Below are 111196 nucleotides of genomic sequence, written 5' to 3' on the forward strand. Positions count from 1 at the left end.
TGGGTCACGCTTGAGGAAAACGTGCTGCGCGAGCGCGTCACCACGGATATCGCCACCAAGGGTGGCCAGTACGATATCCTGACCATCGGCACCTATGAGGTTCCGATCTGGGCGAAGCAGGGCTGGCTCCTGCCGCTCGACAATCTCGGCGCCGATTATGATGTCGACGATCTGCTCCCGGCCATCCGCTCGGGCCTCACCATGGACGACAAGCTTTATGCCGCACCGTTCTATGGCGAAAGCTCGATGGTCATGTACCGTAAGGACCTGATCGAAAAGGCCGGGCTGACCATGCCCGACGCTCCGACCTGGGAGTTCATCAACGAAGCAGCCCGCAAGATGACCGACCGTGAGGCCGGCATCAACGGCATCTGCCTTCGCGGCAAGGCCGGCTGGGGCGAGAACATGGCCTTCCTGACCGCCACCTCGAACGCTTTTGGCGCGCGCTGGTTCGACGAGAACTGGAAGCCCCAGTTCGACCAGCCGGAATGGAAGAACACGCTCGACATGTATGTCAAGCTGATGAACGACGCCGGCCCGCAGGGCGCTTCGTCCAACGGTTTCAACGAAAACCTGGCGCTCTTCCAACAGGGCAAGTGCGGCATGTGGATCGATGCAACGGTGGCTGCATCCTTCGTCACCAACCCGAAGGACTCGACGGTCGCCGACAAGGTCGGCTTCGCGCTCGCTCCCGATACCGGCCTCGGCAAGCGCGGCAACTGGCTCTGGGCTTGGAACCTCGCCATCCCGGCAGGCACCCAGAAGGCGGAAGCGGCCGAGAAGTTCGTGTCCTGGGCAACCAGCAAGCACTATCTCGACCTGGTCGCCGAAAAGGAAGGCTGGGCAAACGTTCCTCCGGGCACGCGCACCTCGCTCTACGAAAACCCCGAATATCAGAAGGCCGCACCTTTCGCCAAGATGACGCTCAACAGCATCAATGCCGCCGACCCGAAGAACCCGTCGGTCAAGCCGGTGCCCTATGTCGGCGTCCAGTTCGTCGCCATTCCTGAATTCCAGGGGCTGGGTACCACTGTCGGACAGCTCTTCTCGGCGGCTCTGGCCGGCCAGATGAGCGTGGACGATGCGCTGGCGCAGGCACAGGACGTGGCCACCCGCGAAATGACCCGCGGCGGCTATATCAAGTAAGCTCCTTCCCAAGGAAGGGCACCGCGGATCCTCGTCCGGGATGCCCAACTGAACCTGGCGTCGAACGCCACGGGGCTTACCCCGTGACGGTTGACGCCAGGCCTTCGAAACGATGTCGGCGGCATGCTCGCGATCGCGGGCGGCGCGCTACCAGAGGGAGGGGATTGTTATGGCGACACAGAATACCCGGGCGCTGGCGCGCCTGATGATGGCCCCGTCGGTCGGGCTGCTTCTGATCTGGATGATCGTTCCGCTGACCATGACGCTGTGGTTCTCGTTCCAGAACTACAATCTGCTCAATCCGGGCAATGTCAGCTTCGCCGGCCTTTTCAACTACCAGTATTTCTACACCGATCCCGCCTTCTTCCAGTCGATCTGGAACACGTTGCTCATCGTCGTCGGCGTGTTGATGATCACGGTGATCGGCGGCATCGCGATCGCCCTCCTGCTCGACCAGCCGATGTTCGGCCAAGGCATCGTGCGGATCATGATCATCTCGCCCTTCTTCGTCATGCCGCCGGTCGCGGCGCTGGTGTGGAAGAACATGATCATGCATCCCGGCTACGGCGTCTTTGCGGATTTCAGTCGTGCTCTCGGGCTGCAGCCGGTGGACTGGTTCGCGCAATATCCGTTGTTTTCGATCATCATCATCGTCGCCTGGCAGTGGCTGCCCTTCGCAACGCTCATCCTCTTGACCGCGCTGCAATCGCTCGACGGCGAGCAGAAGGAAGCGGCCGAAATGGACGGCGCCAATTTCGTCAATCGCTTCATCTACCTGACGCTGCCGCATCTGGCCCGCTCGGTTACCGTCGTCATTCTCATCCAGACGATCTTCCTGCTCGGCGTCTATGCGGAAATCCTCGTCACCACCAATGGCGGCCCGGGCTATGCATCGACGAATCTGCCGTTCCTGATCTACCGCACCGCGCTTCTCGGCTACGACGTCGGCGGCGCTTCGGCGGGCGGCATCATCGCAGTCATCCTCGCCAATATCGTCGCCATCTTCCTGATGCGTGCCGTTGGCAAGAACCTCGACAGATAGGGGAGAAGACCATGGCCCGCGCAGTTTCCAGGAGAAGAACCGCCATCGTCACGATCGCCGCGTGGATCGTCGCGCTGATCATCTTCTTTCCGATCCTTTATACGATCATCACCTCGTTCAAGTCCGAGACGGAGGCGATCCAGGGGTTCAGCCTGATCCCCTCGGGCACGATCGAAAGCTATGTCGCCGTTCAGTCGCAGAGCAATTATTTCAAGCCTTTCATGAACTCGGTCATCCTGTCGATCGGTTCCACCCTGCTTGCCCTGCTGGTCTCCGTGCCGGCCGCCTGGTCCATGGCGTTTTCGCCGACAAAACGAACCAAGGACATCCTGATGTGGATGCTGTCGACCAAGATGATGCCGGCCGTCGCCGTGCTGGTGCCGATCTACCTGATCTTTCGCGATACCGGCCTGCTCGATAGCCGGATCGGCCTCACCGTCATGCTGACATTGATCAACCTGCCGATCGTGGTGTGGATGCTCTATACCTATTTTCGCGAAATTCCCGGCGAGATCCTCGAGGCCGCGCGCATGGACGGTGCCTCGCTCTGGGGAGAAATCGTCTATGTGCTGACGCCGATGGCCGTTCCCGGCATTGCCTCGACCATGCTGCTGAACATCATCCTTGCCTGGAACGAAGCCTTCTGGACGATCCGCCTGACGACCACCAATGCGGCGCCGCTCACGGCCTTCATCGCCTCCTTCTCCAGTCCGCAGGGGCTGTTCTGGGCGAAGCTTTCGGCAGCCTCCACGCTGGCGATCGCACCGATCCTGATCATGGGCTGGTTCAGCCAGAAGCAACTCGTGCGCGGCCTGACCTTCGGCGCCGTCAAGTAAACAAACCGGAAGAACAAGCGGGAGGCGGGCATGGGCAATATCCAGTTGAAGAAAGTGAACAAGTCGTTCGGGGCGACGACGGTCATTCCGGGCATCGACCTGACGATCAACGAGGGCGAATTCGTCGTCTTCGTCGGCCCGTCTGGTTGCGGGAAATCGACGCTGCTGCGGCTGATTGCCGGCCTGGAAGACACCTCATCGGGCACGATCGAGATCGATGGCCGCGATGTTACCGGGGCGGCACCCGCCAAGCGCGGTCTTGCCATGGTGTTCCAGTCCTATGCGCTCTATCCGCATATGACGGTGCGCAATAATATTGCCTTTCCGCTGAAGATGGCGAAGCTCGACCAGGCCGCCATCGACAAGAAGGTCGCAGAGGCGGCGCGGGTTCTCAATCTGACCAACTATCTCGACCGCCGGCCCGGCCAGCTTTCCGGCGGCCAGCGCCAGCGCGTCGCCATCGGCCGTGCCATCGTGCGTGAGCCCTCGGCCTTCCTGTTCGACGAGCCGCTCTCGAATCTCGATGCGGCGCTGCGCGGCACGATGCGGCTGGAGATCAGCGAGCTTCATCATCAGTTGAAGACGACGATGATCTACGTCACCCATGACCAGGTCGAGGCCATGACCATGGCCGACAAGATCGTCGTGCTCAACGCCGGCAATATCGAGCAGGTCGGCTCGCCGCTCGATCTCTACCACCGCCCGGACAATCTTTTCGTTGCCGGTTTCATCGGGTCGCCCGGCATGAATTTCGCCAGCGGCGCATTCGCGGCTCCCCATAAGGCCCACACGATCGGCGTCCGTCCGGAGCACCTGCAATTGTCGACCCAATCGGGCACCTGGCGCGGCGTGGTCGGCGTCGCCGAGCATCTGGGGTCGGACACGTTCCTGCATATCGATGTCGATGGCATCGGCAAGGTCACAGCCCGCGTCGGCGGCGATTTCGCCGTCAAGCACGGCGACCAGGTGTTCCTGACGCCGGACGAGGGGCGGGTGCACAAATTCGACGATAAGGGCTTGGCAATTCGATGAACCGGCTCGAGGGAAAAAGCGCGCTGATCACCGGTTCGGCACGCGGCATCGGCCGCGCGTTCGCGCAGGCCTATATTGGCGAAGGCGCGACGGTCGCCATCGCCGATATCGATCTCGATCGGGCGGAAGCAACGGCAAGAGAGCTTGGTCCCGCCGCCTTTGCGGTCGAGATGGACGTGACGAGCCAGGCTTCGATCAATGCTGCGGTGGCCACGACGGTCGCGAGGGCAGGGGGGATCGATATCCTGGTCAACAATGCCGCCCTGTTCGATATGGCGCCGATCGTCGAGATCACCCGCGAAAGCTATGAGCGGCTGTTTTCGATCAATGTCTCCGGCACGCTCTTCACCCTGCAAGCCGTCGCCCGGCAGATGATCGCGCAGGGGCGCGGCGGCAAGATCATCAATATGGCAAGCCAGGCGGGCCGGCGCGGCGAGGCGCTGGTGGCGATCTATTGCGCGACCAAGGCGGCGGTGATCAGCCTCACTCAATCGGCCGGGCTCGACCTGATCAAGCACGGCATCAACGTCAACGCCATCGCGCCCGGCGTCGTCGATGGCGAGCACTGGGATGGCGTCGATGCGCTGTTCGCCAGATACGAGAACCGGCCGCTCGGCGACAAGAAGCGGCTGGTCGGCGCCGAAGTGCCGTTCGGCCGTATGGGGACCGCCGAAGACCTGACGGGTATGGCGATCTTCCTCGCATCCGCCGAGAGCAATTACGTCGTCTCGCAGACCTATAATGTCGACGGCGGCAACTGGATGAGCTGACGATCGGCCATCGAAAGGAATGACCAGATGACCACCAGACTGTCGCTCGCCAATCTCGATGCGATCGGGAAGACGGCCGCCGTTCCGGCCTATGACCGGTCGGAACTGAAAGCCGGCATTCTCCATTTCGGCGTCGGCAATTTCCATCGCGCCCATCAGGCGGTTTATCTCGACGATCTCTTCAATTCCGGCCGCGACCATGACTGGGCGATCATCGGGGCGGGCGTGTTGCCCTCCGACGAGGCCATGCGGGCGAAACTGGAGGCGCAGGATTTCCTGACGACGGTCGTCGAACAGGACAATCATCGCAGCGCGGCAAGGATTACCGGGCCGATGATCGGCTATCTGAAGCCCGGCGATACCGAGGCCATCGTCGCGCAGCTTGCAAGCCCGGCAATCCGCATCGTGTCGCTGACCATTACCGAAGGCGGCTATTTCATCGATCCGGCCTCCGGCGTCTTCAATCCGGCCCATCCGCAAATCGTCGCCGACAGCCGCAATCCCGACGCGCCGAAAACCGTGTTCGGCTTGATCGTCGCGGGCCTGAAAGCGCGCAGGGACCAAGGCATCGCGCCTTTCACCGTCATGTCCTGCGACAATATTCCCGGCAACGGCGAGGTCACGCATGCGGCGGTGCGCGGCCTGGCGCGGCTGGTCGATCCGGAGCTTGCCGACTGGATCGATGCGAATGTCGCCTTTCCGAACGCCATGGTCGATCGCATCACGCCCGCGACCGGGGAAAGGGAAATCGGCATCGTCGCCTCCGAATACGGCATCGAGGACAATTGGCCGGTCTTCTGCGAGGAGTTCAAGCAATGGGTTCTGGAAGACCGTTTCCCGGCCGGCCGGCCGGCGCTCGAGACGGTAGGCGTGCAGTTTGTCGCCGATGTGGCGCCGTACGAGCACATGAAGATCCGTATTCTGAACGGCGGTCATGCGGCGATCGCCTATCCGGCGGCGCTTCTCGATATCCATTTCGTCCATGAGGCGATGGAAGACGCAACGATCCGGGCGTTTCTCGCCAGGCTGGAACAGGAGGAGATCATCCCCGTCGTTCCGCCGGTTCCCGGTGTGGACATTAACGCCTATTTCGCGGAGATAGAGACGCGATTGCTCAATCCGAAGATCGCCGACACGATCCCGCGGTTGGCCCAGGACGGCTCCAACCGGCAGCCGAAATTCATCCTGCCGACGACGGCCGACCGCCTGCGGCGCGGCGAGGACGTGATCGGGCTGGCGCTGGTGTCGGCGCTCTGGTGCCGTTACTTCGCCGGCACCACCGACAGCGGCACGCGCATTGACTTCAACGACGCCAGCGCCGATCGGCTGCATGCGGCGGCGGTGAAGGCCAAGGACGATCCGAGCGCCTTTCTTGCGCTTTCGGATATATTCGGCGATGTTGCGCAATCGCAATTGTTCCGGAAGCGGTTCGCACAGGCGCTACACATGCTGTGGAGCAGGGGCACCCGGACGACACTTCAAGTCTATCTCGACGGAAAGCTTGGGGAATGACATGACGCTTGAGCCTCCGCGTAAGGTCACGGCCATGGCGTGCGGCCGTTCCGGCGCGCGTCAGGCGGCTTGAGTGCCATGGAAAAATACCCTGCCAAGCTGGTGATCTTCGATTGCGACGGTGTTCTGGTCGATAGCGAACCGCTGTCGATCGACGTGCTGGTGCGGGTGCTGCGCAATGCCGGCGTCGATATCGATGCCGACGAGGCGACGGAGCAATTTCTCGGCAAGAGCCTGAAGACCATGTCGGCCATCCTCCACGACGATTACGGTCTTGCGGTCGACGACCGGTTCCTGGAGGAGATGCGGCTTGATCTCTACCGGCGCTTCCGGCAGGAATTGCAGCCGGTGGCCGGTGTTTCGGCGGCGCTCGATCAGCTCGACATTGCACGCTGCGTCGCCTCGTCGAGCCAGATGGAGCGCATCCGGCTTTCCCTTACGCTCACGGGCCTGATCGACAAGCTCGAGCCGCATCTGTTCAGCGCGACCATGGTGAAGCGCGGCAAGCCGGCGCCCGATCTTTTCCTGCATGCGGCCGCCCATATGGACACGCCGCCGCAGCATTGCATCGTCATCGAGGACAGTCCTGCTGGCGTCGAGGCCGCCCAGTCGGCGGGCATGCGGGTCTTTGCCTTTGCCGGCGCCTCGCATGCGAGGACCGAGGGGCACCTCGCGAAACTCCGCCGGCTTTCCCCCGATGTGCTGTTTGACGACATGCGGGAATTGATCCATCTTGTCCGCCGGGAACAGGGGCACGGGAGCGCGGTTTAGAGCCAAAAGCATCCGGCGGAATGCGTATCATCGAATGGAAAAGGCTCTCATGCGCGATCTGATCGTGGCTGTCGATGTCGGAACCGGCAGCGCTCGCGCCGGTATTTTCGACAGGCACGGCAAGCTGCTCGGCCGGGCGGAGCATCCGATAGCGATGAACCGGCCGGAAGAAAACCATGCCGAGCATGATTCCGAAAATATCTGGGCCGCCACCTGCATCGCCGTGAAGGCGGCGCGCGCCAAGGCCGGCGTGCCTGCGGAAGCGATCGCCGTCCTCGGTTTCGACGCGACATGCTCGCTGGTGGTTCGGGACCGGACCGGCGCACCGCTATCCGTCAATCGCAAGGGCGATCCGCGTTGGGACACGATAGTCTGGCTGGACCATCGTGCTCTGGAACAGGCGGATGCCTGCACCGCGAGCGGGCACCCGGTGCTTGATCATTCCGGCCGAGTCATGTCGCCGGAAATGCAGATGCCGAAACTGATGTGGTTGAAAAAAAACCTGCCGGAGCAATGGCAAAGGTCCGGCTATTTCTTCGATCTCGCCGATTTCCTGTCCTGGCGTGCGACCGGCAGCACGGCACGCTCACGCTGCACGCTGGCGGCAAAGTGGAATTACCTTTCGCATGAAGAGGGGGGCTGGCAAGAGGGATTTCTGGCAGAAATCGGCCTCGAAGACCTTATTGGAAGGGGCGGTCTGCCGCGGGAAACCCTGGCGGTGGGAGAGGCTGTCGGTCATTTGAGTGCCGCTGCGGCGGCCGATCTTGGGCTCGACGGGCAGTGCCTCGTCGCCAGTGGGCTGATCGATGCATATGCCGGAGCGATTGGCGTGCTCGCCAGGTTTGCCGATGATTCCGGCAAGCTCGAAAGGCAGTTTGCGCTGATTGCCGGAACATCGAGCTGCATCGTCGCCTTCTCGCCGGACATGAAGCCCGGTTTCGGCATGTGGGGACCCTATTTCGAGGCGGCGCTGCCGGCAAGCTGGCTGGTCGAGGCAGGCCAATCGGCAACGGGAGCGCTGCTTGATCATGTGGTGCGCAGCCATGGCGCTGGTGGCGAGCCTGATGCGGAGATCCATAGGCGGATCATCCTGCGGATACAGGAACTGCGCGCCGCGGAGGGCGACGAATTTGCGGCACGGCTGCATGTGCTGCCGGATTTTCACGGCAACCGCTCGCCGCTTGCCGACCCGCATGCCGTGGGCGTCATCAGCGGCCTGACACTCGACAGTTCCTTCGATGCCCTCTGCCGCCTCTACTGGCGCAGCTGCGTCGCCATCGCACTCGGCATACGTCATGTTCTCGAAATGATGAAGGAGGTTGGCTACCACCTCGATACGCTGCATGTCGCGGGCGGCCATGTCCGCAATCCGCTGTTGATGGAGCTCTACTGCGACGTGACCGGCTGTACCGTTGTCGTTCCTGAGACCAGCGATGCGGTCCTGCTGGGCACGGCAATGGCTGCCGCCGTTGCGGGAAGCCTGCATCCGGATATGTGTGCCGCCGGTGCGGCCATGTCTCCTACCGGTCATCGGCGTTTTCCTGATCCGGCGAGAAAAGATAGCTATGACCGCGACTACCGGAAATTCCTCAGTCTCCACCGCCACAGGGCCGAGCTGGAAGCCATGTGAAACTGCCATTTCCGCGTCGGGAAAAAAATCTGAAAAAATAAAAGAACCGCCGGAACCTTTTTTCTCAATGCCCGTTTAGTGGAAGTCCGGATGCCGGTTTCTCATCGCCCCCAATGCGAAACCCACAATTGATCCGGCTTCCAACTCACATGCCCCCTCGGTGAGTTGTCGATATCAGCCAGTGCCTTCCCCGGGCGCTGGCTGTTTTTTTCGGATATCGAGATACACGGCCTATCCCGGCACTTCCTCAACGGGCGGTTCATTCTTCGGCGCGGGTGATGATTTCGTATTCGCGCGAGGGAATGGTCAGCCGGTATTCGATGCGGTCGGGGGCTGTAAGGTAGATGGCCTTGCCGCCGATCGCCACCGGCACGACGCGCTCAAGCACGGTTCTCGCGAAGGTGGGTTCGTCGGCTTCTCCCGCGCTGGATGCCGGCGGCAAGTGTTCGATCCATGCCAGTTCGATGGCGCTGCGACCGTCGAAGAACGTTTCGAAACAATCGATGGTCAGCGAGCTGATGCCGGCCGAGATGGCGCCATGGGATGCGGAATTCACGATGAGTTCGTGCAGTGCAAGGCCGATGTGCAGCGCCGCGTTCGGGGAGAGATGGGCATTGATGCCCGTGACCGAAATGGGCCTTTCCGAATCGGGCCAGTAGGCGCTCAACTGCCGTTCGGTTAGCGCGAAAAGATAGGCCCCCCGCCAGCTGGAATCGGTGACGAGGTCCTGCGAATAGGCGAGCGACTGGATGCGGCCGCGAAACTTTGAAAGAAAATAATCGAGAGACAGTGCCTGGCGGGCGGTTTGGGTGGCTATGCCTTGAATGATCGCGAGGAGATTCTTCGAGCGGTGGCTGAGTTCACGCAAAAGCGTCTTCAAGATGCGTTCGCGGTGACGGGTCTCGGAAACATCGGTGATGACCGAAAGAATGCCGGCCACTCCATTGAGATCGATGCGTTCCATGTCGATCCGATAGGTAAGCGTGCCCTTGACTGATGCGATATCGACCTCCGTGGAAACGGCGCGCCTGTTATGGGCGATATCGCGCTTCAAGGCGCCGATGCGCGCGCCTTCCTCGGCGCCGAATACGGCCTCGTCGGCCTGACCCGCCGCGGCCAGGCCTTGAAGACCCTCGGGCAGGTTTCCGGACAGGACGATATCGAAGTTCTCCGAGTGATAAAGATAGCCCGCCCCTGATTTTTTCAAAACCAGTTCCATCAAGTCGGTGTTTGTCGTCACACCTGCCTCGATGGGGGCTGAACTGTCTGCCTTTCCCACGCGATATGCCTTCCATTTTTCGTCGGTTGTCGTCCGGCTCCCGCGTCAACGAAAGACAGTCGGGCCTCATCATGGGAGATGCGAAAAACCCGCGTTTAATTCGAAACATTCTACCGGAAGGCGTCTGGCCGCCTTCCGGTCCATCTCAACAAGATCGTTGGCCAAAATGTTCCGCCGGGAACGACTTCAGGCCGCGGCTTTGGTGGATTCGTTGAAGAACAGCGCCTGGCTGATCAGTGCCTTGACCATGTCGGGGTTGAACGGCTTAGTGACAAGGAAGGTCGGTTCGGGACGCTCGCCGGTCAGCAGGCGCTCGGGAAACGCCGTGATGAAGATCACCGGAATGGCCGTGTTCTTCAGGATGTCGTTGACGGCATCGATGCCGGAGCTTCCATCGGCAAGCTGGATATCGGCCAGAACCATGCTCGGCTGGGACGACTTGAACAGCGCCACGGCTTCGTCGCGGGTCCGGGCGATGCCGGTGACGCGGTGGCCGAGGCTTTCGACCATCTGCTCGATATCGATCGCAATCAGCGGTTCGTCCTCGATGATCATGATATCGGTGGCGACCTGCCGCGAAATTTCTTCCGACGCACGCTCGAGCAACTGGTTCATGCCGCTTTCGTCGGTATCGAGCACTTCAGCCGCCTCGGTGGTGCGAAATCCCTCGACAGACACGAGCAGAAACGCCTGACGGGCGAGCGGCGATACCGAAGCAAGGTTGATCGAAGCTCTTTTTTCCCAGGCAAAGGGAGAAACGGGTTCGGGTATGAGGACGGAGGAGGAACCAAACAGCTTCGTATAGAGTTGGAACAGGGCAACCCTGTCATTGCTGGCTTCCGGAAAAATGGAGACATCTGCAATCAGTGCTTCCAGAACAGCCGCGACATACGCGTCGCCCGAAGTCTGCGAACCGGTCAATGCGCGCGAATACCGGCGCAGATAGGGCAGAAACGGAGCGATCCGGGTGGAAAGTGACATATATTAAACTCCCTCAATCTGGCCGGGGTGGTGGCCATGACAGTTTCAAAACGTAATATCAAAAAAAAGGTTCCGCGGCGTGGAACAAATTTTTTTCTGAGGCATTATCGTGCCAGATGAACATCTGAAGGTATTCTGTTTCTATGAGTTACAAAACTGGGGTAGGGCGCGACGTTGCACGGGCAGCGCGTGTCGAAAATTCGAACGCGCAGATAGCGACCAAGTTGCGTGCGCTTTATCTCTCCGTACAGGATGAGGCAATTCCCGACCGTTTTCTCGATCTGCTTGAAAAACTCGATGCGGTCGAGCGTCAATCTGTTTCGGGTGTGGCCGAATGAGTGGCGGCATGGCGTCTGAAGAACCAAGCTTCAAGCGTGAAATGCTCGCAGCTCTCCCGAGCCTGCGCGCCTTTGCCATGTCGTTGATCGGCCGGCACGACCGGGCGGATGATCTTGTCCAGGACACCATCATGAAAGCCTGGGCCAAGCAGGATCACTTCGAGATGGGCACCAATATGAAAGCCTGGCTGTTCACCATCCTGCGCAACGAGCTTTACAGCCAGATGCGCAAGCGCGGCCGCGAAGTGCAGGACAGCGACGGCTATTTCACCGAATCCCTGGCCCAGCATCCCGCTCAATACGGCTCGCTCGACCTGCAGGATTTCAAGCGGGCGCTCGAAACTTTGCCGCCGGACCAGCGCGAGGCGATCATTCTCGTCGGCGCATCGGGCTTTTCCTACGAGGAGGCGGCGGAGATCTGCGGCTGCGCACTCGGCACCATCAAGAGCCGCGTCAACCGGGCGCGCCAGCGGCTCCAGGATATCCTCCAGGTGACAGGTGAAAACGAATATGGTCCGGACGCGACTTCGGCTCCGATGACTTCGCGGGCTTTCGTCTCGTGACGGTCTCTGAGGCCGAGATTCGAACCTGCCGTTCCTGTTTTTATCGAATGGCGATCTAAGTGCCGCAGTTCGGTTGCACGGCTATCGACAATCGTGCAGAACGGAATATTGCCGGGTCGGCGCGGCAGGGAGATTTGGCGCGCCTAGAGAGGAATGGCACCCGGGGCTGGGTGTGAATTTGATGACTGAAACCTCCAACGATCTGCAGGCAGCGGCTGTGTTGACATCGGCGCAACGGCTCGACGTCCTGCGGGCGCTCGTTTCGGATATGGATGAACCCGATGGTGATTTTTCCGATATTGCCCATATAGCAGCCAGTCTCTTTGGCGCTCCCGTGGCGCTGGTGACGCTGATCGACGCGCAGGACCAGTGGTTCAAGGCGGCGGTGGGCACAGACGAGACACAGGCGCCTGCGGCGCAATCCTTCTGTATCCACACGATTGCCAGGCCCGAGGGCGAAGCGCTGGTCGTCGGCGATGCCACCGCCGATCCCCGCTTTTCAGATCAGGCGCGGGTGGTGGGAGCGCCTTTCCTGCGTTTCTACGCCGGCGTGCCGCTCGTCATCGACGAGCAGCCGGTGGGAACGATCTGTGTTTTCGACGTCAAGCCGCGCGCCGATGTTGCGCCCGAGCTTCTGGTGCAGTTGCAGCGCCTGTCGCGTATGGCCGCCACGCTTTTCAAGCTCAAGCATGATGCCCGCCAGCGCGCGCTCAAAGAGGCTGTCCTTTCCCGCGACGAGCGGCGCCATGCGATGGCGCTGGATGCAGCCAATGTCGGCAGCTGGCTGTGGGACATCCGCACCGGCATGGTTTCCTGCAACCAGGCGATGCTCAGCATGTTCGGCATGCCGCCCGCCAGGAGCGTCCAGGCAAAGGACGTGTTTGCCGCCATTCACCCCGAAGATCGCATATCCGCGCTGTCGAAGCTGCGGTCTGCCATGTCGCAAGGGGAGGAATATAACGGACACTTCCGCGTTGCCGCGACAGGGCGCTGGCTGCTCGGACGGGGCCGCGTGCACGAACGTGATGCGACCGGCAAGCCGGCCGTTTTTCTCGGCATCAATATCGACGTGACCGAGGAGCAGAAAACGACGCAGCGGACGCGATTGCTGCTGCGCGAGCTCAATCATCGGGTAAAGAACACGCTCGCCATGCTGCAATCACTCGCTCGCCAGACGTTGCGGCAGACCAGCGATCCGCAGGAATTCATGACCGCATTTGCGGGCCGACTGCAGGCGATTTCGGAGGCGCATGGGCTGCTTTCGGATCATGAATGGGGCGAGATCAGATTATCGACCCTGTTGGCCAAGCAGTTAGGCCCCCATGTCCGGGACTACCAAAAGCAGATCGAAATCCACAAGGACGAGATTTCGCTGGGCCCGGACCAGGCCGTGGGGCTTGGACTGGTTCTCCATGAACTGGCGACCAATGCGGCAAAATACGGCGCCCTGTCGGTGTCGGGGGGCAAGATCGTCCTCACTGCGCGTGGGGTCGAGGAAGAGGGGCGCCGAGTGTTGCATCTGACCTGGACCGAAGTGGGTGGTCCGCCGGTAGACGAGCCGGCGCGGCGCGGTTTCGGGTCCATCCTGATCGAGCGCAGCCTGGACAAGGTCATGGGCAGTTCGGTGAAGGTCGAATATCTGCCGGCCGGATTGACCGCGATCGTCCGTTTGCCGCTTTAGGCGCAGCGGGCCGCCTTGTTACGAATGATCCCGGTTTCCGGATTTTCCCAGAAGCCCGAGCGCCGTGCCGAGCCCGACCGCCATGCCGGCAGCAAGAAGGGGGCGCTTGCGGAAGACGGCAAGCGCGGTCGCGACCGCCAGTCCCGTTTGGGACTGGGATCGCCTGCGGCGCTCCGCGGCCACGCGCCGATCCCGCGCATTCAGCCAGTAGATGACGCCGACGATGACCAGACCGAGCACCAGCGAGGCGACGGCAAGGATGATCGTCGCTTCCAGCGGCGTATAGAGGGTGCTGAGATAGATGGCGCCGGCCACGAGCGCGAACAGGTAGGCCGTCATGAAGAGCAGGGAGGCCAGTAGCCACATGGCGCCATTGCGCTTGTAGCGCGAAATCGTGGTGCCGATATCTGTGACCACGAGAGCCGAAAGCATGGCGGCCAAAGGACCCATTTTATTCTCCAAGTGGAAGAGACCTGTATGGAAGGACCGATGCCATCAATGACGCTCGGTTTCCGATGCGAGAAATACCGCCCGACGAATCTCGGGCGGTTGCCAGGTTTTGAATTGCGTTAGCGGCGAACGAGGGCGGCGATCAGGAGGCCGACGGCGGCAGCGGCGCCAAGCGTGGCGAGCGGATGTTCACGAACTGTGTGGCGAACCTGTTTCTCGGTCGATGCGTAGCGATTGCGCAGTTCCGAAAGCAGTTGCTCACCTGATTCAAGGAGATCGTAGACGCCGCTTTCGACGTGGTCACGGGCGTCATGCGCCTTGGCGCGTACATCGCTGGAGGCATTGGAGCCGTGTTTCGAGAGCATCTTGGCAAGGGCAGCCATTTCGTCGCGAATATCGCTGATCTGGTCCTCGATCGGTGCGTCGAGGAAGCCGTTACGCTTCCGCGCGCCGGAAAAAAGGCCTGCTGCCATGGTGATGCTCCTTCATGCGGCGGGAAAGGATTGAAAACCGTCCCCGTTGCGGTCATGCCGACAGGCGAGGAAATCGCTCCATCGACGGTTCGTCACGACAACGCGCCATCGCCTGTTTGGTTCCATCAGAGCAGCCTGTGTCTCAACCCAAAGCCGTGTGGGGCAGCACGAAGGGAACGGGTTCGTGCGGCGTGGTGTTGACCCGCATCGCGCAGCCGAAGACCTTTTCCACCATGGCGTCGGTCATCACCTCGTTGGGCGCCCCGGCCGCCTGGACGCGGCCGGCCTTCATCATGATCATCCGGTCGGCAAACATCGCGGTCAGATTGAGATCATGCATGATCGCGACCACGCCGCCGCCGCGCCGGCAGAAATCGCGCGCGAGGCGCATGATCGTCAGCTGATGGCGGATGTCGAGGCTGGAGACCGGCTCGTCCAGCAAAAGGAAGGCCGGCTCGCCGTCGCGCAGCGGATCCCAGATCTGGCAGAGCGCGCGCGCAAGCTGGACACGCTGTTGCTCGCCACCCGAAAGCTCCTGGTAGAGCCGGCCGGCAAAGCCCGAGAGATCGACGGCCTCGAGCGCCGACTTGACGATCTCGTCATTCTTTCCGTCAGCGGTCCTTGTCCCCACGGAAAGCCCCATGCCGACGATCTCGCGGATCGTGAAGGGAAAGGAGATCACCGTGGATTGCGGCAGGACCGCGCGTTTCAGCGCAAGCTGCCATGGCTTCAGCCGGGAAATATCGTGACCATTGATGCTGACCGTGCCTTCATAGGGCAATTCGCCGGCAATCGCCTTGAGGCTGGTGGTCTTGCCCGAACCATTGGGGCCGACGATTGCGGTGAGTTGACCTGCTTTTGCCTCGATGCCGACGCCGTGCAGCACCGGCTTGCCGGAAAGCCGCACGGACAGATTGCTTGCCCTGATCATCGTCTCAGATACCCATATGCGTGCGCCCGCGCAGCAGCACCCAGAGGAAGAACGGCGCGCCGGCGAAGGCCGTGATGATGCCGATCGGCAGTTCCGCCGGCGAAACGAGGGTCCGCGCCACCATGTCGGCGAAGATCAGCAATGTACCGCCGAGAAGTGCTGAAGCGGGCAGGAGGTAGCGATGGTCCGGGCCGATGACGAGCCGCAGCACATGCGGCACGACGATGCCGACAAAGCCGATGCCGCCGCTGACGGCCACGGAAGCGCCGGTGGAGGCGGCGACGCTGACGATGGCGGTGTTCTTCAGACGCTGCACCGATATGCCCATGTGGAAGGCGGTTGCCTCGCCGAGCGTCAACGCATTGAGTCCGCGGGCCAGGAAGGGAACGACGGACAGCGACAGGAGGATGATCGGGCCGGCCGAAAGGATTTTCGTCCAGTTGGCGCCGGCCAGCGAGCCGAGGCCCCAGAACGTAAGGTCGCGCAACTGCTTGTCATCGGCCATGAAGACGAGGACGCCGGTGGCGGCACCCGCAAGGGCGCCGAGCGCGATGCCGGCAAGCAGCATGGTGGCGACCGAGGTCTGGCCGCCGCGGGTGGCGATCCGGTAGAGCAGCAGCGTCGTTGCGAGACCGCCGAGGAAGGCGGCGACCGGCAGTGCATAGAAGCCGAACAGGGCAAAGAGCGGGCCGAAAAACGAGCTGCCGAGCACGATCATCAGGACCGCGCCGAGCCCGGCGCCGGAGGAGACGCCGACCAGGCCGGGATCGGCCAGCGGATTGCGGAAAAGTCCCTGCATGACGGCCCCGGAGACGGCAAGGGACGCGCCCACGAGAAAACCCAATATCGCGCGCGGCAGGCGGATATCGAGAATGATGATGCGGTCGCGGACGCTCAACGCCTGGTCGGCGCCGGCCATGCCGAGGAGCCAGCGCACCACGTTTCCAAGTGATGCGTCTGCGGCTCCCGTCATGATCGAGCCTGAAAAGACCATGGCGGCCAAAAGCAGGAGCGCAAGCAGCAGCACCTGCGCCAGAAGCGACCGGTCACCGCCCCGCCAGCCCGCTTTCAAACGGGCGGCATGGGCGCGCAAGCGGCCTTGTTCGATGGCCATTTCACTGGGAGGCATTCGGGTTTTTCCCGTAGATCGCCGCATTGAGTTCGCGCACCGCGCCGGCAGTGCGCGGCCCGAAGCCGAGCAGGTGCAGCCCGTCCATGCGGATCGCCGCCTGTGTCTTGGCGGCAGGTGTCAGGCTCAACGCCGGATGGGCGAACAGTTCATCATCGGTGGCGGCATGGCCACCGCTGCGCGTCATCATCAGCACGACGTCCGGCTTGGCCTCGATGATTGCCTCGTCGGACAAGGCCTTGTAGCCGGGAAATGCCGATGTGGCGTTGATGGCGCCGGAGAGCGCGATGATGGCGTCGGCGGCCGTTCCCGAGCCGGATGCCAGGATTTTGCCGTCCTGCATGCTGAGAATGAAGAGAACGCGCTTGCGTTCGCTTTCCGGGCGGCCGGCGGCATCGGCGATCGCCGCATCGAGATCGGCTTCGACCTTGCCGGCAAGGTCGGCCGCCTTTTCCGGAACGCCGAGAAAATCACCGACAGTGCGGATTTTCGTCAGGATGCCGCTGCGATCATAGGTTTCCGGAACCATGCGGAAGGGGATGTCGGCATTTTCGAGCACCGTCAGTGTTTCCGGCGGGCCGCTGCCTTCCACGGCGATGATGGCGCTCGGATTGATGGCCATCACCCCCTCCGCCGACAATTGCCGCATATAGCCGACATCCGGCAGTTTCATCGCGGCCTCGGGATAGACGCTGGTGGAATCGCGGCCAACCAGCCTTTCCTCCTCGCCGAGCGCATAGACGATTTCGGTGACGGCGCCGCCGACCGAGACGAGGCGGCTGGTGTCGGCCTCCTGCATGTCCTGCGCGATGGCCGCGCCGACGAAGGCCGGGCTTGCCTGCCAGGCAAGGGGCAGGAGGAGAGGCGCACAAAGCGCAAGCCCCGTCAGGGCCAGTTCCCAGGGCCGCAGCCGGCGCAGGTCATAGGGCGGTTTCATGGTCTCTTCCTTTACGCCGCGACGGTGACATCGAGCGGGGTCACGCCTTCCATGATGGCACGCCATTCCTCCCGTTCGGCAACGCCTTCCTTGCGCTTTCCGAAGAACTGGATGACCATTTCGCCCTGGTCGTCGAGCGCCTCGAGCGAGGTGACATGGCCATCGGCGGTCGGCTTGCGCACGGCCCAGACTTCGGCGAGGCGATCGACGCGCAGGTGAAGATGGAAGGTCGGATCCATCACGTTCAGCCATGGGCCCATGGTCTTGATCTCCGTGACCGGGCCGGAATGGATCTGGATCACGCCGGGATTGCCGACGAAGCACATGATCGGCAGGCTGATCTCCGCGGCCGCGCGCATCATTTCCTCGACGGAGCTTGCCGGCAGTCGCCAGGCGAAATCCTTGCCGACCGAATGCAGCGCCTGTTGGCGACCGAGCTTCAGCTTGCGCAACAGGCCGTGGAACTGATGCGTATCGGTCATCTTGCTCCACGCGTCGCGCAGGGCCGCGATATCCACAGGCTGGCTGTCCTTCTCCGCCTCGCTTTCAAGGCTTGCCGGAACGAATTCCTGCGACTGGTCGTCAAGCTTCAGGGCTTCGACCAGCGCCTGGTAGGCATCAAGATTGGAGGCCGGGCGCATATGGATCTTGTGGACGGCCGTTCCCTGCTTGTCGAAGAACTGCAGGCTGCGGCGCAGGTCCTCGCCATCCGTCTTGGTGACGGCGAACCCATGCGCCCAGGCGCCAGGGAAGACACGCAGGTCGATATTTTCGCCGAGAACAATGGCCGCATGCTTGCCGGTCTTGATGTTTTCGAACACGCCGATCTTTTCATGAACGGCGCTTTCGTTGCGGGTCAGCGCCATGACCTCGCCGAGCGACGCCGCATGATCGAGGAAACGGTTGGCGTCGCCGTGGATGCGAATCGCCGTCAGGCCGCATTCGGCCGCGACCAGCGCCGCTTCGGATATGCCCAGCTGAGCGGCGATGTCGCGTTCGCGCATCTTGGGATTGGCAGCCCGGTAGGCACGGATTTCGGACGGGGTCGGACGGGTCGAAGCGCTCATATGTCTTGGCCTATTTGTTCAGGATCAGTTTGCCCTGGCGGGTGATTTTCATGCGGTAGATGGCACCGTCATGCGCAATCAGCACCTCCGTCCCTCCGCGAAAGAGATCGCGGCTTTCGATGATGTGCTGGCTCGGGAACGCCGGCGTGGCAACCGGCATGGTTTTCGTTTCACTCGGTATCACAGGCTTGCGGTCCTGTTCATGCAGCCCAGCGGAGTTTTTCCCCGTTTGGGCAATGTCTTCGGGTTTCTATCTTGACTTCATTACTCATCTTTTATTATGGACGCAATACAGGATTTTGATACTCAAGTTTAAACGTCCTGTCGGCGAGGCCCGAACCAGGCAGGCCGGATCGGCGGCATGAAAGGACGACAACCATGAAGAGATTTGCTCGACTGCCGGCCCTGTTGCTTGCCCTTCCTTTGTGTTCGGGCACGGCCGTACTGGCCCAGGACAATACGGCATCCGGACAATTGACGATCGAGATCAACGAGCTGGCGCCATCCGAAAAGGGCTGCAAGCTGACCTTCGTCGCGGATAACGGGCTGCCGCAGTCTCTGGCGAGGCTTTCCTTCGAATTTGTGCTTTTCGATGCCAAGGGCCTTGTCGAGCGCATGGCCGTTCTCGATTTCCGCGATGTGCCGGCCGGCAAGACGAAGGTTCGCCAGTTCGACCTGCCGGGAACGAAATGCGCGGATGTGAACAGCCTGCTGATCAACGATGCGCCGGTTTGCGAGGGCGAGGGTGTGTCGCCCGGCGCCTGCATGAAGGCATTGAAGACCGGTTCCAAATCCTCCGTCGTCCTCAAGGGCTGACAGGATATCGGCATAGGTGACGGTGATGAGCAACGGGTTGAAATGGACTGCGGCGATCGTGCTTTCCCTCCTGGCGCATGCGGGAGCGGCCAAGCTGTTGCAGCCGGAACCGGAGCCGGTCCTGGTCGCCGGCGGCGAGGCAATGGAGGTGGCGATCATCGGCAATGCCTTCGAAGACATGATCGAGGCCGGAAAGCCCGACGATCCTCTCGATGACCAGCCGGAAGAGATCGAGCCGATCGCCCCGGAGCCGATCGAGACGGCCGAAGCCGTGCCGGTGAGTTCGCAGCCGTTGGCACCCGTGCCGGAGGAGGTCATTCCGGCGGAAGCGGATGTGATTATCCCCCAGGAAGAGATCGCGCCGATCGCCGCCGAAGATCCGCAATTCACCGCGACCGTGGCCACGATGGCGGCGGCGACCGTCATCCCCCAGGAAAAGCCCGAGCAGCCTGTCGAGACGAAGGCGCTAGCGCCGGAGCCGGAAAGGAAGCCGGAGGTCAAGGCGAAGCCCGACAAGGAACAGCCGGAGAAGAAGACGGCCAAGCGAAAAGCGGGCGAGGAGGGCAAGGCTCAGGCGTCCCGGAAGAAGGGCAATGCCGATGGCATCGAGACCGCCACCGCCGCCGGCGCCGCCAAAGGCAAGAAAGGAACCGTGTCCCGACAGTCGGGCAATGCCGCCGTGTCCAATTACCCAGGCAAGGTCCGCTCCAAGCTGCAGCGTGCCTTCCGCTATCCTGCCAAGGCCAAGCGCGAGAAAATTCGAGGCGTCGTCCAGGTGAGTTTTGCCCTGTCTTCGAGCGGATCGGTCAGCAGCGTGAGCATCGCCAAAAGTTCCGGTTCGGCGATTCTCGACCAGGCGGCACTGGAAGCCGTCGAACGCGCAGCTCCGTTTCCAGCGATCCCGCAAGGCGCCGAACGCAAGCGCTGGCCTTTCACCATTCCCTTGGCTTTCGGGCGCTGACCAAGCCCGGATCGCAGCGTTTCAAGGGCCTTTTTCCGTCATTCGAGATTGCCTCAATAAAACATGATATTTACAGTCATGTTTATCTTTACACCGATCCGGATGTTTTCTAGGGTGCCTCCACGATCTGCCGAACGCGATCGTCAGAGCAAGCGGAGACGGACATGGTCGACAAACGGCAAAAGCTCAAGCCGAAGCGCAAGCAGGGCCGGGAGGAGCAAGCTCAGGCCGCGCCCGCCGCCGATGCAGCGGGAAAATCCCAGCTTGAAGGCCGCAGCTTCCTCTATGTCGGTGGCCGGGACTGCCAGGTGGCGCATCTGCGCCAGATCGCCACGTCCCACGGCGCCGAACTGATTCATCACGATGGCGGCCTGCGCGAGGCCGTTTCACGGATCGACCATATCCTTCCCTCGGTCGACTGCGTCTTCTGCCCGATCGACTGTATCAGCCATGATGCGTGTCTGCGGGTAAAGACCGGCTGCAAGAAGTGGGGCAAGGCTTTCGTGCCCCTGCGCAATGGCAGCAAGTCGAGCCTGGAGCGGGCTTTGCTGGATCTGAACGAGCGGCGCAGCAGCGGCAATTAATTTCCGCTTGTCCCGGCTTCGTCTTTCCTGACCTGCGAGATCAGTGATCGGCGCGCCTGAAAAACGCGCCGGCGGCCACCGCCAGCCATCCGGCGATCATCACCATGCCGCCCAACGGCGCCGACATCGGGAATAGTCCGTGACCGAGGAAATGCCGCATGAACAGATCGGCGGCAAACAGCGATGTACCGGCTGAAAGCAGCAGGATCGCCAGTCCGGCGGTCCGCAGGAACGGCCAGGCGGCATAAAGGGCGATGAGGGCAGGCGCATGGGCAAGGCACATTGCCGAGGCGTTGGCGAGCAGGCGCGGCTCGGCGCTGTGGGAAGCAGCCGCAGCGCTGGCGATGCCGACCGCTCCCATTATTCCTGCCATCAAAAGTGCTGCCGATCGCGTCAGGCTGTTGCGCATGCTCATTCGTCCCTGTTCTGCATATGATGGGCAAGTCGCGTGACCGGTTCCAGGATGATGGTCCGCAATTGCGGGTGGGAAACGGTTTCGTCCAGGGCTCTCGTAAAGCAGAGCAGCCATTCATCCCGTTCGCGCGGCCCGATCGCGGCTGCGAAATGCCGGCGGCGCAACATCGGATGGCCGCGCTTTTCCGTATAGAGGGGCGGACCGCCGAGCCAGCCCGTCAGATATTCGTAGAATTTCTCACGGCTACCGGAAAGATCAGCCGGGTGTAGCGCCCGGCAGGCGGCCACCTCCGGCAGCGTGTCCATCAATTCGTAAAACCGATCCGTCAGGGTGCGGACGCCAGCGTCGCCGCCGATCGCATCGTAAAGCGTTGCCGCGTTCATCGTCATCGAACATCACCTGCACATCGTCTTGACAAACCGTCCAGACGGTATTTTATGCGCAAATGTCTACGGCACATCAACGGAAAAAACAACCAGAACTCGTTCGCCGGCAATTGCTGGAAGTGGCCGCGCGCCTGTCGCGTCGGGAAGGAGCCGGCGGCGTCACGCTCGATGCGGTGTCACAGGCAGCGGGCGTCAGCAAGGGCGGGCTGCTGCACCATTTCCCCAATCGCATGGCCTTGCTCGATGGGCTTTTCGACCATCTCACGGCCAAGTTCGATGCGGCGATTGCCGTGGAAATGGAAAAGGACTCCGTCGTTCGCGGCCGTTTCACCCGTGCCTATGTCTCGCTTGTCTTTGCGCAGCAGGATGAGGACGATGCGGAGAGCTGGCAGGTTCTGACGATGGCGCTCCTGTCCGAGCCGCTTCTCAGGGCGCGCTGGCGGCAATGGGTGAGCGGCCAGGCCGCAGCCTTCGCCGAAACGGATTCGTCCACCGCCTGCCAGCTTGCACGGCTGACCGCCGACGGTCTCTGGCTGGCGGATCTGATCGAAAGCCATGACATCGCCCGGCAGGACCGCCAGGCGATGCAAGCCCATCTTCACACCCTTTCGCTGCAATGATCTTCCGGAGCCGCAGATGAGCCCCTCTTTGGTCTACGCCATGCTGATCGCCGCCATCGTCTTCGAGGTGCTGGGCACATCCGCCATGCAGGCCGCCCAGCATTTCACCAGGCTGGTGCCGACGCTGATCATGATCGCCTGCTATGCCATCGCCTTCTATTTCCTGTCCTCGACATTGCGGGTCATACCGGTGGGGATCGCCTATGCGATCTGGAGCGGGCTCGGCATCGTCCTCATCTCCCTCGTCGGATATTTTGTCTTCGGGCAGACGCTTGATTTCGCGGCCATTCTGGGACTGGGATTGATCATTGCCGGGGTTGTCATCCTCAATCTCTTTTCTAAATCCACCTTCCACTAAACAATTCGAAATGCCCGATTTCCACTTGCAAAAGCTGGCACCGGGTTTTATCGCTTCGAATTGAAAGCGGTTTCAAATCAGGCGGACGACAGGAGTTGACCATGACCATCAGGACGATTGTCTGGGGCGAGAATATCCACGAGCAGACCAATGCGGTCGTTCGCGAGATCTACCCGAATGGCATGCACAACACGATCGCCGCCGCGCTCAATACCGATCCGACCATCGAGGCGACGACGGCGACGCTGCAGGAGCCGGAGCACGGCCTGAGCGTGGAGCGTCTGGCACGGACCGATGTGCTCGTCTGGTGGGGCCACAAGGATCATGGCGCGGTGGACGACGAGATCGTCGAGCGCGTCGCCCGGCGCGTCTGGGAGGGCATGGGCTTGATCGTGCTGCATTCGGGCCATTTTTCAAAGCCCTTCAAGCGGCTGATGGGAACGCCTTGCGCCCTGAAATGGCGGGAAGCCGGCGAGCGCGAACGCGTCTGGGTGATCAATCCGCGCCACCCGATCGCCGAGGGGCTGGACAGCAATTTCGTGCTGGAAAACGAGGAAATGTATGGTGAGCAGTTCTCCGTGCCGGAGCCACTGGAGACCGTATTCATCTCCTGGTTTGCCGGCGGCGAGGTGTTTCGCTCAGGCCTGACCTGGCGGCGCGGCGCCGGCAATATCTTCTATTTCCGCCCCGGCCACGAAACCTATCCGACCTATCACGATGCCAATGTCCAGAAGGTGCTGCGCAATTCGGTGAAATGGGCGCACAATCGGCAGGGCACCTATAGCGCCATTCACGATGCACCCAATGTGCCGGTCGAAGAGGCACTGGAGCCGATCGTCGAGCGCGGCCCGAAGCTGCACCAGGCCGGCGAGGAAGGCTACAAGTGATGCAGCCCATTCGCCTTCTCATTCTCGGCACCGGCGGCATGGCTAACACCCATGCGATGAATTTCGCGACCATGGCGGATGTCCAGATCGTCGCCGCCGTCGATGTCGATCTTGCGCGGGTGCGCGCCTTTGCGCTGCGCCATGATATCGCCAACTGCTTTGCTTCTCTCGACGAGGCGCTGGCCTGGGGCGAATTCGACGCGGTGGCCAATGTGACGCCGGACAGGATCCATTACCCGACGACGATGAAACTCCTGGCTGCGGGCAAGCATGTGCTTTGCGAAAAGCCGCTGGCCGAGGATTATGCCAAGGCCGACGAGATGGCGACGGCGGCGGAAAAGTCGGGCCTGGTGACAATGGTCAATCTCACTTATCGCAATGTCGCCGAGGTCCAGAAGGCGCGCCAGATGGTGCTTGCCGGCGAGATCGGCAAGGTGCGCCATATCGAGGCATCCTATCTGCAGAGCTGGCTGGTCTCGAAGGCCTGGGGCGACTGGTCGACGGAATCGCAATGGCTCTGGCGGCTCTCGACCAAGCATGGCTCGAACGGCGTTCTGGGCGATGTCGGCATCCATATTCTCGATTTTGCCGGTTACGGCGCGGCAACCGATATCGACCATGTCTTTGCCCGGCTGAAGACCTTCGAGAAGGCACCCGGCAACCGCATCGGCGAATATGATCTCGATGCCAATGACAGCTTCACCATGACCGCCGAATTCGGCAACGGCGCCATGGGCGTCATTCACGCCAGCCGCTGGGCAGTCGGCCATCTCAACGAACTGCGCCTGCGCATGCATGGCGACAAGGGCGCGCTCGAAGTGATCCATACACCCGAAGGCTCGAGCCTGAAGGCCTGTGTCGGCGAAGGCATCGAAAAGGGCATCTGGAAGAGCGTCGATGCCGGTACCGTGTTCACCAACTACCAGCGGTTTATCGACGCCATCCGGGCGGGCAAGACGGCGGAACCCGGGTTCCGGCACGCCGCCGACCTCCAGAAGGTTCTCGATCTTGCCCTGGTGACGGAGAGGGAACGCCGCGAACTTTCTGTCTGATCAGGCTTTGCCCGCCGGTGCCGTCGAGTTGCGGATGACCAGTTCGACGGGCCAGACCTCGCGAAGGTTCTCGGCCGGCGTACCGCGCAGGAGTTCCAGCACCATTTCCCCGATCCGCGCGCCGGCGGCGCGGATCGACGAGCGCGTCGTCGAAAGTGTCGGCACGAGGTGATCGGGGCTGATATAGGGGAAGACGTCGTCATGGGCGATGAGCGAGATGTCGTCGCCCACCTTCAGGCCTGCGATCCGGATCGCCCGCATCGCGCCTAGCGCCGACATCATCGAGCCGGCGACGACGGCCGTGGGTCTCCGGTCCAGCTTCAGAAAACCCTGCATCAACCGGAAGCCCATCTCGTCGGTGAATTCGCCGTGCCCGGCAAGCGCCGGATCCATTGCCACGCCACGGTCTTCAAGGGCGGTCTGGTAGCCTTGCTGCCGATGCTCGGCGAAGATCCGGCCGCGATAGCCGTTGAGGAGCGCGATGCGGCGGTGGCCGAGATCGAGGAGATGGCTGGTCGCCTGGCGCACGGCGCTGAAATTGTCGATATCGAGCCAGCCGAAATCGCCCTCCGAATTGGTGCGTCCATGGACGAGGAAGGGCAGGCGCAGCGCATCGAGCAGCGCGATGCGGGGGTCGTCGACGAAGGGTGAATGCAGGATGACGGCATCGACGCGCTTGCTGGCCGCAAGACGCCGATAGGTGCTGAGCTCCGCCTCCTGTGAATCGACCGTCGATACCAGGATATCGATTTCCTCCTGCTGCAGCCGTCCGCCAAGCCCGCCCATGAATTCGCTGGTATGCGGGCCGAACTCGCCGCCGCCCTTGAGCACGATGCCGATCGCGCCGACACGGCCGGTGGCAAGGCCGAGTGCGCTGGTGTTCGGCCTGTAGCCGTGTTCCAGCGCTGCCTTCAAAATCCGTTCGCGCGTCGCCTGCTTGACCTCCGGATAGCCGCTTAGGGCGCGGCTGACCGTCGTCTGCGACAGTCCGAGCCGGTTTGCGAATTCCTTGAGGTTCATGCGGGCGTCCTGTTGTTTGCCGGCTTATCCTAAAGAGTTTTGAAGTTCGCTCCAAGGGCCGCGCGCCAGTCTGGCGATGGCGTTTGTTTCAAGGAAGAGGGACGCCTGCCTCTCCTGGAATTTTCGCGCATTAGCTGCGCCTTTTATCTGCCTGACGATCGACGGTAGCGCGCAAGCCGCTGTTTCTAAGTCGTTTTTACCGTGTGGAATATTGCGAGGAGCGCATTGTTATTCGCCCTGCAATTCAATAGCATCCGTTTTTGACCAATCGGACAAAAATGGGATTTCCCATTTCATAGATCAGATAAGCAGGAATTTTCCGGATGCAGGCGGTTTTCGACGGCCACAATGATGTGTTGCTGAGATTGTGGAGCAATGCCAGGAACGGCGCCGACCCCGTCCTGGAGTTCAAGGATGGAATCGCCGAGGGGCATATAGACGGACCGCGCGCCAGGCGAGGCGGCCTTGCCGGCGGATTGACGGCGATCTACATCCCGTCCGATCATCTGGTGCTGAAAACCCCCGACGAGAATGGTCATTACATCACGCCGCTGTCCGAACCGCTGGAGCGCCAGCCTTCCCTCGATATCGCCCTTGAATTCGCGGCCATCGCCCTGCGTCTCGACCGGGCGGGCGCCTGGAAGCTCTGCCGCTCCACTGCCGATATAAGAGCTGCCATGGCCAATGATATCTTTGCGGCCGTCCTGCATATGGAAGGCTGTGAGGCGATCGGCGCGGACCTTGCTGCCCTCGAGACATTCCATGCCGCCGGATTGCGGTCGCTCGGGCCGGTCTGGAGCCGCAACAATATTTTCGGCCATGGCGTTCCCTTTGCCTTTCCGATGGGCCCGGACACCGGCCCGGGCCTCACCGATGCGGGCTTTGCGCTCGTTCGGGAGTGCAACCGCCTCGGTATCCTGATCGACCTTGCGCATATCACCGAAAAGGGTTTCTGGGACGTGGCGAAGACCACCGACCAGCCGCTCATCGCCAGCCATTCCAACGCGCATGCCCTGACGCCGGTTGCCCGCAACCTGACGGACCGCCAACTGGATGCGATCCGCGACAGCAAGGGTCTGGCCGGGCTGAACTATGCCACCACGATGCTGCGGCCCGATGGCCAGGAAAATGCCGCGACGCCGCTGTCGGACATGGTGCGCCATGTCGATTACATGGTCGAGCGCATGGGGATCGACTGCGTGGCGCTCGGCTCGGATTTCGACGGCGCAACGATCCCGGAGGAAATCGCCGACGCGGGCGGCAACCAGAACCTGATTGCCGCCTTGCGGGCCGCCGGATATGGTGACGCCGAACTGACGAAGATCTGCCGGGAAAACTGGCTGCGGGTTTTGGCCCAGGCATGGCACGAAGCCGCCTGAGCCCGATGACTGACGTGGAAACCGAGACCCAGAATGGGCCTGAAAGAGGGAACAGAACGATGATGCACTCACTGAACAAGCATTTCCGCGTGCTCGCCACGAGCGCCGCCATGTCGCTGATCGTGATGGCAGGCGCGCCGGCCTTTGCCGAAACGCCGGCCGATACGCTGGTCGAGGGTTTTGCCTTCGACGACATTATCAGCATGGACCCGGGCGAGGCCTTCGAGCTTTCGACCGCCGAGATGACGAGCAATACCTATGACCTGCTCGTCCGCCTCGACCTCAACGATACCTCCAAGATCAAGGGCGACCTCGCCGAAAGCTGGACGGTTTCGGATGACGGCCTCACCTATACGTTCAAGCTGAAACCCGGCCTGAAATTCGCCTCCGGAAATCCGCTCACCGCCGAGGATGTCGCCTGGTCCTTCGAGCGTGCAGTCAAGATCGACAAGAGCCCTGCCTTCATCCTTACCCAGTTCGGCCTGACCGGTGATAACGTCACCGAAAAGGCGAAGGCCACGGATGAAACGACCTTCGTCTTCACCGTCGACAAGCCCTATGCGCCGAGCTTCGTGCTCAACTGCCTGACGGCGACCGTCGCCTCGGTGGTCGATAAGAAACTGGTGCTCGAACATGTCGAGCCGGTGACGCCATCGGACGAATACAAATACGACAATGATTTCGGCAATGCCTGGCTGAAGACCGGCTATGCCGGCTCGGGTGCCTTCAAGCTGCGCGAATGGCGCGCCAATGAAGTGGTCGTTCTTGAGCGCAACGACAATTATCATGGCGAAAAGGCAGGCCTTGCCCGCGTCATCTACCGTCACATGAAGGAAAGCTCCGGCCAGCGACTGGCGCTGGAGGCCGGCGATATCGATGTTGCCCGCAATCTCGAGCCGGGTGACATGGATGCGGTTTCCAAGAATGCCGATCTTGCCCTGGCAAGCGCGCCGAAGGGCACCGTCTATTACATCAGCCTCAACCAGAAGAATGCCGATCTGGCCAAGCCGGAAGTCATTGAAGCCTTCAAATACCTGGTCGATTACGACGCGATCGGCGCGACCCTGATCAAGGGCATCGGCGAGATCCATCAGACCTTCCTGCCGAAGGGCGTTCTCGGCGAACTCGATGAAAATCCCTACAAGCTCGACGTCGCCAAGGCCAAGGAACTGCTGGCCAAGGCCGGCCTCGCCGACGGTTTCTCCGTGACCATGGATGTGCGCAACACCCAACCGGTCACCGGCATTGCCGAATCCTTCCAGCAGACGCTGGGACAGGCCGGCGTAAAGCTGGAAATCCTGCCGGGCGACGGCAAGCAGACGCTGACCAAATATCGCGCCCGCACCCATGACATGTATATCGGCCAGTGGGGCCAGGATTATTTCGACCCGAACTCGAATGCCGAGACGTTTACGACCAACCCGGACAATTCGGACGAGGGCAAGAACAAGACGCTTGCCTGGCGCAATGCCTGGGACGTTCCAGAACTGACGGAAGAGACCAAGGCAGCGCTCCTGGAAAAGGACAATGCCAAGCGCGCCGAAATGTATCAGAGCCTGCAGAAGTCCGTGCTCGAAAAAGGTCCCTTCGTCATCATCTTCCAGCAGACGGAAGTGGCCGGCTATCGCGCCAACCTGAAGAACTACAAGCTCGGTCCGAGCTTCGACACCAATTACGTCGGACCGGTGACCAAGTAACGGACCACGAAGGATAGTCCGTTGACCATTACCGAAACCACGCAAACGGCCGGGCGCAAACGCGCCCGTGCCAATGGTGCGATCATGGGCGTCCTGCGCTTCCTGGTCGTCATCGTCACGACCTATTTCGGCTTGCTGGCCGTGACATTCTTCATCGGGCGGGTCATTCCCGTCGATCCGGTCCTGGCCATTCTCGGCGACCGCGCCCCGGCGCATGTGGTGGAGCGCACCCGCGAATTGCTGGGCTTCAACAAGCCGCTCTATGTGCAGTTCTTCATCTACGTCAAGGACGCGCTGTCGGGGAATTTCGGCACCTCCGTGCTGACGACCAATCCCGTCATGGTGGATATTCGCCGGGTCTTTCCGGCAACGCTGGAACTGGCCACCGTCGGAACGATCATCGGCAGCCTCGTCGGCGTGCCGCTCGGAGTGCTGGCCGCCGTCAAGCGCGGCAGCATCGCCGACCAGATCGTGCGGGTTGTCGGCCTGATCGGCTATTCCGTGCCGATCTTCTGGCTGGCGCTGCTATCGCTCCTGCTGTTCTATGCGAAGCTGCGCTGGGTTGCCTATCCCGGCCGCATCGATATCGTCAACGAGTACAGTTTCACGCCCACCACCGGCCTTTACCTGATCGATACGCTCTGGCAGCGACAATGGTCGGTGTTCTGGGATGTCTTCCAGCACATCATCCTGCCGGCCAGCCTGCTCGGCTATTTCTCGCTTGCCTATATCAGCCGCATGACCCGCAGCTTCATGCTGAACGAATTGGGGCAGGAATATATCGTCGCGGCGCGCGCCAAGGGCCTGTCGGAGACCCGCATCATCTGGGGGCACGCGCTGCGCAATGCCGCCGTGCCGCTGGTGACGGTGATCGCGCTTTCCTATGCCGGATTGCTCGAAGGCTCCGTGCTTACCGAAACAGTCTTTGCCTGGCCGGGGCTTGGACTCTACATCACCAATTCGCTTCAGAACGCCGATATGAATGCCGTGCTTGGCGGCACCATCGTCATCGGTTCGGTGTTCATCGCCATCAATATCCTGTCCGATCTTCTCTACCGGACCCTTGACCCGCGGACGCGCGCACGATGAGCCAGACACTCCAAGACCCGCCACGGGCGCTGAGCCGCCGCGAATGGCTGATGTCGGACCGGCCGCAATCGCGGCTGCAGGCACGGCTTGGCCGGGCCTACATGACCTGGCGGCGATTTTCGGCAAATCGGCTGGCGGTCGCCGGTCTCTGCATCATCGTGCTTCTGGTGCTGCTGGCGATCTTTGCCGATGTGCTGGCGCCGCATTCGCCTGTTATCGGCGATCTTGGCGGCGCGCGCCTCTTGCCGCCGGGAACCGAGGGCTATCTGCTCGGCACCGACGACCAGGGCCGGGATATTCTTTCCCGCCTGCTGCACGGATCGCGGCTGACGCTGCTGGTCATCATACTGGTTGCGATCATCGCAGCGCCCATCGGCCTTCTGGTCGGCGCCATCTCCGGCTATGCCGGCGGATGGGTGGATGCGGTGCTGATGCGGATCACCGATATCTTCCTTGCCTTTCCCAAGCTGGTGCTGGCGCTCGCCTTCGTCGCCGCCATGGGGCCTGGCATCGAGAATGCCATTCTCGCCATCGCCATCACCTCCTGGCCGCCCTATGCGCGCATCGCCCGGGCCGAAACGCTCAGCGTGCGCAATTCCGATTATATCGCCGCCGTCCGGCTGATGGGTGCCTCGCCGCTGCGCGTGGTGCTGCGCCATGTGATGCCGATGTGCGTCTCCTCGCTGATCGTGCGCGTCACGCTCGACATGGCCGGTATCATCCTGACCGCCGCCGGCCTGGGCTTCCTCGGCCTCGGCGCGCAGCCGCCGCTGCCGGAATGGGGCGCGATGATCGCGTCGGGTCGCCGCTTCATCCTCGATCAGTGGTGGGTGGCCACCATGCCCGGTGTCGCCATCCTGATCGTCAGCCTCGGCTTCAACCTGCTCGGCGACGGCCTGCGCGATGCGCTCGACCCGAGGGAGAGCGGCCAATGAGCACCATGCTGACTGTCGATAACCTGAAGGTTACATTCCCGACCCGCACCGGGGCGATCGAGGCGGTGCGCGGCGTCTCCTTCACGCTCGGCCGCGAACGGCTTGGCATTGTCGGCGAAAGTGGGTCCGGCAAATCGCAGACGGGCAGGGCGATCATGGGCCTGACGCCGGCGCATGCGAAAATAACCGCCAAGACGCTGAATTTCGACGGCATCGACCTCCTCAGCGCACCCGCCAAAGCCCGACGCGCGCTCCGCGGCAGCCGGATCGCCATGATCCTGCAGGATCCGAAATATTCGCTCAATCCGGTCATGAGCATCGGCCGCCAGATCGTCGAGACATTGCGCACCCATGAGAATGTCGGCAAGCGCGAAGCCCGTGACCGCGCCATCGCCATGCTGGAAGCGGTGCAGATCCGCGACGCGGCCCGCGTCTTCGACCTGCATCCGCACGAAGTGTCCGGCGGCATGGGCCAGCGCGCCATGATCGCCATGATGCTGATCGCCGGGCCGGAACTTCTGATCGCCGACGAACCGACATCGGCGCTCGACGTCACGGTGCAGCTCGATGTGCTGCGCATCCTCGACGAACTGGTGGCCGAACGCGGCATGGGGCTGATCTTCATTTCGCACGACCTGCGGCTGGTCTCCTCCTTCTGCGACCGCGTCATCGTCATGTATGCGGGCAAGATCGTCGAGGAACTGGCGGCCACCGATCTCGGCAATGCCAGGCATCCCTATACGCAGGGCCTGCTCAACTGCATGCCGACGCTCGGCACCAGCCGCCATCCACTGCCGGTGCTCGACCGTCAACCGGAGTGGGCCCTATGACGGCGATCCTGTCAGCCGAAAACCTCACCGTCGCCTATGACGATTTCCTGGCGCTGGACACTGTCAGCATCGAGATCGCGGCCGGCGAATCCTTCGGGCTCGTCGGCGAATCCGGCTCGGGAAAATCGACGCTGCTGCGCGCCGTCGCCGGCCTCGCGCCAATTGCCGGCGGCCGCATCATGCTGGATGGAAAGCCCCTGGACGCCAATCGCCGTGACCGGGATTTCTACCGCAAGGTCCAGATGGTGTTCCAGGACCCTTACGGTTCTCTGCATCCGCGCCAGACGGTTGACCGGCTTTTGCAGGAACCGCTCGCCATCCACGGCGTCAAGGACGCGGAACGGCGCATTCTTCGCGCGCTCGACGAAGTCGGACTCGGCTCGTCCTTCCGCTTCCGCTATTCCCACCAGCTCTCCGGCGGCCAGCGCCAGCGCATCGCCATCGCCCGCGCCCTGATCATCGAGCCGCAGATCATGCTGCTCGACGAACCGACCTCGGCGCTTGACGCCTCCGTGCAGGCGGAAGTTCTCAATCTGCTCGAACAGGTCCGCCGCGACCGCAAGCTCACCTATATCATGGTCAGCCACGATCTCGGCGTCGTCACCCATATGTGCGAACGGCTGGCGGTGATGAAAAACGGCAAGGTCGTCGAACGCCTGTCCTCCGCCGATCTGGTGGCGGGCCGGTTGAGCGAGGACTATACTAAGAATTTGATGGTGGCGAGCAAGGGGTTTGTGCGGGAGGGGGCGTAATGGAGCGTCGGCGGGGATTGCGGTTGGAAAAATTGGTGCGCCAGCCGGGATGAAAATGCGAACCTCTTTGTTATTGATATCAAAACCTAATTTCCGGATTCTATCGCGGCTTGCTAGACGCAGGCTTTGATGCGCCTCAGAAAGGCCTTCCAAAAGACCGGCGGTGACGATCTGACCGTCCGCTTTCTTGGCAGCAAGGATTTCCATGGTGTTTACCGATTTCTTCGATCTCGGGACCAAGGATTTTGAGAAAATCAAGACTGGCAGCCGCTACATCAATGACGAAAAGATCGCTGGTCTCGTCACGTCGATGACCGGCCTCAGACCCGTATTTAAGCAACCGCTTCCTCGGCCAGACATCACAGTTCATGGTCAAGGAAATACCATTGGCTGATGTGGCGTTTGACAACGGGCTCGATAACGCTGTTCAGCCGCTCGACATCCTCGGCCAGTTTGAGACCGGGGGTATCCGTCTTCGGCAGGTCAATCGGCTTCAACCAGCGACAGACGAACTGCGAGCCGCCCTTGCGCACCACATAAAACGGAACGATCCGTGCGCCGGCATGCCGGGCAAGCCGCACCGCGACCGCCAGATTTCCGGAAAGATGCGTCGTTCGTCCGAAAAACGGCGCCATGATGCGGCCATCGAAGCCTTCATCGCCGAAGATCGCGACAACGCCATCGCGTTGAGCGAGACGTTTCATCGCAGGGCGCACACCTTTTACGCCGGGGGGCAGCAACGCCAGGCCGAAGCTTTCCCGGACGCGGCAGGCGATGTGATGTTCGAGCCGGCTTTCCGGCGGCATATAGAAGCTGGCGGCAGCGATTTGCAGACGGCCAAGGACGGCTGGAAGCAGCTCCCAATTGCCGAGGTGCAGAGCAAGCACGACGACAGGGCCTTCCGCATGCACCGAGAGCAGGTTCTCTTCCCCTTCGATCGTGATGCCGTCGGATGCATCAATGCGCGAGAGGACGGAGAATTCGGCCATAACCCGCCCTTTGCCGCGCCAGTTTTGGCGTGCGATGGTGACAGGGTCGAGATCGGGACGTATGCGCGCCAGGTTTTCCACAATGCGCCGATTTCGGGCGCCGAAGAAGGGGCGGATCATTCCATAGTGAAGCGCGCCGAGCTCGGAAGCGAGACGTGCCGGAAGCAGCCGAAGCAAGTTGTAGCTCAGCCGTTTTGGCAGGTCACGCAGCGTGTCATGGATCCAGTAGCGGAGGAAACGCCGCCGAGCCTCCGTTCCGGCAAAGAAATCGGAGAATGGCGGCGCCTTTTCGTCTTCCCAGACAAAGGCCTTGCGGGTGACGAGCGCCGGGTCGTCCGTTTTGGTTCGTAAGTTCTTTCTCATCTCGGTTGGATCATCACCGGCAGGCCGCCCATTGGACGCAATGTCAGTCTCGAAGCAGGCCGAACGCTCGTGCCCGGCACAAGCCGCACCTTGAAACGCTGCGCCAGAATGGCGAGACAAAGGATGCACTCGGTCAGCCCGAACTGAAGCCCCGCGCAGATGCGCGGCCCACTGGCAAAAGGGATGTAGGAATAGGGAACCGGGCGTTGGCCGCCGAGAAAGCGTTCCGGAATGAAGTGGTTCGGTTTGTTCCAGAGGTCGCTATTCCGGTGCAGCAGCCACGGGGATATGGTGATGAGGGCGCTGGGGATGACATCGATGTCGCCGATGCGATCGGCATCACGGGCTTGGCGCCCGAGAAGCGGCACCGGCGGATAGAGCCGCAAAGTTTCTTCTATCACGGCGCGGCAATATTCGAGCTTCGGAACATCCGCGAGCGTCGGCGGCGTCTGCCCGCAAACTCGCTCTATCTCGGCGTGAAGCGCATCCTCGGCCCAGGGCGCGTTGGCGAGGAGATACCACGCCCATGTCAATGCTGACGCGGTGGTTTCCTGCCCTGCCATGAAGATCGTGGCGGCTTCGTTGCGAAGGGCGTGCAAATCAAGCCCCAGTTCCGGGTTCTTCTGTTGCCTGCGAACGAGCAGATCCAGCATCGAGCCATCCTGGGTCTTTCCCCCCAGGTGGTTGGTGGCAACGCGGTCGATGACGTTGCGCACGCGCGCGATCGCCCGTCGCAGGCGCGGGGTCTTGAGAAGCGGGATGCCGTTGTTGAAACCGACGACATAGGCAAGGTTGATGTTGTCGACCAATCCCTGGAAGCTGCTGAACCCCTCGACGATCTCATTGGCATCGCCCGGTCCCATCTTGTCGCCGAAAACCGTGCGCGCGATGATCTCAGCGGTCAGGCCGCCCATCTCCGACAGCGCGTCAACGGGGGTGCCCGCCGGCAGCAGGGACCATCTTTTCACCAGGTCGAGGGTTGCCTCTTCCATATGGTGAGCAAAGTCCGGCAACCGGTTCTTGTGAACGATGTCGCTGACGAGCGGTCGCCGGCGCTTCCAGGTCTCGCCGTCGGAGATGAAAAGCCCATCGCCCAGAAGGTATTCCAGTGCGCGTCGCATCGCGGGGCTCTTGCGCTCGAAATTGTCGTGTCGTGTCGCAAGCACGTACTTCACCTGCTCGGGCACGTTGACGACAACCAGTTGCCGCCCGAGGCCACGCATCTGGGTGGTGCGGCTACGATAATCGCCCTTTCGAAAAAGGCTGAGATAGTCCTTTCGGACAAGTAGAAACATTCTCAGATAATCACGGGGCGGACCGGTATAGGGAGCAGGCCTGGCCGGTTCGAAATATCCGTTTCCGCGTTTTTCGATAATATTCGGCGGGTCCACCCGAAAAGACAAACTCATATAGGCCAGTCCTGTATTTGAAAAAATTAAAATACGTCAAAAAGAAGGCGAGGTGACATTACACGAAGCGGGGGGGTATGGGCACCTACCTAACGACCATCGGCTCGGATTTCTAGCGAAAATGCGAGACCTCACTTCAACGCTTGCGCCCCAGTCACCTTGGGGGTCTGGACCCGCCAAACATAGAGCCAGAACTCCCGTTGGAGCATAGGGCCGGGAAGCGTCAGGCGGTGCAGGCTGGCGGTCGTGGCCGCACCGCACCTATATCGGCCAGATGGCGTTTAACCGGCGCGATTCGCGCACGCTGAAGGCAAAGCCCGTCTCCGAGCATGTGATCGTTTCCGTACCCGCGATCATCGAGCGCGATGAGTTCGAGGCAGTGCAGTCGATGCTGAAGGACAGGAACCCGAAGGTGACGCCCCGCGCGTCGTGACGGGGCCTATCCTTCTGACGGGGCTTGCCACTTGTGCCACCTGCGGCGGCGGCATGACGTTGCGGACCGGCACGTCGAAAAATGGGACGGTCCATCGCTACTACACCTGTTCCAACGCCGCCCGCGCCGGCAAAGCCGCCGAGGTCGATGGTCGGATCATTCGTCTGCAAGGGGAACTGGCGGAGGTTGAAACCCGGCTCAAGCGCATCTACTCGATGATCGAGGACGGGATCGCCGAAATGGATGACATCCTGCGCGATCGTATCGCCGGGCTCAAGATCGACCGCGAGCGAATCCAGACGTCTCTCGATCGCGCACGAACGCACGCCGTGCCCGCCTCGGATATCCCGCCGGCCGTCGTCGAGGAGTTCGGCAGGATGATGCGCGAAAACATCACCTCCGGCGACATTCCCTTCCGCAAGGCCTATATCCAGGCCGTCGTCGATCAGGTCGAGGACAAACAGGTCAAAATCATCGGGAGCAAGGCCTCTATCCACCAAGCTATGACTGGTAGCAAAAAATTTTGGCCCGGTGTTCGCAGTTTTGAACGGAATTGGTGCACCCGACTGGATTCGAACCAGTGACCCCTGCCTTCGGAGGGCAGTACTCTATCCAGCTGAGCTACGGGTGCATCCGCGACGGCTAGGCGTCGAAGCAGGCTGTGAGCGGTTCATAGCCTAGGACAGACGGCGCTTCAATGGTGAAAGCGTTTCGGGTCAAGGAAATTCCGAGTTTTCGCGGTGATAAAAAATGCCGCGCTTTTTGGGCGCGGCATCTGTGTTTTCAGCGGCTGAAGATTCAGGCGGTCTGCATGGCGCCGGGGCCGGGGATGGCTTTTTCCGGGACCTTGCCGAGGATGATCATGCCGAGCACCTCGTCCTTGGTGACATCTTCGGTGCGGGCATGGCCGACGACCTGGCCGTTCTTCATCACCGAGACCCGATCGGCGAGATCGAAGACGTCGTGGATATCGTGGCTGATCAGGAAGATGCCGATGCCTTCCTTCTTCAACTGCTTGATGAGTTCGCCGACCTGCGCCGTTTCCTGGGGGCCGAGCGCTGCCGTCGGCTCGTCCATGATCAGGATGCGGGCGTCGAACAGGATGGCGCGGGCGATCGCCACCGATTGGCGCTGGCCGCCCGAAAGAGCCTTCACCGGCTCCTTGAAGCGCTGGAAGTTCGGGTTGAGGCGGCCCATCACCTCGCGGGTCTTGGCCTCCATCGCCACGTCGTCGAGCGTGCCCCAGGGCGTGCGCAGTTCCCGGCCAAGATAGAGATTGGCGGCGGCATCGACATTGTCGGCAACGGCGAGCGTCTGGTAGATCGTCTCAATGCCGTATTTCTTGGCATCGCGCGGATTGTTGATTTCGGCGGTTTCTCCGTTGATCAGGATCTCGCCGCTGTCGCGCCTGTAGGCGCCGGAAAGAGCCTTGATCAGCGTCGATTTGCCGGCGCCATTGTGGCCGAGCAGGGCCACGACCTCGCCGGGATAGAGATCGACCGAGGCATTGTCCACGGCGTGGATGCCGCCGAAGGAGATGGAAATGTTCTTCATTTCCACGAGGGGCTTGCGGGTGTCCGTCATTGGGTGGCTCCTCTTACTTGGCGCGGGCGCGATAGACCGTGTCGAGCCAGACGGCGACGACAAGGACCATGCCCACCACGATGCGCTGGAACGGGGTATCGATGCCCACAAGCACCATGCCCGATTGCAGCGATTGCATGACGAGGGCGCCGAGCATGGCGCCAGCGATTGTGCCGATGCCGCCGGCAAGCGAGGTGCCGCCGATGACCGCGGCTGCGATGGTGTAGAGCTCGTCGAGCTCGCCCTGCGCATTGGTCGCGGCATTGAGGCGGGCGGTGGAGATCGCGGCTGCGATGGCGCAGAGCATGCCCATCAGCGCGAAGATCTTGACCGTCACCCAGCGGGTCTTGATGCCCGCCAGTTCGGCGGCCTCCTGGTTGCCGCCGATCGCAAAGACATAGCGGCCGAAGCGAAGCCGGGTCGAAATGAAGGTCATGACGACGCCGACGACGATGGCGATCAGGACCGGAATGGCGATGCCATGTGCAATGAACAGGCCGCCGTCGGGCCAGGCGATGCCGCTGGCTTCCGCATATTTACGGGCGATGGCGACTGGCCAGGAGTAGCTGTTGACGACCGTGATGGCGCCGAGCACCAGTCCGCAACCGACGAGGGTCAGGAAATATTCCGCCCACATCGGACGCTGCGGAAAGCCGAAGCGCCGGCGCTGCCTGCGCGAATTGATGATGGTGGCGACGATGGCGATGCAGGCGAGGATGCCGACGATCCAGCTGGCCGTCGCGCCGATCGAGCCCTGCGTGCCGCCGCCCATCAGGCGGAAGGTGGCGTCCATCGGAGCGACCGTACGGCCGCTGGTGACGAACCAGGTGGCGCCGCGCCAGACAAGCAGGCCGCCGAGCGTCACGATGAAGGAGGGGACATTGAGGAAGGCGATGATCGCGCCGTGCAGCGCGCCGATGGCGGCACCGAGCAGCAGGCCGGCAAGCAGCGTCACGATCCAGATGGCGGGGTGGTTGAAGCCGAGCAGTTGCGGCAGCAGTTCGGCCTGAAGCACGCCCATGCTCATGCCGACGAAACCGAGGATCGAGCCCACGGAAAGATCGATGTTGCGCGTGACGATGACGAGCACCATGCCGGTCGCCATCACGGCGACGGAGGCGGTCTGGACGGAAAGGTTCCAGAGATTGCGGGGCGTCAGGAACAGGCCGCCGGACAGGATGTTGAAGCCGATCCAGATGATCAGCATGGCGCCGATCATGCCGAGCAGGCGCGTGTCGATCTCGGTCGCGCGGAAGAAGCGCTTGACCGGGTTCTCACTTGCCGATCGCGCGCGATTGGCTTGTGCGGTAGTCGTGATGTCGGCCATGGCTTTGCCGTCCCCCCACTTTTGTTGACGTATCGATCGAGCGTGGTCTGAAGTTAAGCAGGGCGTGACGGAAAACCGGGTCCCACTTTCCTCATCCCGCTATGAGGATGTATCGCCGCCGCATCCTCCGCCCGCTGTCCACCTTGCGCAAGCGCCGCAACGTGTGACGTTGCGGCGCCTGGTGATGGTCAGGTCATTTTCGGGTCGTGGTGATCAGTTGCAGGCCGCGACCGAGCCGGCGGCGACGCCCTGGCATGCCGTTTCCTTGGAGATCCAGCCGGCGTCGATGACGACGTTCAGATTGTCCTTGGTGATCGGCAGCGGCGCGAGGAAGACCGACTTCATTTCGACGCCCTTCGGGCCGCCGTTGAAGGTGGTCACGCCTTCGATCTCGTCCATGGTCTTGCCGCCGGCAAGCGTGGCCGCGATTTCGGCGGCGCGCTTACCGAGTTCACGGCTATCCTTCCAGACGGAGACGGTCTGGGTGCCAAGCGCCACGCGGTTCAGCGCGGCATGGTCTGCGTCCTGGCCGGAAACCGGTACGGTACCGGCAAGACCCTGGGCCGAAAGCGCGGCGATCGCGCCGCCGGCCGTGCCGTCGTTCGAAGCGACGACCGCGTCGACCTTGTTGTCGTTCGCCGTCAGGAACTGTTCCATGTTCTTCTGGGCGTTTTCCGGCTTCCAGCCGTCGGTATAGGCTTCGCCGACATTCTTGATCTTGCCGGCGTCGATTGCCTCTTTCAGCACTTCCTGCTGACCTGCGAAGAGGAAGTCGGCGTTCGGGTCGGACGAGGAGCCCTTGATGAACACGTAATTGCCTTCCGGCTTCACCTTGAACACTTCGCGGGCCTGCATGCGGCCGACTTCCTTGTTGTCGAAGGTGATGTAGAAGGCGGCCGGGTTTTCGATCAGGCGATCGTAGCCGACGACCGGGATGCCTTCAGCGGCGGCCTTTTCGATGGCCGGGCCGATGGCTTCCGAATCCTGGGCGAGAACGATGATGGCATTCGCGCCCTGGGCGATCAGCGATTCGACATCCGTCAGCTGCTTTGCGGCGGACGACTGGGCGTCGGCCGAAATATACTTGTCACCGGAGGCTTCGAGTGCGGCCTTGATGGCGGCTTCGTCGGTTTTCCAGCGCTCTTCCTGGAAGTTCGACCAGGAAACGCCGACCACCAGGTCCTTGGCGATCGCTGCTGACTGAATGGATACGATGATGGCAACGCCTGCCATCAGTTTCAAAACTGATTTCATGAAAGTCCTCCCAAGTGATCGCTGGCCGCCCGTGCGAACCTCCCGCACGGCCCCCGGCCAGCCAAACAGCTGTCGAAAACCCTGAAAAGGTTTTTCTCGACAGTCGAGAAAATAGATGTCAGAGTTTTAGAAAGCTGTCAACAAGGCTTTGACAACGGCGTGTTGCACCGGGCAGATGCTTTCCAGGACATCTGTTTGTGGGAATCATCGGGAGTTTCGGAAACGCGCAATGCTGACCAAATCCAGTAGCGAACTGGTCCGCCAGCAAAACAGCGCGCTCTTTCTCGCGACGCTGAGGCGCATGGGGCCGTTGTCGCATACCGAAATTTCCGAGCAAACGGGGCTTGCCTCGGCCACTGTTTCGGTCATCACCGCCGAACTTGAGCGTGCCGGCGTCATCGAGAAGGCGGAGCAGCAGCCGCATTCCGGCCGCGGCCGGCCGCGCGTTCTGTTCGGCCCGCGGCGCGACTGCGGATATCTGATCGCGGTGCGCATAGCATCCGATCTGGTCCAATATTCCCTGGCGGACTATTCCGGGCGGCTGATGGACCGTTTCGAGGAGCCCCGTCGCCACGATGTCGCCGGTACCGCGCATTTTTCGGAAGGATTCCTTGCCGCTCTGGTGCGGTTGACGGAGCGGTCGCGGCTGGAACGGTCGCAGGTTCTCGCCATCTCGATCAGCAGCAAGGGAACGGTGGCGACGGACGGAAAGCGTCTCCTATGGTCACCGGTCTTCGGCGGCGAGCAGATCGATTTCGACGCGTTGCTGCGGCCGCAATGGCGCGCCAAGGTGACGCTCAACAACGAGACCCTGCTGGTTGCCCAGGCGCTCGGCATGCGGGCAGACAAGGGGAAGGACGGTTCTTTTCGAGCCCTTGCAGCGTTGTCGCTTGGCCACAGCATCGGTCTTGGGATCGCCCGCAAGGGTCGGTTCGGCGCGTTGGAGGTCACCGCGCCGAATTTCGGACATATGCTGCATGCCGCCAATGGCGGTCTTTGCCGTTGCGGGTCCTTCGGGTGTATCGAGGCCTCGGCCGGTTTTTACGGGATCTTGCGCACCGCCTTCCAGGTGCCGCCGGATACGATCCCCGCCAAATTCGTTCCGCTCACGGAAATGGACAAGATCGCCGCCGGAGCGCGGGCCGGAGACCGGATGGCGGGCTATGCGTTCCGGCAGGCCGGCGTGGTGCTCGGCAATGGCCTTTCACGCATACTCAGTTTCTATGATCGCATGCCGATCCATATCACCGGCCCGGGAACGCGCTATTTCGATCTCCTGCAGCGCGGCATCGACGAAGGTCTCGAGCAGTCGCACGAGGTGCGCCTGCAGGGACGGCCGGACATCTCCGTCATCCATGATGAGCAGGGGCTGGTCTTCGACGGTCATCTCGACCGGGCCCTGACGGTGATGGATCACGATGTCGCGGCCGCCAGGCCGGCGCCGGCCGCGACATCGTGACGACGCCGGTCGGCGTCCCGGCCTTCGCCGTCAGGCAATTTCCGCCTTGGATCAGGCGCGGAGGGAAATCTGCCGCTTTTCCTTGACCGACTTTACGGCGGCATCGGCCAGTGCCAGCGCCGCGAGCCCATCGGCACCCGATGGCGTGATCGCCGTGCCTTTCTCGATGGCCGAGATGAAGCTGGCGATTTCGTTGGCATAGGCTTCGGTATAGCGCGTCATGAAGAAATCATGCAGCGGCGGGCGGGTATAGCCGTCGGCATTGGCGATCTCGATGGAAACGGCGCGCTGGTTTTCCGCGGCGACCATGCCCTTGGAGCCGTGCACCTCGATGCGCTGGTCATAGCCATAGGTGGCGCGGCGGGAGTTGGAGATTACCGCCTGGCGGCCGGAAGCGGTCTCTAGGATGACCGAAACACTGTCGTAATCGCCTGCCTTGCCGATTTCCGGATCGACGAGAACTGCGGCATGGGCGGTCACCGCCACCGGTTCCTCGCCGAGCAGGAAGCGGGCCATGTCGAAATCATGGATCGTCATGTCACGGAAAATGCCGCCCGAGCGCTTGATGTAATCGACCGGCGGGGCGCCGGGATCGCGCGAGGTGATCGTCACCATTTCGACCGTGCCGATCCTGCCCTCGTCGATCGCCTGCCTGACGGCCATGAAATGGGGGTCGAAGCGGCGGTTGAAGCCGACCATCAGCTTGCCGTTCGTTTCGGCGACCACCTTCATGCAGTCGCGCACCCGGCCGACGTCGAGATCGATCGGCTTTTCGCAGAAGATCGCCTTGCCGGCGCGGGCGAAACGCTCGATCAGGTCGGCATGGGTGTCGGTAGGCGTGCAGATGACCACGGCGTCGATATCCGTGGCGGATTCGATGGCCTCGATCGTGCGGACCTCGCAGCCATAGGCATTTGCTATGGCATCGGCCGCGGCCGGAAAGGCGTCGGCGACGGCGACGAGCACCGCATCCGCATTGCCGCTGACGGCCTTGGCATGAACCTTGCCGATACGGCCGGCGCCGAGAAGACCAAATCTGACTGTCATATCCATCTCTTTGTTGCAAGCGGCGGAGGCGCCGGGGAGGGGAGTGATGACGCTCACTCCAAAGGCGTCGTAAAAGGTTGGTTGCCGCGGATTCGCGGCGATGTTTTCGGTCGGAGCTTTCCGACCGGATTTTTCATGTGGAATGAAAAATCAAAGCTTCATTCTTTCGGAATATTTATTCCGTCTGAGGCGGAGCGGTCAAGCCGGCAGGTGTCGTTTCGCTTGCGGGACGGGGCTTTTTGGTCATAAAGCTGTGGTCGCTGCCGGCCGACGCTGCGGCCAACACATATTCGAGGCCTATTGCATGATAAAGCTGATCGACGCCGATCACCCCTTCTACCGGCCGCTCTGGGTCCGATTGCTGGTCATCGCCTTCTGCGTGGGCTGGACCGCGTTTGAGTTCTGGAACGGCAATACGACCTGGGGCATGATCTTTCTGGCGGTATCGGCCTATACGACCTGCGTCCTTGTCATCTTCTTCAAGCCGAAGCCCGAGACGATCGAGCCGGCAAAGGGCGACGATCCGGCCTGAGGGGCCGGCGACACGTCTCATCTTCGACGGGCCGGCCGCAGGCGGCGCATCGCCTCGTCGATCAGCATATTGGCGATCTTCATACGCAGGTCGGCATTGGCCCGGAAATCCGGATGATGACGGTCCGGATGGTTGTTCGTGGCGAAATGCCGGCGTTTTTCCGCCAGGCTTTCCAGCGTCTCTTCCCCGGTCATGGCGAGATCGGCTGCGATCTCCTCCGGCCGAAGGCGGCGGAGGTGATCCGGCATGGCAGGCGGCCGGCTTGGCCGTGGCGGCGCCAGCATTTCCTCGCTTGCCGTGTCCACATAGGCCCGGTGTACGGCAGCGCTGCCGGCAGGCTGCGTTTGCGCCAGATCGGCGACGAAGCCGGCGTTGAGGCCGCGGATGCGCTCGAGGGGCGCGAGCGCCTCGTCGGCTTCATCCTCTTCCTCTTGTGCCTGCAGTCGCGCCAGCACGGACTGGAAGACCGACATTGCGAACATTCTGGTTCTCCGCTTCCAGTCCGTCAGAGCATGTCAAGGTTTTGCGGGCCTGATCATGCGGTGCTCTGCTTGAGGATCAGGTCGTAGAGAAGCCTGGCGCTCGGCGGCAGGGCGCGGCCGCGCGCGGTGATCAGGCTATAGGGCCTGATGGTGATCTTGAAATCGGTGGGAAGGACGCGGATCTCGCCTGCCTCGCCGCCCTGGCCGGCAATCAGTTCGGCAACATCGCGCGCCACCGGCGCCACCGCATTGGTGTGGCGGACGATGGAGACCGTCAGGATGATCGAGGAGGTACTGATGATGGTGGCGGGCAGGGGTGTTTCGCTCGACATGAAACTGTCTTCGACGGCCCGCCGCAAAAGCGTGCCCTGCGGCTGGAAAACCCAGTCATAGCCCGGCAGGTCGGCGGTGGTGACCACGCCTTTTTCGAGCAGCGGATGGCCGTTGCGCACGATCAGGCAGACCTCTTCCTCGCCGATTTCGATGAGGTTGAAAAGGCGCGGGTCCTGGTCGTCGGGGATGCGCCCGATCACGAAATCATGTCGTGCCGAGAGTAATTCGCGGACCAGGACATTGCTGTTTTCAATCTGGATGTTGATTTCGATCCCCGGATAGGCCGTGGATACCTGCCGCACGGCCGGCACCGCCAGGTTGAGCGCCGGTCCGGTGACCGAGCCCAGCGAGACCGAGCCGCCGCTTCCGGTCTTCAATTCGGTAATTTCGCGGGCCGTTTCGCGCAGTTCGAGAAAAATCGTCCGCGCCCGGCGCGCGAGAGCCCGGCCAAATTCCGTCAATTCGACGCCGCGCGCGATCCTGGCACAGAGCGGCGCCTTCAAGATGGCCTCGATCTCGCCGAGAAGGCGCGAGGCGGCCGGCTGGGACATGCCAAGAGCGGTTGCCGCCGCGCTGATCTGGCCATGATCCTCGATCGCCAGGATAAGCTGCAGATGGCTCATCTTCAGGCCCGACCGAAAAATGCCCCGCTCGGAATAGTCCACCGGAACGGATGCGGGAATGATCGAATCTTCCATCGGCGCCTCGCAATCAAGCAACAGTCTATAAATCACACTGTTGCGCCATATCATATCGTAATTGATATGAGGATACACCGATATTGCATTTGACAGTTATGTCATTTGATTCCAGTTTAGGTCCATGTGCGCCAGCGTGCTTGGAGTCTGCGAGGTCCGGGAGGACATCTTGCCCCTTGCGCTTCTGTCGAGAGCCAAGCTCTCGCGACCACGCGAAGCGCTGCACATATCGAGGCGGCCGGACAGTTTGCCTGGATCAACACCAAGGGAGAGATACATGAAATTGATGACTTCGCTTCTCGCTGCCGCGGCGCTCAGTGTCGCTGCGTTCGTGGCGCCGGCACTGGCCCAGGACAAGGGCACGGTCGGCATTTCGATGCCGACAAAGACCTCGACCCGTTGGATTTCCGACGGCGAGACCATGGAAAAGCTGTTCAAGGACGCCGGCTACACCCCGGACCTGCAGTTTGCCGACGACGACATTCCCAACCAGCTGGCACAGATTGAAAACATGGTCACCAAGGGTGCCAAGGTTCTCATCATCGGCGCCATCGACGGCACGACCCTGTCGGATATCCTGCAGCGGGCGCATGATGCCGGCGTCAAGGTGATCGCCTATGACCGCCTGATCCGCGATTCGGCCAATGTCGACTATTACGCCACCTTCGACAATTTCCAGGTCGGCGTCCTGCAGGCCACGTCGCTGGTCGAGGGCCTGAAGCTCGACGGCGCAACCGAGCCGAAGAATGTAGAACTGTTCGGCGGCTCGCCGGACGACAACAATGCCTTCTTCTTCTACGATGGCGCAATGTCGGTTCTGCAGCCGCTGATCGATGCCAAGAAGATCGAGATCAAGTCCGGCCAGATGGGCATGGACCAGGTCGGTACGCTGCGTTGGGACGGTGCCGTCGCACAGGCCCGCATGGAGAACCTGCTGTCCTCGACCTATACCGAGGCCAAGGTCGATGGCGTGCTTTCGCCCTATGACGGTCTCTCGATCGGCATTCTTTCCGCCCTGAAGGGCGTCGGCTACGGTTCCGGCGACATGCCGATGCCGATCGTCACCGGTCAGGACGCCGAACTGCCGTCGGTCAAGTCGATCCTCGCCGGCGAGCAATATTCGTCGGTCTTCAAGGACACGCGCGAACTTGCCAAGGTCACCGTCGGCATGGTCGAGGCGATCATGGGCGGCAAGGAGCCGGAAATCAACGACACCAAGACCTATGACAACGGCGTCAAGGTGGTTCCGTCCTACCTGCTGAAGCCTGTTGCCGTCGACAAGTCGAACGTCAAGGACGTCCTCGTGGGCGCCGGCTACTACACCGAAGACCAGATCAACAACTGATCTCGTCCAACCATCGGGGTCCGCGATCCGTTGCGGACCCTTTTTATCTTGATGATGTGGTTCTATTGTCGCCCAATTCGGCCTCATCATTCCCGGACTGCCGCAGGAATACCTGACCATGGACAACATCATTCTCGAAATGCGGGGCATCACCAAGACATTTCCCGGCGTAAAGGCGCTGGACGATGTCAATCTCAAAGTCCGCGAGGGGGAAATCCACGCGCTTGTCGGCGAAAACGGAGCCGGAAAATCGACCTTGATGAAGGTCCTGAGCGGTGTCTATCCCGCCGGCAGCTACGATGGCGAAATCCATTATGACGGCGAAGTCCGCAATTTCTCGACGATTTCCGACAGCGAACATCTCGGCATCATCATCATCCACCAGGAACTGGCGCTCGTTCCGCTGCTGTCGATCGCCGAAAACATCTTCCTCGGCAACGAGATCGCCGAGAAGGGCGTCATCGACTGGCCGCAGACATTTTCCCGCACCCGGGAGCTTTTGGGCAAGGTCGGCCTCAAGGAGCCACCCACGACGCGGATCACCGATATCGGCATCGGCAAGCAGCAACTCGTCGAAATCGCCAAGGCGCTGTCGAAGAAGGTCAGGCTGCTGATCCTCGACGAGCCGACGGCCTCGCTCAACGAGACGGATTCCGACGCGCTCTTGAAGCTGCTCATGGAATTCCGCAAGCAGGGCATGACCTCGATCATCATTTCGCACAAGCTGAACGAGATCAAGACGGTCGCCGACAAGATCACCATCCTGCGCGATGGCGGCACGGTTGAAACGCTCGACTGTCACAACGAGGATATCGGCGAAGACCGGATCATCAAGGGCATGGTTGGGCGCGACATGGAAGACCGCTATCCGGCCCGCGAGCCTAAGATCGGCGAGACGCTGCTCGAGGTGAAGAACTGGAACGTCTACCACCAGCATCACCGTGACCGGCAGTTCCTGTACGATGTCAATTTCACCGTGCGCGCCGGCGAAGTCGTCGGCATTGCCGGACTGATGGGGGCAGGGCGCACCGAAACGGCGATGAGCCTGTTCGGCAAGTCCTGGGGCCACAGGATATCGGGCGACGTCTTCATGCACGGCAAGCGCGTCGATGTCAGCACCATCCCGCGCGCTATCGCGGCCGGCCTCGCCTATGTGACGGAGGACCGCAAGCATCTCGGTCTCGTGCTCAACAACAATATCATGCACAACACCACGCTCGCCAATCTCGATGCGGTGGCAAGCAGCGGCGTGATCGACACGCATGCGGAGGCCAAGGTCGCCACCGACTATCGTAGCAAGCTGCGGATCCGGTCGCATTCGATCTACCAGGAGGCCGTCAATCTGTCGGGCGGCAACCAGCAGAAGGTCGTGCTTTCGAAATGGCTGTTCACCAGCCCCGAAGTGCTGATCCTCGACGAGCCGACGCGCGGCATCGATGTCGGGGCGAAATATGAAATCTATACCATCATCAACCAGCTTGCCGCGGAAGGCAAAGGCATCCTGATGATCTCATCGGAAATGCCCGAGCTTCTGGGAACCTGCGACCGCATCTATGTCATGAACGAAGGACGCATCGTCGCCGAGCTTTCCAGGTCGGAAGCAAGCCAGGAATCCATCATGCGCGCCATTATGCGCTCCGGGGAGAAACACTAATGGTCGCAGAAACCAGCGCCGCGAAAACCACGCCCTCCATCGGGGTCTATCTCAGGAACAATATCCGCGAATACGGCCTGCTCGTCGCGCTCGTGGTCATCATGCTGTTCTTCCAGGTCGTGACCAACGGCGTGCTGTTCAAGCCCGTCAACATCACCAATCTAATTCTGCAGAATTCGTTCATCGTCATCATGGCGCTCGGCATGCTGCTGATCATCGTGGCCGGGCATATCGATCTTTCCGTCGGCTCGATCGTCGCCTTCACCGGCGGCATTTCGGCGATCATGCTGGTCAAGTGGAACCTGCATTATGCCGTCGTCGTGCCGCTTTGTCTCATCCTCGGCGGGATGGTCGGGGCCGCGCAGGGCTATTGGGTCGCTTACCAGAAGATTCCCTCCTTCATCGTTACCCTAGCCGGCATGCTGGTTTTCCGCGGCCTGACCTATCTGGTGCTGCAGAACAGGCCGATCGGTCCCTTCCCGAAGGATTTCCAGGTCCTGTCGACCGGTTTCGTCCCGGATTTCCTCGCATTCCTCAATCCTGCCCCGGGTACCATTACCAATCTGGCGGCCCTGGTGGTGGTGGTGGCGCTGGTCGCGCTGGCCATCTACTACGGGATCAAGGGCCGTCGCACCAATGTGCTGCATGGCACCGAAAACGAGCCGCTTGCCTTCTTCATCCTGCAGATGGCGGTCATCGCCGTCGTCGCAATCTTTCTCGGCTTCCAGCTTTCCACCTACAAGGGCTTCCCGAACGTCCTGGTGGTGATGGGCCTGCTGATTGCGCTCTATACCTTCGTCACCACGCGCTCGACGATCGGACGGCGCATCTATGCGATGGGCGGCAACGAGAAGGCAGCAAAGCTTTCCGGCATCAACACCGAGCGGCTGACTTTCTACACATTCGTCAATATGGGCGTTCTGGCGGCGCTCGCCGGCATGATCATCGCCGCGCGCCTGAACTCGGCGACGCCGAAGGCGGGCGTCGGCTTCGAGCTCGATGTCATCGCCGCCTGCTTCATCGGCGGCGCCTCGGCCTCCGGCGGCGTCGGCAAGATGACCGGCGCAGTCATCGGCGCCTTCATCATGGGCGTCATGAACAACGGCATGTCGATCATGGGTCTCGGCATCGATTACCAACAGTTGGTCAAGGGCCTGGTGCTGCTCGCGGCCGTGTTCTTCGATGTCTACAACAAGAACAAGGGCTGACCGGTCCGGTCTCTCTTTGCGCGATCGGCCCCGGCCGGCGCGCTAAAAGGCGGTCGAGCCTGCTCCGGCGGGCGCCCGGCCGCCAATCTCGATCGAAGGGCGGCGCGCCGCCAGCAAAGGGAGGACGAAAGCCCTCCAACGGATTGTCGTTGCCGAAGGAAAGCGTGTCACGCCCATCGGCCGCTCGATAGAAAAAGGATGATGCAGTGCTGATTTCCCAGGTCAAGAACAACAATGGCTCGATCACGGTTGCCGTGCGCGAAGTGGGCGAGGCCGCGCATGCCGTCAAGAACGCCACGAGCGTTCATGCGCTCGCGATGGAAGCCGCCAATTCCGGCCAGAGCCTGAAGGCGGTGATCGCCGCGCACGGATTGGGCGACGAGGTCGATCTCCAGGATGCCTATGCCAAGGGGCTTTTCCTGCCGCCGATCACCCATTCCGATGTCGCGCATCTGCACCTGACCGGAACCGGGCTCACCCATCTGGGCTCGGCCTCCACGCGTGATGCCATGCATGCCGCGGTCTCCAAGGTCGAAGAGGGCGCCACCGACACGATGAAGATGTTCAGGATGGGGCTCGAAGGCGGCAAGCCCAAGCAGGGCGAGAAGGGCGTGCAGCCGGAATGGTTCTACAAGGGCAATGGCAGCCAGGCCGTTGCGCCGGGCGGCGATCTTGTCTCTCCCTCCTTTGCCGAGGACGGCGGAGAGGAGCCGGAAATGGCCGGCATCTACGTCATTTCCGACAATGGTACGCCGTTCCGCATCGGCTTTGCTGTCGCCAACGAGTTTTCAGACCATGTGACCGAGCGCGTCAATTATCTTTACCTCGCCCATTCCAAGCTCCGGCCGGCCAGTTTCGGTCCGGAAATCCGCATCGGCGAGGCACCGGCGGATATCCATGGCACCTCGCGCATCATCCGCGACGGCAGGGTCTTCTGGGAAAAGCCGTTCCTGTCGGGCGAGACCAATATGTCCCACAGCTTTGCCAATCTCGAATATCACCACTTCAAATACGACCTCTTCCGCACCCCCGGCGACGTGCATGTGCATATGTTCGGCACGGCGACCCTGTCGTTCGGCGATGGCATTAAAACCGAGATTGGCGACGTCTTCGAAATCGAGGCGGAGGGGTTCGGGCTTCCGTTGCGCAATCGTTTGGCGATCGCCGGCGAAGACGATATCACCATCGGCCAGCTTTAAACCGGCGAGATACGAAGGCCGCATCCGGATGCCGGCCGCGAACACCAGGGAGGCTTTACGCCCATGACATTGCACCAGAACCTGATTGCCGGCGAATGGGTCGGCTCGGACGGCGTCGAGAACATCAATCCGTCCAATACCAACGATGTCATCGGTGTTTACGCCCGTGCCGGCGCCGAGGATGCGAAGAGGGCGATTGCCGCTGCGAAGGCGGCTTTTCCGGCCTGGTCGCGGTCCGGCATTCTCGAGCGCCACGCGATCCTGAAAAAGACCGCCGACGAAATTCTCGCGCGCAAGGACGAGTTGGGAAGGCTACTGGCTCGCGAGGAGGGCAAGACGCTGCCTGAAGCGATCGGCGAGACCATCCGCGCCGGCCAGATCTTCGACTTCTTCGCCGGCGAGGCCTTGCGGCTTGCAGGCGAGGTGCTGCCCTCCGTGCGTCCGAATATCGGTGTTGAAATCACCCGCGAGGCGGTTGGTGTCGTCGGCATCATCACGCCGTGGAATTTCCCGATTGCGATCCCCGCCTGGAAGATCGCGCCGGCGCTCTGCTACGGCAATACCGTGGTCTTCAAGCCGGCCGAACTGGTGCCCGGCTGCGCGCATGCCATCGTCGATATCCTGCACCGCGCCGGCCTGCCCAAGGGTGTTCTCAATCTCGTCATGGGCAAGGGCTCGGTGGTCGGCCAGGCCATGCTCGGCAGCCCCGATCTTGCCGCCATCACCTTCACGGGATCGACCGGCACGGGAAAACGCGTCGCCGCTGCCTCGATCGAGCATAACCGCAAGTTCCAGCTCGAAATGGGCGGCAAGAACCCGATGGTGGTGCTTGACGACGCCGACCTCACCGTCGCCGTCGAGGCCGCTGCCAATTCCGGCTTCTTCTCCACCGGCCAGCGCTGCACCGCCTCGTCGCGGCTGATCGTCACCGAAGGTATTCATGACAAGTTCGTCGCAGCGCTCACCGAGAAACTGAAGACGCTGGTGGTCGATGATGCGCTGAAGGCCGGCACCCATATCGGTCCGGTGGTCGATCAGTCCCAGCTTTCGACCGATACCGATTATATCGGCATCGGCCGGCAGGAGGGCGCCAAGCTTGCTTTCGGCGGCGAAACGATCTCGCGCGACACGCCCGGTTTCTATCTGCAACCGACTTTGTTTACCGAAGCCACCAACCAGATGCGCATTTCGCGCGAGGAAATCTTCGGGCCGGTTGCCGCGGTCATCCGCGTCAAGGACTATGACGAAGCGCTCAGCGTTGCCAACGACACGCCCTTCGGCCTGTCGGCCGGCATCGCCACGACGAGCCTCAAGCACGCCACGCATTTCAAGCGCAATTCCGAAGCCGGCATGGTCATGGTCAATCTGCCGACGGCGGGCGTCGATTTCCATGTGCCGTTCGGCGGCCGCAAGGCCTCGTCCTTCGGATCGCGCGAGCAGGGCAGATATGCGGCCGAGTTCTTCACGGTGGTGAAGACGGCCTATACTCTGGCCTAGAGCATCTCGCGCAAAAGAGCGTCGTCATTTGCGACGACGACATGCGCAGCGACAAAGACCTGAAGCGCGAAAGCGGATCTGAAGGATCGCGATGCGCTTCAGAAATGCTTTGCCGGACCGGCCGTGGTGGCCGGGCCGGCACCTCAAGGGATAGAAGAAATGAAGAAGAAAGCCGAGTGGCCGCGCAAGCTGCGCTCATATGATTGGTTCGGCGGCACTGGCAAGAATGCCATCATGCACCGCTCGTGGATGAAGAACCAGGGCCTGCCGGCCGATACGTTCGACGGCCGGCCGATCATCGGCATCTGCAATACCTGGTCGGAACTGACGCCATGCAACGCGCATCTGCGCGACCTGGCAGAACGGGTGAAGCGCGGCGTCTACGAGGCTGGTGGCTTCCCGGTCGAGTTTCCGGTGTTTTCCGTCGGCGAAAGCACGCTGAGGCCGACCGCCATGATGTTCCGCAACCTTGCGGCCATGGATGTCGAGGAAGCGATCCGCGGCAATCCGGTCGATGGCGTCGTGCTGCTCGGCGGCTGCGACAAGACCACGCCGGCGCTCCTGATGGGCGCTGCCTCGGTCGATATTCCCGTCATCCTCGTTTCCGGCGGCCCGATGCTGAACGGCAAGTGGCGCGGCAAGGATGTCGGCTCCGGCACGGCGATCTGGCAGTTCTCCGAAATGGTCAAGTCCGGCGAAATGTCGCTGGATGAATTCATGGACGCGGAACAGGGCATGGCCCGTTCGGCCGGTAGCTGCATGACCATGGGCACCGCCTCGACCATGGCGTCGATGGCCGAAGCGCTGGGCATGACGCTGCCGGGCAATGCCGCCATTCCCGCCGTCGATGCCCGCCGCCGGGTGATCTCGCAGATGTCCGGCCGCCGCATCGTCGACATGGTCAAGGAGGATTTGAGGCCTTCCGATATCCTGACGAAGGAGGCCTTCGAAAACGCCATCCGCGTCAACGGCGCCGTCGGCGGCTCGACCAATGCGGTCATCCATCTCCTGGCGCTTGCAGGCCGCATCGGCGTGGACCTCACGCTCGAGGACTGGGACCGGCTCGGCCGCGACGTGCCGACCATCGTCAACCTGCAGCCTTCCGGCAAGCATCTGATGGAAGAATTCTATTATGCCGGCGGCCTGCCCGTCGTCATCAAGGCCGTCGGCGAGATGGGGCTCCTGCACAAGGATGCGCTCACCGTTACGGGCGACACGATCTGGAGCGGCGTCAAGGATGTGGTCAACTACAATGACGACGTCATCGTGCCGCGCGAGAAGGCGCTGGCGCAATCGGGCGGCATCGCCGTGCTGCGTGGCAATCTTGCGCCGCGCGGGGCTGTCCTGAAACCGTCGGCGGCCTCGCCGCACCTGATGCAGCACAAGGGCCGCGCCGTGGTCTTCGAAAGCATCGAGGATTACCATGCCCGCATCAACCGCGACGATCTCGATATCGACGAGACCTGCATCATGGTCCTGAAATATTGCGGTCCGAAGGGCTATCCGGGCATGGCCGAGGTCGGCAATATGGGCCTTCCTCCGAAAGTGCTGAAGAAGGGGATCACTGACATGATCCGCATTTCGGATGCGCGCATGTCCGGCACAGCCTATGGCACCGTCATCCTGCATACGGCGCCCGAGGCTGCCGAAGGCGGTCCGCTGGCGCTTGTCCAGAATGGCGACATGATCGCCGTGGACATACCGGCCCGCTCGATCCATCTCGACGTTTCGGACGAGGAACTGGCACGGCGCCGTGCCGCCTGGGTGAAGCCGCATATGCCGATCACCGGCGGCTACGGCAAGCTCTATGTCGATTCCGTCATGCAGGCGGACCAGGGCGCCGACCTGAACTTCCTCGTCGGTCCGCGCGGCGACCGTATTCCGATGAACCGCGACAGCCACTGAACCGTCTGTTGCGGTTTTATCCATGAGGCGGGCATTTTGCCCGCCTTTTTCATATGCGGGCAGCATTTGCGCTTGATGCCGAAAGGGACTATATTTCTGTCCATATGTACAGGGGATATGGTCATGACGGTTAAGGCGATTGGAGCGGCCGAATTCAAGGCCAAATGTCTCAATCTCGTCGATCAAATGAGCTCCGACGGCGAGCCAATCACGATTACCAAGCGTGGCAAGCCGGTCGCCGTGCTCTCGCCCGTGTCGGACGCTGGCCCTCCTGCAAGCATCATCGGTGCCATGAAAGGCAGCGTAACCTTTTATGATGATCCGTTTTCGCCGGCGGTGGAAGCCGATGAATGGAATGCGGGCCGGTGATCGTCGTCGACACCCATGTGCTGATTTGGGCGGTGCAGGATGATGCGCGGCTTGGGCGAAAGGCCCGTATGATCATAGACGAGATGACGCGGCAAAGCCGCATCCTGATTTCGGCGATCACCCCATGGGAGATTGCCATGTTGGCGGAAAAGGCCCGCATTGTCCTTGGTGACGATGTCGGGCGATGGATCGACCGCGCGCTCGCTCTGCCCGGCATTGCGCTTGCGCCATTGGAGGCATCGATCACGGTCGGCAGTGTCCGTCTGCCGGGGGAGTTCCATAGCGATCCAGCCGACCGGATCATCGTCGCAACGGCCCGGTTTCACCAGGTTCCATTGATGACGGCCGATCAAGCTATTCTCGATTACGGATCGAAAGGGCATGTCGGCACGCTGGCCGCCTCGTCGTGAAGGCTACTCTAATCAATTCTCTTCAAGGTTACCCCAAGTTGATGTGCCGCCGCGGCAAGCGCCTTGTCCTTGGTTGCGAGCATTGCGCCCCTACGGGAAGCAAGTTCGAGATAAGCGGCATCATAGCTTGTCAATTTATGCGCCCGGGCCAGGGACAAGGTCTCGCCCCACGCCCTTGCTGCCGTTTGCGGATCGGTCTCGATTGGCATCTGTGCAATCAGGTCGAGCTTTTGCGCAATCTCTGAGGCTGAAATGCGTCCGCGCCGTTCCGCGTAAAGAAGCACATTTGCAAGTTCCAGATGAAAAAGCGAGGGAACCAGGCCGCCGTGCGCGATCACATCCTGCGCCACAGCATCGGTTTCATCCGAAGCTTCGTCGTCAAAACACCAGGCGAGCGCAATCGAAGCGTCGATGACAACCATCATTTCCGGCCTTCGTCCCGCAATTCCTTCCATGAGATGCCACCCAGCGTATTGGCCCGGCGCAGCTCCTTCAACTTTTGAAAGGCACTGTTAGATGCCGCTGCTTCAATGGGTTCGGCGCTTACGAGGCGGGCTATTGCCTTTCCGTGTTTGGTAATGGTGATTTCTTCACCATTTGCGACGCGATCCAACAATGAGGAAAAATGCGTTTTCGCTTCAAATGCGCCGATTTTCGACATTGTGACACTCCATTTCAGGTCTGAATTTTAAACCAGAACCGGAGGCAGGTAAAGGGTGATAAGGAGCGAGGCCTTACTGGCTCTGCGCCTGGCTTTGTCCCTGCTGCTCAACTGTGACGGCAACCTTCAGCGCTTCGCTCGACGAGCCGTGGATCAGGCCTGAGACCGGCGCGGCATCGCGATAGTCGAGACCGCAGGCGATGCGCACATAGCGGTCGTCGGGGCTCATGCCGTTGGCGGCGTCGAAGCCGACCCATCCGAGCCCCGCCAGATGAATTTCGGCCCAGGCATGGCTTGCGGTCTGCTCTACCTCATCCTGCATCATCAGATAGCCGGAGACGTAGCGGGCGGGCAGGCCGAGCGTGCGGGCGCAGGCAATCATGATATGGGCGTGATCCTGACAGACGCCGCTTGCCTGCTGCAGGGCCTGTTCGGCGGTCGTTTCCGTTCCGGTTTCTCCCTGCCGGTATTCCACCCTTTCCCCGATGGTCCGCATCAGGGCATGCATCTTCTCCAGGTCCGTATCACCGGCCATGGATTTGGCCAGGTTGCGCACCGGCTTGGTTGTCCGCGTCAGCGGCGTGCCGCGCAGATAGAGCCAGAGCGGCGCATAGGCCTGGTGCGCACCATAGATGCCAGCCTTGTCTTCCGTCTCCACCTCACCGCCGGCGATGATCCGGATCGAGGTCCGGTCGCCTTCGACGCTGACGAGATTGACCCTGTTGCCGAAATGGTCGTCGTAGCCGACCTCCATCCTGGCGCCCTCGACCTCGGTTTCCCACCGGATCACCTTCTGTCCGGCCTGGGTGAGCGGCGTCAGCCGCAGGCGCTGCAGCGAATAGCGGACAGGCTCCGCATAGGTATATTCGGTGATATGGCTGATCTTCAGATGCATGTTCCGCTCCTCGACCGATGCCCTAGTAGAACCGGTAACCGTTTGAGATTTCCTGTCCCAGACGATTGTTCTGGCTGATGAAATTCTCGATATATTCGTGCAGGCCCTGGTCCATGATATCCTTGATGGCGTGGCCGCGCAGCGAGGACAGGGTCTGCTCGGCCGTCGCATGGGCCGCATGGCGCTCGCCATATTCGCGCGCCAGATAGCCCAGATTGCTGACGATCTTATCGTAGCAATAGGCAAGCGAGCGTGACATGCGGCCGTTGAGGATCAGAAAATCGGCGATATTCGCGGGCTTGTATTCGGCCTCGTAAACCCAGCCATAGGCGCGGTGGGCGGAGACCGAGCGCAGGATCGATTCCCACTGGACATTGTCGATCGAGGTGCCCACCTGCGAGACGGCGGGCAGCAGCACGTAATATTTCACGTCGAGGATGCGCGCCGTATTGTCGGCCCTCTCGATAAAGGTGCCGATACGCGAGAAATTGAAGATCTCGTTGCGCAGCATGGTGCCGTGAAAGGCGCCGCGGATCAGCCCCGTCATGCGCTTGATGCCATCGATGACCTCCGGCATGTCTGCCGCCTTTACCCTGCGCGCCAGCCTGGATTTGAGATCAAGCCAGCATTCATTGGTCGCCTCCCAGGTTTCGCGCGTCAGCGCGGTCCTCACCATGCGCGCATTGTTGCGGCCACTGTCGATGCAGGACAGCACGCTCGATGGGTTGGATCGGTCGCGCAGGAGGAAATCGATGGCATCGGCGCTTGTCAGGCTTTCATAGAGATCGTCGTAGATGTCACGGACGCCCGAGCTCTGCAGCACGCCGCCCCAGTCCTCGTCGGTGGCGTGGCTGCGGGTCAGCGACATCCGCAGGCCGGCGTCGATCAGCCGGGCGCTTTTTTCGGCCCGCTCGATATAGCGGAACATCCAGTAGAGGCCGTTGGCGGTTCTTCCGAGCATGGCGTCAGTCCTCCAGAACCCAGGTATCCTTGGTGCCGCCGCCCTGGCTGGAGTTGACCACCAGCGAGCCGGCTTTCAAGGCAACCCGGGTCAGGCCTCCCGGAATGATCTGAACCTTGTCGGAGACGAGAACATAGGGGCGCAGATCCACATGCCGGGGGGCGATGCCCTTTTTGACGAGGATCGGCACGGTGGAAAGCGACAGGGTCGGCTGGGCGATATAGTTGGAGGGCCGAGCCTTCAGTTTTTCCGCGAAGGTGGTGCGCTCCTTTTTCGAGGCGGTGGGGCCGACCAGCATGCCGTAGCCGCCGGATCCATGGACTTCCTTGATGACGAGTTCATCGAGATGCTCGAGGACATATTTCAGGCTGTCGGCTTCAGAGCAGCGCCAGGTCGGGACATTCTCCAGCAGTGCCTTGCGGCCGGTGTAGAATTCAACGATCTCCGGCATGTAGGAATAGATCGCCTTGTCGTCGCAGATACCGGTTCCCGGGGCATTGGCGATGGTGATATTGCCAGCGCGGTAGACATCCATGATGCCGGGAACGCCAAGAGCTGATTCCTGCTTGAAGGTTAGCGGATCGAGATAGTCGTCATCGACGCGGCGATAGAGCACGTCGATCGCCTCGTAGCCGCGTGTCGTGCGCATCTTCACCTTGCCGTCGATCACGCGCAGGTCCGACCCTTCGACGAGTTCGACGCCCATCATGTCGGCAAGGAAGGCATGTTCGTAATAGGCCGAATTATAGATGCCGGGGGTCAGCACCGCCACGCGCGGCTTACCCTCGCAGCCGGGAGGGGCAAGCGACGCCAGGCTATGGCGCAGGAGATAGGGGTAGTTCTCGACCGGGCGCACGCGGTTCTGATGGAAGAGTTCAGGGAACATCTGCATCATCGTCTCGCGGTTTTCGAGCATGTAGCTGACACCGGAAGGGGTGCGGGCATTGTCCTCCAGAACGTAGAACTGGTCCTCGCCGGTGCGTACGATATCGGTCCCGACGATATGGGTATAGACGCCGCCGGGGGGGCGAAAGCCGATCATCTGCGGCAGGAAGGCCTCGTTGCGCTCGATCAGTTCGCGGGGAACCCGGCCGGCCTTGATGATTTCCTGCTTGTGATAGATGTCGTCGAGAAAGGCATTGAGGGCGATGACCCTTTGTTCGATGCCTTGCGCCAGTCTGCGCCATTCGCGGCCCGAGATGATGCGGGGGATAAGGTCGAAAGGAATGAGCTTTTCTGAACTGTCGGCGTGGCCGTAGACGGCAAAGGTGATGCCGGTCTTGCGGAAGATGTTCTCGGCCTCTTTCGATTTGGCAATCAGGCGGGGCCGGTCCTGGCTGGCATACCACTCATTATAGGTCGCATAGGGCTGGCGCGGGCTGCTGTCCGCATTCATCATCTCGTCAAATGCCAACGGTCGATCCCCTTTTTTTTCCATTTGAATATAATGGCAAGGGCAAAGCAAGACGCATGCCCGGCGGCCGGCAAAAGAAATCGGCGGAAGGATCGAAGCCTGCGGAAGCTTGATGTTAAACATCAGGAATTTTGCTTTGACCATCGGCATGGGGCGCTCTATCGCAGTAAAAAACCGTGTCGATCTTGCCCAGGAGCCCGCATGACCCTATCCCGACTGGCTCCGGCCATTTTCGTCCTGCTCTGGTCTACGGGATGGGTCATTGCGAAATATGCCGGCATCCATGCCGATCCGCTGACATTTCTGGTGCTGCGCTACCTGCTCGCCGCTGCTCTTTTCGTCGGTTTCTGCCTCGTAACGGGCGCCGCCTGGCCGAAAACCTGGGCATCGGCCGGGCATGCGATGGTATCCGGCATGTTCCTGCACGGCCTTTATCTGGGCGCGGTCTGGTGGGCGATCGGCCAGGGCGTGCCGGCCGCGATCTCCGGCATCATTGCCGGCCTGCAGCCATTGATGACGGCGGCGGTCGCGCCGGTTCTGATCGGTGAAAATCTCTCCGGACAGCAGAAACTGGGAATTGTCCTTGGTTTCCTCGGCATCGGGCTGGCGGTCGTTCCCAAGATGCTCGTCATCGATACCGGCACAACCCCGATCGCTCTCCTGCCGGTCGTCATCAACATACTGGGAATGGCGGCCGTGACCTATGGCACCATCTACCAGAAGCGGCATCTGCAGGACGGCGATATCCGCTCGACTGCGGCGCTGCAATATATAGGCGCCCTGATCGTCACCTTGCCGGCGGCATTCTTCCTGGAGGAGATGCGGGTGGAATGGAACGTGCAATTGTTCGCGGCGCTCGCCTGGGCGGTGCTTGGCCTGTCGATGGGCGCGATCGCGCTTCTGCTCTACCTGATCCGCCGCGGGCAGGTGTCGCGGGCGGCCTCGCTGATCTACCTGGTGCCGCCGCTGGCGGCTTTCCAGGCCTGGCTGTTCTTCGACGAGGCCCTGACATTGCCGATGATCATCGGCACGGTGATCGCCGTCACCGGTGTTTATCTGACCAACCGGAAGACACCCAATCAGATATAAAAAACGGCGGGTTAGACCCGCCGCTTTCCGTTCAGATTCAAGTTTAAGACGATTACGCCTCTTCGCGGCGCGGCGCGTTGGCATTGGTGCGACGGCGCTGGCCCTGGGCACCCGGCGCAGCGCCGGCTTCGCGGTTCTGGCCGCCATTGCCGGCATTGCCGCCGCCATGGTTGCGGTTGCGCCATTCGCCCTGCTTCTGGCCGGGGCGTCCGTTGCGGTTGCCGCCGGGACGCTTGGCAAGTGCCTGCTCGTGAGCGGCCTGGGCCGCCGGGCCCTGGCCCTTACGGTGCTGCTTCTTCGGTTCGCCGCCTGCCAGAAGGTCGTCTCCGGCAAACGGGCTCGGAGCCGAGCGCTCGGCACGGTGAACATTGTCGCTGCCACCCTGCGGGCGCGGACGACGCTCATTGTGGCCGTTGCCGGCCGGGCGTCCGGCATTACGCGCACCATTGCCGCCACGGCCACCCTTCGGGCGGGCACGGTCGGCCGGAACCTCGCCGCTGGCAACGGCGATGTCGATATTCATCAGGCGCTCGATATCGCGCAGCAGGCGGATTTCGTCCGGTGCACAGAAGGCAATCGCAATGCCGTCGCGGCCGGCGCGGGCAGTACGGCCGATGCGGTGGACATAGGCGTCGGCCACTTCCGGCAGGTCGTAGTTGTAGACATGGGTGACGCCGGGCACGTCGATGCCGCGGGCTGCCACGTCGGTGGCGACGAGAACGCGGATCTGGCCTTCACGGAAGGCTTTCAGCGCCCGTTCGCGCTGGCCCTGGCTCTTGTTGCCATGGATCGAGGCGACGGAGAAGCCGACATGCTCGAGATGCTTCATCAGCTTTTCGGCACCATGCTTGGTGCGCGAGAACACCAGCGAAAGGCCTTGCGGATTTTCGGTCAATGTCTTCTTGAGGATTTCGGTCTTCTGGCTGGCACCCTGGACGAAGTGAACCATCTGCTCGACCTTGTCGGCAGCCTTGCCCGGAGGCGTGACTTCGACGCGCTTCGGATTGCTCAGATATTCGCTGGCCAGTTCGGCGATGGCCTTCGGCATGGTGGCCGAGAACAGGAGCGTCTGGCGGTTCTTGGGCACGAGCTTGGAAATCTTGCGCAGGTCATGGATGAAGCCGAGGTCGAGCATCTGGTCGGCTTCGTCGAGCACGAGATAACGGGCCTGGGTCAGCGTCACGGCGCGGCGGGCGACGAGATCCAGCAGGCGGCCGGGGGTGGCGACGAGAATATCGACGCCGCGCGAAAGCTGCTCGGACTGCTTGTTGATCGATGCGCCACCGACGACAAGGCCGATCTTCAGCGGGGTTTTCTTGACGAAGTCCTTGAGATTGGCGGCGATCTGGTTCACCAGTTCGCGGGTCGGCGCCAGCACAAGGGCGCGGATATTGCGCGGATCGGGACGCTTGCCATCGACAAGCATCTTTTCGATCATCGGCAGGCCGAAAGCGGCCGTCTTGCCGGTGCCGGTCTGCGCAAGACCGATCAGGTCATGGCCTTCCATCACGAGCGGGATTGCTTCGGCCTGGATCGGCGTCGGCGTATCGAACCCCAGGGAGGCGAGGGTCGAAAGCACGTGCTCGGAGAGGCCAAGGTCTTTAAAGTTGGTCAATGTATTACCTTTTCGGGGCGCAAAACGAACAACGCCGGAACAGCACCATGCGGTTCCGGTTTCGCTTCGCGTCAAGAACCCCGCGTGATTTGGGAACTTGTGGGTTGATTAAATCGTCTGGCGCTGCATCCTGCCGCGTTCGGCAAGACATTCCTTGTTGCGCTTATCCTTCGGTACGGATCGGTAAAATCCCGCAGGGCTCGCTCACGCGGCGGCCGGAAGGTGACGCTGCGCCTCATGTCGTTGTTTTGCCCGAAAAAGTCAAGGGGATAGTTTTCGCAAGTGCGAAGAGAGTTGCCACCGGCACGGCCGATTGACGACGAAACCGGCGACATCTGTCTTTCTCGACCGGCATGCGTCGAGCAGGATGTTTGCCGGGAACCTTCCGTTTGATCCGGGCGTTGTCCTTCGCGCATGTCCTGCCTTCAAGGTGGCCATTGCCGGCGCTCAGTCCTGGCGCCGCCGGCGCCGCGACGTTGGAACGTTCAGACGATTTGCTCGAGGAGTGAAAAATGACGACCACATGGATTCTTGCAGCTGATGGAAACCAGGCCCGCCTGTTGAAGGGCGTGAACTTTCTCAAAGATGGACCCCAGAACCCCGAGCAGGAGATTTTTCAGCTGGATACCAAGAAAGTCCAGGACATCATGGCCGACAAGCCGGGACGGAGTCATTCCTCCGTCGGGCACGGGCGTTCGGCGATGGAATATTCCAGCGATCCGGTGCGCGAGGAGCAGCAGAGGTTTACCTCCGACGTGGCAAGCAAGATCGACGGTTATGAACAGCAGGGCGCCTTCGACCGCCTCGTCGTCTGCGCCGCGCCGCAGACGCTGGGCGATCTTCGCTGCATGCTCTCGACTGCAACCCGTGCGAAAACCACGATGGAAATCAACAAAGACTACAGCAAGATGCCGACCGACAAGTTGATCTCGAGCGTTCGAGCGGCAATGTCGAGCTAGCCTCTCCTCCATTATCCGTCGGAACGCCATCCTTGGCGTCCGGCGGATATCCTGGCGCGAAGGGCGAGGCTGGCTCCTTACGCGAGGTGCAATGACGATTTCACGCCGCGAAGCATTTCTCGTTTACTGCCAAAGCCCGGCTTGCGCTCGACCGAAAAGCCGGCGGACTGGAGATTGCGACGCACGAACCCGGCCGCCGCATAGGTGGCGAAGGTGCCGCCGTCCACAGTCCTTTCCCAGACGCGCCGCATCAGGTCCAGCGACCACATATCGGGGTTGCGTCGGGGCGCAAAGCCGTCGAGATACCAGGCATCGACAGGTCCGTCGAAGCGGGCAAGTTCATCGAAGGCCGTGCCGCAGACGACGGTCAACCGCACGCCATCGCCAAGATCGAGCCTGATCTCTCCGCTAGGCTGCGCTGGCCAGCGGGCGCAGAGGGCCTGACGTTCCGCATCGATCTGCGGCCAGTGTGACAGGGCGCGATCGATGTCGCCGGCCTTCATCGGGAAGCGCTCGAAGGAGATGAAGTGGAGGCTTGCGGTCTCGCTTCGCGCCTCCTTCCATTGCCGCCAGGTTTCGCAAAAATTGAGGCCGGTACCGAAGCCCAGTTCTCCGATCCGGAAATCATCCCGGCCCCGCCAGCGCTGCGGGAGGTCGTTGCCGCCGAGAAACACATGGCCGCATTCCAGCCGGCCATCCTCGCGGCAATAAAAATGATCGCCAAATTCATGGGAATAGGGCATATCGCCGGCATGCCACTCAAGGGTCTGTCCTTGAATGGCATGGGCCGGCGCAGATACTGTTTCGGTGTTTGCGGTGGACATGGCGAACCGATAATCTCCTCCTCTCGGAAGGTCAATCGATGACGGATCTGTTGATCGTCGGCGGCGGCATCATGGGGCTTTGGGCCGCCGTGATGGCCGAACGGGCAGGGCTCCAAACGGTGCTCGTCGAGCGCCATGGGATCGGCGCCGGCGCGAGCGGAGGCATTCTCGGCGCACTGATGCCCTATATGCCGGATCGCTGGGACATCAAGAAACAGTTCCAGTTCGAGGCGCTGGTCTCGCTGGAGCACGAAATCAAAAGCCTTGAAGCGCGGACCGGGCAGGCATCTGGCTATCGCCGCTCCGGCCGGTTGATGCCCCTGCCCAAGCCGCATCTGCGCAAGATCGCGCTGCGCCACGAGCAGGACGCGCTTGCGAACTGGAACCAGGGAGAAGAACGGTTCTTCTGGCATGTGCTCGACAATCCGCCCGCCGAAGGATGGCCGCCTGCCGCAGGATGGCCACAGGCCGAGGCCATGGCGGCCGGTGTCGTTTTTGATACGCTGGCGGCCCGCGTCGATCCGCGCCGGCTTCTGTCCATGTTAAGGGAGGTTCTGCGCCAGGCGCGTAACGTTCGGATCGAGGAGGGCCAGGACCTTGTCGGCCTCGATGCGGAGGCGGGAGGCGCGCATTTCGGCGACGGTGGCACGATGTCCTTTGGAGCCTGCATCCTTGCCGCCGGCGTCCAGTCCTTTCCCTTTCTGGACGCGATGGAGGTGCGTGGCCCGGCCGGTATTTCCAGCGGCACCGCCGTCAAGGGGCAGGCCGCCCTGCTGAAGGCTGAAATCGACCCCGGCTGGCCGGTGATTTTCATGGACGGACTCTATATCGTCCCGCATGACAACGGCCACGTCGCGGTGGGCAGCACCAGCGAAAACGCCTTCGAAGACCCGCTTTCCACTGATGGACAACTGGACGACCTCCTGTCTCGGGCAAGGGCGATTGCACCGGTGCTGGCCGATGCGCCGGTGGTGGAGCGCTGGGCGGGGCTGCGTCCCAAGGCGATCGGCCGCGATCCGATGGTCGGCCGCCATCCGGACCATGAGCGGATTTTCACCCTGACGGGGGGCTTCAAGATCAGTTTCGGACTTGCCCACCGGCTTGCAGAAAGCGTCATCAACGAGATCGGCGGGAAGACGGATGCAAGCCTGCCATCAAGCTTCCATTGCAGCGCGCATATTCCGATGCTCCGCTCCTCGTGACGGCGGGCCCATAAATGAAGGCCGCCGAAAGTGGAAACCTTCGGCGGCTTTTCAAGGTGGCAGGATCACATCCAGTAGGGTGGAACGCCGTAATAATCATAGATGCGGCGACCGTTTTCCCGGTTCCACTCATATTCGTCGTCGCTGTGGTAGCGCGGCGCGCCCTCCACCTGCTCGCGGGTCAGATCCGTCCGATAACCGCCCAGGCTTTCGTCATAGGTGAGCTTGGCCCAGGGGAGCGGGTAGTGATCCTCGCCGATGCCGAGAAAACCGCCGAAGCCGAGAACCGCGTAGGAAACGCGGCCGCTGCGCTTTTCGAGGATGACGCGTTCGATCGAGCCGATATGCTTGCCATCGCGCGAATAGACGCGCGTGCCCTCGACCTTGTCGCTGGCGATCAGATCATGGGTTTCCCTGATATCGGCATCCTGAAGACTGGTGTCCTGATAGGTCACGGTTTTTCTCCCTTGTTCGCTGTTACCAGAACCACAACGGGGACAATCGCCGGTTGGTTCCCGCCGATTTTCATCGATCACTCTGGCGCGGTACGGCCACCGGCTTCGTCATTCTGTCACGCAAATCACCTAACTCCGGCTCAGAGCGAGTTGCACGGAGCACAAGCGCATGCGGTACGCGATCTATTTTACGCCTTCCCTCCATGATCCGCTGTCGGTTGCCGCCGCCAGCTGGCTCGGGCGCAATGTCTATTCCGGCGAAGCGCCAGAGCCGCCGGCGATCCCGGGCTTCAGCCGCCAGGAACTGGCCTTTCACACCGCCGTGCCGCGCCGCTATGGCCTTCACGGGACGATCAAGGCGCCGTTTCACCTGCGCCCCGATACCGACGAGGCGGCATTGTTGAAGGCATTGATGCATTTTGCCGGCACGATGACGCCGTTCGAGATTGCCGGGATGGAAGTCGCCCGGCTGGGTGAATTCTATGGTCTTGCGCCATCGGCGCCCTGCGAGCGGATGAACCATCTCGCGGCCAGCGTCGTGCAGGTATTCGACGATTTCCGGGCGCCGCTCAGCGAGCGGGAGATCGAGCGGCGGGACCCGGACCGGCTCACCGCGCCGCAATTCGCCAATCTGTACAGGTGGGGTTATCCCTATGTGATGGACGAATTCCGTTTTCACATGATGCTGACCGGCCCCATCCATCCCAGCCTCAATCCTCGCTTCGAAAAGGCGCTGCGCGACTATTTCGATCCTCTGCTGCGCGAGCCCCTGAAGGTCTCCAGCCTCGCCCTGTTCGTGGAGCCGGAACCGGGCGCGCCGCTGCGCGTCCATTCGCAGCATCCGCTTGGCAAGCTTTCGGCGCATCGGCCATTTTCGGCTGGCAGCAGCGCCGACAAGGCCATGCCGCAGGGTGTATCGTCCGGCCTGTCGATGCGACGGGCCGCCCTTGCCGCCCGTCGCCTGCAGGCCACAAGCTAGGGCAGTGACGCGGGCTAGGTTTGACGATTTCGGGAAGCCATTGAACTGTCGTTGATACTGCCATTTTACCCTCGACTTTCCGGTCTTGAATGCTACCGTCCCGGCACATTCAGAAGGGCTAGATGATGGTGGAACACCCCTATCCGCGCGATTTCAAGGGCTATGGCCGAACACCGCCGCAGGTGCGCTGGCCCGGTGATGCGCGCATCGCCGTGCAATTCGTCATCAACTATGAGGAAGGCGGCGAAAGCTGCATTCTCGACGGCGAAGCCGCTTCCGAATCGCTGCTGTCGGAAATCGTCGGCGCCCAGCCCTGGCCCGGACAGCGCAACCTCAACATGGAATCGATCTATGAATATGGTTCGCGCGCCGGCTTCTGGCGGCTGTGGCGGCTGTTCACCAGTCGCAAGCTGGATGCGACCGTCTATGGCGTGACGCTGGCCATGGCGCGCAACCCCGACGCGGTCGCGGCGATGAAGGAGGCCGGTTGGGAGATCGCCAGCCATGGCTACCGCTGGCTGGAATACAAGGATTTTTCCGAAGACGAAGAACGCCATCATATCCTCGAAGCGGTGCGCCTCCATACGGAGCTTACCGGATCGCGCCCGCTGGGGCTCTACCAGGGAAAACCATCCGCCCATACGCTGAAGCTGGTGCTGGAGGAGGGCGGCTTTCTCTATTCCTCCGATAGCTATGCCGATGAACTGCCCTATTGGGTTGCGGGCCTTGCCAAGGACAAGCCGCATCTGATCATTCCCTATACGCTCGACGCCAACGATATGCGTTTTGCCACGCCTCAGGGCTTCAATTCGGGCGATCAGTTCTTCAACTATCTGAAGGATACGTTCGACGTCCTCTATGCCGAAGGCGGGCAAGGATTTCCGAAGATGATGAATGTCGGTCTTCACTGCCGCCTCGTCGGGCGTCCCGGCCGGGCCGCGGCGCTGGCGCGATTCATCGATTATGTGCTCGATCACGAAAAAGTCTGGATTCCGAAGCGCGTGGACATCGCCCGGCACTGGCATGCGCATCACAAGCCGGAAGGAGGCGTTTGATGATCAGCAAGTCGGATTTTGTTGCGCGGTTCGGCGGTATCTTCGAACATTCGCCCTGGGTGGCCGAGCGGGCCTTCGACCGCGACGGGTCGATTGCCCAAACGGTGGAGGCCGTTCACGCGGCGCTCGTCGCAGCCTTCCGGGCCGCAGCGGAGGCGGAACGCCTTGCCGTTCTCAGGGCGCATCCGGACCTCGCCGGCAAGCTGGCGATCGCCGGAGCGCTGACGGAGGATTCGAAGGCCGAGCAGGCGTCCGCCGGCCTCGACCGCCTGACACCGGCCGAACATACGCGCTTCACCGAGTTGAACGACGCCTATACGGAAAAATTCGGCTTTCCCTTCATCATCGCCGTCAAGGGCTTGGGCAAGGACGATATTCTCGAGGCTTTCGAAAGGCGGATTGACAATAACCCGCAGGAAGAGTTTGAAGCCGCTTCGGCACAGGTGGAAAGGATCGCTCTCTTGCGCCTGCGCAGCATGCTAGCGGGAGAAGAGAATGCCTGAGAATACGCCGTCCGGCCTGTATCCAGAGAGCCGGGTGATTGTTGCCTGCCCATCGGGAATCAATGCCCGATGACACCGATATTGCAGATTGAACCGCTCACGCAGGCCAGTTTTGCGCCGTTCGGCACGGTCATCGAGGCCGATCCATCCTCCATGAGGCTGATCAACGGCGGTTCGACCGAGCGTTTTCACGCACTTGCCGCGCCCGAGATTGCCGGCGAGGGTGCCCGGGTGATCATCAATATTTTTCGCGGTCAGCCGCGGCAATTTCCTTATTCATTGACCATGATGGAACGCCATCCGCTGGGCTCGCAGAGCTTTTCGCCGATCGGCGGCGGTTCCTGGCTGGCGATCGTCGCGCCGGACGAGGGGGGCAGACCCGGTCTTCCGCGGGTGTTCCTGGCGACGGGCGCGCAAGGGGTCAATTACGGGCGCAATGTCTGGCATCATCCGCTGATGGCCGTCGGCGCGGCCAGCGATTTCCTGGTCGTCGACCGCGACGGGCCGGGCAACAATCTGGAAGAGGTTTTCTACGAAACACCGTTCGTCATTCCCGATCCGCTTTGAGGCAGGCTGACCTGTCTTCCAGCACGGCAAACTTGACATTCTGCGAGACTCGTACAATCTATCGTACAAGTCCCGCGGAATGGAGAGACATATGCGCACCGTTATGTTTTCGAAGGCGAGAGACGAACTTGCCAGTCTTCTGGATGAAGTGGCCAATGACCGAACGGCCATTGAAATCATGCGCCGCGACAAGGCATCCGCGATCTTGATCGACAAGCGAGAATATGAGGGGATGTTGGAAACACTTTATCTGATGTCCACTCCCGCCAATGCTAAAAGGTTGATGGATGCAATTGAAAATGCAAATTCTGGTAAGGTAGAGTACCACGATCTTATCGATTGAGATGGTCTGAGGCCCGAAACTGCCGCGCATGACGTGCGGGTTTTCCAAATGAAAGGAAACTCGCATGACCGCAAAAATTGCCTGGGAACCGGATGCCTGGCAGGAATATCTTCACTGGCAGCAAACTGATCGCAAGGTCCTCGCCCGGATCAATGAATTGATCAGAGATATTCTCCGGCATCCGTTCGAAGGCATAGGCAAGCCGGAACCGCTCCGGCACCAGTTAAAGGGGCAGTGGGCACGCCGCATCACTCAAGAACATAGATTGGTGTACAAAGTGGAAGGCGAAGGTGACGGACTTGTCGTCACGGTACTCCAGTGCCGTTTCCACTACTGATCACTCCGCAATCACCGACCGGTCGATCGTCTGGATATCCCGCTTGCCGCAGAGCGCCATGGTGATGTCGAGCTCCCGGCGGAGGATGTCGAGCGCGAGCGTCACGCCGGCCTTGCCGCCGGCGCCGAGGCCGTAGAGGAAGGGGCGGCCGATATAGGTGCCCCGGGCACCGAGCGCCACCGCCTTCAGCACGTCCTGGCCTGAACGGATGCCGCCGTCTACATGGATTTCGATCCTGTCGCCGACAGCGTCGACGATCCTCGGCAGCATGCTGATCGACGAGGGGGCGCCATCGAGCTGGCGGCCGCCGTGATTGGAAACGATGATGGCATCCGCCCCCGTCAGGGCCGCCATCTTCGCGTCCTCGACGTCGAGGATGCCCTTCAGGATCAGCGGGCCGCCCCACATTTCCTTGATCTCCGCGACGTTTTCCCAGGAGAGCTGCGGATCGAACTGCTCTGCCGTCCAGACCGACAATGACGAGAGGTCTGAAACATTCTTGGCATGTCCGACAATATTGCCGAAGCTGCGGCGCTTTGTCTTGAGCATGCCCGCGCACCAGAGCGGCCGGGTGGCCATTTGCCAGATATGTTTCGGGGTGAATTTCGGCGGCGCTGAAAGGCCGTTGCGCAGGTCCTTGTGGCGCTGGCCGAGAATCTGCAGATCGAGCGTCAGGACCAGCGCCGAGCATCCCGCAGCCTTGGCGCGGTTGATGAGGTTCTTCACGAAATCCCGGTCGCGCATCACATAGAGCTGGAACCAGAAGGGTTTCGTCGTCACCGACGCCACGTCCTCGATCGAGCAGATGCTCATGGTCGAGAGCGTGAAGGGCACGCCGAATTCCTCCGCCGCCTGTGCCGCCAGCATCTCGCCATCGGCATGCTGCATGCCGGTGAGCCCGGTCGGCGAGAGCGCCACCGGCATCGAAACCTTCTGGCCGATCATCGTGCTTTCAAGCGAGCGGTTGGTCATGTCGACCAGCACGCGCTGGCGCAGCTTGATCTTGCGGAAATCCTCCTCGTTGGCGCGGTAGGTGCCCTCGGTCCAAGCCCCGCTATCGGCATAGTCGAAGAACATTTTCGGCACGCGGCGGCGGGCGATCGTTTTCAGGTCGTTGATGTCGAGGGCTTTGGACATGACACGGTTCCATCTCAGGGGTGTGGTCCGGCAATATCATATTTCGAGAAGTCTTGTTAAGGGGCCTTCCGCAAAGAGGTAAAATAAATTGACCTCTTTGCGGAAGATGGTTCATCATTCCCCGGTGGAAGGACAGTGATGGAGTTCAAGATCACCAGCACTCTTCGCTCTTGCGCTTTGCGCAATCTGCTTCACAAGAGGCTAGTGCAGGGAGGATACCGATGAGAGCAAGCTTGAAGCGCAGGATCATCGAGATCTGCGACCGCAAGATTTCGCAGAAGGGCGCGGGCGTCGGGCTTTCCTTCTATGCCTTTTTCGCCAACAGGAATGATGATCCAGAATTGCTCATGGAAGCGGCCGAATGGTGGATCCGCACGCATCGGCTGGATCATTTCGAGAAGGCGGCCAAAATCCGCTCGATGGTCGCGGATATGCCCGAGTGAAAATCGTGGGTGCCCGGGGGCTCACAAGCCAGCCTTGGCGGCCACGCCGGCCACATAGGTCTCGGCAATCGCCCGGTCGTCGCCCATGGTCTGCAGCAGAAATAGTTCGTCGGCCAGCGAATCGACCATTTCGGCCTTCAGCGCCATGGCCGGGGTCGCCGCCATGTCGAGCACGATGAAATCGGCGTCGGTACCCGGCTCCAGCGTGCCGATCCTGTCCTCGAGCGATAGCGCCCGCGCATTTCCGAGTGTCATGTAATAGAAGCTTTCGAACGGGTTCAGCCGTTCCCCCAGCAATTGCTGGATCTTGTAGGCCTCGTCCAGGGTGCGCAGCATGGAATAGCTGGTGCCGCCGCCGATATCGGTGGCAAAGGAGACGCGGACGGATTTTTCCCGGGTGGTCAGTCTCCTGAAGGGAAACAGGCCGGAGCCGAGGAAGAGATTGGAGGTCGGGCAATGCACGGCAACCGCCCCTGTCTCGCTCATCACGTCCATCTCGCGCTCGGACAGGTGGATGCAGTGGCCGAGCAGCGTCTTCCTGCCCATCAGGCCGTATCGGGCATAAATATCGGTATAGTCGATCGCGTCGGGATAGAGCGAACAGGTGTAGTCGATCTCTTCACGGTTTTCCGAGAGATGGGTCTGCACATGCAGGTCGGGGAATTCTCGCGCAAGCGTTTCGGCTGCCGACATCTGCTCGGGGGTCGAGGTGATGGCGAAACGCGGGGTGATGGCCACGTGATTGCGGCCCTTGCCTTGCCATTGCTCGATCACCGCTCGGGTTTCGTCATACCCCATCTGCGGCGTGTCGAGCAGGCCCTGCGGCGCATTGCGGTCCATCATCACCTTGCCGGCCACCATGCGCATGTCGCGGCGCAGGGCCTCGGCGAAAAAGGCGTCCGCCGATGCCTTGTGGACCGAGCAATAGGCAGCCGCCGTCGTCGTGCCGTGGCGGATCATCTCGTCGAAGAAATGCCGGGCGATGCGCTCCGCATGGGCGCTTTCGACGAAGCGGCATTCCTCCGGGAAGGTGTAGGTGTTCAGCCATTCGAGCAGGTTCGCGGCATAGGAGCCGATCACCTGCATCTGCGGAAAATGCAGATGCGTATCGACAAAGCCGGGCAGGATCAGATGCGGGCGATGGTCGATTTCCTCGATATCGTCGGGCATTCCGGCCTTCACCGCCGCATAGGCGCCGCTTGCTGCGATCAGGCCGTTCTCGACCACGAGGGCGCCGTCACTTTCGTAGAGATAGGCTCCTTCGTCATCCAAGCTCGAAGGCGCCCGCGTGAAGGTGAGGGTGCGCGCCCGGATCAGTGTCTTGGTCATTCTGTCTTGCCTTCCTGAACGGCGCTTTCGAACCAGGCGGTGAGAAGCTTGCGCTCATCCCCGGTCATGTCGGTGATGTTGCCCGGTGGCATCGCATGGCTGCGGCCGGCCTGGATATAGATGTCGCGGGCATGGGCGGCGATCTCCGCTTCGTCTTCGAGAACGACGCCCTTCGGTGGTCGGTTGATGCCCTCATAGACCGGTTCGGCGGAATGGCACATGGAACAGCGGGTGGAGATCAGGTCCCTGACGGCCGGGAAATGGGCGTTCGATGCAAACTGGTTGTAGGATGGGGTTATTTCCGCCTTGTCTTCGCCGGAAAGGATTTTCGGGACCGTCGAAAGCCAGATGATCGCGATGAAGATGAGCAGCGTGACGAGCCAGGTCCAGGTTGGTCGGCCCTTTCGCGCATGCGTCGTATTGAACCAGTGGCGGATGGTGACGCCCATCAGGAAGACCAGCGCGGCGATGACCCAGCTATAGGCCGTGGCGAAGGCCAGCGGATAATGGTTCGACAGCATGAAGAAAATGACCGGCAGGGTCAGGTAATTGTTGTGCAGCGAGCGCTGCTTGGCGATGACGCCGTATTTCGGATCGGGCGCGCGCCCGGCGATCAGGTCTGCGACGACGACGCGCTGGTTCGGCATGATGATGAAGAACACATTGGCCGACATGATGGTGGCGGTGAAGGCGCCCAGATGCAGGAAGGCGGCGCGGCCGGTAAAGACCTGGGTATAGCCCCAGGCCATGGCGACCAGCGCTACGTAAAGTACGCCCATCAGCACCCAGGTATTCCTGCCCAGCGGCGATTTACAGAGCAGGTCGTAGAAGAGCCAGCCGAAACCCAGCGAGGCGAGCGAGATCAGGATCGCCGTCATCGGGGAAATGTCGAGCACATGCCGGTCGATCAGGAAGAGGTCGGCGCCGCCGTAATAGACCAGACAGAGCATCGCGAAACCGGAAAGCCAGGTCGCATAGCTTTCCCATTTGAACCAGGTCAGATGTTCGGGCATGGCCGCCGGGGCGACCAGATATTTCTGGATATGGTAGAAGCCGCCGCCATGCACCTGCCATTCTTCACCGTGCGCACCCGCGGGCAGATGATCCCGCTTCACCAGCCCGAGATCTAGCGCGATGAAATAGAAGGACGAGCCGATCCAGGCGATGGCGGTGATCACATGCAGCCAGCGGACGGCCAGCGCCAGCCATTCCCAGGCAATGGCAAATTCATACATCGCGATCCCCTTTGATCCGCAGCGCGGTCACCTTGCGAAAATTTCGGCCGGTAGGAAAGAGAAGATTGCGTTTGGCGCGCGCATGCCTGTGGATGCCCTCAAACAATGGTGCCCGTCGGCAGTTCGCCCATGATCCAGTTGCGAAAGGCGCGGATGCGCGGCGTACCGCGGCGGTTTTCCTGATAGGCGAGCCAATAGGCCTTGCCATCATTGCAGGTGAGTTCGAAGGGCTGGTAGAGGCGCCCCAGCGCCAGGTCGTCGGCGTAGAATTCCGGATTGAGGATTGCCACGCCATGGCCGGCGATCGCCGCCTCGGCCTCGATGGTCTGCGTGCCGAACTGGTTGCGCGGCAGGCGATCGAGTTTCGCATCCGCTACCCCCGCAGCCTCGAACCATTGTGCCCACCAGGGGTCGCCCGGGTCGAAGATCGGCAGGCGCAGCAGGTCCGCCGGCTCATGCACGCCGCCGATGCTGGCGGCCAGTTTCGGGCTGAGCATCGGCGCAAACTGCAGCGACATCAGCCGGTGACAGACAAGTCCCGGCCATTTCCCGTCACCCCAGCGGATGGCGACATCCATCGTCTCACGGGTAAAATCGGCGATGTGTGAGGTCGTTTCCAGCCTGACGGCGATCGCCGGATGCTTTAGCTGGAAGGAGCCGAGATGCGGGGCCAGCCATTTCGAGGCGAAAGTATGGGTGGACGCGATAATCAGCGTTCCCTCCGCCGTCTCGCGCACGGTCGCCAGCGCCTCGCCCAAAAGGGCAAAGGCTTCGCTCACCTTGGGTGCCAGTCGGTCGCCCGCCTCGGTCAACGCCACCTGGCGCGGTCGCCTTAAAAACAGCGGCTCGCCGACATTCTCCTCCAGCACCTTGATCTGGTAGCTGACGGCCGTTTGCGTCATCCCGAGTTCCTCGCCGGCGCGGGTGAAACTGCTCAGCCTGGCGGCGGCTTCGAAGACGCGCAGCGCATTCAGCGGTACCTGTTTCGACATTTTCATGGATAAGTTCTCTTGATGCATAGAGACGGAGGTTCGATTGGAATTGCATCATTTTTTCGCCCATCCTGCAATCATGTTCACGAAAGAAATAGGTGCTGTCATGGATTGCCAGGCGATTGAAAAATACGATGTTCCGAAGGTTTCGTGGTTCGAGCGCGCGCTCAAGGCCGCCATGGACGCCTTGACGGCCCGTCCCCCGAAATATCCAAGGCTCGAGCTCGAGCCGATGTCCAACTATATGAGGCGCGATCTCGGCTTCATGGACGGCAGGGCGCCGCGCGAAGACTGTGACCTGACCCGGTAACATGATCGGCCGCCGTGGATTTCCTCACGGCGGTCTTCATCGCTCTTCAGGAGGAATTTGGAGAGGCCGTCCGGCGCAGGCGCTCCACCGCCATCAGTATCCGTTCCGGCGTCGCCGGGGCATCAAGTCGCGGGCATTCCCGATAGTCCGCCACGCTGGCGACAGCCATGGAGAGGGCCTCGAACACCGAGATCGGCAGCATGAAGGGCGGCTCGCCGACGGCCTTGGAGCGACCGATGGTCATTTCGGCATTTTCGGCCCATTCCGCCAGCTTGACGTTGAAGATTCTCGGCCGGTCGGAGGCAAGCGGGATCTTGTAGGTCGAGGGCGCATGCGTGCGCAGCCGCCCCTTGTCGTCCCACCACAGTTCCTCGGTCGTCAGCCAGCCCATGCCCTGAATGAAACCGCCTTCCACCTGGCCGATATCGATGGCCGGATTGAGCGATTTTCCGACATCGTGCAGGATATCGGCACGCTCGACCCTGTATTCGCCGGTCAGCGTATCCACGGACACTTCCGAGACCGCTGCGCCATAGGAGAAATAATAGAAGGGCGTGCCCCGGCCGGTGTTGCGATCCCAGTGGATCTTCGGGGTCTTGTAGAAGCCGGCGGCAGAAAGCTGTATCCGCGCCTGATAGGCCTGTTTGATGAAATCGGCAAAGGCGATGCTTTCCTCGCCGATCCTCACGGTGTTGGCGACGAAGCTGATGGTCTGCGGCTCGGCCTGCCAGCGCTCGGCGGCGAAGGCGATCAGCCGTTTCTTGATCTGCCGGGCGGCGTCATGGGCGGCCATTCCGTTCAGGTCTGACCCGGAGGAGGCCGCGGTCGCCGATGTGTTCGGCACCTTGCCGGTCGTCGTCGCGGTGATCTTCACCCGATCGATATCGACCTGGAAACTGTCGGCCAGCACCTGCGCCACCTTGGTATAGAGGCCCTGGCCCATCTCCGTGCCGCCATGATTGAGATGGATCGAGCCGTCCTGGTAGACATGCACCAGCGCGCCGGCCTGGTTGAAGGCGGTCATGGTGAAGGAGATGCCGAATTTCACCGGCGTCAGCGCAATCCCCTTGCGGATGATCCGGCTTGTCCTGTTGAAATCGAGGATCGCCCGGCGGCGGGTCTGGTAATCAGCGCTTTCCTCCAGCTCCGCGACGATGCGCTGGATGATGTTGTCCTCCACCTTCTGATGGTAGGGCGTCAGCACCCGGTCGGAATCATTGTCGCCGTAGAAATTCAGCTTGCGGATATCGAGCGGATCCTTGCCGAGCGCATAGGCGATCTCCTCGATCATGCGTTCGGCCCCGAGCATACCCTGCGGTCCGCCGAAGCCGCGATAGGCGGTGTTGGAGACCGTGTTCGTCTTCAGCGGCTGCGAGGTCAGCTTCACATGCGGATAGAAATAGGAACTGTCGGCATGGAACAGCGCCCGGTCGGTGACCGGCCCTGAGAGATCGGAGGAATAGCCGCAGCGCGCCGCATAATTTGCCTTGACCGCAAGGATGCGGCCGTCTTCATCGAAGCCGACATCGTAGTCGACCAGGAAATCGTGGCGCTTGCCCGTTGCGGTCATATCCTCGTCGCGGTCGAGGCGGAACTTGACGGCGCGGTCGAGCTTCTTGGCCGCCACCGCCGCAAGGACCGCGAACTGGTTGCTCTGTGTTTCCTTGCCGCCGAAGCCGCCGCCCATGCGCCGGACATTCACCGTCACGGCATTGGAGGGAACGCCGAGCACGTGGCCGACCATGTGCTGGACCTCGCTCGGATGCTGGGTGGAGGACCAGACGGTGACCTCGTCATCCTCGCCCGGTATCGCCATGGCGATATGGCCTTCGAGATAGAAATGATCCTGCCCGCCGATCCGCATCCGCCCGGAAAGACGTCGCGGCGCAAGCTCCAGTTCGGCCTCGGCATCACCGCGCGCCAGCGTCAGGGGCCTGGTCACCAGCTCGCCGCCGCTTTCCAGGGCTTCGGTGATATCGGTCAGATGCGGCAGGTCGCGATAGGTGATCTTCGCTTTGCGCGCCGCGCGCCGGGCCATGTCGCGCGTGGCGGCAATCACCGCAAAGGCCGGCTGACCGTGGAATTGTACGATGCCATCAGCAAGCACGGGCTCGTCGTCGAGATGGCTGGGGCTGATATCGTTGGAATGCGGCATGTCTTTCGCCGTCAGCACGCAGACGACGCCGGGAAAGGCCTCGACCTCCGACAGATCCATGGAAAGGATGTCCGCATGCGCCCGGTCTGTGAGGCCGAGCGCGCCATGCAGCGTGCCCGCTGGCTCCGGCATGTCGTCGATATAATCGGCGGTCCCGGACACATGCTTATGGGCGCTATCATGCCGCAAGCTGCCATGCATCGGCCCGGCGATTGACTTGCGTTCCTCGTAGGTCGAATTGGTGGGGGCCATGCGATCTCTCCCGCTGTTCGAACAGCGGAGTCTATGCGTAAAGCCGGCGATCTGACAATTGCGGTTTTGCCGATTCCAGCCCCCGCATATCGTGGTCGGAAATGGTCGATCATTTGCGTTTTGTTTTCGTTTGACATTCGTTTTTGCATCGTATTGAAGTTTTTGGAGTGGTGGCCTGGGAGAGGCGAGGGCCGCCGACAAGGCCGGGAGGGGCAGGATGAGCGGATATGTTCTCGCGATCGATCAGGGCACGACGTCGAGCCGGGCGATCGTCTTTGATGAAAACCAGAAGATCGCGGGCGTGGGCCAGAAGGAATTCCGGCAGTATTTCCCCAAATCCGGCTGGGTCGAGCATGATCCGGAGGAAATCTGGGAGACGGTCGTCTTCACCATCAGGCAAGCGATCGCCAAGGCCGGCATAAAGACCGCCGATCTCTCCGCGATCGGCATCACCAACCAGCGCGAAACCGTGGTCGTCTGGGAGCGTGACACCGGAAAGCCCATCCACAAGGCCATCGTCTGGCAGGACCGGCGCACGGCTGCTTATTGCGAAAAGCTGAAGCGGCAGGGGTTGGAGACGCTCTTTACGAAGAAGACCGGACTGCTGCTCGATCCCTATTTTTCCGGTACCAAGCTTTCCTGGCTGCTCACCAATGTAAAGGGTGCGCGTGCCCGTGCAGCCAAGAGTGAATTGTGTTTCGGCACGATCGATACATTCCTGATCTGGCGGCTGACCGGCGGCACCTCCTTCGTCACCGATGCGACGAACGCCTCGCGCACGCTGATGTACAATATTGCCGACAATCAATGGGACGGGGAACTGCTCGACATCCTTAGCGTGCCCGATGCGATGCTGCCGCAGGTGCTCGACTGTGCCGCCGATTTCGGGGTGACGGACGCTTCTATCTTCGGTGCCGAAATCCCGATCCTCGGCGTCGCCGGCGACCAGCAGGCCGCCACGATCGGTCAGGCCTGTTTCCAGCCGGGCATGATGAAATCCACCTATGGCACCGGCTGTTTCGCGCTGCTCAACACCGGCCGGGACATGGTTCGCTCCAAAAACCGGCTGCTGACGACCATCGCCTATCGCCTCGACGGCGAAACCACCTATGCGCTCGAAGGCTCGATCTTTGTCGCCGGTGCCGCGGTCCAGTGGCTGCGCGACGGGTTGAAGGTGATCAAGGCGGCGTCAGATACCGGCGCGCTTGCCGAAAGCGCCGATCCGAGCCAGGAGATCTATCTGGTCCCGGCGTTCACCGGCCTTGGCGCACCGCACTGGGACCCGGATGCGCGCGGCGCCATTTTCGGGATGACGCGCAATACCGGCCCGGCCGAATTCGCCCGCGCCGCGCTCGAGGCCGTCTGCTACCAGACGCGCGACCTGCTCGATGCCATGCACAAGGACTGGAAGAGCAACGGCACGGAAACGGTGCTGCGCGTCGATGGCGGCATGGTCGCGTCCGACTGGACCATGCAGCGCCTCTCCGACCTGCTCGATGCGCCGGTAGACCGGCCGACCATTCTGGAAACAACAGCGCTGGGCGTTGCCTGGCTTGCCGGCAGCCGGGCAGGGGTCTGGCCCGACCAGAAGCACTTTGCCGCATCCTGGGCCCGCGACCGCAGGTTCGAGCCGCAGATGGACGAAAAGACCCGATCCGGAAAGCTGAAAGGCTGGCGAAACGCGGTGAAACGGACGCTGAGCGCGCTTTGATTGATGTCGGTCTCGTAGCCCGCCGGGAATTGGTCCATAGGGGAAACGCACTGTTTCGATTTTCTTGCTGTGAAAGGATGATGGCGACGACTATCTGCTTCTGAGATCATATCTTCGCCATTCGGCGGAAAACAGGCAGGGCATCATGGAACTTGGGCTTTACACATTCGGCGACGTTCATCCCGAAGCGCCGAACGGGCGCGGTGCGGAAGGTACCGAGCGCATCCGCCATCTGATCGAGGAGATAGAACTGGCCGATCAGGTCGGGCTCGATGTCTTCGGTCTCGGCGAGCATCATCGTCCGGATTATGTCGCCTCGGCGCCGGCGATGATTCTGGCCGCGGCGGCATCCCGCACGAAGACCATCAAGCTTACGAGCGCCGTCACGGTGCTGAGCTCGGACGATCCGGTGCGTGTGTTCCAGCAATTCGCAACCCTCGACCTGATCTCCAACGGTCGTGCCGAAATCATGGCGGGCCGTGGCTCCTTCATCGAATCCTTTCCGCTGTTCGGCTATGACCTGGAAGATTACGATCAGCTGTTTTCCGAGAAGCTCGACCTCCTGCTTGCCCTCCGCGACAGCGAAATGGTGACATGGTCGGGTGAAAAGCGCGCGCCGATCAATGGCCGCGGCGTCTATCCGCGACCATTGAACGATCCGCTGCCGGTCTGGATCGCTGTTGGCGGGACCCCGCAATCGGTGGCGCGGGCCGGGGCGCTCGGCCTGCCGATGGCGCTTGCCATCATCGGCGGCGAGCCGGCGCGTTATGCGCCGTTGTTCGAACTCTACCGGGAGGCCGCCCGCCGCGCCGGCCAGGATGGTTCGACGCTGAAGACCAGCATCAACGTCCATGGCTTCATTGCCGATACCACCGAAAAGGCCGCCGACCAGTTCTATGGGCCGCAGGCCGAAGTGATGAACCGCATCGGCCGCGAGCGCGGCTGGGGACCGACCAACAGGGCGCATTTCAACCAGTCGATCGGGCCGAACGGAAACCTTTTCCTCGGAGATCCGGACATGGTTGCCGAAAAGATTATCCGTCACCAGCGCATCTTCAGGAATGACCGGTTCCTGCTGCAGATGGCGATCGGCCTGATGCCGCATGACCAGATCATGCGCGGCATCGAACTCTACGGCACGAAAGTGGCGCCGCTGGTGCGGGCGGCGCTGGCTGAGGACGGGAAAAGCGCGGCATCGGCGTGAATTTGCCGATTTTCCGGCGCCCGGCGACTGGATCGTCGGCTTTCGGCGCGGTAGATATGCCGCCGAAAGCGAGAGACGATGACCCTCAACAATGACGAAGACCTCGAGCGGCTGAAGGAGATCGGCCGGATCTGTGCCAATGCCGTCCAGATCATGGGGGCAGCACTCGAGCCGGGCATGACAACGGCCGATCTCGATGCGATCGGCCGCAAGGTGCTGGAGGATGCCGGTGCCCGCTCCGCGCCGGAACTGGTCTATGATTTTCCCGGCGCCACCTGCATCAGCGTCAACGAGGAAATTGCCCATGGCATTCCCGGCGCACGCGTCATCCAGGCCGGCGACCTGGTCAATATCGACGTCTCGGCCGAAAAGAACGGACTGTTTGCCGATACCGGGGCTTCCTTTGCCGTCTTCCCGGTCAAGCCGCAGATCGAGCGCCTTTGCCGCGATGGCAAGCGCGCCATGTGGGTCGGCCTCAACGAGGTGAAAGCCGGCAAATCGCTTGCCGCCATCGGCAATGCCATCGGCAAATTTGCCCAGAAGAACCGCTATACGCTCGTTACCAATCTTGCCAGCCACGGCGTCGGTCGTTCGCTGCACGAGGAGCCGTCCGAAATCGCCACCTGGCCGGACAAGCACGAGAAGCGCCGCATGACGGACGGCATGGTCTTTACCGTCGAGCCGTTCCTGTCGCTCGGCGCGCAATGGGCCGAAAACGGCGATGATGCCTGGACGCTCTACAGCGAGCCGCGTGCGCCCACGGTACAGTACGAGCATACGGTCGTCGTCACCCGCAACGGACCGTTGGTCGTCACGCTTCCCGGGTAATGCGCGTCGAGTGCGGCCAGGCATAGGGCATCCGCCGATATGCCAAGGCTGCTCCGCATTCATTTCGATGAATGACAGCATCAAATTTTGTCGTTTGTCCGTGCATGTTGCGGTGCAATAGATAGATATGGCCTTGATGCAAAGCTCCCTCGACCGAAGCCTTACCTCCGCCGGCTGCGCCGGTGCCATCGCCATGGCGGTGGCCATGGGGTTCGGCCGGTTTTCCTACACGCCGATCCTGCCCGCCATGATGAGCGGCCTTGCCATGAGCCCGGCCGATGCCGGTGTCATCGCGTCTGCCAATTTCATCGGTTATCTCGTCGGCGCCGTCGTTGCCGGCTATGGCTGGGCCGCCGGGCGCGAGCGGCTGGTCGCGCTTTCTGCGCTGGCCGCCACCGCTGCACTTCTCCTCGCCATGGGGCTGACCTCGTCGCTCCTTCTGTTTTCGGTCATTCGCTTCCTGGCGGGCGTTGCCTCAGCCTTTGCGATGATCTTCACCACGGCGATCGTTCTTTCCCGAGGGCTTTCCGCGGCAAATCCGCATGTCCAGTCCGTGCATTTCGGCGGCGTCGGCATCGGCATCGCGGTCTCGTCGCTGATGGTCTTTCTCCTGCCGGCCGGCGGTTTCGGCGGCGTTGCAAACTGGCAAGCCGGCTGGTTTGGCGGCGCGATCATTGCCTTGATCGGAACTTTCCTCGTCGCGCTGATGCTGCCGGCCGGAGCGGCAAGGGCAAATGGCGGCGAAAGGGAAAAGCCGCTTGTGTGGACACGGCCGCTGTTCGTCGTCACGCTCACCTATGGCCTGTTCGGCTTCGGCTATGTCATCACCGCCACCTTTCTCGTCGCCATGGCGCGGCAGGGCGCGACGGATCATATGGTCGAATTTCTCGCCTGGCTCGTCACCGGCCTGAGCGCCGCCGTCTCGGTCCATCTGTGGCGAAGAGCCGTCGGGCGGCTGGGCCTTGTCGGGGTCTATCTGGCGGGGCTCTTGGTCGAGGCCATCGGGCTCGTCCTGGCGGTGGCCCTGCCATCGCCCCTGGCGCCGCTGGTGGGCGGGTTGCTGCTCGGTGCGACCTTCATCATGATCACGGCCTATGGCCTGCAGATCGGCCGGGTTCTGGCGCCCGCCAGCCCGCGAAAGGTCCTGGCCGTCATGACCGCCGCCTTCGGTGTCGGTCAGATCATCGGCCCGCTCGTCGCCGGCTGGCTCGCCGAAGGCAGCGGCAGCTTTACCGCGCCGACGCTGCTTGCGGCCGGCGTGCTTTTATTCTGCGCCCTCTTGACCGGCCTCGAGAGGCGCCGGATCGCCGCGGCGATTAAATAATCGTAACATTAGCTTGGCGCGATTGGCAGGTGAGGGCTTTTGCCCTAGTTTCTGCCACGTCTCATCTGCTCCTTCGTAAAACGAAAGCAATCCGATTTGTTTGTCTCCTTCTTTCCTAGGCCGCGCCTCTTCTTTTCGTCGGTCCTCATTTGGTCGTTGCTCTGTATGGTCGTCTGGTATGCCGGCGGCCGGCAGTTCGGCGCTCTGATCGGACTTCCCCCGTTGCAGCCGGGGCAAGATGCGGTCGTCGGGGTTTCCGTCTTCTGGTCGCCGCCCTTTCTCTGGTTCTATATCTATTACGCAGTGATGGTCGGGCTGTTTGCCGCATTCTGGTTCACGTTCAGTCCGCATTCCTGGCAAATGTGGTCCGTGCTCGGATCGGCGCTCATCATCTTCAACACCTATTTCTCGGTGCAGGTCAGCGTCGCCATCAATGCCTGGTACGGGCCGTTCTACGACATGATTCAGCGGGCGCTTGCTCGCACCGCGCCAATCCCGACGCAGATGGATATTTATGTCGGTATGTTCGGTTTTGCGGGGATAGCCTTTGTCGCCATCACCGTCGGCACTCTCAATCTCTTTTTCGTCAGCCATTATATCTTTCGCTGGCGAACCGCGATGAATGATTTCTATATGTCGCATTGGGACAAACTACGTCATATCGAGGGCGCCTCGCAGCGCGTTCAGGACGATACGATGCGCTTTTCGCGGACCATGGAAGGGCTTGGCATCAGTTTTGTCAGCTCGGTCATGACCCTCGCCGCCTTTCTGCCCGTCCTGTTCGAGTTCTCGAACATCGTCACCGAGTTGCCGATTATTGGCGAAATTCCCCATGCGCTGGTGTGGGCAGCAGTCTGCTGGTCGCTCTTTGGTACGGTGTTCCTCGCCGCGGTCGGGATAAAATTGCCAGGGCTCGAATTCCGCAACCAACGGGTGGAGGCGGCCTATCGTAAGGAACTGGTCTATGGGGAAGATCATGCTGATCGCGCGCAACCGCCAACCGTCGCGCAGCTTTTCGCAAATGTGAGAAAGAACTATTTCCGTCTCTATTTTCACTACATGTATTTCAACGTGGCGCGAATTTTCTATCTGCAGGCCGATAATCTTTTCGGCACCTTCGTCCTTGTTCCCTCGATCGTGGCAGGCAAGCTGACGCTCGGCGTCATGAGCCAGATCCAGAATGTCTTCGGGCAGGTTCGCGACTCGTTCCAGTATCTCGTCAATTCGTGGACGACAATCGTCGAGTTGCTCTCCATCTACAAACGTCTGAAAGCCTTCGAAGCAGCCATCTACGACGAGCCGCTGCCGGAGATCGATCAGCGTTATCTCACACGCGAGGAAACGGATGGGGAACCGGCGGCAGAGAAGCTCTGAGCCGGGACCCATCAGAAGGCGGAGCGATCCGCCTTCTTTTCGTCGGTGATCAAGGGCAAGGCTGTGGCATAGCTGACGCAGGCGACGTCCTGCCTGTTACAGGTCTCGCTCAGGAACCGGTCGAGCGCTCGCCAATAGGCGCCGCCGTTCATTTCCACGAAATGAAAACCGAGCTGCAACGGGATGCGGTCGCCGGCATATTCGGCTGCAAAGGCCTTGCGGTAGGCCGCAAGCGCCCGTTCCTCGAAAAGGGCGCTGTCCTTGCCGTTCTCGACGCCCTTCGAATGGCGCACGAAGAGATTGTAATCCATGCCGATCACAGGGCGCTGCTTCGGCCCCTCGGGGATCAGGGGCAGGCCGAAGCGCGATATATCCATCGTGCTTGAAGGCCATGCCGGCCCCTTGGTGACCAGGCTGGCATCATAGGCAAATCCGGCCTCCTTCAGGGCAGGCGCCAGGCCGTCGCTGATCGAAAGATAGGGCGCCCGAAATCCCTTGATATCCTTGTCGGCAAACTCCGCCCAGCCCTGCGGTTCCTCGCTCTTGATACCGGCCGCCGACCAGGCATTTTCCAGAGCATCGCGATAGGCGGAAAATTCCCGCAGCCAGTCGGCCTTGCTCCAGTCCTTACCGTCGAAATGGCCGCAGCCATGGCTGGCGATCTCGTGGCCTGAGAGACGGGCCTGCCAGATATGGTGCAGACGGGCTGCAATTTCCGCTTGGTTCTGTGCAAAACCGACATTGGAGCGCCCCGCCTTGTGCCCCGGCGCCCGATACTGCTGTCCGCCCTCGGCCTTCGTCATCAGGAAGGTGCAGGAGAGAAAATAGGTAAAATGCGCGCCGGTGCGCTTGCCCATGTCCAGGCTCTTTTCCCAGAGCGCATTGTCATGGGCGCCGTCGAAGGAAATGATCACCAACTGCTTGCGCGGCTCGGCCTGCTGTGGCGGGGCGGCCTGGGCAAGAGCGGCGGCCGAGGTGAAAAGGAGAGCGAGACCGGAAGCGGCGAGAAATCTGGGCATGCGGAAACCTTGGGATGCGTATGCGGGGCAGGGTGGCCTGGGCCAAGAATGCGGCAATCCTTTGATCGCACTGGAAACGCCGGCCCGTTCCGGCTATGCGGTGGGTTGGAAATTTCAAACGGGATGGATCGTTTCATGGCACTGCTGGTTCTAGGGATATTCATTTTTCTCGATATGCATCTGGTGCGCGCCGTGGCACCGGGGCTGAGGTCTTCGGTGATCGCGCGCGCCGGCAAGGGCACCTGGATGGGCATTTACACGGTCATCAGCCTGATCGGCCTCGGCTTGATCATCTATGGTTTCGGCGAGGCGCGGGCGACCACCGGCATCCTCTACGATCCGCCGGTCTTTCTGAGGCATATCGCGCTCCTTTTGATGCTCGTCGCCTTCATCTGTCTTGCCGCCGGCTTTCTGCCGGCCGGCCGCATCGCCGTCGCGCTCAAGCATCCGCAGATCCTCTCCGTCAAGATCTGGGCGCTTGCGCATCTGATGGCCAATGGCGAGACGTCGTCGGTGCTGCTGTTCGGTTCGTTTCTCGCCTGGGCGGTGATCCTGCGCATCTCGCTGAAGCGGCGCGAGCGGGCAGGCGAACGGGTGCTGCCGGTGTTCCGCTCGTCGGTCAACGATATTCTGGCGGTGGTGATCGGCCTTGTCGCCTATGGCCTGTTCGTGTGGAAATTGCATGAATGGCTGATCGGCGTCGCTCCGATCGCCATGGGATAGCGCGGACAGGGGGCGGCTAAATCGCGCTGCCCCCTTACAATGGCTTCAAAATAGGCTAGAAGCGCGGAATCTTTACATTCATCTTTGCAGGAAGGCCGGGCAACCGGAACAGCGAATGGCGAACCAGGACGACAGCTTTATCCGCGAGGTCAATGAAGAACTGCGCTCCGAGCAGGTGAAAGCCGTCTGGACGCGGTTCGGCAGCATCATTCTCGGGATCGCTGTTCTCATCGTCCTCGGCACCATCGGCAAGGTGGTCTATGAATATTGGCATGAAACCTCGGCCTCGCAGTCCGGCGACCAGTTCCTGGCGGCCCTGACGCTGTCGAAGGAAGACAAGGCCGATGAGGCGCTTGCGGCTCTCGCAACCCTCGAGAAGGACGGTTACGGCGCCTATCCGGTGCTGGCGAAGATGAGGGCGGCAACCCTGACCGCGCAGAAGGGCGATGCGCCCGCGGCCATCCAGGCCTTCTCGGAGATTTCGAAGGATGCCAGTCTGCCGCAGGCCATGCGCGACGCCGCCCGGCTGCGTGCGGCCTATTTGCTGGTTGATACCGGCACTTACGATCAGGTTTCGGCCGAGGCCGAACAGCTTGCGGTTCCCGCCAACGGCATGCGGCATTCGGCGCGCGAAGTGCTGGGGCTTGCTGCCTACAAGGCGGGCGATATGGCCAAGGCCAAGACCTGGTTCCAGCAGATTGTCGAGGATAACGAGACGCCGCGCAACCTGGCCAACCGCGCCCAGATGCTGCTCGACGTGATTACCGCCAGCGGCAAGACGTCCTGACCGGACGCATAGAAGACAGGATCGCCTGATGAATTTCACCGTCGCCATCGTGGGGCGCCCCAATGTCGGAAAGTCGACGCTGTTCAACCGTCTGGTTGGCAAGAAGCTGGCGCTGGTCGACGATACGCCGGGGGTAACGCGCGACCGGCGGCCGGGCGATGCCAAGCTCGTCGATCTGCGCTTCACCATCATCGACACGGCGGGCCTGGAACAATCCGGGCCGGAAACCCTGCAAGGCCGGATGTGGGCGCAGACGGAAGCCGCCATCGACGAAGCCGACCTGACGCTGTTCGTCGTCGATGCCAAATACGGGTTGACGCCGGCCGACGAGACGCTCGGTGAGATGCTGCGCCGTCGCGGCAAGCCGGTGGTGCTCGTGGCCAACAAGTCGGAGGCCAAGGGCTCCGACGGCGGCTATTACGATGCCTTCACGCTGGGGCTCGGCGAGCCGGTTGCGATTTCGGCCGAACACGGCCAGGGCATGATCGATCTGCGCGACGCGATCGTCGCCGCCATTGGCGAGGACCGCGCCTTTCCGCCCGAGATCGACGAGGCCGAGACCAATATCGACCTCAGGGACGACGAGGAGGCCGAGGACGAGGACTTCGAACCCGCCTATGACGAGACCAAGCCGCTGCGCGTGGCGATCATCGGCCGACCGAATGCCGGAAAATCGACGCTGATCAACCGTTTTCTCGGCGAGGACCGGCTGCTGACCGGCCCCGAAGCCGGCATTACCCGCGACAGCATTTCCGTCGAATGGGACTGGCGCGGCCGCACGATCAAGATGTTCGACACTGCCGGCATGCGCAAGAAGGCGCGGGTGCAGGAGAAGCTCGAAAAGCTCTCGGTCGCCGACAGCCTGCGCTCGATCCGCTTTGCCGAATCGGTCGTCATCGTCTTCGACGCGACCATTCCCTTCGAAAAGCAGGACCTGCAGCTGGTCGATCTTGTCGTTCGCGAAGGCCGCGCCGCGATCCTCGCCTTCAACAAATGGGATCTGGTCGAAGACCCGCAGGCCCTGCTTGCCGACCTGCGCGAAAAGACCGAACGTCTGCTGCCGCAGGCCCGCGGCATTCGCGCCGTGCCGATCTCCGGGCAGACCGGCTACGGCCTCGACAAGCTGATGCAGTCGATCATCGACACGGACAAGGTCTGGAACCGCCGGATTTCCACTGCCCGCTTGAACAAATGGCTGGAATCCCAGCAGATCCAGCATCCGCCACCGGCCGTGTCCGGCCGTCGCCTGAAGCTGAAATACATGACCCAGGTCAAGGCCCGCCCGCCGGGCTTCATGATTTCCTGCACGCGGCCGGAAGCGGTGCCGGAGAGCTATATCCGCTACCTGACAAACGGCCTGCGCGCCGATTTCGACATGCCGGGCGTCCCGATCCGCATCCATCTGAGAGCGTCGGACAATCCGTTCGAAAACCGCAAGAAGCGCCGGTGATATTGTCGGCCCGGCTTACCAGGTGATAAAGCCGGGGCTATAGGCAGCCAGCGGTTCGGTGACAGCAGGCGCTCGAAGGAGGGCAGGGAGAGGTAAGACAATCTCTTCGGTGATGCTATGCCCATATCGCAATATGGGTGTCGAGCACCAATCTCATCCCGGTTCCAGACCGAATCTTTGCCTCCAGCATGTTCACGGTCGTCATTACCAGGCTCCTTGGCTAAGGATCAGGCAAAGCGAATTGCAACTCAGGCCCAAGCGGTGCTTGCCAGCTTATCCTTCGCCACAAGCGCCCCGTGATGGCCGATGACGCCGGCGGCGATCGACGCGGCGAAGGCGGCGGCAGCAGCCGGATCACGCTCGGTCACATATCGCGCCAGGAAGGCGCCGTTGAAGCTGTCGCCGGCGCTGGTCGTGTCCACCACCTTGTCCACCTTGAGCGCAGGGACGAATGTCTCGGCATCGCCGAACCGCAAGGTCACACCGTTCGCGCCATCCTTGACGACGATATTCTCGACGCCGAGACCGCGATAGCGCGCGATCGTCGCCGCCACCTCGCTGTCGCCAAAATGGGTCGCCTCGTCGTCGAAGCTCGGCATCAGCAGGTTTGCGGCACGTGCGCCGGCCGAAATGGTTTCCAGCATATGGGCCTTGTCGTTCCACAGGCGAGGCCGGATGTTCGGATCGAACACAACCAGCTTGCCGGCTGCCCTGGCGCGGCGCAATTCGGAAAGCAGCGTCTCGACGGCCGCGGGAGCGAGGATCGCCAGCGTTATGCCTGAAAAGATGATGACATCGACCGCCTCGATCGAACCGCGCAGATGTTCGGCATCGTCTGCAAGCGTTTTTGCGGCCGATGCCGACCGCCAGTAGGAAAAGCTGCGTTCGCCGTCCTTGAGATGGATCATGTAGAGGCCGGGCGAGCGGCCCTCGACGCGACGGATGCGTCCGGTGCCAACCCCGGTCGTCGTCATGAAGGACAGCATTTCATCGGAAACGACGTCGGTGCCGACGGCGGTCAGATAGTCGACCGACCAATCCGACGGCAGGAAAAGCCGGGCATAGTAAGCGGTGTTGAACGTATCGCCGGCATAGGCCTTGCGCAGCAGGTCGCCTTCGGCCTGCATTAGTTCCACCATACATTCGCCGATCGAAAGCAGCCTGCCCGCCATGAATTCCCCCTCAAACCTTCCGTATTGCTCATGCGGGATAGGGCTTGTCGGGTATTCTGGCAAGCACCCGGTGCGATGAAAAGCTGTGAGAGAATAAATCCCGCCGGGAGCAGCGCGGTGCAATAGGGCGGGTTGATGCCGATCCGCGGCGAGGAACGGGATATGGGCGTTTACTCACCTTCCGGCGAAGGCTACATCTGGCGGCATCACCTTGCGAACCGGAGCATGCCGATGGCCCTTTCATCCAAGACCAACCCGGACTGGTGGCGCGGCGCGGTGATCTACCAGGTCTATCCGCGCTCCTTCCAGGACAGCAAAGGCGATGGCGCGGGCGACCTGAAGGGTGTGACGCAGCGGCTCGATTATATTGCCAGCCTTGGTGTCGACGCCATCTGGCTCTCGCCTTTCTTCACCTCGCCCATGGCCGATATGGGCTATGATGTGTCCGATTATTGCGATGTCGATCCGATGTTCGGCACGCTTGCCGATTTCGATGCGATGCTGAAGAAGGCCCATCGGCTGGGCATCAAGGTGATCATCGATCAGGTCATTTCCCATACGTCGGACCAGCATCCCTGGTTCAAGGAAAGCCGTGCAGACCGCACAAATCCGAAATCCGACTGGTATGTCTGGGCCAATCCGAAGCCGGACGGCACGGCGCCGAACAACTGGCTGTCGATCTTCGGCGGGCCGGCATGGGAATGGGACGGCGTGCGCAAGCAATATTACATGCACAATTTCCTTGGCTCCCAGCCCGATCTCAATTTCCACAATCTCGATGTGCAGGAAGCGCTGCTGGAGACCGTGCGCTTCTGGTTGAAACGGGGCGTCGATGGCTTCCGTCTCGATACCGTGAATTTCTATTTCCACGACAATGAGTTGCGTGACAATCCGCCCCAGATCGTCGACGACGAGGCGATCGGCCTCGATGCGCCCGATGTCAATCCGTACGGGATGCAGAACCACCTCTTCGACAAGACGCAGCCGGAGAATATCGGCTTCCTGCAGAGGTTCCGGGCGCTGCTCGATGCGTTCGGCGGGCGTGCATCCGTCGGCGAAGTGGGCGACGGGGCACGCTCGCTGAAGACGGTGGCCGCCTATACCGGCGGCGGCGACAAGCTGCATATGTGCTATACGTTCGATCTGCTCGGCCCGGATTTCACCGCCACCCATATCCGCCGTTGCGTTCAGTCCTTCCAGGACGCGGTGACGGATGGCTGGGTCTGCTGGGCCTTTTCCAACCACGACGTCATGCGTCATGCGAGCCGCTTCAGCCAGACGGAAGTGGAGAGAGAGCAGGTGGCGAAGCTGGCGATCTCGGTGCTTGCGGCGCTCCGCGGGACGATCTGCCTTTATCAGGGTGAGGAACTGGCGCTGCCGGAGGCCGAACTCGAACTGGCCGATCTGCGCGATCCCTACGGCATCCGCTTCTGGCCGGCCTTCAAAGGCCGCGACGGCTGCCGCACGCCGATGGTCTGGGAAAAGGATGCCGTTCATGCCGGCTTTTCATCCGCCAGGCCCTGGCTTCCCGTGCCGGGCGAACATCGTCCGCTGGCCGTCGATCAGCAGGAGGCGGATGACGCCTCTGTTCTTCGCCATTACCGGGAGACACTGGAATTTCGAAAAAGCCATGCGCCGCTCCTGGATGGCGCCATGATCTTTCTTGATACCAACCAGGATATCCTGATGTTCACGCGGGAGAAGGGCGGCGAAAAACTGCTGTTCGTCTTCAACCTCCACCGTGGGCCCCAGGTGGTGCAACTGCCAAGAGGCGTGACGGTTTCCGAGGCCGTGCCGATGCCGGGCTTCTCGCCGCAGGTGGTCAATGGCGAGATCAAACTTGAGGCGATGGATGTGTTTTGCGGGAGAGTGTCGTGACCCCATCTATCGGGGATGTTGATGCGGATATCCTACGGGATTGAAACATCCCATGGGATATCATATCATAGGTAATGCAGCGTGTTGTTCTCGATACAAACATTCTGACGTCTGGACTGAGAAGTCGGGATGGCGCTTCTTTTGTATTGTTGCGGCTGGTTGCAGACCGGATCATTCGCCCGCTCGTCACGACAACATTGTTCCTTGAATATGAAGCTGTGTTGAAGAGGCCGGATCAACTGCAGGCCAGCGGTTTTTCGGCCGCCGAAATCGACATCTTTCTAACGGAATTCTCCGCCTTGTGCGAAGCGGTCGGGGTGCATTTTCTGTGGAGGCCCCAATTGGCCGATCCTCAGGATGAGATGGTGTTGGAGGCGGCTGTTAACGGACGGGCCGACGCGTTGATTACGCATAATATAAGGGATTTTCGCTCCGTGGCGGCCCGCTTCGCCGTGAAAATCCTACGCCCTGGAGCTTTCCTGGAAGGAGTTTTGTCATGAGCAAAGCGACATATCCGTTGAAACTACCGGCCTCTGTCAAGGATGCTGCCGCACGGCTGGCAAAATCCGACGGCGTATCCCTCAATCAATGGATTGCATCGGCCGTTGCCCAAAAAGTGGGAGCGGTTGAAACGGCGGCTGAGTTTCTGAGGACAAGAGCCGCAGGTGCTACCGAAAGTGGTCTTGCGGCCTTTCTGGAAACCGTTGCATCCCGGCCGGTCGATACCGGAGATGAAATTCCGGAGCAGTTGCGCCGTCGCGTGAAGTAAATCGGAGACGCAGTTTTTGTCACCCGATCAGCATGAACCTGTCTACATCCACCAGCCCTTTGTCTGAAATCTTCAGATGCGGAATGACCGGCAGCGGCAGGAAGGCGAGTTGCAGGAAGGGTTCCTGCAGTGTCGCGCCGAGCGAGAAGGCGGCTTTCCGCAGATGATGCAGGGTATCGCGCACGCTTTCATAGGGCTCCAGGCTCATGAGGCCGGCGACCGGCAGCGCGATCTCTCCGATAACCTTTCCGTCCGCGACGACGACGAAGCCGCCCTTGATTTCTCCCAGGCGATTGGCGGCAAGCGCCATGTCGTCCTCGTTGACGCCGACGACGCAGATATTGTGGCTGTCATGGCCGACGGTGGAGGCGATCGCGCCCTTCTTCAAACCGAAACCCTGCACGAAGCCGTTGGCATGGTTGCCGTTGACGCCATGGCGCTCGATGACCGCGACCTTGATGATATCGCGTCCCAGATCGATGCCGGACTGGTTGCCGGATGCCGGCAGCCTGAAACGGCGGTGTTCGGTGATGATCTTGCCGGGAAGCACGCCGATGACCGAGGTTTCGCCCTCGGCATAGGGCACGCCGAAATCGGCGGCGTTGACATGGCCCGCCTTGACGCTGTCGAGCCCGACAGGGGCGACCGGGCGGCGTGTCGCGAACAATTCGTCGGTGACGAGGCGGCCGGCGGCAAAAACCTTTGCAGCCTTGCAGTTTTCCAGGCTGTCGATGACCACAAGATCGGCCCGCCAGCCCGGGGCCACCAGGCCGCGATCCCTAAGCCCGAAGGCGCGCGCGGCCGAGATCGACGCGGCGCGATAGACGGCCAGCGGTTCGGCCCCTTGCGCGATCGCCTCGCGGATCATGTAGTCGAGATGGCCCTCTTCGGCGATATCGAGCGGATTGCGGTCGTCGGTGCACAGCGCCAGGAAAGGCGACAGGCGTTCGGTGATGATCGGCATCAGCGCGTGCAGATCCTTCGAGACCGATCCTTCGCGCACCAGGATGTGCATGCCCTTGCGGATTTTTTCGAGCGCTTCGTCCGCCGTCGTGCATTCGTGGTCGGTGCGTATGCCGGCCGAGAGATAGCCGTTGAGGTCCAGCCCGCGCAGAAGCGGCGCATGTCCGTCTATATGACCATCCTGAAAAGCGTCCAGTTTGGCGAGACAGATCGGGTCCTTGTGGATGACGCCCGGAAAATTCATGAATTCCGCGAGACCGATGACCTTTTCATGATCGCGGAAGGGCAGGAGCGTTTCGATCGGCAGATCGGCGCCAGAGGTTTCCAGATGCGTCGCCGGCACACAGCTCGACAGCTGGACGCGGATGTCCATGATCGTTTCCAGCGCCGAGGCGAGGAAATAACGGATGCCTTCGGTTCCAAGCACATTGGCGATCTCGTGCGGGTCGCAGATCACCGTCGTCACGCCATAGGGTAGGACGCAGCGGTCGAATTCATGCGGCGTGACGAGCGAGGATTCGATGTGCAGATGCGTGTCGATGAAACCGGGCACGACGATCTGCCCCGAAATGTCGATTTCGCGAACGCCTTCATAGGTGCCGCAGGTGCCGACGATCCGGTCTGCGCAGATGGCGATATCAGAGGCAATGAGGTCGCCGGTGACAAGATCGAAGAAACGGCCGCCTTTCAGCACGATGTCGGCCGGCATCCGCCCGGTGCCCTGGTCGATCATGTTTTCGAGTTTTTCGCTCATGTCGTTCCTGCCTTCCGCTGCCGTCTGCCTCGCCGATCCCGGCATGGGTGCCGCCATGCACCGGCGGCACATAGTGGGCAAAGGCCGCGAATTCTGTTCCGGCAGCCTGCATTCCATGGTCTGAAAAGAAATCGGGCGCCGAAGCGCCCGATCAATGGATGTTGCAAGGCTTATTCTACGGCGACGATCTTGCCGTCCTGCCATGTGTAGAGCGAGAAGCTCTGCGAGGTCAGGTCGCCGGTTTCGCCATAGGTCACGTCGCCGATGGCGGTGGTGATCGGCTCGCCGGTCTTCAGCGCGGCTGCGACGGCTGTTGCGTCCTCGGCGCTCTTGGCCTTCTCGATGCCGGCCTTGATCACTTCGACAGCCGCATAGGCGTTGAGGGTGAAGGCTTCAGGCGGGATATTGGCGGCCTGAAGGGCGGCCACGGCGGCCTTGGAGCTCTCGTTCTTCAGGGCGTCGGCCGCATTGGTGAAAATCGTGCCGGCCGCCGCATCGGCGCCGATGCTCCAGTATTCGGTGTTGGAAAGACCATCGCCGCCAATGATCTGGATGGGAGCGTCGATATCCTTGAGCTGGCGCACCAGAAGACCGGCTTCGGGATGGTAGCCGCCGAAATAGAGCACATCGACCTTTTCAGCCTTCAGGCGGGTGGTGAGCGCACTCAAATCCTTGTCGCCGGGGGTCAGGGAATCGTTGAACACTTCGGTAATGCCGCCTGCATTCAGCGTTGCCTTGAACGCATCGGCCAGTCCCTTGCCATAGGCACCCTTGTCGTTGAGGATGCCGATGCGCTTGTCCTTGAATTTTTCGAGCACATAGGCTGCGGCCACTTCCGCCTGCTGGTCGTCGCGACCGCAGGTGCGGAAAATGGTTTCAAGTCCGCGCTTGGTCAGGTCCGGCGTGGTCGCCGTCGGCGTGACCATCAGGATGCCGTTTTCGGCGAGAACGTCGGAGGCCGGCATGGCAACGCCCGACGTGACCGGGCCGACGACGAAACGGATGCCGTCGCCGACGATCTGGTTTGCGGCCGATACGCCCTGCTTGGGCTCGCCTGCGTCATCGGCGAGCTTCAGAACCACCTGCTCGCCCAGGATGCCGCCATTCTTGTTGATCTGGTCGACGGCGACCTGTGCACCGTTCTTGACCTGGTCGCCATAGGCAGCGACCGGACCGGTCAAGGGTGCGATGAGGCCGATCACGATCTCGGCATGCGCCAGCGGCGCGAAAGCCAGCGAGGCAGCGATGGTCGCGCCGGTCAATGTCTTGAAATTCATCTTGTTTCTCCTTCGATGGGTTGGTTCCCCGCGTCCCGGCATAATCACCGTTTTCCGACGGAGCGGCCAAGCCGGTCCGTCATGGAAGTCGAGCCCCTGAGCCTCCGTCTCTTCGGACGAATGGATCCCATATCAATGCTGTAGGAACTGGCGGCGGATTCCGCAAGCTCGTTTTTCGGGCGTCAGATATTGGCGTTCAGCACCTTCCGGATGCCGTCGATCAGTTCGTCGATTTCGGCTTTCGAGATGATCAATGGCGGTGACAGGGCGATGATATCACCGGTGGTGCGGATCAAATAGCCGCTCTCATAGGCCTTCAGGAAGGCGGAGAAGGCGCGCTTGGTCGGCTCCCCGGCAATCGGGGCAAGTTCGATCGCGCCGATCAGGCCGATATTGCGGATATCGATGACATGCGGGCAGTCGCGCAGCGAATGGAGCGCCTCGCCCCAATAGGCGGCGAGTTCGGCGCCACGGGTAAGCAGGCCTTCGTCGCGATAGGTATCGAGGGTGCCAAGCGCCGCGGCGCAGGCGATCGGGTTGCCCGAATAGGTATAACCGTGGAAGAACTCGATCATATGTTCCGGGCCGTCCATGAAGGCATCGTGGATTTCGGCTGTCACGAAGACCGCGCCCATCGGAACGACGCCATTGGTCAGTCCCTTGGCGGTGACGATCATGTCGGGCTTCACGTCGAAATACTGCGCCGCGAACGGGGTGCCGAGGCGGCCATAGCCGGTGATAACCTCGTCGAAGATCAGCAGGATGCCGTGCTTGGTGCAGATGTCGCGCAGCTTCTGCAGATAGCCCTTCGGCGGGATGAGCACGCCGGTGGAGCCGGCGACCGGCTCGACGATGACGGCGGCGATGGTCGAAGCGTCGTGCAGGGTGACGATGCGTTCCAGCTCGGTCGCCAGATCGGCGCCATGCTCCGGCTCGCCCTTGGTAAAGGCGTTCTTTTCCGGCAGATGGGTGTGGGGCATATGATCGACGCCCGACAGAAGCGTGCCGAACATCTTGCGGTTGGAGACGATGCCACCGACGGAGATGCCGCCGAAATTGACGCCGTGGTAGCCGCGCTCGCGGCCGATCAGGCGGGTGCGTGAGCCGTTGCCCTTCGCCCGGTGATAGGCAAGCGCCACTTTCAGCGCCGTCTCGACCGATTCGGAGCCGGAATTGGTGTAGAGCACATGCTCCATATTGTCGGGCGCGATATCGATCAGGCGGTTGGCCAGTTCGAAGGCCTTGGGATGGCCGAGCTGGAAGGCCGGCGCATAATCGAGTTCGCCCGCCTGCTCACGGATCGCCTCGGTGATCTGCGGCCGGCAATGGCCGGCATTGACGCACCAGAGGCCTGCCGTGCCGTCGAGAACCTGGCGCCCGTCATGAGTGGTATAATGCATGTCCTTCGCCTTGACGAACATGCGCGGCTCTTTCTTGTACTGCCGGTTGGCCGTGAACGGCATCCAGAAGGCGCTGAGGTCGTTGGGCGTGGCATTGAGGCGGTTCGACATGATGTTCTCCGTGGCGGTTTGCCCCTGGCGGCCGGACCAGGGTGTGAAGCTGAAATCTTTACCCGATGGTCAAACTATCAGGGCGCCCCGAAGCGTCAAGTGACGGCCGATTCCGGCCAGGCGCATTTTCGCGCGAACCGGTTGTTCCGGGCGAAAGGCCTGTTTTGGACATTCAAAGGAGGAGGGAGCCGAGGTTCGGCGCGGGCCGTATGGTCTTTCGACCGTCGCAGCGGGAGGTCACGTTATCTGTGCGGGCGCTGGGGCAGCAGCCCACGGCCTTCCCGGCAGTGCCGGGACCGGCGGCAGGGGCCGCCATGCGGCCCCGATATGTCAGGCGATCCGGCGCTGGGCGACCTTTTCGCTGGTGTCGACCTCTTCGCCGTAGATTTCCTTCAGTGTCTTCAACACTTTCAGGACGGCAGCGGAAGAGCTGGAATAGTAGATCGTCTGCGCATCCCGGCGGGTTGTGACGAGGTTCTGGGCGCGCAGTTTGGAAAGATGCTGGGACAGGGCGGACTGGCTGAGTCCGACCTTGCCGGCAAGCGCGCCGACGGCCATCTCCTCATTGACGAGCGAACTGAGAATCAACAGGCGCTTGGGGTTGGCCATCGCCGAAAGAAACTCTGCGGCCACTTCCGCCTTGTCGTGTTTTTGAGGTGAAATCGTTTGCATTCGGTACTCCATGCGAAGTTCACATCACGCTTCGTTATGTTTGTGTGTGGGAGGATAATTAGCCGTGATGCATAAAAGGACAACCACCCACTACAAGAATTCGGGGTAGGCGGGGGTGCATTAACCGTAAAGTTTGACCAGCAGGGGGCGCAGTTCGCCCTGGGATTGCAGCGGCAGATCATATTCCAGCCGCTTCGATTGGTCTCCATTCACCAGATCGACGCCAGCCGCATCGAGGCCGCAGATTCGCCAGCCCGTACCCTTCGCCTTGCAATGCACCTGCGCATAGCGGTCGGCTGCATCGGCGTGATCGCTGTTCATATGCTCGATTGCGCGGGCTTCCATGGCGGCGAGTTCGTCGATCGCCGGCGAATGGATGATCAGGTCCGCGCCGTCGATGACATAGGCGCGGCCGAAGCCGCCATTGAGGCTGGCCCTGACGGGCGTGAGCCGGAAAAAGCTGAAATCGGGAAAATCGGCGTAGAGCTGGGCCTTCGGATGGCGGCGTAGGAAGCGCTCGCGGATGCGCGCATGAAGCGGGGTATCACGTTCCACCTGTTTCGCCTCGCACTGGACGGTCAGCCGCGCATGGGCAAGCGGATCACCCTTGCCGACATCGCCTGATAGCAGCGAGCAGCGGCCATCGGCGCAAAGCGCCTGCGTATGGGTGGAGAGCGCCGAGACCAGCACGACCGGCACACCATCGACATCCGTGCCGGTCAACACCCGGCTGACGAAGGGGAAGCCGCTGCCGCCGGGTTCGAGCACCGCGACGGCCGCATGGCGGGCGGACCGTAGAAGCACGCGGGCGAGCTTGCGTGCCTCGTCATCGGTTTCGCGCAGGACGGAGGGTTTTTCGGCCATTGGATATTCCCATCTGGTGAACATGAAACGCCCGGAGGCGGTCCTCCGGGCGGTCTTATAGTGTCAGCGGGATCGGTTTGGTCAACTTTTGTTGCGGTGCCGAGTCAGGCCCTCAACGACGTTCTGTGCATTGATGGTGCCGACGACGGCGCCATTGTCGACGACGCCGATGCTGCCGGGCTGGCGCGCCATGGCATCGAGAATATCGATCAGCGGCGTCGTCGGCTTGGCGGTTGCGGTCACCCCGGCGGAACCGTCGGCGCGGTTGATCCCCTGCTGCATCACATCCCTGGCCGTCAGCATGGTGATCGGGTTCAAGTGCTGGACGAAGTCGGCGACATATTGGTTGGCCGGATTGCGGACGATCTCCTGCGGCGTGCCGCACTGGATGATGCGGCCGCCTTCCATGATGGCGATGCGATTGCCGATGCGGAAGGCTTCGTCGAGATCATGGCTGACGAACAGGATGGTCTTCTTCAGGCGCCGCTGGAATTCCAGCAATTCGTCCTGCAGCCGCGTGCGGATCAGCGGGTCGAGCGCGGAGAAGGGCTCGTCCATCAACAGGATCGGTGCGCCGGTGGCAAAGGCGCGGGCAAGGCCGACGCGCTGCTGCATGCCGCCCGAAAGTTCCTTGACCTGACGCCCCGCCCATTGCGTGAGATTGACCAGTTCCAGCTGTTCGGCGACGCGCGCCTTGCGCTCGGTCTCCGATATGCCGGCCAGTTCCAGCCCGAAGCCGACATTGTCCTCGACCGTGCGCCAGGGAAGCAGGGCGAATTGCTGGAAGACCATCGAGACGGAATGCATGCGGAAGTCGCGCAGAGACCTGGCGCTGGATTTGTACGGATTGAGCGGTCCGTTGCCGGTGTTTACCTGGACTTCGCCGCGCACCACCGGCGCCAGCCCGTTGACGGCCCGCAGCAGCGTCGACTTGCCCGATCCCGACAGCCCCATCAAAACGAGGATCTCGCCCTCCCTAATGGTCAGCGAGGCATCGGCGACGCCGAGCACCAGCCCGGTCGCGGCGCCGATTTCATCGCGGGTCTTGCCCTGGTCGATCATGGCGATGGCCGTTTCCGGCTTGTTGCCGAAGATGATGTCGACATTCTTGAAAATGACGGCATCGGTCATGCGCCTTCTCCTTCATCGGACGAACGGAACAGGCGGTCGAGGATGATCGCGAGAATGACGATGCAGAGCCCGGCTTCGAAGCCCATGGAGATATTGACGGTATTGAGGGCGCGCACGACCGGCACGCCCAGCCCCTTGGCGCCGACCAGCGCGGCGATGACCACCATCGACAGCGACAGCATGATCGTCTGGGTGAGGCCGGCCATGATCTGCGGCATGGCGGAGGGCAGTTCGATCTTGCGCAGCACCTGTGAGGGCGTCGCGCCGAAGGAGACCGCCGCCTCGACGAGCGAGGGCGGAGTGGAGATGATGCCGAGGCGGGTGAGGCGGATCGGGGCTGGAATGGCGAAGATCACCGTGGCGATCAGGCCGGGCACCATGCCGAGGCCGAAGAGGATGAGCGCCGGAATGAGATAGACGAAGGTCGGGATCGTCTGCATCAGGTCGAGAATGGGGCGCAGGACGGCATAAAACCACGGTCGCCGCGCCGCCATGATGCCAAGCGGCACGCCGACCAGCATGCTGACGCCGGTTGCGGCAAGGACGAGGGCCAGCGTTTCGGTCGTTTCCTTCCAGAAGCCCTGGTTGACGATCAGGAGCAGCCCGAGGAAGGTGAAGAGCGCGACGCCGATCGAACGGCGGAAGTACCAGGCGAGACCGGTGATGAGGAGGATCATCGCCAGGGCATAGATCAGCTTGCCGCTCGGGCTGTCGATGAAGGGGCCTTGCAGCACCATGAGCACTGCGTCGATGCCCGCTTGAAGGACCACCTTGAGGAAGTCGAACACACCCTTGCCGTGGGTCGTCAGCCAGTTGACGGCGGCCTTGGCCCAGGGGCCGATCGGAATCTTTGTACTTGTCAGCCAATCCACAAGACGAAACCTGATGTCAGTGTTGATGGAACAGGCGGACGCATGTCCGGCCGCCGCGGATAGGGGATGCGATATGGATCGCGATACGGGCGGAGGGTCCGCCCGTATCGACGTCTGCCATGATCACACGGATCCTAGAGGCCAAGGGCCGCCTTGACGGCAGCGACGGCATCGCCGCCATCCTTGGTCGTCACGCCGGCGAGCCACGGTTCGATCGCCGCCGGATTTGCCTTCAGCCACTCGGTGGCCGAGGTTTCCGGATCCTTGCCGTCATTGATGATCTTGCCCATGATCTCGTTTTCCATTGGAAGCGAGAATTTGAGATTGGTCAGCAGCTTGCCGACATTCGGGCATTCGGTGGTGTAGCCGGCGCGCACATTGGTGAAGATCGTCGCGCCGCCGAGGTTGGGGCCGAAGATATCGTCGCCGCCCGTCAGATAGGTGAGGCTGAAATTGGCGTTCATCGGATGGGGCTCCCAGCCGAGGAAGACGACCGGCGTCTTGTCCTGCTCGGCGCGCGCCACTTCGGCAAGCATGCCCTGTTCGGAGGATTCGACCACTTCGAAACCCTTGAGGCCGAACGTGTCCTTGTCGACCATGTCGATAATCAGCCGGTTGCCGTCATTGCCCGGCTCGATCCCGTAGATCTTGCCGTCGAGATCGTCCTTGTGGGCGGAGATGTCCTTGAAGTCCTTGATGCCGAGTTCGGCACCCTTGGCATTGGTCGCCAGCGTGTATTTGGCGCCCTCGAGATTCGGCCCGAAGGATTCGACCGACTTGTCATCGAGGAAGGGACGCACGTCGTTTTCCTGCGTCGGCATCCAGTTGCCGAGGAAAACGTCGATGTCCTTGTTCTTCAGCGACTGGTAGGTGACCGGAACCGAAAGAACGGTGGTCTCCGTCTGGTAGCCGAGGCCCTTCAGAACCGTGCTGACGGTTGCGGTCGTTGCGGTAATGTCGGTCCAGCCGACGTCGGAGAAGCGGACGGTGCCACAGCTTTCCGGCTCGGCCGCATGGGCTGTTGCGCTCAGGGCGGCCAGCGATACGGCTGCGCCCAGCATGAATTTCAATGTCGGTCTCATCATCGTGATTATTCCCCTGCCTTTTGATTTAGCCAATCACCAAATGTCCGCCAATTCAAGCGCCCTGGTGTTGACCTGAAGTGTATTGAGACATTTGCCGGACACGTCCGCCTAAAACGACGCGAGATGTCGCATTGCTCATGTTCTGGAGCCTGCCGTCGATTTTCTGTGATTTTCGCGCCCGCGCTCTGGTCTTCCTCGCCCCGTCTGTTCATGAACGAACAACAGCATACAGAAGAGGACGCCATGGCAAAACTGTATTTCAGCTACGCCACCATGAACGCCGGAAAATCGACCTTGCTCCTGCAGGCGTCCTACAATTATCGCGAGCGCGGCATGCGCACGGTCATCCTGATTGCCGCCTTCGATGACCGGGCGGGCAAGGGACGCGTCTCCTCGCGCATCGGCCTCAGCGACGACGGCATCGCCTTTACTCATGCCGACGACCTTTATTCATTGATCGAGCGGCTGCACGGCGAAGAGACGATCGCCTGCGTCTTCGTCGACGAGGCGCAGTTTCTCGGCGAGGATCAGGTCTGGCAGCTTGCCCGCGTCGCCGATCGCATCGGCATTCCGGTCATGGCCTATGGCCTGCGCACCGATTTCCAGGGAAAGCTCTTTCCCGGCTCCATGGCCCTCCTGGCGATTGCCGACGAGATGCGGGAGGTGCGCACCATCTGCCATTGCGGCCGCAAGGCGACGATGGTGGCGCGCATGGACGCCAGGGGCAATATCGTCCGCGAGGGCGCGCAGGTCGATGTCGGCGGCAACGAGAAATATGTGGTTTTCTGCCGCCGCCATTGGGAAGACGAGATGAATAACGGCTGATGCATATCGCGGCCGGCTTTGCCGTGCCATGATGATGCCTGGTCTTGTGCTGCTGGAGAATTGCAATGCTTGCGCGTCTTTGCCTGACGGGCCTGTGCCTGTTTTTCACCGCCACGCTGGCGCAGGCCGGCGGCGATGCACAGGCCGGTGCGCAAGTCTTCAGGAAATGCGGCGCATGCCATACCGCAACCGATGCCGCCAACCGGGTCGGGCCGAGCCTGATGGGGGTGATCGGTCGTCCCGTTGCCGTTTATGACGGCTATGACTATTCCGCCGCCATGAAAGCCTTCGGCGCCGATGGCAAGACATGGGACGAAGCCCGGTTGGCCGAATATCTTCGCGCGCCAAAGGCAATGGTGCCGGGCACGAAAATGTCGTTTGCCGGCCTGAAAAAGGTTTCCGACATCGAAAATGTCATCGCCTATCTGAAAACGACGACCAAGCCGTAGGGCTGGGCAGGCGGAAACGGGCGAAGCACGGCGCCGCCGAGAATCGGTGCAACCGTACTTGTGCTTCAAAATGCCTGTCCCATTATATAGGTTGAGGCCGGATATAGGTTGAGGCCGGCCGTGAATAATCAGGCTGCGCGGCGCATTTCGCACCGGAGCGACAGGGGAAACCGATGGCGACACTTCAGAATTTTGAGAGCGAGATCGAGAAAACGCGCGGGATCGTCGAGGAGGTGCGCGGCAAGATGAACCAGTCGGCGGTGGTTCTCGACCAGTTCGCCAAGTCGGACACGAAGCTGGGCGACGCCAATTTCGACATCGAAAACGCCCGTATCCAGGACGTCATCAACCAGCAGAAGGTGATGGAAGGCAATATCGCCGACCTGATCATCGGGCTGGAGGACGCCACCAACGTCTTCGGCTCCGAGTTCGAGAGCATGAAGAGCTATACGGGCTACGAAAAATTCATCGGCATGTTTTCCAAGCAAAAGATGCAGCGCATGCGCACCGACCGCGTCCGCAACATGTCGCTGGCCGGCAACCTGCAGGAATTGCTGTCCAAGTCCGATACCATCGTCGGCATCCTCAAGGACCAGAAGAACGTTCTCGATCAGCGCTACAAGACCTCCGAGGCAAGCCTGTTGCAGGTGATCGAGCGCCGCAAGGGCACGATGGCCAATCTCCAGGAGACCCAGAAGCGCATCGAGGAACTCAACCCGATGCTGATGGACATCGAAAACCGTATCGCCGCCTCCACCGACCAGATGTCGCGCACCCAGCTTGAAGGCGAGCGCTCGGTTCTTGCCACCGAATATAACGAGAAGCAGGCGAAGGAGCAGGAGCTGCTGGCCGAGAGCCAGACGCTGGAGCGCTATACCGCGATGTTCCAGACCTTCGTCGATTCGCTCAACAACCAGATCGCCGCCCAGAATACGCTGATCAACAAGCTGACCATCGATACCGAGCAGCGCATCGTGCTCTACAAGGCGCTCGAGGATTCCCTGAAGACCGCCGCCCAGCAGGATGTCGCCCACAAGATCAATACGCTCGGCAGCCAGGTCGATACGGCGGCGGAGGAAACCATGGCCGGCATCGGCTCGGCGGCGCAGCGCCATATCGGCGATCTCCTTGAAATGCACGAGAAGAACATGCTCTCCACCCAGGACATCCAGCGCCGTAAGAAACTCGCCGACGACGCCTTTGCCCGGCGCTTCCAGTCGGTGATGGACAAGCACAATTCCGCGAATTATGTGAAGCAGTAATGCAGCGTGTGCTCGCCGAAACTTATTTCATAAAGCCCCTCACCCTAACCCTCTCCCCGCAGGCGGGGAGAGGGGACGACGGAAATTGCCGCTTGTCCCTTCTCCCCGTGTACGGGGAGAAGGTGCCCGATAGGGCGGATGAGGGGCCGCCAAATACGCGTACAGTTTTGCCACGAGACAGCCACCCATGAACGCCGCATCCGAAGGCCCCGTCGGCCAGTATTTCGCCTCGATCCGGGCGGCGCTTGGCGGGCTTGAGATCTTTCTGGGCGATCGTAATTCGCCGCTTTATCGCAACAGCGTCGTCGGCGAAGTGGTGGTGCCCTATCTGGCGCGGCTGAAGGCCTCGTTCTCGTGCTGGGAAAATCGCATCGGCTTCATCGAGCAATTCCGCATTTCGCGGGCTGAAAGCGGTTTTCCGGTTTTCCAGAATGTGCTGGAACTGGAAAACGACCGGCAATCGGCGGCAAAGCGCCTGTCGGGCATTCCGCCCGCGGATGCGCTGCGCCAGGAAATGGCCGATTTCATCCTGAGGCAGAAGAGTTTTCCGACCGAACTCCAGTCCCGTATGGCCGAGCGGCTCTATCTGGAGCAGATCGGCAAGGGCGAAATATTTTCGCCCTTCATCATGCCGGAAACGATCCGTGTCGCCGTCAATCCGAAGACCATGCGGCCCTACTACGTCGTCTCATGGGGCGCTTTCGACGGCACGAGCACGCTGCCGATGGTCTATATGACGCTGGTCGAGGATTCCTCGGAAAAGATCGTCTCCCTGCTGGTGACGCCCGATGGCAAGCTTAACCCGGATACCGACATACCCCTGCCGGTCGGCGGTCTGCTCAATCCGGAGCTCGCCAGCCGTTTTGATGATTTCGCACTGAAGAACAGCGCCTATTCGCTGACGCCGGTGACGATCGCCACCAATTTCGACCGGGATTTTCCCGAACTCCACCCCAAGCAGTTGCGCCGCATTGTGCTCGGCCCCTTCTATTCGGCCGGGATTACCGAGAACAATGCGCGGATCAACGACATCCTGTCCAAGGTTCGCAAGACCGAAAACGCCTGGCTTTTGACCTGGACGGTCCAGGAGGTCTTCTCCAAGGCCGAGCGTCCGGCCGAGCGCGGTTTTTGGTCCTCGACGCCGGCGGTGGAGGAATTCCACATCGATACCGACAATCTGGAGGCCACCCGGATGGGCGTCAGTTCCTACGAGAAACATGCGCTGGTGCCGCACGACGCCTATCAGGCGCTCTATGCGACCGGCGAGGCCGCGGCGATCTTCGGCGACTACAACGTGCACGTGATTTCCGGCAACCAGGTCATCAGCGAGGTGTGAGGCATGTCACTGAACACGGGTTTGACGACGCTTCACGAGGACGACATCGCCAAGCACCAGGCGATGGCGCAGGGGCTTGTAACCCGCCTGATCATCCTGGAGGCGGACGATCCCGCAGCCGGCGCGGCGATCGCCGGCACCGGCCGCCGCTTCATTTCCACCGTCTCGACCGGCGGCCAGCGCCGCACCCGCGAGGTCGAGCTTGCAAAGACCATCCAGGCGGCCCGGCCGGGGGATCCATTGCTTTCGCCGGCCCAGCACGGCGTGCTCTACCGCTCGCGGCGCGGCCTGCAGGTAGCGCTTGCCGTCGCCGAGGTCTTTGCCCGCCAGACTGATCTGGAAAGCCTGCAATCGCGCAATGCGGCGTCACCGCTTTCAGGCGAGGACGCGACGCGGTTCAAGGCGCTGCTTTCGGCATCGGCCTATATCGCAGCCTTCACCTTCGCCGCCTATCTGGGGGCAACGCTTGCCGGCGAAGGCGAGCCGGTGGAAGACGGGACGGAACCGGATTTCCTGTTCGACACGCCGCAGGATGCACTGAAGAGCATGGTTTCGGCGCTGGACAGAACGATCGCCGGCGCGCCCGACGATGCGGCCTTGACCAGCCGGACCCGCGCCTTCGCCCGGCTTGCCATCGAAGGGTTGATCACCCGCAAGGCCCGGTTCACCGGGCTTGCCAGCTTCGAGAATGTCCATATCCGGCTGGACCAGGACGATTTCACGCTCAACGGTTTCGATGTCGCGCCCGGGCAGAAGCGCAAGCCTCTGGTCATGACCTTCAAGAAGCCGGAAGAAATCATCGGCAATCACATCGCCAAATATCAGGCGCTGAAACTTGCCAAGATGCTGATGGCCTATGATTTCGACCGGCAGATGAACCCCTTCGTCGAGCTTGGCGGCTTCCTGTTCACCTTCATCGGCGATGGCATGCCGGGCACCGGCAAGACCATCCTCATCCAGATGCTCGCCGGCCTCGTCAACGATTACTGCCAGGTTGCCGGCTATGCCTTCCACTACGAGAATTTCGGCGTCGACCAGATTTCCTCCTATCAGGGCAAATCCGGGCAGAACTGCAAGGAATTCGTCAACAATGTCATCAATCCGCGCGCCATCGGCTTCGGCACGATCGACGATGTCGATCAGGTCGCCGCCAAGCGCTCCGATGACCGGGCGTCCGCCGGCCAGCACGAGGTGACGGCGGTGCTGATGGAGAGCTTTGCCGGTGCTTCGACGGTGATCCGCGGCAATTGCACCTTCGGCATGTTTTCCAACTATCCGGAAAATGTCGATGATGCCCTGCGCCAGCGTGCCGGCGCCCGCTGGCTGGTCGACGGACCGCAATCGGAAGGCGATTATATCGACATCTTTGCCATGCTGGTCGGCAGGAACCACCAGATTCCGCTCGGCGAACACGCCCTGTTTGCCGGCCAGGAGATCAAGAAGGCTGTCTCGCAGTCCTACGAAGCCCATTCCCGCCCGAAGGAGGAGGGGTTGTTGGCCGTCTGGGAGCGGTACGAAAAAAACGAGGGCAGGATCGAAACGCTCGCGGATGTCGGCGCCTATCTGCACGAGATCAAGCAGGCCGAGCCGCGCTTCACCGGCCGCGCCATCAAGAACATCACCGATGCGATCAAGATGCGGGCGATGGACGTGGACCTGCCGGATGACTGGTTCGCCACGCCGGAGGCCTTCATGCACAGGACCTATGACGAGAAGAAAGCCATGATCGAGGAGCTGCGCGGGCCGATCACGCTCGACATGGTCCTGCAGGAGATCAACCGCTATGCCGACAGCGAATTCCGCTACACCGACAAATCCGACGATGCCGCGGTGACAGATATCATTCGCCGGGAACGTCAGCGGGAAAAGGCGGTTCGCGAGATCGAGGCGATGAAAGGCGAGGGGCGCTGGTAGGGGTAGAATTAGCTATTAGCGAATTTTGTTGCCTGTCCCGGTAGCGAGGCTTATATCCATGAAGCAAGTTTTCTTCCACACTCCCGCTTTGCGGACGCTCGCACGGATACCGAGAAATGAGGCCGAGAAGATAAGGCGGAAAATTTATCAATATGCTGATGATCCCTCAGCGCTGAAGACAAATGTAAAGAAGCTACAGGGACGCGAGGGTTTCAGGTTGCGCGTGGGAAACTGGCGAGTGATCTTCGATGAAAATGGCGAGGTTCTTGACGTGCTCGAAGTCGATAGCCGTGGAAGCATTTATTGAAGGAAGCGGGTGATGAATAAGGTGACCAAGTTTACCACGCCTGGCGGGGAAGAAATGGTTATGCTTGGACGCGCCGAATACGATGCGCTTGTCGAAATGGCAGAAATGCTTGAGGACGTTGCTGCATACGACGAGGCCAAGCGGCGCATTGCCGAGGGTGATGATCTCCGTGTTCCTTTAGAATTCGTCGATCGGCTGATCGACGGCGAAAATCCGGTCCGTGTCTGGCGCGATTTTCGCGGTATGGCGAGCAAGGACCTCGCAAAGGCGGTCGGCATAAGTGCGGCCTATCTCTCCGAGATCGAGACCGGCAAGAAAGACGGCAGTCTTTCGGTTTTCAGGAACATTGCCAAGGCGCTCCGCGTCGATATCGACGATCTCTTCTGGGGCGAAGACCGTAAATCGCCTGTAGACGAATGATCTGCATAGCATGAAACGTCTCCTGGAAGCCGAACTCATCTATGGTCGCCTGCTCGAGATTTCCGAGCAGCATCTGATTGCCCGCTACAACAAGGCGCTCGAGGGGTTTGGCCTGCATCCGACGGCGCTGTCGTCGTTTCGGATCGACATGACCGGGTTTTCGCCGGAGATCGCCGACGAACTGGGCGACCGCGATTATCTCGATCCGAACCGGGTCAACCGTCGCTTCATCCTGCTCACGCCGGCGCAGGAGGAATTGCCGGTGGTCCATACGAGTTTTTCCAATACCGCCGCACTGATGCACGAATTCTTCTTCGCCAATGCGCGCGCCATCAATGCCGTGACGATCAGGGACGCGCTCTATGGCGAGATCGAGGATACCGTTTCCACCGTCGACGATATCGATGATCTGCTGTCGATCAACGAAGTCCGCTTCCGCGTGCTCTCGGCCGAGGACATGCTGGGCAAGGCGGCCGAGCTGCGCACTCTGACGGACCGGCTGAAGACCGAGCCCTCGGCCTGGGCCGATGACGGGCTCCTGAACCGGATGGTCGAGCTTGCCAAGGTGACCGGCGATATCCGCGAGAATGCGCTGGTGCCCGACCAGCTCGTCTTTCGCCATGATGCCTTCTGGGCCAATCATTTCGGCGGCGTCTATGTCTTTCTGGACGAAAAGACCACCACCGTCATCTGCGATCCTTCCGTACCCGGATTTCGCCGCTCCCGGCCCTGGCAGGTAAGTTATATCAGCCTGTCGGACCATCAGCGCATCTATGAATTCCTGGCCTCGACGAAGCGGCTGCAATTGCCGCAGGCCTCCTGGGTGCAGGATTCCGGCCTCTATCAGCATCGGGCCGACATGATCCTGCGCGGGCTGGTCAACCAAGCCGATCCAACGGCCGATCTCGGTTCCATCGACCAGATCTGGCTACAGACCTGGATGCACCGCAATTCCGCGCTGGTCGCCTCGGACGGCGCCTATCCCTTTCTGCAGGGGATGATCCGCTCGGTGCTGTCCTCCGGCACGATTAGGATGCAGGAGGTTCCGCCGGAAAACCGCTTCCTTCTGGTGCGGGCGGCACCGGAGCATCCCGATCAATGGTTGACCAACCGGTTGATTTCACAGCTCGTGCCCAGCGATTTCGTCTCCCGTTTCGTCTTCGACAAGGAGGGATTTTATGGGGCTTATGAACATTATAGCGAAAAGTTCAGGGAATATGTTGTGGCGACGCTGACCGGCACATATCTCAGGAACAAGGTGGCGTTTCGCAAACGCCTTTACGGGCTCAGGGAGGAAACCAGCAATGCTTGATCCGATCGTCGCGTTCTTTCAACGCCTGTTCTCCGCGATCGGCCGCGGCATCGGCATTGTCATTGCCTGGTTGCTCTTCCCTTTCATCACCGTCGCCAACTGGTATCGGGGGCGCAGCTGGATCATCAAGGGGCCGATCGGCATTGGCCTTTTGCTGCTGATCGCTCTCTACGGTTATTTCATTTGGCAGACGCAGGCCTGGACCGGTTTCGACCCGGATTATGTCAACAGATACAATCTGGCGGAGCGCAAGAACGATGCCGGCCAGCCGATCAAGGTCGCTGCCGGCGAGACCGCGCCCGCCGATCGCTGCGAGCGTTCGGCGATCGTCGATGTGACGGCCGACCTGATCGACTACAATGTCAACGAGAATGCCTGGATTTCCTCCATGCTGCTCTACAAGGCCGGTCTTTTCGGCATGGACTGGGATCATACGCCCTGGTTCGACAATAAGGCTGCCTTCCAGCGCGGCGTCAACGAGGCGGTGCGCCGTACGACCGTCGAGCTGGTGGATTCGCTGGTGCGCATGCGCGGCACGTCAGGCATCAATCCGCGGCTTCAGAGCGTGCGCAGCAAGATGCAATATGAGGAAACAAACTGGTATTTCGGCCTGTCGCCGTTCGGTCCCTTGACGCCGACGCCCTCGCAATACCGCGCGGCCATCGCCGATCTTCGTGCCTTCAACGACGAACTGGCGAGCTGTGCGGTCACATTCGACGCGCGCGCCGATAATTTCCTCGAATTCATGGATCGGGTGTCCAGCTCGATCGGCAGTACCTCGGCCATGCTGCGGGAACGGTCTGAGAACTACAACGGCGGCTGGTTCGATACGCGCGCCGACGACCGGTTCTGGTTCGCCTATGGCCAGCTCTACGGCTATTACGGCATATTGTCGGCCACCGGAGCGGATTTCGATGGGGTCATCAACCAGCGCGGCCTCGGCCCGATCTGGGCGGAAAGCATCAAGCAGTTGCGCGCCTCGCTGAAAATCCAGCCGCTGATCATTTCCAACGGCCAGGAGGATGGCTGGATCATGCCGACCCATCTCGCCACGCTCGGCTTCTATGTCCTGCGTGTGCGCTCCAACCTTGTCGAAATGCGCGACATTCTCGCGCGATAGGCGGAAATCGATTGTTTTTGAGACGGAAGGACGCTGTTCTTCCGTCTCTTTCGTCGGATTTGCCGCCGCAAAGCGAATTTTCGTATCGCTGACGCGCTTTCACGCAACAATTCGATGGAAAGCCCTTTCAGTTCACGCTCATATGCTCGCCAGACCGGAACCGGTGGAAGGGGAGAGACGCCATATGGCCGATGTGAAATCCGATATCGAAATAGCCCGTGCCGCGACGAAGAAGCCGATCCTCGACATCGGCGCGAAACTGGGGATTCCGGCGGAAGACCTGCTTCCCTACGGCCATGACAAGGCAAAGATCAGCGCCGATTTCATCGCCCGGCAGAAGGACAAGCCGAATGGCAAGCTGATCCTGGTCACCGCGATCAACCCGACGCCGGCCGGCGAGGGCAAGACGACGACCACGGTCGGGCTCGGCGATGGATTGAACCGGATCGGCAAACGGGCCGTCATCTGCATCCGGGAGGCCTCGCTCGGCCCCTGTTTCGGCGTCAAGGGCGGCGCGGCCGGCGGCGGTTATGCGCAGGTGGTGCCGATGGAGGATATCAATCTCCACTTCACCGGCGATTTCCATGCCATTACCTCCGCCCATAATCTCCTGTCGGCGCTGATCGACAACCATATCTATTGGGGCAACGAGCAGAATATTGACATCCGCCGCATCGCCTGGCGCCGGGTCATGGACATGAACGATCGCGGATTGCGCCAGATTGTCGGCTCGCTCGGCGGCGTTGCCAATGGGTTTCCGCGCGAGACCGGTTTCGATATCACCGTGGCATCGGAGGTGATGGCCATTCTGTGCCTGTCGAGCGACCTCAAGGATCTGGAAAGGCGGCTTGGCGATATCATCATCGCCTATCGGCGCGACCGCACGCCGGTCTTTGCCCGCGACATCAAGGCGGATGGTGCGATGACCGTGCTTCTCAAGGATGCGATGCAGCCGAACCTCGTCCAGACGCTGGAAAGCAACCCGGCCTTCGTCCATGGCGGGCCGTTCGCCAATATCGCCCATGGCTGCAATTCCGTCGTGGCAACGACGACGGCGCTCAAGCTGGCGGACTATGTGGTGACGGAGGCGGGCTTCGGCGCCGATCTCGGGGCGGAGAAATTCTTCGACATCAAATGCCGCAAGGCGGGGCTGAAGCCGGATGCGGCCGTCATTGTCGCCACCGCCCGGGCGATGAAGATGAACGGCGGAGTGAAGAAGGAAGATCTCGGCGCGGAGAATGTCGAGGCGGTGCGCAAGGGCTGCGCCAATCTCGGCCGCCATGTCCAGAACGTCAAGAAATTCGGCGTGCCGGTGGTCGTGGCGATCAATCATTTCACCCTCGATACCGAGGCGGAGATCCAGGCGATCAAGGATTTCGTCGCGACGCTCGGCGCGGAGGCGATCCTGTGCAAGCATTGGGAGAAGGGGTCCGCCGGCATCGAGGACCTAGCCCGCAAGGTGGTTGCATTGGCGGAAGGCGGCAAGTCGCAGTTCTCGCCGCTCTATCCCGACGACATGCCGCTGTTTCAGAAAATCGAAACCATCGCCAAGGACATCTATCATGCCGGCGAGGTGATCGCCGACAAGAGCGTGCGCGAGCAGTTGCGGACCTGGGAAGATCAGGGCTACGGCCATCTGCCGATCTGCATGGCCAAGACCCAATATTCGTTCTCGACAGATCCGAACCTGCGCGGCGCGCCGAGCGGCCATACGGTCCCCGTCCGCGAAGTCCGGCTATCGGCCGGTGCCGGCTTCATCGTCGTCATCACCGGCGAAATCATGACCATGCCGGGCCTGCCGAAAATCCCCTCGTCGGAGAGGATATTCCTTAATGATCAGGGCTTCATCGAGGGGCTGTTCTAAAAGCAAGCCGGTCAACACCGCAAAAACTTGCGGTGTTGACCGGCTTATTTGCGCGGTCGGCTGGCGGAGTTCCTACCTGCTTAAAGGTCGAAATAATCGGCCTTGCCGATTGCCACGCCTTGGTTGCGCAGGATGTCATAGGCCGTGGTGACATGGAAGAAGAAGTTCGGTAGCGCGAATTTCAGCAGATAGTCGTCTCCTGTAAAGTTGAACTTCACCTTGCCGAAAGCGATATTTACATCCCGGCTGTCGCTGTTCTCCAAATCGGACGGCTTGACCGTCTCGAGGAAGGCAATGGTTTTGGCGACGCGCTCGCGAAGCTCGGTAAACGTCGTCTCCTCATCGGGGAAGCTTGGCGCTGCGACATCGCTCAGACGCCCGATGGCATTCTTCGAGGTATCGCTGACACGCTGGATCTGGCCCGATAAAGGCAGCATATCCGGGGCGAGCCGGGCATTGAACAGGTCGTGCAGCGGAATATTCTTTTCAGCCGCGTGCGCTTCCGCCTTGTCAAGAAGTCCGGCAAGGACGTTGAGCCCACGGATGAAGACGGGAACCGAGAGCTTGTACATGGAAACGGACATGAAAATTCCTTTGTAATCGCGGGGCCGCAACAAGGTTCAAAACGGCGCGGTCATCAGCAGATGGGGTGTGAACTGGCCTCAAGCAAGACTGCGTTGCGGGCCAAACTAAAGTCACCTGCAGTAGCGATAGCCGTTCTTGCGCTCCAGGACGTCGAAATGCAGATGGTTCTCGTGGGCTTCGTCGCTCCCGGGGTCGAGGACGGTTTCGAAATAGAGGCAGCCTGTCGCCGTCACGGCGCGCTGGAAGGCGCCGGCAAGCGTCGAATCCTCGTCGCGCGGCTGGATTTCGATCGATGTGCCGCTCTTGAAGGTGAAGGAAGCGATGTCCACGGCATTGCCGCGCGCATGCTCGGAGATTTTTCCGGTCGTCGCATTGTTGCGTAATCGGCAGACATAGCTCGATGCCTGGTTGACCGAGGTCAGCGGTCCCTCGCTTTCAAGTGCGGCTTTCGCGGCGGGCAAGACGGCCTCCTTCGTCCAGCGCGCCAGTTCGAGCGCCGTCTCGCAGCGCATCTTGCCTTCCGGCTTCAGGGTGATGCCGGGAAGGACCGATTGCAGCGACAACGGCCGGTCGATGCCGCAGCCCTTGCCGTCGTCGATCCGTTTCTCTTCCCGGAAACTGGCGCCGATCTCCTTTAAAGCCGCAAGGCAGGCGGCATGCTCCTTGTCGTTCTCGGGTTCGATGGTGAGCTTGGGCTCAGTCTTTTGCTTTGCCTCCGGCTTCGGCTCCTGCGGCGTTGGCTTCTCCACCGGGGAAGGCGCCTTGTCGGCATTATCGGCTTTCGGTGGAGATGGCACCGTCTCCGTTTTCACAGGCTTCTTTTCCGGGAGAGGGCCTTTTTCGGGAAGGCCGGCGCTGGTGAGGACAAGGATCGGC

114 protein-coding genes and 1 tRNA gene (2 of these 115 running past the window's edge) are annotated in these 111196 nt (G+C 61.4%); 69 read left to right on the plus strand and 46 right to left on the minus strand.

What is annotated here, in order from left to right; genetic code table 11:
• The 8 genes from ASD31_RS13035 to ASD31_RS13070 all read left to right on the plus strand — a co-directional run.
• A protein-coding gene (locus ASD31_RS13035) for an ABC transporter substrate-binding protein (protein WP_056334079.1) crosses the window boundary here: on the plus strand, positions 1 to 1146 show its 3' portion. The gene continues 165 nt to the left of window position 1, outside the view; only the last 1146 of its 1311 coding nucleotides appear in the window; its start codon lies beyond the left edge, outside the window; its stop codon occupies positions 1144 to 1146.
• 169 nt (positions 1147 to 1315) lie between these two features.
• A complete protein-coding gene (locus ASD31_RS13040) occupies positions 1316 to 2188 on the plus strand; it encodes a carbohydrate ABC transporter permease (RefSeq protein ID WP_056334084.1) in 873 nt (290 codons plus the stop codon).
• Positions 2189 to 2199: 11 nt separating this feature from the next.
• Positions 2200 to 3024 (plus strand): carbohydrate ABC transporter permease, encoded by an 825-nt coding sequence (locus tag ASD31_RS13045; protein WP_056334087.1) that lies wholly within the window; start codon positions 2200 to 2202, stop codon positions 3022 to 3024.
• Between the two features lie 30 nt (positions 3025 to 3054).
• A complete protein-coding gene (locus tag ASD31_RS13050; RefSeq protein WP_056334090.1) occupies positions 3055 to 4056 on the plus strand; it encodes an ABC transporter ATP-binding protein in 1002 nt (333 codons plus the stop codon).
• Complete coding sequence (locus tag ASD31_RS13055) at positions 4053 to 4826, plus strand: L-iditol 2-dehydrogenase (RefSeq protein WP_056334093.1); 774 nt, start codon at positions 4053 to 4055, stop codon at positions 4824 to 4826. The genes ASD31_RS13050 and ASD31_RS13055 overlap by 4 nt, the downstream gene beginning before the upstream one ends.
• A 27-nt stretch (positions 4827 to 4853) precedes the next feature.
• On the plus strand, positions 4854 to 6338 hold the full coding sequence (locus ASD31_RS13060) for a mannitol dehydrogenase family protein (protein WP_056334096.1): 1485 nt from the start codon (positions 4854 to 4856) through the stop codon (positions 6336 to 6338).
• A gap of 78 nt (positions 6339 to 6416) precedes the next feature.
• On the plus strand, positions 6417 to 7109 hold the full coding sequence (locus ASD31_RS13065; protein WP_056334099.1) for an HAD family hydrolase: 693 nt from the start codon (positions 6417 to 6419) through the stop codon (positions 7107 to 7109).
• A 49-nt stretch (positions 7110 to 7158) separates the two neighbouring features.
• A complete protein-coding gene (locus ASD31_RS13070) occupies positions 7159 to 8739 on the plus strand; it encodes an FGGY-family carbohydrate kinase (RefSeq protein WP_056334705.1) in 1581 nt (526 codons plus the stop codon).
• Between the two features lie 259 nt (positions 8740 to 8998).
• On the opposite strand, the gene ASD31_RS13075 is transcribed toward ASD31_RS13070, so the two are convergent.
• Both ASD31_RS13075 and ASD31_RS13080 read right to left on the minus strand, forming a co-directional pair.
• Positions 8999 to 10018 (minus strand): sensor histidine kinase, encoded by a 1020-nt coding sequence (locus ASD31_RS13075; RefSeq protein ID WP_244483844.1) that lies wholly within the window; start codon positions 10016 to 10018, stop codon positions 8999 to 9001.
• Positions 10019 to 10204: 186 nt separating this feature from the next.
• The gene (locus tag ASD31_RS13080) at positions 10205 to 10999 is read right to left on the minus strand and encodes a response regulator (RefSeq protein WP_056334103.1); all 795 of its coding nucleotides are present in this window, start codon (positions 10997 to 10999) and stop codon (positions 10205 to 10207) included.
• Between the two features lie 143 nt (positions 11000 to 11142).
• On the opposite strand from ASD31_RS13080, the gene ASD31_RS13085 reads away from it, so the two are divergent.
• The 3 genes from ASD31_RS13085 (at position 11143) to ASD31_RS13095 (ending at position 13581) form a co-directional block, all read left to right on the plus strand.
• A complete protein-coding gene (locus ASD31_RS13085) occupies positions 11143 to 11337 on the plus strand; it encodes a NepR family anti-sigma factor (protein ID WP_056334106.1) in 195 nt (64 codons plus the stop codon).
• An 8-nt stretch (positions 11338 to 11345) separates the two neighbouring features.
• Complete coding sequence (locus tag ASD31_RS13090) at positions 11346 to 11900, plus strand: RNA polymerase sigma factor (RefSeq protein ID WP_056334109.1); 555 nt, start codon at positions 11346 to 11348, stop codon at positions 11898 to 11900.
• Positions 11901 to 12081: 181 nt separating this feature from the next.
• Complete coding sequence (locus ASD31_RS13095) at positions 12082 to 13581, plus strand: sensor histidine kinase (RefSeq protein WP_056334112.1); 1500 nt, start codon at positions 12082 to 12084, stop codon at positions 13579 to 13581.
• 18 nt (positions 13582 to 13599) lie between these two features.
• Here ASD31_RS13095 and ASD31_RS13100 read toward each other — a convergent pair whose 3' ends face one another.
• The 7 genes from ASD31_RS13100 to hemP form a co-directional block, all read right to left on the minus strand.
• The gene (locus ASD31_RS13100; RefSeq protein ID WP_056334115.1) at positions 13600 to 14031 is read right to left on the minus strand and encodes a hypothetical protein; all 432 of its coding nucleotides are present in this window, start codon (positions 14029 to 14031) and stop codon (positions 13600 to 13602) included.
• A gap of 119 nt (positions 14032 to 14150) precedes the next feature.
• Positions 14151 to 14504, minus strand: a complete 354-nt coding sequence (locus ASD31_RS13105; protein WP_056334119.1) for a DUF883 family protein — start codon at positions 14502 to 14504, stop codon at positions 14151 to 14153.
• A 142-nt stretch (positions 14505 to 14646) separates the two neighbouring features.
• A complete protein-coding gene (locus ASD31_RS13110; protein WP_056334122.1) occupies positions 14647 to 15435 on the minus strand; it encodes a heme ABC transporter ATP-binding protein in 789 nt (262 codons plus the stop codon).
• A 4-nt stretch (positions 15436 to 15439) separates the two neighbouring features.
• On the minus strand, positions 15440 to 16564 hold the full coding sequence (locus ASD31_RS13115) for a FecCD family ABC transporter permease (protein ID WP_056334125.1): 1125 nt from the start codon (positions 16562 to 16564) through the stop codon (positions 15440 to 15442).
• Positions 16551 to 17501, minus strand: coding sequence for a heme/hemin ABC transporter substrate-binding protein (locus ASD31_RS13120; RefSeq protein ID WP_056334128.1), 951 nt, complete (start codon positions 17499 to 17501; stop codon positions 16551 to 16553). Before ASD31_RS13120 ends, ASD31_RS13115 begins: the two co-directional genes overlap by 14 nt.
• An 11-nt stretch (positions 17502 to 17512) precedes the next feature.
• Complete coding sequence (locus tag ASD31_RS13125) at positions 17513 to 18568, minus strand: hemin-degrading factor (protein ID WP_056334129.1); 1056 nt, start codon at positions 18566 to 18568, stop codon at positions 17513 to 17515.
• Between the two features lie 10 nt (positions 18569 to 18578).
• Positions 18579 to 18752, minus strand: coding sequence for a hemin uptake protein HemP (gene hemP, locus ASD31_RS25515; RefSeq protein ID WP_082520559.1), 174 nt, complete (start codon positions 18750 to 18752; stop codon positions 18579 to 18581).
• 194 nt (positions 18753 to 18946) lie between these two features.
• Between hemP and ASD31_RS13130 the strand changes: the two genes are divergently transcribed.
• The 3 genes from ASD31_RS13130 (at position 18947) to ASD31_RS13140 (ending at position 20929) form a co-directional block, all read left to right on the plus strand.
• Positions 18947 to 19384: a hypothetical protein gene (locus tag ASD31_RS13130; protein WP_056334132.1), complete on the plus strand. Its 438-nt coding sequence runs from the start codon at positions 18947 to 18949 to the stop codon at positions 19382 to 19384.
• Between the two features lie 25 nt (positions 19385 to 19409).
• Positions 19410 to 20345 (plus strand): TonB family protein, encoded by a 936-nt coding sequence (locus ASD31_RS13135; RefSeq protein ID WP_056334137.1) that lies wholly within the window; start codon positions 19410 to 19412, stop codon positions 20343 to 20345.
• 164 nt (positions 20346 to 20509) lie between these two features.
• The gene (locus tag ASD31_RS13140) at positions 20510 to 20929 is read left to right on the plus strand and encodes a DUF2325 domain-containing protein (RefSeq protein WP_056334140.1); all 420 of its coding nucleotides are present in this window, start codon (positions 20510 to 20512) and stop codon (positions 20927 to 20929) included.
• Between the two features lie 40 nt (positions 20930 to 20969).
• Here ASD31_RS13140 and ASD31_RS13145 read toward each other — a convergent pair whose 3' ends face one another.
• Positions 20970 to 21338: a DUF423 domain-containing protein gene (locus ASD31_RS13145; protein WP_056334142.1), complete on the minus strand. Its 369-nt coding sequence runs from the start codon at positions 21336 to 21338 to the stop codon at positions 20970 to 20972.
• A gap of 2 nt (positions 21339 to 21340) precedes the next feature.
• The gene (locus tag ASD31_RS13150) at positions 21341 to 21733 is read right to left on the minus strand and encodes a group II truncated hemoglobin (protein ID WP_056334145.1); all 393 of its coding nucleotides are present in this window, start codon (positions 21731 to 21733) and stop codon (positions 21341 to 21343) included.
• Positions 21734 to 21789: 56 nt separating this feature from the next.
• On the opposite strand from ASD31_RS13150, the gene ASD31_RS13155 reads away from it, so the two are divergent.
• The 4 genes from ASD31_RS13155 (at position 21790) to ASD31_RS13170 (ending at position 24647) form a co-directional block, all read left to right on the plus strand.
• Positions 21790 to 22350 carry a TetR/AcrR family transcriptional regulator gene (locus ASD31_RS13155; protein WP_056334148.1) on the plus strand — a complete coding sequence of 187 codons (561 nt, stop codon included), beginning with the start codon at positions 21790 to 21792 and terminating at the stop codon, positions 22348 to 22350.
• 16 nt (positions 22351 to 22366) lie between these two features.
• Positions 22367 to 22708 (plus strand): DMT family transporter, encoded by a 342-nt coding sequence (locus ASD31_RS13160; protein ID WP_056334151.1) that lies wholly within the window; start codon positions 22367 to 22369, stop codon positions 22706 to 22708.
• 101 nt (positions 22709 to 22809) lie between these two features.
• Complete coding sequence (locus tag ASD31_RS13165) at positions 22810 to 23595, plus strand: ThuA domain-containing protein (RefSeq protein WP_056334154.1); 786 nt, start codon at positions 22810 to 22812, stop codon at positions 23593 to 23595.
• A gap of 8 nt (positions 23596 to 23603) precedes the next feature.
• Complete coding sequence (locus ASD31_RS13170; RefSeq protein ID WP_056334709.1) at positions 23604 to 24647, plus strand: Gfo/Idh/MocA family protein; 1044 nt, start codon at positions 23604 to 23606, stop codon at positions 24645 to 24647.
• On the opposite strand, the gene ASD31_RS13175 is transcribed toward ASD31_RS13170, so the two are convergent.
• Positions 24648 to 25667 carry a substrate-binding domain-containing protein gene (locus tag ASD31_RS13175; RefSeq protein ID WP_056334157.1) on the minus strand — a complete coding sequence of 340 codons (1020 nt, stop codon included), beginning with the start codon at positions 25665 to 25667 and terminating at the stop codon, positions 24648 to 24650.
• A gap of 323 nt (positions 25668 to 25990) precedes the next feature.
• On the opposite strand from ASD31_RS13175, the gene ASD31_RS13180 reads away from it, so the two are divergent.
• The 7 genes from ASD31_RS13180 to ASD31_RS25995 all read left to right on the plus strand — a co-directional run bounded on the left by ASD31_RS13180 (position 25991) and on the right by ASD31_RS25995 (position 32743).
• Positions 25991 to 27046 (plus strand): dipeptidase, encoded by a 1056-nt coding sequence (locus tag ASD31_RS13180; RefSeq protein WP_056334160.1) that lies wholly within the window; start codon positions 25991 to 25993, stop codon positions 27044 to 27046.
• Positions 27047 to 27105: 59 nt separating this feature from the next.
• Positions 27106 to 28743, plus strand: a complete 1638-nt coding sequence (locus tag ASD31_RS13185) for an ABC transporter substrate-binding protein (RefSeq protein ID WP_056334164.1) — start codon at positions 27106 to 27108, stop codon at positions 28741 to 28743.
• A 21-nt stretch (positions 28744 to 28764) separates the two neighbouring features.
• Entirely contained in the window at positions 28765 to 29832 is a 1068-nt protein-coding gene (locus tag ASD31_RS13190; RefSeq protein ID WP_056334167.1) for an ABC transporter permease, read from the plus strand.
• Complete coding sequence (locus tag ASD31_RS13195; RefSeq protein WP_056334170.1) at positions 29829 to 30767, plus strand: ABC transporter permease; 939 nt, start codon at positions 29829 to 29831, stop codon at positions 30765 to 30767. Before ASD31_RS13190 ends, ASD31_RS13195 begins: the two co-directional genes overlap by 4 nt.
• Positions 30764 to 31597, plus strand: coding sequence for an ABC transporter ATP-binding protein (locus tag ASD31_RS13200; protein ID WP_056334173.1), 834 nt, complete (start codon positions 30764 to 30766; stop codon positions 31595 to 31597). The genes ASD31_RS13195 and ASD31_RS13200 overlap by 4 nt, the downstream gene beginning before the upstream one ends.
• A complete protein-coding gene (locus ASD31_RS13205; protein WP_056334176.1) occupies positions 31594 to 32349 on the plus strand; it encodes an ABC transporter ATP-binding protein in 756 nt (251 codons plus the stop codon). The genes ASD31_RS13200 and ASD31_RS13205 overlap by 4 nt, the downstream gene beginning before the upstream one ends.
• Before the next feature lie 205 nt (positions 32350 to 32554).
• Complete coding sequence (locus ASD31_RS25995) at positions 32555 to 32743, plus strand: hypothetical protein (protein ID WP_162251158.1); 189 nt, start codon at positions 32555 to 32557, stop codon at positions 32741 to 32743.
• Here the strand turns inward: ASD31_RS25995 and ASD31_RS27120 are convergent.
• Positions 32709 to 33701: a lysophospholipid acyltransferase family protein gene (locus ASD31_RS27120; protein WP_056334179.1), complete on the minus strand. Its 993-nt coding sequence runs from the start codon at positions 33699 to 33701 to the stop codon at positions 32709 to 32711. The genes ASD31_RS25995 and ASD31_RS27120 overlap by 35 nt on opposite strands.
• Positions 33698 to 34996, minus strand: coding sequence for a cytochrome P450 (locus tag ASD31_RS13215; RefSeq protein ID WP_244483846.1), 1299 nt, complete (start codon positions 34994 to 34996; stop codon positions 33698 to 33700). The genes ASD31_RS27120 and ASD31_RS13215 overlap by 4 nt, the downstream gene beginning before the upstream one ends.
• Positions 34997 to 35375: 379 nt before the next feature.
• On the opposite strand from ASD31_RS13215, the gene ASD31_RS25520 reads away from it, so the two are divergent.
• Positions 35376 to 35543, plus strand: coding sequence for a recombinase family protein (locus tag ASD31_RS25520; protein WP_274534269.1), 168 nt, complete (start codon positions 35376 to 35378; stop codon positions 35541 to 35543).
• A complete protein-coding gene (locus tag ASD31_RS25525) occupies positions 35540 to 36127 on the plus strand; it encodes a zinc ribbon domain-containing protein (RefSeq protein WP_082520561.1) in 588 nt (195 codons plus the stop codon). The genes ASD31_RS25520 and ASD31_RS25525 overlap by 4 nt, the downstream gene beginning before the upstream one ends.
• On the opposite strand, the gene ASD31_RS13225 is transcribed toward ASD31_RS25525, so the two are convergent.
• The 4 genes from ASD31_RS13225 to xylF all read right to left on the minus strand — a co-directional run bounded on the left by ASD31_RS13225 (position 36098) and on the right by xylF (position 39708).
• Positions 36098 to 36174 (minus strand) — tRNA-Arg (locus tag ASD31_RS13225). The genes ASD31_RS25525 and ASD31_RS13225 overlap by 30 nt on opposite strands.
• A 167-nt stretch (positions 36175 to 36341) precedes the next feature.
• Entirely contained in the window at positions 36342 to 37127 is a 786-nt protein-coding gene (locus tag ASD31_RS13230) for an ATP-binding cassette domain-containing protein (RefSeq protein ID WP_056334188.1), read from the minus strand.
• Positions 37128 to 37140: 13 nt separating this feature from the next.
• The gene (locus ASD31_RS13235) at positions 37141 to 38454 is read right to left on the minus strand and encodes a sugar ABC transporter permease (protein ID WP_056334191.1); all 1314 of its coding nucleotides are present in this window, start codon (positions 38452 to 38454) and stop codon (positions 37141 to 37143) included.
• A 213-nt stretch (positions 38455 to 38667) separates the two neighbouring features.
• Positions 38668 to 39708, minus strand: coding sequence for a D-xylose ABC transporter substrate-binding protein (gene xylF, locus ASD31_RS13240; protein ID WP_056334194.1), 1041 nt, complete (start codon positions 39706 to 39708; stop codon positions 38668 to 38670).
• A 229-nt stretch (positions 39709 to 39937) separates the two neighbouring features.
• Between xylF and ASD31_RS13245 the strand changes: the two genes are divergently transcribed.
• Positions 39938 to 41167 (plus strand): ROK family transcriptional regulator, encoded by a 1230-nt coding sequence (locus ASD31_RS13245; RefSeq protein WP_056334199.1) that lies wholly within the window; start codon positions 39938 to 39940, stop codon positions 41165 to 41167.
• 51 nt (positions 41168 to 41218) lie between these two features.
• Here ASD31_RS13245 and iolG read toward each other — a convergent pair whose 3' ends face one another.
• Positions 41219 to 42214 carry an inositol 2-dehydrogenase gene (gene iolG / locus ASD31_RS13250; RefSeq protein WP_056334712.1) on the minus strand — a complete coding sequence of 332 codons (996 nt, stop codon included), beginning with the start codon at positions 42212 to 42214 and terminating at the stop codon, positions 41219 to 41221.
• Positions 42215 to 42518: 304 nt separating this feature from the next.
• Here iolG and ASD31_RS13255 point away from each other — a divergent pair, with 304 nt between their 5' ends.
• Positions 42519 to 42746 carry a hypothetical protein gene (locus tag ASD31_RS13255; RefSeq protein ID WP_056334202.1) on the plus strand — a complete coding sequence of 76 codons (228 nt, stop codon included), beginning with the start codon at positions 42519 to 42521 and terminating at the stop codon, positions 42744 to 42746.
• A gap of 17 nt (positions 42747 to 42763) precedes the next feature.
• On the opposite strand, the gene ASD31_RS13260 is transcribed toward ASD31_RS13255, so the two are convergent.
• Positions 42764 to 43228 carry a hypothetical protein gene (locus ASD31_RS13260; RefSeq protein ID WP_056334204.1) on the minus strand — a complete coding sequence of 155 codons (465 nt, stop codon included), beginning with the start codon at positions 43226 to 43228 and terminating at the stop codon, positions 42764 to 42766.
• Between the two features lie 53 nt (positions 43229 to 43281).
• Positions 43282 to 44259, minus strand: coding sequence for a LysR family transcriptional regulator (locus tag ASD31_RS13265; RefSeq protein ID WP_056334715.1), 978 nt, complete (start codon positions 44257 to 44259; stop codon positions 43282 to 43284).
• A gap of 277 nt (positions 44260 to 44536) precedes the next feature.
• On the opposite strand from ASD31_RS13265, the gene chvE reads away from it, so the two are divergent.
• From chvE to ASD31_RS13305, 8 genes are all read left to right on the plus strand, one after another.
• Positions 44537 to 45604 carry a multiple monosaccharide ABC transporter substrate-binding protein gene (gene chvE / locus ASD31_RS13270; RefSeq protein ID WP_056334207.1) on the plus strand — a complete coding sequence of 356 codons (1068 nt, stop codon included), beginning with the start codon at positions 44537 to 44539 and terminating at the stop codon, positions 45602 to 45604.
• Positions 45605 to 45722: 118 nt separating this feature from the next.
• Entirely contained in the window at positions 45723 to 47258 is a 1536-nt protein-coding gene (mmsA, locus tag ASD31_RS13275; protein WP_056334209.1) for a multiple monosaccharide ABC transporter ATP-binding protein, read from the plus strand.
• Complete coding sequence (mmsB, locus tag ASD31_RS13280) at positions 47258 to 48466, plus strand: multiple monosaccharide ABC transporter permease (RefSeq protein ID WP_056334212.1); 1209 nt, start codon at positions 47258 to 47260, stop codon at positions 48464 to 48466. The genes mmsA and mmsB overlap by 1 nt, the downstream gene beginning before the upstream one ends.
• 206 nt (positions 48467 to 48672) lie before the next feature.
• Positions 48673 to 49665 (plus strand): AraD1 family protein, encoded by a 993-nt coding sequence (gene araD1 / locus ASD31_RS13285; RefSeq protein WP_056334215.1) that lies wholly within the window; start codon positions 48673 to 48675, stop codon positions 49663 to 49665.
• 63 nt (positions 49666 to 49728) lie between these two features.
• The gene (locus ASD31_RS13290; protein ID WP_056334218.1) at positions 49729 to 51162 is read left to right on the plus strand and encodes an aldehyde dehydrogenase family protein; all 1434 of its coding nucleotides are present in this window, start codon (positions 49729 to 49731) and stop codon (positions 51160 to 51162) included.
• 159 nt (positions 51163 to 51321) lie between these two features.
• The gene (gene araD, locus ASD31_RS13295) at positions 51322 to 53067 is read left to right on the plus strand and encodes an L-arabinonate dehydratase (protein ID WP_056334221.1); all 1746 of its coding nucleotides are present in this window, start codon (positions 51322 to 51324) and stop codon (positions 53065 to 53067) included.
• 123 nt (positions 53068 to 53190) lie between these two features.
• Positions 53191 to 53436 carry a type II toxin-antitoxin system Phd/YefM family antitoxin gene (locus ASD31_RS13300; RefSeq protein WP_056334718.1) on the plus strand — a complete coding sequence of 82 codons (246 nt, stop codon included), beginning with the start codon at positions 53191 to 53193 and terminating at the stop codon, positions 53434 to 53436.
• Positions 53433 to 53846, plus strand: a complete 414-nt coding sequence (locus ASD31_RS13305) for a type II toxin-antitoxin system VapC family toxin (protein WP_056334721.1) — start codon at positions 53433 to 53435, stop codon at positions 53844 to 53846. The genes ASD31_RS13300 and ASD31_RS13305 overlap by 4 nt, the downstream gene beginning before the upstream one ends.
• An 8-nt stretch (positions 53847 to 53854) precedes the next feature.
• Here the strand turns inward: ASD31_RS13305 and ASD31_RS13310 are convergent, their stop codons facing one another.
• The 5 genes from ASD31_RS13310 to ASD31_RS13330 all read right to left on the minus strand — a co-directional run bounded on the left by ASD31_RS13310 (position 53855) and on the right by ASD31_RS13330 (position 57762).
• Positions 53855 to 54271 carry a type II toxin-antitoxin system VapC family toxin gene (locus tag ASD31_RS13310; RefSeq protein WP_056334224.1) on the minus strand — a complete coding sequence of 139 codons (417 nt, stop codon included), beginning with the start codon at positions 54269 to 54271 and terminating at the stop codon, positions 53855 to 53857.
• The gene (locus ASD31_RS13315; protein WP_056334228.1) at positions 54268 to 54507 is read right to left on the minus strand and encodes a type II toxin-antitoxin system Phd/YefM family antitoxin; all 240 of its coding nucleotides are present in this window, start codon (positions 54505 to 54507) and stop codon (positions 54268 to 54270) included. The genes ASD31_RS13310 and ASD31_RS13315 overlap by 4 nt, the downstream gene beginning before the upstream one ends.
• Positions 54508 to 54580: 73 nt before the next feature.
• The gene (locus ASD31_RS13320) at positions 54581 to 55402 is read right to left on the minus strand and encodes a transglutaminase family protein (RefSeq protein ID WP_056334230.1); all 822 of its coding nucleotides are present in this window, start codon (positions 55400 to 55402) and stop codon (positions 54581 to 54583) included.
• Positions 55403 to 55424: 22 nt separating this feature from the next.
• Positions 55425 to 56363: an alpha-E domain-containing protein gene (locus ASD31_RS13325; protein WP_056334233.1), complete on the minus strand. Its 939-nt coding sequence runs from the start codon at positions 56361 to 56363 to the stop codon at positions 55425 to 55427.
• Positions 56364 to 56367: 4 nt separating this feature from the next.
• Positions 56368 to 57762, minus strand: a complete 1395-nt coding sequence (locus ASD31_RS13330; protein WP_056334724.1) for a circularly permuted type 2 ATP-grasp protein — start codon at positions 57760 to 57762, stop codon at positions 56368 to 56370.
• Between the two features lie 216 nt (positions 57763 to 57978).
• Here ASD31_RS13330 and ASD31_RS13335 point away from each other — a divergent pair, with 216 nt between their 5' ends.
• Positions 57979 to 58866 (plus strand): DMT family transporter, encoded by an 888-nt coding sequence (locus ASD31_RS13335; protein WP_056334236.1) that lies wholly within the window; start codon positions 57979 to 57981, stop codon positions 58864 to 58866.
• A gap of 52 nt (positions 58867 to 58918) precedes the next feature.
• Here ASD31_RS13335 and ASD31_RS13340 read toward each other — a convergent pair whose 3' ends face one another.
• On the minus strand, positions 58919 to 60481 hold the full coding sequence (locus ASD31_RS13340; protein WP_056334238.1) for a DEAD/DEAH box helicase: 1563 nt from the start codon (positions 60479 to 60481) through the stop codon (positions 58919 to 58921).
• Positions 60482 to 60993: 512 nt separating this feature from the next.
• On the opposite strand from ASD31_RS13340, the gene ASD31_RS13345 reads away from it, so the two are divergent.
• Entirely contained in the window at positions 60994 to 61440 is a 447-nt protein-coding gene (locus tag ASD31_RS13345; protein ID WP_056334241.1) for a host attachment protein, read from the plus strand.
• A gap of 77 nt (positions 61441 to 61517) precedes the next feature.
• Here ASD31_RS13345 and mnmD read toward each other — a convergent pair whose 3' ends face one another.
• Positions 61518 to 62264 carry a tRNA (5-methylaminomethyl-2-thiouridine)(34)-methyltransferase MnmD gene (gene mnmD, locus ASD31_RS13350; protein ID WP_056334244.1) on the minus strand — a complete coding sequence of 249 codons (747 nt, stop codon included), beginning with the start codon at positions 62262 to 62264 and terminating at the stop codon, positions 61518 to 61520.
• A gap of 38 nt (positions 62265 to 62302) precedes the next feature.
• Between mnmD and ASD31_RS13355 the strand changes: the two genes are divergently transcribed.
• The gene (locus tag ASD31_RS13355) at positions 62303 to 63466 is read left to right on the plus strand and encodes an NAD(P)/FAD-dependent oxidoreductase (protein ID WP_056334248.1); all 1164 of its coding nucleotides are present in this window, start codon (positions 62303 to 62305) and stop codon (positions 63464 to 63466) included.
• Positions 63467 to 63531: 65 nt separating this feature from the next.
• Here ASD31_RS13355 and ASD31_RS13360 read toward each other — a convergent pair whose 3' ends face one another.
• The gene (locus tag ASD31_RS13360) at positions 63532 to 63921 is read right to left on the minus strand and encodes a PRC-barrel domain-containing protein (protein WP_056334251.1); all 390 of its coding nucleotides are present in this window, start codon (positions 63919 to 63921) and stop codon (positions 63532 to 63534) included.
• Between the two features lie 169 nt (positions 63922 to 64090).
• Here ASD31_RS13360 and ASD31_RS13365 point away from each other — a divergent pair, with 169 nt between their 5' ends.
• The 6 genes from ASD31_RS13365 (at position 64091) to ASD31_RS13390 (ending at position 67705) form a co-directional block, all read left to right on the plus strand.
• Positions 64091 to 64900 carry a DUF1045 domain-containing protein gene (locus ASD31_RS13365; RefSeq protein ID WP_056334254.1) on the plus strand — a complete coding sequence of 270 codons (810 nt, stop codon included), beginning with the start codon at positions 64091 to 64093 and terminating at the stop codon, positions 64898 to 64900.
• Positions 64901 to 65025: 125 nt separating this feature from the next.
• Entirely contained in the window at positions 65026 to 65955 is a 930-nt protein-coding gene (gene puuE / locus ASD31_RS13370; RefSeq protein WP_056334727.1) for an allantoinase PuuE, read from the plus strand.
• On the plus strand, positions 65955 to 66458 hold the full coding sequence (gene uraD / locus ASD31_RS13375) for a 2-oxo-4-hydroxy-4-carboxy-5-ureidoimidazoline decarboxylase (protein WP_056334256.1): 504 nt from the start codon (positions 65955 to 65957) through the stop codon (positions 66456 to 66458). Before puuE ends, uraD begins: the two co-directional genes overlap by 1 nt.
• Positions 66459 to 66527: 69 nt before the next feature.
• A complete protein-coding gene (locus ASD31_RS13380) occupies positions 66528 to 67025 on the plus strand; it encodes an ureidoglycolate lyase (RefSeq protein WP_056334259.1) in 498 nt (165 codons plus the stop codon).
• 91 nt (positions 67026 to 67116) lie between these two features.
• Positions 67117 to 67368 (plus strand): type II toxin-antitoxin system Phd/YefM family antitoxin, encoded by a 252-nt coding sequence (locus tag ASD31_RS13385; protein ID WP_056334261.1) that lies wholly within the window; start codon positions 67117 to 67119, stop codon positions 67366 to 67368.
• A gap of 64 nt (positions 67369 to 67432) precedes the next feature.
• Positions 67433 to 67705 carry a Txe/YoeB family addiction module toxin gene (locus ASD31_RS13390; protein WP_056334263.1) on the plus strand — a complete coding sequence of 91 codons (273 nt, stop codon included), beginning with the start codon at positions 67433 to 67435 and terminating at the stop codon, positions 67703 to 67705.
• Here ASD31_RS13390 and ASD31_RS13395 read toward each other — a convergent pair whose 3' ends face one another.
• Complete coding sequence (locus ASD31_RS13395; protein ID WP_056334266.1) at positions 67706 to 68842, minus strand: alpha-hydroxy acid oxidase; 1137 nt, start codon at positions 68840 to 68842, stop codon at positions 67706 to 67708.
• A 221-nt stretch (positions 68843 to 69063) separates the two neighbouring features.
• On the opposite strand from ASD31_RS13395, the gene ASD31_RS13400 reads away from it, so the two are divergent.
• Positions 69064 to 69285 (plus strand): DUF6500 family protein, encoded by a 222-nt coding sequence (locus ASD31_RS13400; RefSeq protein WP_056334268.1) that lies wholly within the window; start codon positions 69064 to 69066, stop codon positions 69283 to 69285.
• Positions 69286 to 69306: 21 nt separating this feature from the next.
• Here ASD31_RS13400 and guaD read toward each other — a convergent pair whose 3' ends face one another.
• From guaD to ASD31_RS13415, 3 genes are all read right to left on the minus strand, one after another.
• Positions 69307 to 70614 (minus strand): guanine deaminase, encoded by a 1308-nt coding sequence (gene guaD / locus ASD31_RS13405; protein WP_056334271.1) that lies wholly within the window; start codon positions 70612 to 70614, stop codon positions 69307 to 69309.
• Positions 70611 to 71849: a urate hydroxylase PuuD gene (locus ASD31_RS13410; RefSeq protein WP_056334275.1), complete on the minus strand. Its 1239-nt coding sequence runs from the start codon at positions 71847 to 71849 to the stop codon at positions 70611 to 70613. Before ASD31_RS13410 ends, guaD begins: the two co-directional genes overlap by 4 nt.
• Before the next feature lie 98 nt (positions 71850 to 71947).
• The gene (locus ASD31_RS13415; RefSeq protein ID WP_056334278.1) at positions 71948 to 72847 is read right to left on the minus strand and encodes a LysR substrate-binding domain-containing protein; all 900 of its coding nucleotides are present in this window, start codon (positions 72845 to 72847) and stop codon (positions 71948 to 71950) included.
• A gap of 100 nt (positions 72848 to 72947) precedes the next feature.
• Here ASD31_RS13415 and ASD31_RS13420 point away from each other — a divergent pair, with 100 nt between their 5' ends.
• Positions 72948 to 73151, plus strand: coding sequence for a hypothetical protein (locus ASD31_RS13420; protein WP_156392647.1), 204 nt, complete (start codon positions 72948 to 72950; stop codon positions 73149 to 73151).
• A gap of 46 nt (positions 73152 to 73197) precedes the next feature.
• Here ASD31_RS13420 and xdhB read toward each other — a convergent pair whose 3' ends face one another.
• Positions 73198 to 75558: a xanthine dehydrogenase molybdopterin binding subunit gene (gene xdhB, locus ASD31_RS13425; protein WP_056334284.1), complete on the minus strand. Its 2361-nt coding sequence runs from the start codon at positions 75556 to 75558 to the stop codon at positions 73198 to 73200.
• A 217-nt stretch (positions 75559 to 75775) separates the two neighbouring features.
• Between xdhB and glpK the strand changes: the two genes are divergently transcribed.
• The 5 genes from glpK to sbmA all read left to right on the plus strand — a co-directional run bounded on the left by glpK (position 75776) and on the right by sbmA (position 81999).
• A complete protein-coding gene (gene glpK, locus ASD31_RS13430) occupies positions 75776 to 77269 on the plus strand; it encodes a glycerol kinase GlpK (protein ID WP_056334286.1) in 1494 nt (497 codons plus the stop codon).
• 145 nt (positions 77270 to 77414) lie between these two features.
• A complete protein-coding gene (locus ASD31_RS13435) occupies positions 77415 to 78473 on the plus strand; it encodes an LLM class flavin-dependent oxidoreductase (RefSeq protein ID WP_056334290.1) in 1059 nt (352 codons plus the stop codon).
• Positions 78474 to 78551: 78 nt separating this feature from the next.
• Positions 78552 to 79301: a type I methionyl aminopeptidase gene (gene map / locus ASD31_RS13440; protein ID WP_056334293.1), complete on the plus strand. Its 750-nt coding sequence runs from the start codon at positions 78552 to 78554 to the stop codon at positions 79299 to 79301.
• A gap of 127 nt (positions 79302 to 79428) precedes the next feature.
• A complete protein-coding gene (locus ASD31_RS13445; RefSeq protein WP_413813814.1) occupies positions 79429 to 80625 on the plus strand; it encodes a YbfB/YjiJ family MFS transporter in 1197 nt (398 codons plus the stop codon).
• Between the two features lie 96 nt (positions 80626 to 80721).
• Positions 80722 to 81999, plus strand: coding sequence for a peptide antibiotic transporter SbmA (gene sbmA, locus ASD31_RS13450; RefSeq protein WP_056334295.1), 1278 nt, complete (start codon positions 80722 to 80724; stop codon positions 81997 to 81999).
• Between the two features lie 11 nt (positions 82000 to 82010).
• On the opposite strand, the gene ASD31_RS13455 is transcribed toward sbmA, so the two are convergent.
• Positions 82011 to 83018: a polysaccharide deacetylase family protein gene (locus ASD31_RS13455; protein ID WP_056334299.1), complete on the minus strand. Its 1008-nt coding sequence runs from the start codon at positions 83016 to 83018 to the stop codon at positions 82011 to 82013.
• A gap of 135 nt (positions 83019 to 83153) precedes the next feature.
• Between ASD31_RS13455 and ASD31_RS13460 the strand changes: the two genes are divergently transcribed.
• From ASD31_RS13460 to der, 3 genes are all read left to right on the plus strand, one after another.
• Positions 83154 to 83741, plus strand: coding sequence for an NnrU family protein (locus ASD31_RS13460; RefSeq protein ID WP_056334733.1), 588 nt, complete (start codon positions 83154 to 83156; stop codon positions 83739 to 83741).
• Between the two features lie 115 nt (positions 83742 to 83856).
• Positions 83857 to 84528, plus strand: a complete 672-nt coding sequence (locus ASD31_RS13465; RefSeq protein ID WP_056334302.1) for a tetratricopeptide repeat protein — start codon at positions 83857 to 83859, stop codon at positions 84526 to 84528.
• A 28-nt stretch (positions 84529 to 84556) separates the two neighbouring features.
• Positions 84557 to 85978 carry a ribosome biogenesis GTPase Der gene (gene der / locus ASD31_RS13470; protein WP_056334306.1) on the plus strand — a complete coding sequence of 474 codons (1422 nt, stop codon included), beginning with the start codon at positions 84557 to 84559 and terminating at the stop codon, positions 85976 to 85978.
• A gap of 248 nt (positions 85979 to 86226) precedes the next feature.
• On the opposite strand, the gene ASD31_RS13475 is transcribed toward der, so the two are convergent.
• Complete coding sequence (locus ASD31_RS13475; RefSeq protein WP_056334309.1) at positions 86227 to 87150, minus strand: sugar kinase; 924 nt, start codon at positions 87148 to 87150, stop codon at positions 86227 to 86229.
• Positions 87151 to 87381: 231 nt separating this feature from the next.
• On the opposite strand from ASD31_RS13475, the gene ASD31_RS13480 reads away from it, so the two are divergent.
• The 3 genes from ASD31_RS13480 to ASD31_RS26810 all read left to right on the plus strand — a co-directional run bounded on the left by ASD31_RS13480 (position 87382) and on the right by ASD31_RS26810 (position 89797).
• Positions 87382 to 89028: an alpha-glucosidase gene (locus tag ASD31_RS13480; RefSeq protein ID WP_056334735.1), complete on the plus strand. Its 1647-nt coding sequence runs from the start codon at positions 87382 to 87384 to the stop codon at positions 89026 to 89028.
• Between the two features lie 74 nt (positions 89029 to 89102).
• Positions 89103 to 89528 (plus strand): putative toxin-antitoxin system toxin component, PIN family, encoded by a 426-nt coding sequence (locus tag ASD31_RS13485; RefSeq protein WP_056334312.1) that lies wholly within the window; start codon positions 89103 to 89105, stop codon positions 89526 to 89528.
• Entirely contained in the window at positions 89525 to 89797 is a 273-nt protein-coding gene (locus tag ASD31_RS26810; protein WP_056334315.1) for a hypothetical protein, read from the plus strand. Before ASD31_RS13485 ends, ASD31_RS26810 begins: the two co-directional genes overlap by 4 nt.
• A gap of 19 nt (positions 89798 to 89816) precedes the next feature.
• Here ASD31_RS26810 and ade read toward each other — a convergent pair whose 3' ends face one another.
• The 8 genes from ade to ASD31_RS13530 all read right to left on the minus strand — a co-directional run bounded on the left by ade (position 89817) and on the right by ASD31_RS13530 (position 98923).
• Entirely contained in the window at positions 89817 to 91514 is a 1698-nt protein-coding gene (gene ade, locus ASD31_RS13495) for an adenine deaminase (RefSeq protein ID WP_056334318.1), read from the minus strand.
• Between the two features lie 170 nt (positions 91515 to 91684).
• Positions 91685 to 92791 (minus strand): branched-chain amino acid ABC transporter substrate-binding protein, encoded by a 1107-nt coding sequence (locus ASD31_RS13500; protein ID WP_056334320.1) that lies wholly within the window; start codon positions 92789 to 92791, stop codon positions 91685 to 91687.
• A gap of 182 nt (positions 92792 to 92973) precedes the next feature.
• Positions 92974 to 94302 carry an aspartate aminotransferase family protein gene (locus ASD31_RS13505; protein WP_056334322.1) on the minus strand — a complete coding sequence of 443 codons (1329 nt, stop codon included), beginning with the start codon at positions 94300 to 94302 and terminating at the stop codon, positions 92974 to 92976.
• A gap of 330 nt (positions 94303 to 94632) precedes the next feature.
• Complete coding sequence (locus tag ASD31_RS13510) at positions 94633 to 94974, minus strand: ArsR/SmtB family transcription factor (protein ID WP_056334325.1); 342 nt, start codon at positions 94972 to 94974, stop codon at positions 94633 to 94635.
• A 120-nt stretch (positions 94975 to 95094) separates the two neighbouring features.
• A complete protein-coding gene (locus ASD31_RS13515; protein WP_056334328.1) occupies positions 95095 to 95838 on the minus strand; it encodes a HugZ family protein in 744 nt (247 codons plus the stop codon).
• An 81-nt stretch (positions 95839 to 95919) separates the two neighbouring features.
• Complete coding sequence (gene choV, locus ASD31_RS13520) at positions 95920 to 96969, minus strand: choline ABC transporter ATP-binding protein (protein ID WP_056334331.1); 1050 nt, start codon at positions 96967 to 96969, stop codon at positions 95920 to 95922.
• Positions 96966 to 97841 (minus strand): choline ABC transporter permease subunit, encoded by an 876-nt coding sequence (gene choW, locus ASD31_RS13525; RefSeq protein ID WP_056334333.1) that lies wholly within the window; start codon positions 97839 to 97841, stop codon positions 96966 to 96968. The genes choV and choW overlap by 4 nt, the downstream gene beginning before the upstream one ends.
• Before the next feature lie 134 nt (positions 97842 to 97975).
• Complete coding sequence (locus ASD31_RS13530) at positions 97976 to 98923, minus strand: choline ABC transporter substrate-binding protein (RefSeq protein WP_056334738.1); 948 nt, start codon at positions 98921 to 98923, stop codon at positions 97976 to 97978.
• 246 nt (positions 98924 to 99169) lie between these two features.
• On the opposite strand from ASD31_RS13530, the gene ASD31_RS13535 reads away from it, so the two are divergent.
• From ASD31_RS13535 to ASD31_RS13580, 10 genes are all read left to right on the plus strand, one after another.
• Positions 99170 to 99751, plus strand: coding sequence for a thymidine kinase (locus tag ASD31_RS13535; protein WP_056334740.1), 582 nt, complete (start codon positions 99170 to 99172; stop codon positions 99749 to 99751).
• A 65-nt stretch (positions 99752 to 99816) separates the two neighbouring features.
• A complete protein-coding gene (locus ASD31_RS13540) occupies positions 99817 to 100200 on the plus strand; it encodes a c-type cytochrome (protein ID WP_056334337.1) in 384 nt (127 codons plus the stop codon).
• A 173-nt stretch (positions 100201 to 100373) separates the two neighbouring features.
• Entirely contained in the window at positions 100374 to 101462 is a 1089-nt protein-coding gene (locus tag ASD31_RS13545; RefSeq protein ID WP_056334340.1) for a hypothetical protein, read from the plus strand.
• A gap of 187 nt (positions 101463 to 101649) precedes the next feature.
• On the plus strand, positions 101650 to 102798 hold the full coding sequence (locus ASD31_RS13550; RefSeq protein ID WP_056334343.1) for a hypothetical protein: 1149 nt from the start codon (positions 101650 to 101652) through the stop codon (positions 102796 to 102798).
• Between the two features lie 3 nt (positions 102799 to 102801).
• Positions 102802 to 104712, plus strand: coding sequence for an AAA family ATPase (locus ASD31_RS13555; protein WP_056334347.1), 1911 nt, complete (start codon positions 102802 to 102804; stop codon positions 104710 to 104712).
• A gap of 58 nt (positions 104713 to 104770) precedes the next feature.
• Complete coding sequence (locus ASD31_RS13560) at positions 104771 to 105019, plus strand: type II toxin-antitoxin system RelE family toxin (RefSeq protein ID WP_056334350.1); 249 nt, start codon at positions 104771 to 104773, stop codon at positions 105017 to 105019.
• Positions 105020 to 105031: 12 nt separating this feature from the next.
• Positions 105032 to 105439 carry a helix-turn-helix transcriptional regulator gene (locus ASD31_RS13565; protein WP_056334353.1) on the plus strand — a complete coding sequence of 136 codons (408 nt, stop codon included), beginning with the start codon at positions 105032 to 105034 and terminating at the stop codon, positions 105437 to 105439.
• A 10-nt stretch (positions 105440 to 105449) separates the two neighbouring features.
• Positions 105450 to 106751: a DUF6638 family protein gene (locus ASD31_RS13570; protein WP_056334356.1), complete on the plus strand. Its 1302-nt coding sequence runs from the start codon at positions 105450 to 105452 to the stop codon at positions 106749 to 106751.
• On the plus strand, positions 106744 to 107871 hold the full coding sequence (locus tag ASD31_RS13575) for a DUF2333 family protein (RefSeq protein WP_056334359.1): 1128 nt from the start codon (positions 106744 to 106746) through the stop codon (positions 107869 to 107871). Before ASD31_RS13570 ends, ASD31_RS13575 begins: the two co-directional genes overlap by 8 nt.
• A 184-nt stretch (positions 107872 to 108055) precedes the next feature.
• A complete protein-coding gene (locus ASD31_RS13580; protein WP_056334361.1) occupies positions 108056 to 109735 on the plus strand; it encodes a formate--tetrahydrofolate ligase in 1680 nt (559 codons plus the stop codon).
• Positions 109736 to 109815: 80 nt separating this feature from the next.
• On the opposite strand, the gene ASD31_RS13585 is transcribed toward ASD31_RS13580, so the two are convergent.
• Positions 109816 to 110319 (minus strand): DUF1993 family protein, encoded by a 504-nt coding sequence (locus ASD31_RS13585; RefSeq protein WP_056334364.1) that lies wholly within the window; start codon positions 110317 to 110319, stop codon positions 109816 to 109818.
• Between the two features lie 111 nt (positions 110320 to 110430).
• Positions 110431 to 111196, minus strand: the 3' portion of a protein-coding gene (locus tag ASD31_RS13590; RefSeq protein ID WP_056334367.1) for an extensin family protein. 29 nt of this gene lie beyond the right edge of the window; the window shows 766 of its 795 coding nt (coding positions 30-795); the start codon falls outside the window, past its right edge — the gene reads right to left on this strand; it ends in the stop codon at positions 110431 to 110433.

This window comes from Rhizobium sp. Root482 (assembly GCF_001426565.1).
Taxonomy (GTDB): Bacteria; Pseudomonadota; Alphaproteobacteria; order Rhizobiales; family Rhizobiaceae; genus Pararhizobium.

What these genes read in the sequence shown, in the direction of transcription:
- ASD31_RS13160 (WP_056334151.1), top strand. Translation starts at nt 22,367, where the DNA reads ATGAGCCCCTCTTTGGTCTACGCCATGCTGATCGCCGCCATCGTCTTC.
- ASD31_RS13460 (WP_056334733.1), top strand. Translation starts at nt 83,154, where the DNA reads ATGGCACTGCTGGTTCTAGGGATATTCATTTTTCTCGATATGCATCTG.
- ASD31_RS13545 (WP_056334340.1), top strand. Translation starts at nt 100,374, where the DNA reads ATGGCGACACTTCAGAATTTTGAGAGCGAGATCGAGAAAACGCGCGGG.
- ASD31_RS13355 (WP_056334248.1), top strand. Translation starts at nt 62,303, where the DNA reads ATGACGGATCTGTTGATCGTCGGCGGCGGCATCATGGGGCTTTGGGCC.
- ASD31_RS13315 (WP_056334228.1), bottom strand. Translation starts at nt 54,507, where the DNA reads ATGTCGAAAATCGGCGCATTTGAAGCGAAAACGCATTTTTCCTCATTG.
- ASD31_RS13060 (WP_056334096.1), top strand. Translation starts at nt 4,854, where the DNA reads ATGACCACCAGACTGTCGCTCGCCAATCTCGATGCGATCGGGAAGACG.
- ASD31_RS13110 (WP_056334122.1), bottom strand. Translation starts at nt 15,435, where the DNA reads ATGATCAGGGCAAGCAATCTGTCCGTGCGGCTTTCCGGCAAGCCGGTG.
- ASD31_RS13185 (WP_056334164.1), top strand. Translation starts at nt 27,106, where the DNA reads ATGATGCACTCACTGAACAAGCATTTCCGCGTGCTCGCCACGAGCGCC.
- ASD31_RS13500 (WP_056334320.1), bottom strand. Translation starts at nt 92,791, where the DNA reads ATGAATTTCAAGACATTGACCGGCGCGACCATCGCTGCCTCGCTGGCT.
- ASD31_RS13385 (WP_056334261.1), top strand. Translation starts at nt 67,117, where the DNA reads ATGCGCACCGTTATGTTTTCGAAGGCGAGAGACGAACTTGCCAGTCTT.
- ASD31_RS13365 (WP_056334254.1), top strand. Translation starts at nt 64,091, where the DNA reads ATGCGGTACGCGATCTATTTTACGCCTTCCCTCCATGATCCGCTGTCG.
- ASD31_RS13090 (WP_056334109.1), top strand. Translation starts at nt 11,346, where the DNA reads ATGGCGTCTGAAGAACCAAGCTTCAAGCGTGAAATGCTCGCAGCTCTC.
- ASD31_RS13420 (WP_156392647.1), top strand. Translation starts at nt 72,948, where the DNA reads ATGGATTGCCAGGCGATTGAAAAATACGATGTTCCGAAGGTTTCGTGG.
- ASD31_RS13040 (WP_056334084.1), top strand. Translation starts at nt 1,316, where the DNA reads ATGGCGACACAGAATACCCGGGCGCTGGCGCGCCTGATGATGGCCCCG.
- ASD31_RS13120 (WP_056334128.1), bottom strand. Translation starts at nt 17,501, where the DNA reads ATGAAACCGCCCTATGACCTGCGCCGGCTGCGGCCCTGGGAACTGGCC.
- der (WP_056334306.1), top strand. Translation starts at nt 84,557, where the DNA reads ATGAATTTCACCGTCGCCATCGTGGGGCGCCCCAATGTCGGAAAGTCG.
- ASD31_RS13215 (WP_244483846.1), bottom strand. Translation starts at nt 34,996, where the DNA reads ATGTTTCTACTTGTCCGAAAGGACTATCTCAGCCTTTTTCGAAAGGGC.
- ASD31_RS13175 (WP_056334157.1), bottom strand. Translation starts at nt 25,667, where the DNA reads ATGAACCTCAAGGAATTCGCAAACCGGCTCGGACTGTCGCAGACGACG.
- ASD31_RS13115 (WP_056334125.1), bottom strand. Translation starts at nt 16,564, where the DNA reads ATGCCTCCCAGTGAAATGGCCATCGAACAAGGCCGCTTGCGCGCCCAT.
- ASD31_RS13435 (WP_056334290.1), top strand. Translation starts at nt 77,415, where the DNA reads ATGGAACTTGGGCTTTACACATTCGGCGACGTTCATCCCGAAGCGCCG.
- ASD31_RS13570 (WP_056334356.1), top strand. Translation starts at nt 105,450, where the DNA reads ATGAAACGTCTCCTGGAAGCCGAACTCATCTATGGTCGCCTGCTCGAG.
- mmsB (WP_056334212.1), top strand. Translation starts at nt 47,258, where the DNA reads ATGGTCGCAGAAACCAGCGCCGCGAAAACCACGCCCTCCATCGGGGTC.
- ASD31_RS13320 (WP_056334230.1), bottom strand. Translation starts at nt 55,402, where the DNA reads ATGCATCTGAAGATCAGCCATATCACCGAATATACCTATGCGGAGCCT.
- ASD31_RS13330 (WP_056334724.1), bottom strand. Translation starts at nt 57,762, where the DNA reads ATGATGAATGCGGACAGCAGCCCGCGCCAGCCCTATGCGACCTATAAT.
- ASD31_RS13300 (WP_056334718.1), top strand. Translation starts at nt 53,191, where the DNA reads ATGACGGTTAAGGCGATTGGAGCGGCCGAATTCAAGGCCAAATGTCTC.
- ASD31_RS13480 (WP_056334735.1), top strand. Translation starts at nt 87,382, where the DNA reads ATGGCCCTTTCATCCAAGACCAACCCGGACTGGTGGCGCGGCGCGGTG.
- ASD31_RS13485 (WP_056334312.1), top strand. Translation starts at nt 89,103, where the DNA reads ATGCAGCGTGTTGTTCTCGATACAAACATTCTGACGTCTGGACTGAGA.
- ASD31_RS13580 (WP_056334361.1), top strand. Translation starts at nt 108,056, where the DNA reads ATGGCCGATGTGAAATCCGATATCGAAATAGCCCGTGCCGCGACGAAG.
- ASD31_RS26810 (WP_056334315.1), top strand. Translation starts at nt 89,525, where the DNA reads ATGAGCAAAGCGACATATCCGTTGAAACTACCGGCCTCTGTCAAGGAT.
- ASD31_RS13505 (WP_056334322.1), bottom strand. Translation starts at nt 94,302, where the DNA reads ATGTCGAACCGCCTCAATGCCACGCCCAACGACCTCAGCGCCTTCTGG.
- ASD31_RS13310 (WP_056334224.1), bottom strand. Translation starts at nt 54,271, where the DNA reads ATGATGGTTGTCATCGACGCTTCGATTGCGCTCGCCTGGTGTTTTGAC.
- ASD31_RS13135 (WP_056334137.1), top strand. Translation starts at nt 19,410, where the DNA reads ATGAGCAACGGGTTGAAATGGACTGCGGCGATCGTGCTTTCCCTCCTG.
- ASD31_RS13535 (WP_056334740.1), top strand. Translation starts at nt 99,170, where the DNA reads ATGGCAAAACTGTATTTCAGCTACGCCACCATGAACGCCGGAAAATCG.
- uraD (WP_056334256.1), top strand. Translation starts at nt 65,955, where the DNA reads ATGATCAGCAAGTCGGATTTTGTTGCGCGGTTCGGCGGTATCTTCGAA.
- ASD31_RS13070 (WP_056334705.1), top strand. Translation starts at nt 7,159, where the DNA reads ATGCGCGATCTGATCGTGGCTGTCGATGTCGGAACCGGCAGCGCTCGC.
- mnmD (WP_056334244.1), bottom strand. Translation starts at nt 62,264, where the DNA reads ATGTCCACCGCAAACACCGAAACAGTATCTGCGCCGGCCCATGCCATT.
- ASD31_RS13515 (WP_056334328.1), bottom strand. Translation starts at nt 95,838, where the DNA reads ATGGCCGAAAAACCCTCCGTCCTGCGCGAAACCGATGACGAGGCACGC.
- ASD31_RS13260 (WP_056334204.1), bottom strand. Translation starts at nt 43,228, where the DNA reads ATGTTCGCAATGTCGGTCTTCCAGTCCGTGCTGGCGCGACTGCAGGCA.
- ASD31_RS13555 (WP_056334347.1), top strand. Translation starts at nt 102,802, where the DNA reads ATGTCACTGAACACGGGTTTGACGACGCTTCACGAGGACGACATCGCC.
- ASD31_RS13105 (WP_056334119.1), bottom strand. Translation starts at nt 14,504, where the DNA reads ATGGCAGCAGGCCTTTTTTCCGGCGCGCGGAAGCGTAACGGCTTCCTC.
- ASD31_RS13045 (WP_056334087.1), top strand. Translation starts at nt 2,200, where the DNA reads ATGGCCCGCGCAGTTTCCAGGAGAAGAACCGCCATCGTCACGATCGCC.
- ASD31_RS13380 (WP_056334259.1), top strand. Translation starts at nt 66,528, where the DNA reads ATGACACCGATATTGCAGATTGAACCGCTCACGCAGGCCAGTTTTGCG.
- ASD31_RS13390 (WP_056334263.1), top strand. Translation starts at nt 67,433, where the DNA reads ATGACCGCAAAAATTGCCTGGGAACCGGATGCCTGGCAGGAATATCTT.
- puuE (WP_056334727.1), top strand. Translation starts at nt 65,026, where the DNA reads ATGGTGGAACACCCCTATCCGCGCGATTTCAAGGGCTATGGCCGAACA.
- ASD31_RS13180 (WP_056334160.1), top strand. Translation starts at nt 25,991, where the DNA reads ATGCAGGCGGTTTTCGACGGCCACAATGATGTGTTGCTGAGATTGTGG.
- ASD31_RS13325 (WP_056334233.1), bottom strand. Translation starts at nt 56,363, where the DNA reads ATGCTCGGAAGAACCGCCAACGGCCTCTACTGGATGTTCCGCTATATC.
- ASD31_RS25995 (WP_162251158.1), top strand. Translation starts at nt 32,555, where the DNA reads ATGGTGTTTACCGATTTCTTCGATCTCGGGACCAAGGATTTTGAGAAA.
- ASD31_RS13130 (WP_056334132.1), top strand. Translation starts at nt 18,947, where the DNA reads ATGAAGAGATTTGCTCGACTGCCGGCCCTGTTGCTTGCCCTTCCTTTG.
- choV (WP_056334331.1), bottom strand. Translation starts at nt 96,969, where the DNA reads ATGACCGATGCCGTCATTTTCAAGAATGTCGACATCATCTTCGGCAAC.
- araD (WP_056334221.1), top strand. Translation starts at nt 51,322, where the DNA reads ATGAAGAAGAAAGCCGAGTGGCCGCGCAAGCTGCGCTCATATGATTGG.
- ASD31_RS13155 (WP_056334148.1), top strand. Translation starts at nt 21,790, where the DNA reads ATGTCTACGGCACATCAACGGAAAAAACAACCAGAACTCGTTCGCCGG.
- ASD31_RS13510 (WP_056334325.1), bottom strand. Translation starts at nt 94,974, where the DNA reads ATGCAAACGATTTCACCTCAAAAACACGACAAGGCGGAAGTGGCCGCA.
- guaD (WP_056334271.1), bottom strand. Translation starts at nt 70,614, where the DNA reads ATGACCAAGACACTGATCCGGGCGCGCACCCTCACCTTCACGCGGGCG.
- xdhB (WP_056334284.1), bottom strand. Translation starts at nt 75,558, where the DNA reads ATGGCCCCCACCAATTCGACCTACGAGGAACGCAAGTCAATCGCCGGG.
- ASD31_RS13050 (WP_056334090.1), top strand. Translation starts at nt 3,055, where the DNA reads ATGGGCAATATCCAGTTGAAGAAAGTGAACAAGTCGTTCGGGGCGACG.
- ASD31_RS13395 (WP_056334266.1), bottom strand. Translation starts at nt 68,842, where the DNA reads ATGTCCAAAGCCCTCGACATCAACGACCTGAAAACGATCGCCCGCCGC.
- ASD31_RS13255 (WP_056334202.1), top strand. Translation starts at nt 42,519, where the DNA reads ATGATAAAGCTGATCGACGCCGATCACCCCTTCTACCGGCCGCTCTGG.
- ASD31_RS13530 (WP_056334738.1), bottom strand. Translation starts at nt 98,923, where the DNA reads ATGAGACCGACATTGAAATTCATGCTGGGCGCAGCCGTATCGCTGGCC.
- ASD31_RS13235 (WP_056334191.1), bottom strand. Translation starts at nt 38,454, where the DNA reads ATGGCCGACATCACGACTACCGCACAAGCCAATCGCGCGCGATCGGCA.
- ASD31_RS13465 (WP_056334302.1), top strand. Translation starts at nt 83,857, where the DNA reads ATGGCGAACCAGGACGACAGCTTTATCCGCGAGGTCAATGAAGAACTG.
- glpK (WP_056334286.1), top strand. Translation starts at nt 75,776, where the DNA reads ATGAGCGGATATGTTCTCGCGATCGATCAGGGCACGACGTCGAGCCGG.
- ASD31_RS13125 (WP_056334129.1), bottom strand. Translation starts at nt 18,568, where the DNA reads ATGAGCGCTTCGACCCGTCCGACCCCGTCCGAAATCCGTGCCTACCGG.
- ASD31_RS13145 (WP_056334142.1), bottom strand. Translation starts at nt 21,338, where the DNA reads ATGCGCAACAGCCTGACGCGATCGGCAGCACTTTTGATGGCAGGAATA.
- ASD31_RS13150 (WP_056334145.1), bottom strand. Translation starts at nt 21,733, where the DNA reads ATGACGATGAACGCGGCAACGCTTTACGATGCGATCGGCGGCGACGCT.
- chvE (WP_056334207.1), top strand. Translation starts at nt 44,537, where the DNA reads ATGAAATTGATGACTTCGCTTCTCGCTGCCGCGGCGCTCAGTGTCGCT.
- ASD31_RS13055 (WP_056334093.1), top strand. Translation starts at nt 4,053, where the DNA reads ATGAACCGGCTCGAGGGAAAAAGCGCGCTGATCACCGGTTCGGCACGC.
- ASD31_RS13345 (WP_056334241.1), top strand. Translation starts at nt 60,994, where the DNA reads ATGACGACCACATGGATTCTTGCAGCTGATGGAAACCAGGCCCGCCTG.
- ade (WP_056334318.1), bottom strand. Translation starts at nt 91,514, where the DNA reads ATGAGCGAAAAACTCGAAAACATGATCGACCAGGGCACCGGGCGGATG.
- ASD31_RS13200 (WP_056334173.1), top strand. Translation starts at nt 30,764, where the DNA reads ATGAGCACCATGCTGACTGTCGATAACCTGAAGGTTACATTCCCGACC.
- ASD31_RS13230 (WP_056334188.1), bottom strand. Translation starts at nt 37,127, where the DNA reads ATGACGGACACCCGCAAGCCCCTCGTGGAAATGAAGAACATTTCCATC.
- ASD31_RS13475 (WP_056334309.1), bottom strand. Translation starts at nt 87,150, where the DNA reads ATGGCGGGCAGGCTGCTTTCGATCGGCGAATGTATGGTGGAACTAATG.
- ASD31_RS13080 (WP_056334103.1), bottom strand. Translation starts at nt 10,999, where the DNA reads ATGTCACTTTCCACCCGGATCGCTCCGTTTCTGCCCTATCTGCGCCGG.
- ASD31_RS13550 (WP_056334343.1), top strand. Translation starts at nt 101,650, where the DNA reads ATGAACGCCGCATCCGAAGGCCCCGTCGGCCAGTATTTCGCCTCGATC.
- ASD31_RS13140 (WP_056334140.1), top strand. Translation starts at nt 20,510, where the DNA reads ATGGTCGACAAACGGCAAAAGCTCAAGCCGAAGCGCAAGCAGGGCCGG.
- ASD31_RS13290 (WP_056334218.1), top strand. Translation starts at nt 49,729, where the DNA reads ATGACATTGCACCAGAACCTGATTGCCGGCGAATGGGTCGGCTCGGAC.
- iolG (WP_056334712.1), bottom strand. Translation starts at nt 42,214, where the DNA reads ATGACAGTCAGATTTGGTCTTCTCGGCGCCGGCCGTATCGGCAAGGTT.
- ASD31_RS13565 (WP_056334353.1), top strand. Translation starts at nt 105,032, where the DNA reads ATGAATAAGGTGACCAAGTTTACCACGCCTGGCGGGGAAGAAATGGTT.
- ASD31_RS13085 (WP_056334106.1), top strand. Translation starts at nt 11,143, where the DNA reads ATGAGTTACAAAACTGGGGTAGGGCGCGACGTTGCACGGGCAGCGCGT.
- ASD31_RS13095 (WP_056334112.1), top strand. Translation starts at nt 12,082, where the DNA reads ATGACTGAAACCTCCAACGATCTGCAGGCAGCGGCTGTGTTGACATCG.
- mmsA (WP_056334209.1), top strand. Translation starts at nt 45,723, where the DNA reads ATGGACAACATCATTCTCGAAATGCGGGGCATCACCAAGACATTTCCC.
- ASD31_RS13445 (WP_413813814.1), top strand. Translation starts at nt 79,429, where the DNA reads ATGGCCTTGATGCAAAGCTCCCTCGACCGAAGCCTTACCTCCGCCGGC.
- ASD31_RS13400 (WP_056334268.1), top strand. Translation starts at nt 69,064, where the DNA reads ATGAGAGCAAGCTTGAAGCGCAGGATCATCGAGATCTGCGACCGCAAG.
- ASD31_RS13195 (WP_056334170.1), top strand. Translation starts at nt 29,829, where the DNA reads ATGAGCCAGACACTCCAAGACCCGCCACGGGCGCTGAGCCGCCGCGAA.
- ASD31_RS13415 (WP_056334278.1), bottom strand. Translation starts at nt 72,847, where the DNA reads ATGAAAATGTCGAAACAGGTACCGCTGAATGCGCTGCGCGTCTTCGAA.
- ASD31_RS13100 (WP_056334115.1), bottom strand. Translation starts at nt 14,031, where the DNA reads ATGGGTCCTTTGGCCGCCATGCTTTCGGCTCTCGTGGTCACAGATATC.
- xylF (WP_056334194.1), bottom strand. Translation starts at nt 39,708, where the DNA reads ATGAAATCAGTTTTGAAACTGATGGCAGGCGTTGCCATCATCGTATCC.
- ASD31_RS13205 (WP_056334176.1), top strand. Translation starts at nt 31,594, where the DNA reads ATGACGGCGATCCTGTCAGCCGAAAACCTCACCGTCGCCTATGACGAT.
- ASD31_RS13410 (WP_056334275.1), bottom strand. Translation starts at nt 71,849, where the DNA reads ATGTATGAATTTGCCATTGCCTGGGAATGGCTGGCGCTGGCCGTCCGC.
- ASD31_RS13265 (WP_056334715.1), bottom strand. Translation starts at nt 44,259, where the DNA reads ATGGAAGATTCGATCATTCCCGCATCCGTTCCGGTGGACTATTCCGAG.
- ASD31_RS13455 (WP_056334299.1), bottom strand. Translation starts at nt 83,018, where the DNA reads ATGCCCAGATTTCTCGCCGCTTCCGGTCTCGCTCTCCTTTTCACCTCG.
- ASD31_RS13065 (WP_056334099.1), top strand. Translation starts at nt 6,417, where the DNA reads ATGGAAAAATACCCTGCCAAGCTGGTGATCTTCGATTGCGACGGTGTT.
- ASD31_RS13560 (WP_056334350.1), top strand. Translation starts at nt 104,771, where the DNA reads ATGAAGCAAGTTTTCTTCCACACTCCCGCTTTGCGGACGCTCGCACGG.
- ASD31_RS13575 (WP_056334359.1), top strand. Translation starts at nt 106,744, where the DNA reads ATGCTTGATCCGATCGTCGCGTTCTTTCAACGCCTGTTCTCCGCGATC.
- ASD31_RS13165 (WP_056334154.1), top strand. Translation starts at nt 22,810, where the DNA reads ATGACCATCAGGACGATTGTCTGGGGCGAGAATATCCACGAGCAGACC.
- ASD31_RS13245 (WP_056334199.1), top strand. Translation starts at nt 39,938, where the DNA reads ATGCTGACCAAATCCAGTAGCGAACTGGTCCGCCAGCAAAACAGCGCG.
- map (WP_056334293.1), top strand. Translation starts at nt 78,552, where the DNA reads ATGACCCTCAACAATGACGAAGACCTCGAGCGGCTGAAGGAGATCGGC.
- ASD31_RS13585 (WP_056334364.1), bottom strand. Translation starts at nt 110,319, where the DNA reads ATGTCCGTTTCCATGTACAAGCTCTCGGTTCCCGTCTTCATCCGTGGG.
- ASD31_RS13335 (WP_056334236.1), top strand. Translation starts at nt 57,979, where the DNA reads ATGACCCTATCCCGACTGGCTCCGGCCATTTTCGTCCTGCTCTGGTCT.
- ASD31_RS13540 (WP_056334337.1), top strand. Translation starts at nt 99,817, where the DNA reads ATGCTTGCGCGTCTTTGCCTGACGGGCCTGTGCCTGTTTTTCACCGCC.
- ASD31_RS27120 (WP_056334179.1), bottom strand. Translation starts at nt 33,701, where the DNA reads ATGAGAAAGAACTTACGAACCAAAACGGACGACCCGGCGCTCGTCACC.